This window comes from Vibrio sp. La 4.2.2, from assembly GCF_027586995.1.
Taxonomy (GTDB): domain Bacteria; phylum Pseudomonadota; class Gammaproteobacteria; order Enterobacterales; family Vibrionaceae; genus Vibrio; species Vibrio mediterranei.
The window spans coordinates 114,733-230,075 of sequence record NZ_JAPPTJ010000007.1 but is presented as its reverse complement, the minus strand read 5'-3'; the positions used below and the strand labels follow the sequence as shown (position 1 = coordinate 230,075).

Here is a 115,343-nt window from a genome sequence, read left to right as displayed (position 1 = left end):
AGCGAAGCATATCTGAAAAATCGCTGTTTTCCTGCGATCTAACCAGCAAGTGATACAAAAAATAACATCATCACTGGTACCAATAGACTCAAAATAAAACCACTAACGATGGCGACTGGGACGCATCTTACGCCACCAGTGCTTTGAATGACGGGTAGGGTAAAGTCCATCGCAGTTGCTCCTGCATAACCTATGGCGGTACAGGGTTTTCTGGTGATTAACAATGGGATAAAGACAAGTGCAACCAGCTCTCTTAACAGTTCAATCATAAAAGATGCGCCACCGTAAACTGGTCCAAATGCATCGCCCATTAGAATTCCTGCTAGTGAATACCACCCAAATCCTGACGCCATAGCAAGACCTTTGTAGACAGAGATATCAAGTACCATTGCAGCAATTGCACCACCTATGAGAGAACTCACGACAATAATGAGTGCGATCGCCATGCCTTGCTTATTTACCAGAATCTGTTTTAGCGTGAGTCCGCTGTTTCTTAATTGAATACCGATAAAAAATAGTAGAGCGAGCAGAATCCACTCACTGGCAGTTTCTACCCAGCCTAAACCTATTGGCAACAATAGGCCGGCTACTAGGCCTGAACCGACCACTAATATAAGCTTTAGTGATTCTAACGCCATGGCTGAAAGGGGTAGGTTACTTGTCAGATTTTCGGTCTTTAGTGGCAGAATACGGTCGACCAGGGGTAAAGACAGCAAATTGCAGGCACCGATTGACACAAAGAACACCAATGTCATGGTAACAATGGTCTTGAGGTTGCTTCCAAAGTTATCTAATGCGGCTAGGCTCAGTCCCATTAGGAACAAGATGATGTAAATCAGCCATGAGGTCGCTTTATTTAACGTCTCAAGCAATGATTTATTATTAATAGAAATAAAATAACCGATGACTAGCGGTGTAAAAATATACAGCATCCCTGAAAACATTGACGCGACGATCCTTCGTTATTATTAGCGTATGCGGTATTGTGAGAGGTTTACTTCACAAAAACAAGAGTGAGATAGGAGATTGCTCTCCTACATTCCTGCTGAGCGGATAATTTCTGATGTCTTGGTTTTGAATTCCTGATCAGACATCGTCGTTAACTTATACAGCACTTCTGCACCATCTACGTTTATTTCAACTTCATGTTCTTCTAATGCTTCGTGATCTTGCTTTCGATACAACAACACGTGATTGGCGATTCGTGCGATATCGAGATAAGACACTTCCGGTCGCTCTAGAGACTTAGGTTGATTCGACGCCACTTCGATAAAGTCATTGTCGAAGCCCCAAGTTTTTAATACTTGCTCACTGGTAATAGGGCAGCGCGAGTGGAATATTTGCATCGCGAGGTTAGAGTCAAGGTAGTTGCCTTTCTCTAAATAGAGGTGATACTCGTTGACTAGGCAGAACAGTCCAATGTCTGCTAGGAAGCCAACAAGTAACGCTTTTTCTTGCTCAAGATATTGATAGGTTGTCGGCGCTTGATCTTGGAAAGCTTGGGTGACCATCACCATGGTCGCAGCGAGCTCTCTTGATACTGCTGCACTTTGTACCAAAACATCCTTACATTCCTCAGTCAGATTGACGGAGTGCTTAAGAAGTTCTATTGATTGGGCAGTCACAATATCTCTGACACGAAGGATACCTAAGCGAGAGACCGCGGTATTAAGGTCCTTACAGGTCACATTGCCACGATTAAAGATGACAGAGTTGGCGACTTTGAGCACGATGGCTGCTAGTCCAGGATCTTCTAACAGGCAATTTGCGATGTCCGAAATCCCGGTGGACTCTAAGGAGCACAGTTTTTGAATCTTGAGAACAACTTCGGAAATTGGAGGAAGAGATATTTTTCCGGTATTAATTGATTGTTCTACGAGCTCAGCAAATTCGGTTTCTAAGCTCTCTATAAATAATTGTTGGTTGTCTGGTAGCCAGTAAAAAGATAAGTGGTTCATAAGATTTCGACAGCTGGAGATAGAAGGTCAGTTTACCTGTCAGGCTTTACAATTGACAATAACCTAAATGCCAAAATGTAGTCTTAGGTCAATTGTTTGACGTTTGAAACACCATTCAATTAGAAAATTGTTAATGAAATCGGTTGTATAATAGGAATCATGTGAAGTGACTCGCAAAGCTTTTGCTTTTAAGTCGCACATTTGTGACGTTGAGCCAGACTTATTTTGCATTGTGAACTATTATAATTACACATAAAACAAACAGAGCAGTTACTACTTATCTTGACTGACTCTAAATAATATTTTTTCGCATTTATCCGCTGCTATTTCTGGTGATCGTATTAATCGGGGTAAAAGATTAAGGATCAAAGGAAATGATAGAGCAATCTTTTTACGACTACACAATTCAATTCGGTATCTCTCAAAAGCGCTCCATGTTTGGTGGTACAGGGCTGTTTAAAGACGGTGCTATGTATGCGCTTATCAGTAACGATAGAGTTTTTATTCGTGGTGGCTGTGCTTTAGACGAGACGCTACAAAACCTAAATTGTGAAAAGTTTAGGCATGTTAAAAAGCAATCTACAGCAACCGTTAATTACTATGACATTACGGCGTTGTTTAATGAAAGAGCACCGATGTTAAGTGACTTAGTGCAGCGTTCCATTACTAATTCTGTTGAACAGCAATCGAGCAAAAAGTCTGTAGAAAATAGAAGACTTAGAGACCTACCGAATATGCAGCTCACGCTCGAACGTATGGTGAAGAAGTCCGGCATTGAAGATGTAAAAACATTCTTGGAGTTGGGCGCGCCGCAAGTGTTCAATAAAGTAAAAAGAACCTATGGCAATGATGTGGATGTAAAATTGCTTTGGAAATTTGCAGGGGCGGTTGAGGGAATACACTGGAAGTTGATTCAAGACCCCCGTAAACAGCAACTGTTACAGTACTGCTCAGAAATTGATTAAATAAAAAAGGTCGTGCTTAGCACGACCTTTTTCGATCCGTTCGCTAATAGCCTTAGAATGCAAAGCGAGCAGTAAACATAAGTTGATCACCATAGATATGGTTGATACGGCCTTCTAGGCCTAGTGAGAATAGTTCAGTTGAGTGGAAGCGACCATATACGCTACCCATCCAACGATCTTTATCACCAACGTTCAGGTAACCAGCTTTACCACCAATCTCAAGCTGTGGACCTAACCATTGGCGCACACCTAGGTTAACTTCCATACCTGTGTCTGTTTTGTGATGCTCACCGCTATCGTGGATGTGAGCAAGCATTTCACCAGTAAAGTCCGCCCAGTTATTTACCGGAGCGTGGAAGCCAACACCACCAGAAAAATCGTAATCGCCTTCAAACTTAGAATCAATGCTACCAACGATATGAGCGTTAGGGTGGATTGACTTGCTAATTGCAGCACCGAATGTCATCGGACTTGCACCAATTCGAGCTTCAGCATAATCATAGTTGAAGTTACTCATTGTAGCTCGTGGTTCTTCTTGGTTTGCAAACGCCTGCTGAGAAGTGATTACCATCAGAGCGGCTAATAGAGTTTTGCGCATAGTGTCTCTAAACCTTTTTGTTGAAATTAATTCCTTGCCCATAAGAAGCACGCGCGTCGCATCAAGCTTATGGCGACAATCATTATCGGAGTATGATAATCCAATTTGTGATTGATTCACCAATAAAAAGTGTCTTTAACGAGGGCAAATTCCCAAAAATTTACATTGTCATACAGATTTCAATCAAAACGTCCGCATTCTGTAAGGAATTAGTAACAGAAAACCTGAGAGTAGCCACGCTATAATTCCCACAACTACAGTCTGTTATAAAGTTATAGTTCACAGAATTAGCACTTGGGATAAAACTCGGTCATTCGCCAAAGCTCATTCGATTATCTGATAGGGCCTTAAAAATCCGTTCTGTGTCTAAGATTCGTCCCCAAGGGGCGAGGTTCCTATCGTGTTCTATCACAAAATCAGTAAGTTGCTGTTTAACTACTTCTCTCAGGTGATCGCCTTTCCATGGTTTACTAATGTAGAAATCAAGACAGGCATGATTGACAGCTTCTATTGTATCTTCGTGGCCTGCTTGTCCTGTTAGTAATACCTTACGACAGTGCTTGAACTCTTCATTTTCACTAAGCTCGATAAGGAAGCTGACGCCTGTTTGTTCCGGCATGATGTGATCGCAGAGAATCAATGCCAGTCTTGTACCATCTTTAGCGTGTTCTTGAATCACTTCTCTTGCTTCATCAACTGATTCAGCACCTTCGACAACAAAATGTTCCTCATAATCATCGAGGTCCTGTAGAACACTGTCCAACACTTCTCGCTCATCATCTACACATAGGATTAGGTATTCGCTCATCGTAATACTCCTTATAATTTGTCATCGTTGTCGACAGGGATGAGTACAGACATATTGGTATGAACACCAACTTCAGAGTCGACTTCTATCCAGCCTTTATGTTGGTTCAAAATTTGTTGGCAAACAGAAAGACCGATACCCAGCCCGAAGTTGCCTTCTTTTTTGGTCGTGAAGTTAAGTTCGAATATCGACTCAAGTTGATCGCGAGGAATGCCAGCACCATTGTCGATAAACTGATACATGTTATATAGCGAACCTTCCCGAGCGACGCAGTCAGTCCGAATTGTCAGCTGCCCTTTTTCAGGGAGTGCGTCTAGCGCATTAGAAATAAGGTTGGTCCAAACTTGCTGCAAGGTAATGGGTTTGCAAAGTACCGGTTGGAGCTTTCCATACTCTTTAATGAGAGAGTGCCGTTTTAGTCGGTTCTCAAAAATGACTAACGTATCTTCGATGCCTTCATGTAAGTCGACACATTCGTAAGATTCATTATCTGGTCTCGCATAGCCTTTTAGGCTCTTGACCATGTCGGCAATTCGTTGGGCACACACTTGAATAGAACGCAGAGTGGCCCCGGTTACTTGAAAGTTCTCAAGTTTATCAAGCTCACTCGTTAGCTTATCTGGTGACAGCGTTGCTTGCGCTAAAAGCTGTTCATTACCTTGTAAGTTGAGATTGACCAGTCGTTTGGCTAGTCGGCGCTCTTTGAGCGTCTCTTGAAGCTTTTTAGTTCTTGCTCTTATTTCCGAGGTGGAGAGTGGTGTGGAGTGTCTAGCTTGCTCAAGGACATTCAATCCGAGTTCAAAAGTGGATGGGTCATGGTTTTGCTTAAGTATAGAATCAATTTTCTCTGAAACGGTCTCTGCACCTCTCAAAATCGCAGAAACTGGGTTGTTTAGCTCATGGGCAACACCTGCGACAAGCTGCCCTAACATTGCCATTTTTTCTTGTTCTATGAGCTGTTGATGGGCCGATTCCAATGATTCCAATGTCTTTTGCAACTCGAGTTTAGTATCAATACTACGTTGTAAGCGACGGTTAAAGTGTCTCAGCAACAAGTTAGTGAAGAGTGGCAGTAAGTCGGTATTAGAATGCATTACTTGAGTGAATACCTTTCTATCTAACTTAATAACTTGCGTTGCGGTCAATGTCATAGCGGTTGAGAACGAGCATTCGCCAGTTACAAAAGACATACCGCCGACAATACCGCCTCGACTGTGTCGTACTACTTCACGCTGTTGACCTAACTCATCTTTTTTATACAGTGTCACCTGACCTTCGACGATAAACCACAGAAATTCATTAGGCTGGCCTTCAACGGTTAACAGGTGTTCGGGCGAATACTCTCTTACCGCACGAGTTTCGTCTTTTTCGGCAAAAAATCCCAAAAGAGATTCAATGACTTGGGCGGCGAGTTCTTTGTCTGATAGTTCATGGAAATCGTGAATAAAACTGGCCCGATAGGAGTGCATTTTTTGGTCGATGTGGGCGCGGAGAATCTTCTGTTGATCGAGTACTTTGCCATAATGAAGTAGGTTGTCTTTCTCGTGAGTGATAACGAATTGAGTGAGCTCTTTGACGACCGTTTTGTGTAACTCTTTTTGTTCTAAGGGTAGAGTAAGGCAGTGGTCTAGTCGTCCTTCGTTGACTGCATTTAAAATCGCTTGAACGTCTTGGAAGTTAGTTCGGCTCACCAGTATCTTTCGCGCTGATTGAGCATGAAGAGTTTGTTCTAGCTGAATAAGAAACTCTCCACCATCGAAAAGACGACTATGTCTGGCAATTACCATCGCCAGCTGTTGCCCTTGAGCACCGATATATTGCAACAGTTCGTGTCCTTCACTGATGGACGTCACCAGATGAATATCAAAGTGTGACTGATAGAGAGACAGCTCAGTATCCAGAGTGTCCAAATTAATCAGATCATTGTCTAAACAGAGTACGGCGTATTGATTTCGCTTTGTCATGAACCTGCGCTATTCGATTCTCTCAACAGTAATTTTAATATATCAATAAAAAGCATGGGGTTATGAGAACTAGGTATGAGATTGGAGATCCTAGCGACTTGAGTTAGACTGAATGAAATATACTTCACAAAATGTCTTAAATACTCTATGAATCAATTGAAAAAATATGGCGCAATCGGCGGTGCAGTAGCGCTTGTTTTATGTTGGCCACTGGCTGTTGGACATATCGGGCAACAAGTTGTTGAGGATGGTGTAGAGCAACTAAACAACGAAGGTGTTACAGCAGAGATTGTAACCTACGATCGCGGTTACCTTTCTTCTAACGTAGAAACACGCTACCAAGTTAACGATCCTGTTCTGAAAGAACAGTTAGAAGTGGATGGCTTGCCCACAGAAATTGTGGTTCAGAGTGAAATTAGTCACGGTTTATTCAGCTTAACAGCGAACTCGCATATCCAGAATTATCCTGATTTCCCTCTCGCGTTAAAAACAGTGACGCAGCTGAATGGTAATACTGAATTTGAATTGTCACTCGATAGTTGGAGTTATCAAGGAGATGATGCACAGAAAGTTAGCATGTCTATTTCTCCGTCAGTGGCAACAGGTACTGCAACCGTTCTAGGTCAGTTGACGTTCAATGCTAATATCCCTTCGATTCAATTGGATTTTGAAAACGGTGAACAACTGACACTAACAGACTTGTCCGCAAATGGTGTTGGGAAAAAAGAGCAAGGTTTTTGGCTTGGTGATCAGAGTGTGACGTTAAAAAACTTCACCATTCTCGATGAAATGCATACTAGCATTTTGAATATTGATGATCTTGGCTACACCTTCAAATCGTCTTTTGATTATGAAGCGGATCGCATTGATACCCAACACATATTCAGTATGAGCAATATGACCTATCCGGATGGTGGTCAACTGAGCGACCTCAAGGTCGACTTTGCGCTAACCTCGCTAGATAGAAAATCATTCGAAGGACTGGTCGACTTGTATCAAACTAATCCAACTATCGCGCAAGCAGATATTACTACTTTAGCCCCTTTGATTGAGACGTTGTTTGCGCGTGGCTTTAACGTTGCGATGAACGACATGCACTTCAAAGTAGCGGACGATGAGTTCAAATCTAACTGGCTACTAAAAGTGCCTGAAGGGACTGAAAATGTATCACGTGATCCAAGTGTGGTGATGCCAGCGCTGACTGGTAACATGAACGCGTATATGTCAGAAGGCATGGTGAATGTTAACCCGATGCTTGCTCAAGGTATTGATGAATTGGTAGTGATGGAGATGGTGACGCAACAAGATGCAGGCTATCAAATGAAGGCTGATATTGAAGGCGGTCAACTGGTATTTGCCAATGGCCAGAAAATTCCACTAGTTGCACTTTTCTTGCCGCTCTTGATGGGGCAATCAATGGGGCAATAATCGCTGAGTGAGTACAAATTACACTCGTGATTAGAAAAGAGGTCTGATGGCCTCTTTTCTTGCTTTTTATCTCCGTAAAAACGTGATATTACTGGCACTTCTTTATGTATTTAGTCAGGAGTATAAAGGTCATGGAGCCGATTTCACATAACGTATTCAATTTCAGTGCTGGTCCTGCTGGGTTACCTCGAGCGGTACTACAAAAGGCGCAATCTGAGTTGCTTGATTGGAATGATTTGGGTACGTCGGTGATGGAAATCAGCCATAGAAGTAAACCTTTCATCAAGGTTGCGGATGAGGCTGAACAAGATTTAAGAGACCTGCTAAATATTCCTTCCAACTATAAAGTACTTTTCTGCCAAGGTGGAGCGAGAGCACAATTCTCTGCTGTACCACTTAATTTATTGGGTTCAAAGACCAAAGCAACTTACATTGACGCAGGTTACTGGGCCGAAAGTGCGATTGATGAAGCTGAAAAATACTGTACACCTGTCGTGCATAAAGCGAAGACAGAAATAGATGGAAAAATTGCGGTTCAACCTGTGAGTGAATGGGTCATTGATGCCGACTCGGCATACGTTCACTTCTGTCCAAATGAAACCATCGACGGTATTGAAATCAATGAACTACCGCAGACTGAGCTACCAATTGTAGCGGATATGTCTTCGACGATTCTTTCACGTCAAATCGATGTGTCACAGTACGGCGTTATTTATGCGGGCGCGCAAAAGAACATTGGACCTGCCGGTATCTGTATTGCGATTGTACGCGATGATTTGCTTGACCTAGCCAACGATGTCCTACCGACATTTTTAAATTACAAAGTGCTCGCTGAAAAAGACTCTATGTACAACACGCCGCCAACTTTTGCGTGGTATTTGTCTGGTTTAGTGTTTAAGTGGCTGAAAGAGCAGGGCGGTGTTGCTGCAATTGAGAAGATTAACCGAGACAAAGCGGCGATTCTTTACAATCACATTGATGCTTCTGACTTCTACCACAACAATGTACACGAGAACAACCGTTCGCTAATGAACGTGCCGTTCCAGCTATCAAAACCTGAACTAGATGCTAAATTCTTGGAACTGGCAGATGAACGTGGTTTGCGCGCACTGAAAGGCCACCGCGCCGTAGGTGGTATGCGCGCATCAATCTACAATGCGATGCCGATCGAAGGTGTACAAGCGTTAGTGGATTTCATGAAAGAGTTTGAAGAGCAGTTCGCTTAAACGGTACTGACTATTTCTAATAAAGCCGAGCAGTTAAGCTCGGCTTTTCTTTTGGGTAAATGGCAATTTTCTCTCTTATTAATATTATCTATTGTGTCCATAAATAACCCAATAAATAGGACTCAGTAATTATGCACTGATTCACAGCTTCATCGCTGACAACTCGTTTATGCTTGCTATGTGTGCATCACTGGATCGGTTTATGGACATTATCTTATTAGCAAGTTTAATTGGGCTGAATGGTTTATTTGCCATGTCAGAAATCGCTTTAGTGGCAGCGAAAAGTGGTCGACTGCGAAAAATGGCAGAACGACAGAAATCTGCGCAACTTGCGTTAAAGCTTAAAAATAACCCCACATTATTCCTCTCTACTATTCAAATCGGTATTACTGCAATCGGTATTCTCAGCGGGATATTTGGTGAGGCAGTTTTATCTGCGCCGTTGTCAGTCTGGTTGCACTCAAAAGGCATAGACCCTGAACTTGCGAATATTTTGGCTACAGCGAGCGTAGTTATATCGATTACTTATTTCGCGATCGTCGTAGGAGAGCTAGTTCCAAAGCGGCTTGCGCAAAACAACGCAGAGCGAATTGCTATTCTCGTTGCCTATCCAATACATTGGCTATCATTATTAACCAGCCCTTTTGTTAAGCTTTTATCGGTATCCACTGATGCGGTGCTTCGTCTCCTTGGTCAAAAGGAGGGACAAAGCGATTGCGTGACCGAAGAAGACATCATTTCTTTAGTGCGAGAAGGTTCAGAAACAGGCGCTATAGAACAGCAAGAATTGGTGATGATCCGCAATTTATTGCATCTAAATGATAGAGCGGTAACGTCACTTATGACGCCCCGTAGCGACATACATCATCTTGATATAGATAAACCAATTGAACAAGCACTCAAAGAGCTTAGGCAGACCAAGCACTCTGTATGGCCCGTGTGTCGTGGTGGTCTTGATAACATCATTGGTACGGTATCTTCAAAGAATCTATTGGATGAGTATGAAGTGCTTTCGGCGGGTAAACTCGCGAAAATGTTGCGTAAGCCAAGATTTGTTCCTGAATCAATGAAAGGATTAGCTCTTCTCAACCACATGCAGCAAACCAGCTCTGAGATGGCGTTTTTAGTTGATGAGTATGGTGACGTCCAAGGGTTAGTTACTCATTATGACTTGCTTAAGTCTATTGCTGGGGAGTTGGGGATGGCTCCGCAACAAGTTTGGGCTAAGTTGCTTGCTGATGGAAGTTGGATTATTGATGGATTAATTCCAATCAATGAGCTGAAACATAAGCTGGATATTCAAGAACTAGAGGGAGAGTTTGATGAGGGCTTCCAAACCTTGAACGGTTTTTTGTCCTGGCAGGTTGGGAGTGTGGCAAAAGCCGGGACACACATTTGCTATCAACAATGGGACTTTGAAGTAATGAAGGTTAAGAATAATCGCATCACCCAAGTAAGAGCACACAGAGTGTGTGGAACTCAAGATTCAGAGAAACAGGATAAATAGAAAACTATTGCCATTAAAATTAAGTGGATGAAAAAGCCCGCTTCAATATGTTAGTGACATAGGGAAGCGGGCTTTTCGTATGGTGAATATGAATATTAGCCGTTAAAGCGTTTGATGCAGTTCGTAGTATCGACCTTTCTCGTCAAGAAGCGCTTGGTGCTGGCCGTACTCCAAAACTTCACCGTCTTCGAGTAAGCAAATGGCATCAAACGTTTCTAAATGCACTAAGCGGTGAGTGATGAAAATAACCGTTTTACTGTTAAAGTGTTGGTCAAACAACTGCATGATTTGTTGCTCAGTTTTTTTGTCTAAGCCTTCAGTAGGCTCATCAAGTAATAAGATCGGCGCATCATGTAGAAGTGCTCGTGCGATACCAATACGGCGCTTTTCGCCACCGGAAAGTTGACGTCCGCCATCACCCAACCATGCGTCCAAGCCATTGCCTTCAGCCAAATGTGCCAAGTCTACTTTATCTAGAGCAGCGATAAGCTCATCATCAGAAGCGGACGGTTTCGCCATAAACAAGTTATCACGTAGTGTGCCATTCAAGATGTCGACTTTCTGGCTAACAATGCTAGTTGCTTCACGAAGTTGACGTTCACTCCAGTTTTGAATCTGAGCACCGGCAAGGGTAATCTTCCCTTGGTCGACATCCCAGTAACGTGAAATGAGCTGCAACAGCGTTGACTTACCTGAACCAGTTTGACCAACAATAGCCAAACGATGTCCACCCTTCACAGAAAGTGACACATCGCGAAGTGCTTTTTCGTTAGCGTCTGGGTAGCTAAAGCAAACGTGATCGATATCGATGGAGTACTCGTTCGAATGCGTCACAGGATCGTCAGGGAAGGTGACTTCCGGCGTTGCTAGAATCACCTCATTTAGTCTCTTGGCGGAGGTCAGCGTCTGACCTAGATACTGAAATGCACCTGCAATAGGCATAAGCAGTTCAAAGCTTGCCATGGTCGCAAAGGCCATTAACGCGATTAGAGGATCAGGTTGATTTCCACCCACGCCATCCGCTGCTAGCCACAGCATCAGTATGAGCAGCCAACCATTAGCAAGAATCAGCAGACCCTGAGCCATACCAGATATTTTTGCATGAACCAACTGATTGGCAATCAACTTGTCTTGCGCAGTCACAATAGCTTTTCGGTAGCGAGATTCAGCGCCAAAAAGCGTCAGTTCACTATAACCTTGTAACCAGTCTAAGGTACGAATGCGAAGCTCAGCTTTATTTAGTGTTAACGCTTCCCCATTCTTGCTTCCCAAGCGGTAGAAAACGATTGGCCACGTGATAAGCAGCAGCATTAGAATTGCGCCAAGCGTGAGGCCTAGCGTCATGTCAAACCAACAAAGAACAGCGGTCAGACATAAGATACCAAATACACCGACGATAATTGGGCTAACAAGACGCAAATAGACGTGGTCCATGGCATCAACATCTGCCACAAGACGGTTGAGCATATCCGCATCGCGAATGTTGACGGCTTTACCGGGAATAAGCGGCGCTAACTTGGTGAAAAAGAAGATTCGAAGATCGGTGAGTAGTTTGAAGGTAGCGTTGTGGCTGACTACACGTTCACCCCAACGTCCAGCGGTGCGCGCCATTGCCGCGCCACGTACACCGGCACCTGGCAACATATAGTTAAAAGTTTCGCGAGCAATGGTTAAGCCTGCGACCGCAGCAGCAGAAATAAACCAGCCTGATAGAGTGAGTAGGCCAATGGACGCAAAAAGTGTTGCAAAGGAGAGAAGCATACCCAAAGACAGGCCAAACCAATGCTTTTTATACAGTTTTAAGTAAGGGAGTAAATCACGCATCTAAATTCCCCTTATCTTGAGCAACGGATGATTGATGGGCAGACAACATGGTGCTGAATAAGCCATCTGAGTCTGAAAGCGAATCATAACTGCCTTGTTGTTCCAGACGGCCTTGATTCATCACTAATATGGTATCTACGTTCTTTAGTTGAGAGAGCTGGTGGGTGACCATCAATGTCGTTTTACCTGCGGTACTGGTGTGTATACCTTGAGTAACAAGACGTTCACTTTTGGCGTCCAGACTTGCAGTCGGTTCATCTAGTAACCAGAAGTTACCGTTTTGTACCATTGCTCTTGCTAACGCGATACGCTGAGCTTGACCGACCGAAAGACCTCCGGAACGATCGGTAACTTGATAATCCAAACCATGTTTTTCGACAAACTCAGCCGAGAACGACGCCAAAAGAGCATTGTTGACTTGCTCTTGGTTAACATCATTATTACCTAGGGTGATGTTGTCGCGAATCGTTCCATGAAGTAGCAGTGGGTTTTGGCCAACCCAGCTGATGTTTTTACGCCAGTCGGTTTGGTCGAGGTCTTTAAGTTCAATACCTGCCACTTTTAATGAACCTTGATAAGGCATAAATCCTAAAATGGCGTTGACCAAACTGGTTTTGCCTGCGCCGCTCGGGCCGACTAACGCAGCGGCTTCGTTGGCGTTTATTTTGAAGCTAATTGGACCGACAAGGCGAGTCCCCTCAGGGCTGAAAACTTCTAGATCTATTGCTTCGATAGAGATGCTTTGAGGGTGAGAAATGTTCTGACTGCCCTGTGGTAATGCGGTAACTTCTGTATCCAAGAACTCGACAATACTTTCTGCTGCACCGACGGCTTGTGCTTTAGCATGGTAGAAAGTACCTAAGTCGCGCAGTGGCTGATAAAACTCAGGCGCTAAAATCAAAATGAATAAGCCAGCGAACAAGGTAACGCCGACACCATAATGACCAAAGTTAAGCTCACCAATATAGCTGAAGCCAAAATAGACGGCAGTGATGGCGATGGAGATTGATGTGAAGAACTCCAAAACCGCAGACGAAAGGAAAGCAAGTCGCAATACATCCATTGTGCGTTTACGAAATACTTCAGACGCACCACGTAGTACCTCTGTCTCAGTTTTTGTGCGATTGAAGAGACGAATTGTTGTCATGGATTGCAATCGGTCATAAAAGTGACCAGAAAGACGTTGTAAAGCCTTAAAGTTTTTACGGTTAGCGTCGGCAGCCTTCATTCCGACGAATGCCATAAACAGAGGAACAAGTGGTGCGGTGACAAGGAAAATTAGACCTGCAGCCCAGTTGATAGGAAATACAACAATAAGGATGATAATAGGGACAGCAACAGCGAGGGACATTTGCGGCAAGTACTTAGCGAAGAAATCTTGCATTTCTTCCACCTGTTCAAGAACTAGTGTTGCCCATGTGCCAGCAGGTTTGCCTTTTATATAAGTTGGTCCTAGTTCGCGTAACTTATCAAGGATGAGTTGCCTTATGTAACAACGTATCTGCTCGCCACATTTGAATCCAGCGATTTCGCGCCCCCAAGCACATCCAGCACGCCCAGCAACGGCTACTAGTAACCCTAAGAAGTGCGGAATGAGTTCATATTTGTCGACATGCTCAATAATGAGTTGGTGCAATATTGTGGCGATAAGCGCAGCTTGCGCTAGCAAAAACAGGCTTGAAAGAACGCCAAGGCCAATCGCAATAGCGAGCCAGCGTTTAGCAAGCTTACTTTGCGTCTTGAGCCAATTATTCAAGCTCCGTTGTTTTTTCTTATCCATGTAGAAGGCTTAATGAGTATTATTATTAGAAGAAACGGCGATTATACAAAAAGAAACCCACAGGGCATACCTATGGGTTTCTTGTTTTCAAAAATAATGAGACGAAATGTTAAATTTATGACTGTGCGTCAAGGAAACGCTCAGCATCTAACGCTGCCATACATCCTGTTCCGGCTGAAGTAATCGCTTGGCGGTAGTTATGGTCCATCACGTCGCCAGCAGCGTAAATACCGGGAATGCTTGTTTGCGTAGCATTGCCTTCTAGGCCGGATTTCACAACAATATAGCCGTTGTTCATTTCAAGCTGACCTTCGAACAAGTCAGTATTCGGCTGATGACCAATGGCGATAAATGCACCCATAACATCAATGTGTTCAATTTCTTCTGACTGTGTATCTTTAATTCGTACGCCAGTGACGCCCATATCATCACCAACGACTTCTTCCAACGTACGGTCGGTATGCAGGACGATATTGCCTGACTCTACTTTGTCCATCAAACGCTTAACGAGAATCTTTTCCGCACGGAATGTGTCTCTACGGTGGATTAGGTGAACCTCTGAAGCGATATTTGATAGATAAAGAGCCTCTTCAACAGCGGTATTGCCGCCGCCAACAACCGCAACTTTCTGGTTGCGATAGAAGAAACCGTCACATGTCGCACAAGCTGAAACACCACGTCCTTTGAACGCTTCTTCTGATTCTAGGCCAAGGTATTTGGCTGATGCGCCCGTTGAGATGATAACTGCATCGGCAGTATAGCTCTGAGAGTCGCCAAACAACTTAAACGGGCGAGTACTGAAATCGACTTTATTAATGTGATCGAAGATCATCTCGGTCTCAAATTTCTCAGCGTGCTCTTTCATACGATCCATTAGAGCAGGGCCCGTCAATCCTTCGGCATCACCTGGCCAATTTTCCACTTCAGTGGTCGTTGTGAGCTGTCCACCTTGTTGCATTCCAGTCACTAGAACAGGATCGAGGTTGGCACGTGCCGCATAAACAGCCGCGGTATAACCAGCAGGGCCAGAACCTAAGATAAGCAATTTACAGTGTTTTGTGTCAGCCATTTTGTTGTCTCACTTCAGTCATTCTTATTGCACCTTCTATCGGTGCATCTTAATTACCTAATATATTGGGGTTACGGTGAATTAATCAATACTAGATTTGTGATAACTGATGTCATTTTGAGCAGTTAGTTGTTAATCGAACGCATCAAATGCATATTTTCCATTTGTTCCGTCCGATTAGAGATAAATGCTAGGATAGATAATCTAGATGGTGGCTAACACTTTGACGATTCACCTTTGCAAACACGATGAGTTAATAGTCATTTTTGTCATAAGTCATTGTTAAGTAATATGATGTTTTCTTGTCTAGTTAACAATGCTAGGTTTTTAGTGGGCTGAAATCGATAATTAGAGTATACTGCTAACAAGTGGATTCATTTCAGATAATTATGCCTTTTTGTTGGAGTGCATGGTTTAAAAGGCTGTGAAATGTTGATCTTGCAGAATTGTTAATATTTAATGGTTTGTAAATAAAATGTGAAACACATTGTTTTTGGCATAACATTGAAAGGAGTTAATGATGCTACATAGTGTTGAAAGTACATTACATCTTACTAGCCTGAGTGGCCGTTCCACTGAACAATTGGCCCCATCTTTTGCCACGCTACCTAACACGGAACATGCTGATGGCAAATATCGCTTACGTCGTTATTCGGTGGTGCGTTTTGAAAAAGGTCAAATTGTAGACAAAGGTGATAATTGCTTTGTTCAGTCTGAGCATTTTAACCACTTTCAAGGCGATGTGATTAGACAGTTTGAACCTGTTTTAGAATCGACTCTGCAGAGCTCTGCGATGTTGGAACTGGTTACGCTTTTTGTTAACACGAATGCCTTACCTGACGGACAGGAAATTGAAATTCATCAGATGAGGATCGCAGCGGTTTACGATGAAACCGAGGTTGCTCCAGAAGGTGTACATCAAGATGGATTTGACCATATTGCCTTGGTCGGTATTGGTCGAGAAAACATCGTAGGCGGTGAGATCATGCTCTACAACGATAATGGTGAAGCTCCGTTTTTCAGAAAAGTACTGGAAAATGGGGAAGTAGCTATCCTTGACGACTCTAAGCTTTGGCACAATGCTCAGCCAATCCGCTGTATTGATAATCAAAACGCAGGCTACATGGACGTGTTTGTATTAACCGCTAAGGATATGCGCAATGCACTTCACTCCTAGTTCTGCTCGAGAGCACTTTTCTGCTCTTCATCAATCTTATAACGGCCAGTCAGTGGTATTCCTTGATGGTCCCGGAGGTTCTCAAGTACCAGGCTCAGTTCTTAAAGCCATGACGGATTACCTTGGCCAGTACAATTCTAATTTAGGTGGTCACTACTTTTCTAGCAAAGAAACAGTGGAGCTTGTTACAAAAGCCCGCCACCATGGAAAAGCACTACTTAATGCCGAAGAGGTGGACAACATCGTGTTTGGCGCCAACATGACATCGTTGACATTTCAGTTGAGTAGAGCGATAGCGAGAAACTGGCAGCCTAATGATGAAGTCATCGTTACGGCGCTGGACCATTACTCAAATGTATCAAGCTGGCAACAAGCTGCAGAAGATAAAGGTGCGGTGGTCAAACAGGTTAAAGTCGATGAAAGTGACTGCTCTTTGGATTTTGAACATTTAGAGAGTCTAATTTCTGAAAAAACCAGATTGATCGCCGTGACTTACGCGTCCAATACCACTGGTTCTATAACTGATATTAAGCGTATTGTGGAGCTGGCAAAACGGGTAGGGGCACTAGTCTATGTCGATGCGGTTCACTTTGCGCCACATGCATTGGTAGACGTACAAGACCTAGAGTGTGATTTTCTGGTCTGTTCTGCATACAAGTTCTTTGGACCTCACTTAGGGTTAGCCTATATCTCACCGACGTGGTTGCAGTCATTGAAACCATATAAAGTCGAACCAGCAACAGATATTGGCCCAGGGCGGTTTGAAACTGGCACGCAAAACTTTGAAGCGATGGCTGGTTTCATTGAGGCGGTTCGTTATCTAGCTAGCTGGGGTAAAGGGCAGAGTTTACGGCAACAACTTGTGTCCGCGTTCAAGGATATTGGTTACCATGAAGAGCAAATAAGCCGCTACTTTTTGGAGCGACTATCGCGATGTGATTCGTTAAGCCTTTATGGAATAGCTGACTCGGCTCATAGTAGACGCACACCGACGTTTGCCCTTCGTTCAAGTAAGCATTCACCAGAATTGATGGCAAAATCTCTTGGTGAACAAAATATCTGCGTATGGAATGGCCACTTCTACGCACTAGGATTAGTCAAACAACTCGGACTAGAAGATAAGGGCGGTGTATTACGGGTCGGTTTTATGCATTACAACACTCTCGAAGAAGTTGACCGATTTTTCGATGCCATAGAGAATATCTAGTGATAGAAAAGCCCGCGTTTGCGGGCTTTTCTTTGGATGTTTTTCGTTAGGCGGAAACTTCAACTTCATAGGAGGTGAATTTGCGAATATTGATCACTCCAGTATCAAAGATTAAGTACTGACCTTTGATACCCTGTAACGTTCCTGTGACCACGGGCTCTTTATCAAAGTTATGCGACTTAATCTTGGTCGGATAAACTTCAACTGGATAGCTGATCGGCGTAATCACTTCGCTTAGTACTTCTATCGCATCGTTACCATATTGAGCTTTAATCTCTGCAATTTTGTCGGCGACAAGTGGTAATAGTTCTTGTGCTTTTTCCACTAACTCCATCGGGTCACCATCTTGCTTTAACAAGGTTCTCCAGTTGGTTTTATCCGCAATGTGTTTGGCAAGCTCAACTTCAATCAAGCCTGATATCTGACGCGTTTTAACTTTCAGAATCGGTAAACCTTGTGTTGCCCCTTGGTCTATCCAACGAGTAGGAATTTGCGTATGACGTGTAATACCTACTTTCAAGCTGGAGGTGTTAGATAAGTAGACGAAATGATCAACCATGCAATTGGCTTCGCCCCACTCGGGTTCACGACAAGTGCCTTGATCATAGTGGCAAGTTTCAGGCTTCATAATGCACATATCGCAGCTTGCTAGTTTTTTCATGCAAACAAAGCAATGGCCTTGTGAATAGCTCTTCTTTGTTTTTTTGCCACAAGAGCTACAGAAAATGTTACCAGTATGGGTAAGGGTCAGCGTCTTTCCAATAAACGAGGTGAGTTCTACTTCTTGTTCACCAACGGGTAAACGGTATTGAACTTGCGAATCTAGAGAGGCACGCATTTTGGACAGCGTACCTGAGGCTAATAGTGACATGACATTACTCTTTTAGTTGTTTTGCCCAGTGTAGCAAAAACAAGAGTTAGAATCTGTCGAAAAAACTATCGAAAGGGAGTGTGCCAATAAGTTTGAGCATGGCCATTTTTCTTTGCTTCATACATAGCTTTATCAGCCAATTGAATGAGTTCTATGGGCTGACTAGAAGATTCTGGGTAAATGGCAACACCTATACTAAGTGATAGATTTTGATGGTATAACCTTTCACAGCCAACGAGTCTCTCCATCGACTGATGCAGCTTGTCGCAAATCGTATGTATGATAGTCAACTGCCTAAGATTTGAAAGCAAGATGATGAACTCGTCACCACCATGCCGACATACCAAATCACTGCTACGCAGCTCTCCAGCCAGAACATGAGCTATTTTCTTTAAGAGTTCATCTCCGGCATGGTGTCCGATATGGTCGTTGACCAGTTTAAAGTTATTAACATCAACAAACAGTAGTGCAAAGTGAAGTTGATTGATTCGATGGTGTTGGATTTCGTTCTCTAACCGAACAGAAAAATCTTTTCTGTTCGGCAGGCCTGTTAAATCATCCTTGCGAGCAAGTTCTTGAAACTTTTGTTCCGAGTTCTTGAGCTTTTCATACTGGACGTTGAGATTGTTTTGAAGGTAATTGAGTGCTTGCGCGACATCTCCAATCTCATCTCGTTGGTTATATTGATAAGGAGTTGTTTTCTTTCCCAACGTAATCCTTTGTGCAAAGGAGGCAATGTGAGTGAGGGGCAGCGTAACGTATCGAAATAGAGAAAATGAAAGTACAGATGCGATTGACAGCAATACCATAGTAGTAATCAGTACGCTCTTGATTGTGTTTTCCCGCCACAGGCTACCGATGGAGTCTTGTCTGACGTGGCCCAAAATATAGGCACTCGAAGTTTGATGGATCTGAAACTTTGCTAACGCGAAGCTTGCGTAATACAAGCTGCTTTCTTTAGTGTTCGTATTTAGTTCAAAGAAGCTTGAATGTCCGTGATTAACGGTTGTCAGCGCATTTGGATAGTCATTCTGGACTTGTTCAACTTTTCCTCTCATAAAACTAAACTGCTTGTCTCTGTCTGGATGAAGCAAATAATCTCCATTGGTATTAGCGATCATAAACGTTGTCGGGTCATCCATTAAAGAGGTCGCTTTTTCCATTAAGGCTTTGATATCGACAGTGAACAATAAAGATGTACTTTCATCACTCTTGAGATTGAGAGGATAAACAATAAATACGTAAGGCGTAGATTCATGATGAACGATACGGTCATAATGGGTAGAAACTGGAGAGACGTAGATTTCTCCCGCATGAATTTTTGTAGCTTCGACAAACAATGGAATATGAGTAAGGTTGTTGAGCTCATTTGGTTCTACAGCATGTATTTTCTGGTTAGGCCCTGTTTGAATTCTGAGGATTTCTCTAAGTGCTGTGTTTTGGTGGATAATCGAGACACTGTTATAGGTTGAGTTGTTTTGAATAAATGGAATGATGGCTGCTGCCAGCTCAGTTTTAGCATACTGTTTGTCGAGCTTATCTTTGACCAACATCGCTAACATATCATTGGTTCGCTCAATATCTTGCAGTTTCTCCTGCAAAGCGCGAGTGGCAATTCCTGAGGTTTGTACCATTTTTGTTTTGATATTATCGGCAAGCAGTGCCTTAGAGCCTTGATAGCTTAGCCAAGCTAGAGTTGAAAATGAAACTAACAATGTACATGTGAACATCAGTGTAATTTTCGTAGAAAGCTTCATTGCCTCGTTCTCTTGGTATGTTCCATTACCGTGGGAAGTGGTTTACCGCTGTATACTGAATCCCACATGGCTTCACGTTTTTCCGGTGATTCTACAGGTGAAAGCCATATCAACTTTTCCTTATTATCGCTTTCAGAAAACTGGTTAAGAGGACTTTGTAGTCCATGACGCTTAGTTAGTTCAAGTTGAACCCATGGTTCTAGCACAAAATCAATCCAGCGGTGAGCAAGTTCAGCCTGTTTGGAAGTAGACAAGATTGACCAACAATCTAACCAAGCCAATGCTCCCTCTTTTGGAATCGTATATTCTATATTGGCACCCGTCTTTTTAAGCGAATCAACTTGTTGATGGCCAAAATTCGCAAACATGATTGATAGTTCAAAGCGATTAAATAGCTCTGTTGCCTCTTCGAGTGAACGATAGAACGTTAACGTATTCTCTCTCAGCGATATCAGTTTTTTAGCAATGAGCTCGTCGTCTGATTTTGGAATCTTAAAAGGATCGGGTAGCTCCAATGCCAGTGCGGCTAAACTCACATTATGTGTCCCGCCATCATATCCAAGCGTTTTGTGATGGTATTCCGGTGACCAGAAATCTTGCCAAGAAGTTGGAGCAGATTTTACACGATCGGCATTGTAGATGATTCCCATTGATGAATAGGTATAGGGGAGGCCGTAGATATTACCGTTAAAGGTGATTTCTGGGTTTGTTGACAGTGGTGCGAATTGATTGCTGATCCATTTACTATTTTCTATTTTGGATATGTTGATTGGAATAAATTTTCGCAATTTGATATATCGTTGTAGCTCAGAGGAATTTAGGGCAACAAGGTCATAATCTTGATTTCTATCATCAAGTTTCTCTCTTAACTGTTTGTCATTATTTACATAAGTTACTTCAATGTCGATGTTATTTTTATTTTCGAAAATAGATACAATATCTGTGTCGGTATATCCATGCCAAGATAATATTTTTAAAATCTCTTTTCCGTAAACAATATGACTGAAGAAACTCATGCACAAAATTGGTGCAATATAAATGCGCATCATAATAATGCCTAGGTTAATTAGCTTTTTAGATTATATGAATCAGTCATCTCTAATTTCAAATTGTTAGTCTGGTATTAAACGAAAGTTTATTAATATAGTTATCAAAATGCGATTTATATCACAATATTGCTGATTTTTGTGATAATTAACGCATTAATTGTGTAATATTTATGCAACAGGTCTCAAAAAGTGGAACAAGTGTGGTTGGTTAGGGTTAGCCAAGCATTTTGTAAATAAAGTGTCAGAAATAGGTCTAATATCGAAGTCGGCAATATTTAAATAATTCCTTTGTCATTTTTATTTATTAAATCAATGACAGGATAAATAACCGTCTGAGGCTAACATGACGTCTACTTTAAGCAAGGATGCTGGTAGTTTTAATAATACGCAGTACTTTAAAATAAACAAGAAAGTTCTTATTTTTATTACCGTGGTTTCTATTGCGGTAAATGTGCTTTTTCTTGTGCTTCCTTTATTTTCGATGCAAGTTTTTGATCGTGTTCTTTCTTCCGAAAGTCGCGAAACGCTTGTAATGCTTGCAATAGTTGCATTGTTCCTCTTATCTATTCAAGCGCTACTCGATTGGGTTCGCGGGCAAGTAATGTTGCGTTATGGATATGGCGTTGAGCAACAGTCCTCAGACTTCGCTTTTAATGTTTCTATGCTCAAGTCACAACAAAGCAATGGAATATTCAGCCAATCTCTAACTGATTTATCTCGAGTTAAAGATACTCTCACTTCTCCTGGGATCTTTGCGTTATTTGATGCTCCATTTGCACCTGTTTTTTTAGCGGTCATGTATCTCATGCACCCGCTGCTTGGACACTTTGCGTTAGCAGGCGCAACGGTTCTCTTTGTTATATCGATCATAAGTATGATAGTGACGAAGCGCTTGCAGAATAATGCAAGCCAACATGCGAGTACGTTCAATACATTAACTAGTGATTGGCTTAAAAACGCTGAGATTGTTCAAGCATTAGGTATGAATGACAATTTGGTCGCGAAGTGGCGTAAGGAATCAATAAATCCGACAGTAGACAAAGCGAACGCAGACAGAATCTCTCGAGCGATTTTAGCACTTGCTAAGTATGCTCGGATGCTGTTGCAAATTGGAGTGCTATGCGTTTCGGTCATTCTGGTATTAGAGAACGAAGTTGGTGCTGGAGTATTGATTGCCGCATCGATGATTATGAGCCGAGTTTTAGCGCCAGTTGAGCAGGCGATCCATAACTGGCAAAGCTGGTTAGAAGGTTGGAAAGCACATCAAAGATTACGCAAGTCTTATCTCGAACAACCAAAAGAAGTCGTCGAACTACCAAAGATTAAAGGCGCTGTCGGATTCGACAAAGTTTTCTTAGGTCACCAAGGTAGTGAGAAGCCGTTGCTCGAAGATCTTACTTTTTCCATTCCTGCTGGTGCATCGGTAGCTATTGTTGGAGGTAGCGGTGTAGGCAAATCAACATTGGTCAAAGCTATTCTAGGCTTGGTTAAACCTGTAAGCGGTGAGGTGCGCATTGATGCCGCAACACTTAACCAGCGCCAAGTATCAGATCTAGGGAGGCAAGTTGGCTATGTTTCTCAAAATAGTCAGTTGCTATCGGGCACGATTGCGCAAAATATTTGCCGATTCGATGAGAATGTTGATGCGAAGGACATCGTCGATGCAGCCAAATTAGCTGGTGTTCACGAGATGATTCTGTCACTCCCAAATGGCTATCAAACACTGGTTGGTGCACTAGGAATCCGATTGTCTGGTGGACAACAGCAACGAATTGCCTTGGCTCGTGCGCTATATACAAAACCAGCCTTACTTATATTGGATGAGCCCGATTCTAATCTTGACCATCCAGGGCAGGCGGCACTGATTGATTTCATTGCTCATGCACATCACAAGCAAATTACCGTCATTGTCATTTCACACCGTATGTCGATTATTCAGCATACCAGCTTATGCATGGTGTTAGGTGAAGGACGCCTCCAGCAATACGGTAAAACGACCGAGATCTTAAATATTCCAGCATCGTCAGCAAACAGCATAGGGAGTGTGTCATGAAACTAAATCATTCAGAGACATCCCGTTCGTTCAATCTCTCTTTGACCAACTTCATTCTGTTTGGTTGGCTCGTATTGTTGGTTTGCTTTATTGGAATTGGCTATTGGAGTTATAGCGCACCATTAAGTTCAGCCTCGTTGGCACCAGGGAAATTGGTGACAGAGCTCGAGAATCAGAAAGTGCAGCATCATACGGGAGGGGTAGTCGAAACGCTTCTCGTCAAAGAAGGTCAGCGTGTCGAAAAAGGAGATTTGTTACTGGTGCTCTCGGATCCATTGCTTGTTAGCCAACTCGAACAACTGAATCAAAAACGTTTTATCGTCCAAGCTCGCTTAGCTCGAATTGACGCAGAGCTTTCAGGAGAGGCGCTTAATTGGGGGAATGAGGAGAACCTAACTCCGATTCAAAGTCAGATACGTCGTGATCAAGCATCACTGTTGAACCAGAATCGTCTGATTCATAAAGAACAAATGATGTCACTCCGCCAGCAAATGGCTCAATCAGAGAATGACAGAGACAGCTACAAGGCTTGGCTTTCAAGCGACGAACATTCTCTGACATTGCTCAACGAAGAAATCGAAGCGAACTCAGCTCTATTAGAAAAAGGGTATGTATCAAAAGTTGCCTTTCTTGAACTAAAGAGAGAGTACTCAAGCTTGGTGGCAAAAATAGCGGAGCACCGTACTCGAATCAAAAGAACCAATAACAAAGTTGCTGAGCTTGAATCTCAAATGGATGCACTAAAAATAGACTTTATGCGCACCGCTCAAGAGAAAAAGCAAGAGCTAGTTTCGGAAGAGCAAGCAATCTTAAAACAGCTAAAAGCGTCTAATACGCTAAACGACCGCATAGAAGTACGCGCTCCAGTTGGAGGCGATGTGATTAATCTCGTTATTCACACTCAAGGTGGTGTTGTTGCTCCAACAAGCACGATACTGGAGATCGTCCCTAACAACACCCGAGTAGTCGCAAGCGTTAACATTCAACCCAAGGATATCGAATCGGTGTATGAAGGTTTGTCGGCAAACATCCGCTTGACTTCATACAGCTTTCGACAAGTCCCAGCGGTAACAGGTGAGCTTATACACCTCTCCGCGGACAGCATCGTAGATGAGCGGCTAGGCGGTCATTTCTATCAAGGAAAGATAGCCCTCGATGCAACGGAGCTTCTGGATCTTGGCTTAGATCTGAAACCGGGTATGCCGGTAGAAGCACAAATAGTACTAGAGGAACGCACTGTTCTTGATTATCTACTTTCTCCGCTGATACAGAGTATGGAGAAGGGGATGAGAGAGATTTAATGAGTAAACCATCATAGATTACATGGATACCTCAAACAGAGATAAGTGCACATAACAACAAAGGAAGGCAAAAAATGGAATCAGACGGATATAACACTATCGTTCTCGATCAAAGGAACAACTTCAAGACAGGCGGTCTAGGAGACGATCATATCTTAGGTAAGCAAGGTAATGACACTGTCAATGGCCAACGAGGAAACGATATTCTTGAAGGAAATCGTGGCGATGACAAAGTGAACGGTGAAGGCGGTGATGATCTTATTTTTGGTGGTGTAGGTAACGATATCGTCTCTGGAGGGAGCGGTGCGGATGTATTTTCAATGAGGATACTTCGCGGTGGTGACAATGTTATTAAGGACTTTGAACTGGGTGAGGACTCTCTTCAATTGGTTTTCAATAGAAAACACTTTGTATTGGAAAATGACCTTGTAGAAGCAAAGCTTTCGTCAAGATTTGAAGGCGAAGAGTTAGACAATAAAGTTGCGGCTAGGGAAAACCGAATCGAAGACAAACTCGATAACCAGGTTTCTAAGGTGGCTGACAAGCTTGAGGATAAAATTGGTTTTGACTCAGAAAATGTGACTGATGCAGATAGCTTTGTTCAGGAGTCTATAGAAAATCACTTGACGATTACTTCAAATGGAGATGACTTAGTTCTGACATTTTTAGGTGATAGCAAATTAGGAACAACTATTACTCTGGAAGGCTTAGCCTCTGATCCTGCAATTCAACCGCTCTTGAGTATCCTAGATGGGAAGCCTGACAATGCGGCGATTGTGGCAAGGCTGACAGACCCAAACGGCACCTACGGAACAAGTATTGACGATGAAATTCAAGGTACTTCCGAAGGAGATCGTATTGATGCCCTTGCAGGCAACGATGTCATATATGGTGCAGCGGGTAATGACAAAATTGATGGCGGCGAGGGAATTGATACTATTGGCTTCAGTGGCTCAGTATTGGATTACAATTTCCAAACATATGGCTTTATCAAAGTCACTGATACAGTATCAAACAGAGACGGTGTTGATCACCTTTCTAACTTTGAGAAGCTTGCCTTTGATGAAGGTACGTTCACTTGGATGCGTGGTCACAACGCTGGTGACAACCTGACCGCGCATGATGGTGTTGATACTATAATGGTTGGCATGCATGGTCATGACACGCTAAATGGTGGCACTGGTAACGATGTTCTTCTTGGCGACAATGGTACGAATTTCCACTATCAGGGAGGAAATGACGTACTGAATGGCGGTGCTGGCAATGATATTTTAGTCGGAGGCGCAGGTAACGATACGCTCAATGGTGGAGAAGGGGAAGATACTGCTGCTTTCAGCGGTTCGGTAACTGAATACCACTTCATGAATCGATTGACTGTAGTCGATAAAGTCTCTGGTCGAGATGGTACGGATCAACTTAATGAGATTGAAAATGCGTCATTTTCCGACGGCACTTATGCCCTTAAAATTGGGCACAACGCTTATGATAATCTAGTGGCGCAAGATGGTGTTGATACTTTATTGGTTGGTGCCGATGGTGATGACAAACTTACCGGTGGAACTGGAAATGATGTCCTAATTGGTGATAACAGTATTGATGACACCTACAAAGCCGGTAATGATACTTTAGATGGTGGGGCTGGAAGCGACATCATTCTTGCTGGCGGTGGTGATGACTACATTCGAGCGGATGAATATGCTCCAGCTCATCTTGCTATTCATGCAGAAAGTGACGTAATTAATGGTGGTGATGGTGTCGATACGCTTTGGTACAACGATACTTTCAAGAATGCCGATTCGCTAAACGTAAAGGTTGTTGATGAAGATACCTTTAGCGTTGACACTATGTTGGCTGGCAGCGTGACGTCAACAGACACGGTTACTAGTGTAGAAGTACTATACGGCACTCGTGGAGATGATGTGATTGACTTTAGCGGGCTAGGGCATGGTATGACCTACAACGACAAGTCGAGTGGAGCGGGACAAGATGAGGTTACTGGTTCCGATTACAATGACATTATTAAAGTCATGAATGGTGATGACACGGTCTATGCAAGTAACGGTCAAGATTACGTTGACGGTGGACACGGTCAGGATAAGCTAGTGTTCGATGCAGCTACGGCGAATATTCATGTTGAAGCTAATGGCCCAGCTTATATGCAGGAATATAAGGTATATGATAGCTCTCTAGTTGTGAACAATGATGCGGATATCGATAACGATATATTTACTATCGTTAAAAATGTGGAACAAGTTCACGGTAACGATGGCTATATTGATATCCTATAAAGCCCTAGTTTAAAGATTGTCGCATGGGCCCTAGATGTTTTTCTTGGGCCCTTTTAATATAGAGAGACTTGAACGGTTAGCAGAAGTAACGTGTACTTTTACTGTGACTCATTAGCGGAATCTAGAGTATTGATCTCAGAAACAATCGGCTCCTTCGGCCCCAAAAACTTCGGCTGAGTATTCATAATATACAAATCCAAAAATGCCTTAGTTCTGGCAAATACTTCTCTTAATCTTACTGAAAATCCAGACTTGGATGTCGGTCCAGACACCGCTAAACATGTCGCATTAATATCGTATGATCGTGCGATAAACAGAGCTCGTTCACAGTGAAACTTCTGCGTGATGATTAAGAAGTCATCGGTATCAAAGATCTTTTTGGCACGAACAATCGAATCTAGCGTTCTAAATCCGGCGTAGTCCAAGTGGATGGCTGGCTCAGGAACTTCTGCTCTCAACAAGTCTCGTTTCATTGTCCATGGTTCATTATATGAACGGTGGGCGTTATCGCCACTGAGTAGGAAATGAGACACTTTACCTTCGTTGTAAAGGTCAATCGCCGCCTCAATGCGATGGGAGTAGTACTCGTTGAGAGTTCGACCTAGATACTTACTCGTGCCAAGAACGACTGCGACCTGAACATTATCAATATCGTCGATAGAGGTGAGAATCCGGTCTTCGGCTTGCCAACTCACCCAACGGTCAATGGACGCGATGAAGACGACGAACAAAACAAGTGTATAACAAGCGATACGAAGTGCTCTCTTTAAGAAAGAAAGCACGGTGCTGGATAACAACGTTTCCTTGTTAAATCTAAAGGTCACTAAATCTGACGATTCCTTTGAGCCCAAATACCTATACTCACAAAGCTTAGAACCACGATGGCGAACATCAAGCCTGGTTCTGTATTAACTAATACGTTCTTTAACAATGGGGTGGCTTTAATAATGATCAACCCATAGCCAAATGCATTGAGTAGTATAAAGCAGACCGTTCGAATTACGAAATTTGTATCTCGTAATGCGTTCCTTAAGAGGCGGTTGATATCCGCACCTAGTACGACAAGAGAACATGCGATTAGTGCCGTAGAAACTTCAAAAAGATAAGGAGCAATAAAGCGTCCTCCCGGAGCGAAAATATCGAGCATGTCAATGTCCTTGCTGCAGTATAACGATAGAAATGATCTGACTATTAAACAAAAAAAAGGCTCTTGTAAACAAGAGCCTAAATGTGATGTCGATTCAGATTAGAATGCTGAACGTTTGTATTTACGGTAAACCGGCTGCCAGAAGTTGTCGTCAATAGCTTCACGCAGAGTTTCATCTGAGCGTTCTTTCGCCACTCCTTGTTCAATGGCTTTTTTCGCCACGGCGTAAGCAATTTTCTTAGACACTAAATGAATCTCTTCAAGTGGCGGTAACAGTTGACCTGATCCTTTCTGTGCAAGAGGAGAACACTCTGCGAGCGCACGACTTGATTCCATCAACATTTCGTCTGTAACGCGTGATGCTTGCGCTGCAAGTACGCCTAGACCAATACCAGGGAAGATGTAGCTGTTGTTACATTGCGCGATAGGGTAGGTTTTACCTTCGACAACTACAGGGTCGAATGGGCTGCCTGTTGCAACCAGTGCCTGGCCATTTGTCCAACGTAAGATGTCATTTGGTGTTGCTTCAACACGGCTAGTTGGGTTCGATAGCGGGAATACGATTGGACGGTCGCAATGTTGATGCATCTCTTGGATGATCTCCTTGCTGAATAGACCAGGCGCACCTGACACACCAATAAGAACCGTAGGTTTACCATTACGAATAACATCATGTAATGAGAACCCTGAGTTCTCCGATGTCCATTCTTTGGTTTGTTCGTGTTTTTGTACCAGACGTTGTTGGAAGTCGAGTAGGTTAGGCATGCCTTCTTGTAGAAGTCCCCAACGGTCAACCATGAATACTTGAGAGCGCGCTTGCGCATCACTGATGCCTTCAGACACCATCTGCGCGATGATCGCTTCAGCAATACCACAACCTGCAGAACCTGCACCTAAGAAGGTAACTCGCTGTTCAGAAAGCTTGCTACCTGCTGCTTTACATGCTGCAAGTAGAGAGCCTACGGTCACTGCTGCGGTGCCTTGAATATCATCGTTGAAACAGCAAATACGATCCTTATAACGTTCAAGTAACGGCATTGCATTTTTCTGTGCAAAGTCTTCAAACTGAACGAGTGCATCTGGCCAGCGACGTTGAACCGCTTGAATAAAGTCTTCTACAAACGCTCGGTATTCATCACCAGTAATTCGCGGATGGCGCCAGCCCATGTACATTGGATCAGCAAGTCGTTGTGGGTTATTCGTACCAACATCAAGAACAATAGGCAATGTATAAGCTGGGCTGATACCACCACACGCTGTGTACAATGCCAGTTTACCGATAGGAATGCCCATACCACCAATCCCTTGGTCGCCCAGTCCTAGAATACGCTCACCATCGGTTACAACGATTACTTTTACGTTGTGGTTACGTGCATTGTTTAGCAAATCGTCAATACGATCACGATTTGGGTAAGAAATGAAAAGACCACGACCACGGCGATAGATGTTGGAGAAGTTCTCACACGCTGCGCCTACAGTCGGCGTGTAGATAATCGGCATCATTTCAGAGATATGATTTTGTACTAAGCGATAAAACAAAGTTTCGTTAGTATCTTGGATGTTACGCAGATAAATGTGTTTATCCATATCGCTTTCAAAGCTGGTGTATTGCTTGTAAGCGCGATCTACTTGTTCTTGAATTGTTTCTGTTGTTTCAGGTAGAAGTCCTTCAAGGTTAAAGGACATTCTTTCTTCAGCAGAAAATGCACTGCCTTTGTTCAAAAGTGGGGTACTGAGAAGTGCAGGGCCCGCGTACGGGATATAGAGCGGTCTTTTGTTGTTGTTCATTCGGTTACCTGTCTAGGAACAGTCATTTGGGATTGGGAACAATTTGCGGGTTAATTTAACACAATTACCCATTCTAAGCGATGACGAAATGTTAACTATTTGTATTCGGTTTGCGGTAAAAAGCGAAGTGAGTCGAATGTTAATCCTGCTATGGGTATACTCCTTCACAACGACCTTGAATAGCAAAGCAAAATGACAGTCTTACCAATTGATTCTATTGAACAAGAATTTAAACAAGCCCTGAAACAATCACACCTTATCGTTGAAGCTGAAACGGGTTCAGGAAAATCGACGAGATTGCCTCTTTGGTCGATGGAGCAAGGACGGGTGCTGGTGGTAGAGCCGAGACGAATTGCCTGTACGTCGCTGGCACACTTCGTGGCGCATGGACTTGGTGAAAAGGTTGGAGAAAGCGTTGGTTATGCAATCAAGCTTGAAAACTGTTATACCGAGGCGTCAAAAGTGGTGTTTGTCACGCCAGGTGTCGCCTTGAGGTGGTATGCCGAAGACCGCCTGAAGAGCTTTGATGTGGTTATTGTGGATGAATTTCATGAACGACGTTGGGACACCGACTTACTGGTTTCGATGTTAAAGCGCAATCAAACTCATAAAACAGTAATTACTTCGGCTACCATTGAAGGTCAAAAGCTAGCTGACTACTTTGATGCCGAGCGCTTGGTCGCACAAGGAAGAGTGTTTGATGTGGCAGTTCAGCACCATCGAAACGACAGTCGACAACTGCCTGATGCAAGGCATCTAGAAACACGTGTTAAAAGTGCGATTGAGCCATTGTTAGACGAGCTTGCAGCAGATATCTTGGTGTTTGTTCCCGGGCGAAAGGAAATTCAGCAGGTAGTATCCTCGCTAAAACCCCTTGCGGAGCAGTATGACCTTATTCTAGCGCCGCTGCATGCTTCTGTGACTGAGCAACAGCGTTCTGTTGCAATGTCAGTTCAAGATAAGCGCAAGGTCGTGATTGCAACAAATGTTGCGGAAACCTCTTTGACGATTCCTAATATCGCGGTTGTTGTGGATTCAGGATTAGAAAGAAGAAATGTACAGCGTAACGGACAAACCACGTTAATGCTGACTCATATTTCTAAGGCGAGTGCTGCTCAGCGTTCTGGCCGAGCAGGACGAGTAATGGCAGGAACATGTATCCGTCTTTATGGTGAGCATGCTGCTCTTGATCTGGTCACCCCACCAGAACTTCAACGTGAATCTATTGTCGAGCCTATGTTGGCTGCTGCGACATGTGGGTTAGCGCTTAACGATCTCGAATTCATTGATGCGATACCTGATAAATCACTTCAAGCCGCCAAAGAGCAGTTATTACAACTTGGTGCGATAGATGATATTGGCATTACTGAGCATGGAAAAAAGCTATACCCATTACCGATTGATACTATTTACGCTGATTTGGTCACTAAGATGCCTTCACGAGCGCTGAAGGAGGCTATGATTGACCTAACGGCTGCACTATGTGCGACAGGTAAACTGTTTCAAATCACCAGTAATGAAGAGCTATTGATCAAGCTGGACCTAGAAGAGCCGTTAGGTTGTGACGCAAGTATTCTTATTGGCCTAGTAAGAGGCAAGCAGTACACAGGCTTGACGGTCGACCAAGATTGTTTGCGTGAAGCACAAGGGTTATCGGAGCAGATGCGTAGTGTATTTGAATTGCCGAGTCTGGAAGTGGCTTCTAGATATCAACGTGATGAATTGATAAAGCAAATTATCCAAGCGAACAACGCCTTGCTGTATGTGAGAAGAGAGCGGCGACGTGACGCTTTTGGTAACGGTTTTGTCGAAGTGCTGTTAGGGAGACAGAATCGAATTAAACCGAAAACAGAAGCAGGGCTGGTATTAGCCACTCATAGCTTACCTGGCCGAGGCGTTAAACAGACGATGACACTGGCCACATTACTTTTACCTGTGGACATCACTCAGCTCAAAGAACTTAATGTTGGGGAATGGGTGAGCGGAGAAACTATCGAGACCGACGAGGGTCTTCAGCATTGTGAACATTTGATGTATGCAGGTCGCAAACTGGCGGAGCGCAGGATTGCGCCTAAAGGCAATGTCGCTTTGAAAGCCATCGCCCAATCGATCATTGAAGGAGTTATCTTTCCCACGTTGGCAGAACAGCTTACCGAACGTATGCTGCATTGGAAGCTGTATGTTGAACTGGGTCTATCTGACCAAACCGGTCCAGTAGACGAAGTATCATTGGAGTCTTGGATAGCTGAACAACTGTCAATGCTCGGTGTAAGTTCATTTGAAGATCTTGAGCTTATTGATGAGCGAGATTTTGTGTTTAACGGCGTTCCAGATTGGGAGTATTCAGATTTTGCAGCTAAGTACCCATTGGTCATTCAGTTAAGTGGTCTGCGTTTAACTGTCGAGTATTTTGGCAAAGGCAAGCTTATACACGTCCACTTCCATTCAGGCTCTCGAAAAGACGATCCTAAACGCAAAGAACTGCCTGCTTGGTCTGGATGGAAAGTAAAGTACAAGAAGGCGAGTCGAGTGTTAGATCTTCGTTGAGTTTGTGATGTTTTACTCAACAAAAGATGGATTGAATGCTGCTATTGATAGATGTGCCATACATAGTTAACCAAGTGGCATTGTGGTGATGTACTTTTGTTCACATTATGTTGCTATTTGGATTTTTATATCACCTTTTGAAGTCTAAGTAGGGTATAAAAGATGATTTTTATATATCCTATTGCTATATAAGAAAGTTTGAATAATAGTAGTTGCATAGCATTCTGTAATTGGGAGTGGTTATGTGTGACAAGAAAACATCGCCGGTAGAATTTGATTACACCAGTTTCCTCGGTGCATCTTGTAGTAAAAAATGGACGTTCCTTGAAGCGCTCACTTCTGTAGCGCCAGTGTTTGGCGAAGCGTGGAAAGAGAGTACAAAAAATCAGAATATTGATCCAGATAGCCGTCTTTGGGAGAAAGCGCTGAGTGCATTATCGAGTCGACGAAGTGATGAGTCGAATTTGGTCGCGCTGATGAAAATCGCTCGCAAAGAAAATATCGCTTGTCTTAAGGTTGTTATGCCTTACTCACTAGAATCTGAACAGATTCAGCTTATTCAAGATAAAGGTAACGTGAAAATTGTCGTGATACCTAACGAAGATATATTAATCGCTGAATTTCACTAGATCACGTTGTGCCATGTAACCAAAAAGGGAGCTTTAAGCTCCCTTTTTTGATGTGCGCAGCGACTAGGAACCTAGTCTGCGATGAGGTCGTAGTTGGTACGAAGTATGTCTATAATTTCTTGCTTTGGATTGCTGCTTAATTCAATCTTGCGACCAGTAATTTTCTCTGCGATACCAACATATGTTTTGGAAACATCCATAAGCGCAGATAGGGGAAGTTCGTTGTCGGCTGCAAGTGCTTCACGCTCTGGCATACGCTCTTTGTTTAAAAGGATATCAGGATCAGGGAAGTGGTTTAGCAGGAACTGGCGGAAGCCTTCTTTTGAGTTCTCAACGATATCGCCTACTTGATACGCTTTAGTATCCCAAATGCGGGAAGAGTCCGGTGTTCCAACCTCGTCCATATAGATGAGCTTTTCTTCGCCTTTTGAATCGGTAACGTAGCCGAATTCAAATTTGGTATCAACAAACGTTTGATCGATAGCTTCTAAAGCATCACTGATGACGGAGAAGCCTTCTTTAAGAAGTTTTTCGTAGCCATCGATGTCGGCTGCATTCGTAAAATTAAACGCTGCAAAGTTGTCGCTAATGTTGTCGCGTGTGATGTTTACATCATCTGCTTCAGGGACTCCAGGGATACCACGTAAGATACCTTTTGTTGAAGGAGTAATTAGGACGTCATCCAGTTTAGAGTCTTTCTTTAAGCCTTCAGGTAAAGTGATACCGCAGAATTCGCGCTCACCCTTCTCATAAGCACGCCACATAGAACCGGTAATGTATTGGCGACAGATAGCTTCGATCATTACAGGTTTTGCTTTTTGAACGATCCAGACAAATGGATGAGGAATATCTAGAATGTGGCTATCCGCTAAACCATTATCCTTAAACAATTGGAACCAGTGATTAGAAATCGCGTTGAGTGCGGCGCCTTTGCCAGGAACGCCCCTTAAGTTACCTTCACCTCGCCAGATACAATCAAAGGCAGAAATGCGATCACTGATAACCATAATGGCTAACGGTGCATCTTCTGCAACATCGTAGCCTTTGTCTTTGATTAGGCGGCGGCTATCCTCTTCGGTCAACCAATAAACCGAACGAACCTTGCCGCTATGAACAGGCTTATCAGTGCGGATTGGTAGATCATCGTTTACAGCTAGAACTTGATCAGCGAGACTCATGGAGACATTCCTATCTAATGTTGTGTCGTAAAAAGTGCGACGATTATGGGGAGTGGTAATACTCTTTGCTGCACGCATCATACCAGAACTATTCTATGCTGCCAGAAAAATAGCAAACGTTTGCGCAATTTTTATATAAGTTGCCTAAAGAGAGGATAAAAAAATACGGTAAGTACTATTGAACAAGTACTTACCGTCATAAAAAAGGGATTACATGATTAACTTAACGAGTGGTCGGAATTTGGATTAATGTAAATAACTGTCTTTACCAAGAAAGATGACTTCGCATTGATAGTCAGCGGCCAATTCTTGAAGTTGATTTTGTTCTGTTAGAGAGAACTCACCATTTGCGATAACAGCACACGCGTTACCTGAGCGAATGGCTTTTTTGACAACCTGATACTGCGATAAATGCAATGAAGCCTTCATCTGAACCATATGGTTACCTAGTTTATGAAAGTGCATGATTTGTCCAATTGAAGGGCGAGGACATTCTGCCGTCAACAAAATCCACTGTGGCTTAGAAGCCAGCTGCGAAACCTTTTCAAGTACATCATCCTGAATTCGACGAAGCTGTTGTGAAGTTCCTTGATCATCAAAAACTCGGTATTGGTTTGGGACATTGTATTGTGAGTGAATTGTATTGTTGAGCAACATAACCCTGTTCCTTTATACATGCTGTATGTGTATACAGTAGTTTTTGGGCGTAAAAAGATCAAGCACTTTTTGCATAAAAAAACGACAAAATAAACTAAGTTGTTGATATTTAATTATTAAAATTTCTATTGGAATGGGCGGCAATCTCATACTTTTCGTTTTACACAGGTATAAGCTAACAACTACTGTATAAGAATACTGTATAGAGCAATGGTTTTACTGGGTGACAATAGATAAGGATATTGAGAAACAAAAACGCCTCTCTAAGAGAGGCGCGGTTCCTTTAGGATTGAGCTGACGATCGGTTTCTAAATTCGATTTCTGCTTGATTGAACTGCTTAACGTCCATAATGGCGAAACTCAGACACTTTTCACATGAGTGGTGACATAGACCGTCTATATACTCATGCTTGGTCACAAAACTTGGCGTTTGGCACCAATCACAGAAACCTTCGATAGTGAATGTATGCATTTTTACTCCCCACCCTTATTTGTACGGGTGTTATTATCGGGACGTATTATGACATAAAATTGCATGCAATGTTAAATAAATGTTTCTTAATTTGTTTCAAATGTTTTTCAAGATTGCGATTTTCTGAGAAATTGGTATATCAATGGATCTTTTGAGTGGCTTTTAGATGCTCCACGATCGCTTTGAAAGCAAGGTTTAATTGCCTCATTTCATCATCACTACCTTGAGCATCAGGGTGATAAATACGACACAACTGCTTATAGCGTGCTTTTACTTGCTTTGGTGTTAAGTTGTTAATTTGTCCTTGAGTGAAGCCAAAACGAAGGTAAGCATCATTAAGTGCAGAAGTGGTTGAACTAGATGCTGTGGATGATGCTCTTTTCTGAAGATTTGCGGCGTTCTTAAGTTGTAATTTGAGCTTAGTGATCAGGTCTTGTTGTTGAGAGAGCCTTGTTTTCATCTCTTGAATTGATGAGCGGCGGTGTTGGCTTGCTGTATTGAATTTCTTGAAAAACATCAATGCAGCGAAGCAAGCGCTCAATAGAATTGAGATATAGATTAGGTGTAATGACCAGTTTATGCTTGGGGTAGTTGGTACTGAGTTAGATGTTGTTAGGCTCGTCTGTGTACTTGTGACAGATTGCTCTTGCTGCTTAAGCGCTGCAATTTGCTTTAACTGATGAGCATCGAATTGTTTTTTCAAAGCGAGCGCGTATTCGGCGTCAAACTCGGTTGATTGGGTTCTTGCGAGATCATACCAAAGCACGGCTTGATCTTCGTTGGCAATGTCGATATTAAAATCGCGGTAAAGCCGAGCGATTTTTCCATAAGTAGAATGGTCGCCTTCAGCGGCGAGCTTCGTATAGAGCAAAACGGCTTTTGCAGGATTGGATTTTATACCGCGTCCATATTCTAGTGCTTGTGCGTAATTATAGGTTGCCGCGCGATGTCCGTTTTCGCTCGCTTGTTGATACCAGTAAGCTGCTAAACTGAGATCTCTGCGAACACCTTCACCAGTCTCATATGCCAGTCCTAGACGGTACTGAGCTTCAGCATTGTTAAGTTGTGCCTGTTGTTCAAGCTGCGCAATGGAGGCGAGAGAGGAGAATGAAAGTAACAGAGCGATAAAAACAAACAGTAACTTGGAGCATGTCTTTGCCAAGTTGATCCTCATATTTATCGCTCTCCTTGTTGTGTGGTCTTTCTATTTCAGCATCTTTGGTGCTTGAGCGCCGTCTATCGGACGATTAACCGATACTTTTCGACCTTTTTTCAGCCCAACTTCGTAGTCAGCGGTGATATTTTTCATCGCTTCTCTTAGCTGCTGTTTGAATGTCTCTCTATCGATGTTTTTGAACTCTTTATCGATATAGTTATTAATTTTATTTGCCGATTCATCATCAGGGGCAATAACAGGCAGTTTTTCTAGCGCGCCTTCTATCCACCCGGAGACAAATGAATTAACACGTTTTGTCACTTCTGTATTTGAAGTACCAGAACCTGCGAAGCTATTTCTAAACTGACCCGTTTGCTCATTCATCTCACGATAAATGATATCAAAAGCAAAAGCTGCAAAGATGGCACGGTCAGCTTCGCCGATAAACTCAACTCGCTTTAGACCTTTATGGTTGAGTAAAACAGCTTCGACGCCAAATTTGGTATTGATGCCCCGGATCACCCGCAGCAGTGTAGAACTTATCGTTGTAGGCAGTAAGTGCGTCGATTGTGTTTTACCCATCTTAATAAACTCAATATCGTCCTTGTCTAGGCCGTATTTGAGCATGAGGCGGTGTGCCATTTTTATGGCATTGGCTGCTTCATTGACGTTCGCTGAGTTACCTAATTCTAAGCACTTAGCAATCTTTTTGAGGGCTTTCTGTTTATCCATCGACAATCTGAGTTCTCTGTACCGCGAAAGAAAAAGGGCACTATTTTAACGATTTTCGGCTAAAAGGGGAAGGGTAGAAGGTGCAGGGTGGGACTCTAAGCGGTAACTAGAGTCCCAAAAGAATTCATAGAGCCGCCGCTTAAATACCTAGCTCATCGAGCAAATCTTGATTGTCGTTTTCTGGTTTGGTGTCTGTACGCTGTTTTTTGGCTGCGATGGCTTGCTCAATAATGGTATCTGGGCATTCGTCTGGTTGAACCTCAAACTCTTCCATTTGAATAAACTCGGTTTTGTCCATAGCAAATTCAAGATAAAAAATGTTGTTATTAGCTGTAGAGAAAGTAACTCGACGGGCTTGAGGTCGTTCTAAGTTTGTGTCGACTGACAGAACCACTTGCTTGTTGATCGACAACATTTTCGGTTGGTTTTGGGTAATGTTGGTCTGTAGTTCTTTGCGAACTTTATTGGTGAAGTCGCCAACAAGCTGATTCATGAGTTCGCCGAGGACATCGCCAACTTCATCTGCATTGTGGTGAATTGCGAGCTCTTCCTCAGGCATACCCATGTGACGCATATAATTACTGTAAACTTCAAGTGCTGCTTGTGAAGTGAAATTAATAACCACTAAACCCGAGAAACCGCCATCAAAGAGGACGAAGCAGCCAAAGTCAGGTTTTAACGTGGTTTTGGTGATTTTCTGAACCATTGCTGAGTATGTCACACTTGATTGTGTCGCAGAGGTCAAAACAGTTGAAACGGACTGGCAGAGTTTTAACAGAATATCTTCGGTGGTGATTACTTTGGTTTTTTTCATTATTGATTACTTCGTTTAATCATTTCTTCCGTGGTTAAAGGAGTGTGTCACGAAGCAAACCTCTTGAAAAGGCATAAACCATAGTCAATCGCTATGACTTTCCGATTTGATCACATTTTTAATTGTTGTAAAGTGTCCAATACCTATAAAATCTATTCGGTTTCAGCTACGTACAATAATTAAAAACGCGTTTATTTAAACGACCATGCGACTAAGTAGGTGAACTTTTTATTTTACATACACTCCTTTGCTGAGCGGATCAGCAGAATTAGGGGCAGGAAGCTAAATGTTACCAAGATTACACTCTCAAACCGACATTAACCCCACCGTACTGGTTTATCTGAAACAGCTTGAGGCTGAAGGGTTTACCGGGGATATCGAAACTCAATATTCGAGTCGCCTTGCCGTTGCAACGGACAACAGCGTTTACCAAAAATTGCCGCAAGCGGTAGTGCATCCAAAAACAACGGCAGATGTACAGCTTATAGGTAAACTTGCTAATCAAGAAAAATTCGCGGCTATTGCGTTTTCTCCGAGAGGCGGCGGTACAGGGACTAACGGACAGTCCTTGACGTCAGGCATTGTTGTCGATTTATCCCGACATATGAACCAGGTCCTTGAGATTAATGAACAAGAAGGGTGGGTAAGAGTTCAAACTGGTATTGTAAAGGATGCGCTAAATGATGCCGTGCGTCCTTATGGTTTCTTCTTTTCCCCAGATCTTTCTACCAGTAATCGCGCGACGCTGGGTGGAATGGTCAATACCGATGCGTCCGGTCAGGGCTCATTAAAGTACGGTAAGACATCGGATCACGTGCTATCTCTGCAAGCGGTGTTTGCTGACGGTTCACTTTTGGAAAGTGACGGTTCATTGAATCAGCTAGAGCAAGACAGTTTCGCTGCCAATGCATTACAGATTGCTGAACAGGTATGTAAGCAAAACCGAGTACTGATTGACGAAAAGTTTCCACCATTAAATCGCTTCTTAACCGGCTATGATCTAAAAAACGCTTATGACCCAAAGACAGAGAGTTTCAATGCTACGCGAATTCTCTGTGGTGCAGAAGGTTCACTGGCCTTTATCACTGAAGCTAAGCTGAATCTTACGCCGATCCCTAAAGCTCGTACTCTCATCAACGTCAAGTACAACAGTTTTGATGCTGCATTGAGAAATGCTCCCTTCATGGTTGAAGCAAATGCATTATCTGTGGAAACAGTTGATTCACGCGTATTGAATCTGGCCAAGCAGGATATTGTTTGGCATACAGTGAGCGACCTTATTAGTGATGTGCCAGGCAAAGAAATGCAGGGTATCAATATGGTTGAGTACGCGGGGCAAGATGAAGAAGAAGTGACTCAAGCGGTAGCGGCTTTAACTAAGAGTCTAGATGAGAAACTGAAGACAGAGCAGGACGGTATCATTGGTTACCAAGTGACCAGTGACGTTGCTAGTCTTGGACGCATTTACAATATGCGAAAGAAAGCTGTTGGCCTCTTGGGTGCCGTGAAAGGCAGCGCGAAACCTATTGCGTTTGCAGAGGATACTTGTGTGCCCCCGGAGAACTTGGCTGACTTTATTGCCGAGTTTCGCGATTTACTCGATGGACACGGGTTGAACTATGGCATGTTTGGTCACGTGGATGCAGGTGTGCTTCATGTAAGACCTGCACTTGATATGTGCGACCCCGAACAAGAGTCGTTAATGCATCAAATCTCAGATGAAGTCGTCAAGCTTGTCGCCAAGTACGGCGGCCTTATGTGGGGGGAGCACGGTAAAGGTTTCCGTTCTGAATATGGCCCTGATTTCTTCGGTGAGCAACTGTTTAATGAACTCAGACGCATTAAAGCCGCGTGTGACCCGTTGAACAAAATGAATCCCGGTAAGATATGTACTCCGTTAGAGAGTACGGATGAGCTCGTTAAAGTCTCGGATACTAAGCGAGGAACATACGACAGACAGATCCCGATTGAAGTTCGTGATAGTTTTGCCCAAGCAATGGAATGTAACGGTAATGGTCTGTGCTTTAACTATGACACCGCTTCACCTATGTGCCCTTCGATGAAAGTAACCGCAGACCGACGTCATTCACCAAAGGGTAGGGCTGGCTTAGTGCGCGAGTGGTTAAGACAGCTATCGGAACAGGGCTTCGATGTTCTTGAGTTAGAGACCAATATTAATCGCTCAAATAGTGCGAAAGGGTTAATTGAGAAGTGGCGGAACACGTTTAATAAACGTCATGAATATGATTTTTCCCACGAAGTATATGACGCCATGAATGGCTGCCTCGCTTGCAAAGCGTGTGCTAGCCAATGTCCAATAAAGGTTGATGTACCAAGCTTCAGAGCTCGATTCCTAAACCTTTATTACTCGAGATATCAAAGACCTGCTAAAGATTATCTAGTGGCAAATATCGAGACACTATTGCCATATATGGCCAAATTCCCCAAGGTGGTCAATTTTGGATTGAACCAGAGAGTTGTTCAGACGCTCACCGAGAAAACAGTTGGCTACATTGACGCGCCGCTTCTTTCTGTTCCTACTCTCAAACAACGTTTGAAATCGCAACCTGTTGCTCAGTTTAGCCTGGAGCAGTTACAGGCCATTCCTGCGGGTCAACGCAGTGACTATGTATGCATCGTCCAAGATCCTTTTACTAGTTTCTACGATGCTGAAGTGGTCGAAGATTTTGCCAAACTAATACTCAAAATGGGTAAGAAACCGGTGTTGTTACCTTTTAAGCCCAATGGCAAAGCAGCTCACATTAAAGGGTTTTTAAGTCAGTTTGCAAAAGGGGCAAAATCAACGGCGGATTTCTTAACACAGGTGTCTCAGTTGAATATTCCATTGGTTGGAGTCGATCCCGCCCTAGTGTTGTGTTACCGCGATGAATATGTAGAGATTCTTAAAGAGGAACGTGGGACATTTAATGTGTTAACCGCTCATGAGTGGCTCATGCCTCTGGTACAAGATAAAGACGCTCTTGAGATGGTGGATGAAGCAGATTGGTATTTGTTTGCACATTGTACAGAGAAAACCAAGATGCCTAATGCGGAAAAAGAGTGGGGCGCTATTTTCCATCATTTCGGCGGTCGACTAACAACAGTACCTGTAGGCTGTTGTGGTATGGCAGGAACGTTTGGGCATGAATCAGACAAGTTGCAAATGTCGAAAGATATTTATGGCTTAAGTTGGCAGCCAAATCTAGACAAGTTGCCAAAAGAGCGCTGCCTAGTCACAGGTTATTCGTGTCGAAGTCAGGTAAAAAGGTTTGAAGATGTGAAGGTCAAGCATCCTGTACAGGCTCTGCTACAACTACTGAACTAACTTTATGAAGCGCCCCAGATTGGGGCGCTTCTATTATTGATAAAGGAATAATCAATGAAAGCGCTTGAACTAAAAATCCCCCCAGTACTGCTGTTTATCCTGTTTGCCGTTTCGATGTATGCACTAGCTGCTATTGATAACGGTTGGCTATATATGCATATTCCACTTAAGTCGATTTGGGTTACAGCACTGTTTGTTTTTAGTGGTTACATGGGTATTTCAGGCGTGTTTGAGTTTAAGAAGGCTAAAACAACGGTTGACCCGACTAAGCCGACTAAAGCAAGCAGTGTGGTTGACACTGGTATTTTTTCGAAAACTCGAAACCCGATGTATGTTGCTTTATTTACGTTGTTATTGTCTTGGGGCTTCTGGTTAGAAGATGGGTTGAGCCTGTTCTTGTCGATGTTTTTTATACCGTATATGAACCGTTTTCAGATTAAACCCGAGGAGCGGGCGTTGGAAAAAATATTTGGTGATGATTATCTTTCGTATAAAGCGAAAGTAAGGCGTTGGATATAGAGTTGCAAATGATATTTATTTGCAATTGATTCTAATTTGCATTTAAATGGTTGTCGGTATTGTGGACTGGAACTATTTAGCGATGAATATTGAGGCGTGTTGGAATCGTTTTTTAAAAGCAGAACAATTAGTAGAACAAGGTCATTGGCCAGAGGCTTACCATCTTTTTGATGAAGTTTTGCACCACCTTCCTCAACATATTTATGCTGCTCTTGATGATACAAGTATAAAGCCTTGCCAGTTTGCCTGCATGTTGACCGGTTTTTATGACGCGGCGGTATCACAGTCTGCTATTTTTAATCAATTAGGTAAGCAACACCAAGCGTTTGGTGTACTAAACAATGCTCATGCTACCTTTCAATTCCTTTCAATTGAACAAACTTCCCTGATACATAGTGTCAGAGAAGTATTGGACAAACAAAGCAATGCACTGCTCGACAAAATCGCTAAGTTTTGTTGCTGCCAAAGAAACGCCACTTGGATGCTAGAACTCGAGCATGTGCAGAAAGCACATTACTATTTCGATAGCTTAAAGCAATACCGAGATATTCAATCGGCTTCTATAACGCTCAACTAGTGAAAAATGCGTGCATAACAAACCAAAAAGCCTCGACATAAGTCGAGGCTTTGAATGTTCATTTTTACTTTTGATTAGGCCGCGTTGTTAAACTGCTCGAGAAAATAGGTCTTTCTTTCGTTGAAACGTGATACTAGGTCATCAACGGCATCGTTGTCATAAGGTTTAAGACCACTTGCAACCATTCGCTTAATGCCTTTGCCCACAACAATCCCATCTTCTTTAAACGCAAAGTTCAACGTAACCACACCGCGCTTACCCTCTACATCAAAAGTCGCGCCAGTAAACTCGACTTCAGGATGGGTGAGGTTCAGGTGTTCAAATTCCACTTCCATGCTCTCGTAAATAACTAGAGGGCGCTGGCAGTTAATCATCATCTGTTGCTCTTGCATGAGCGGAACCATGATGTGAGGGAAATTCATACCAGAGAACTGAACGTAGTTAGTGACTACGTGTTCGATAAACTCTTGGTTGTGGCTTGTCTCACCATCGTGAGTCATCTGAAGGTATTCTTTGCCAGTTTGATCGACAACAGTACTTTCTGTTTCGCCCTTTTCTACAACGTTTAGAGCTACGCCATCGCTGACCATTCCTGAGAAATCAAAGCGCATTTTCTGACTGATTCCTTCTTTTTGCAGTAATACTGCAAACAGTAGATCGCCAGGAACACAGAAACGCTTGTTGTCTTCGTCATGGATAGGGTTAAAGTCGCCCGCTACTTTTTTCGCAAAGTGGCTTGCTTGTTGGCGTGTGAACTCGAATTGTTCGTTGTTAGTAGAAACGTAAGGAGCTAGAAACATAATACTCTTAGATTAAACTCAATTGTCACGAATTATATATGAGTAATCGGCTTTAATGGTCCATCCAGTATGTGATATGACACGAATTTTGCTTTTCTTTCTGAAACTCAGCTAGTGTGTGAGTAATAATTCTCTGATAACTGGTCCGGCAGTGTGAAAAAAACGTCAACTTTTTGCTTGTTTGATGCTGAGTAATATCTAAGCCCTCGTAAGGATGTGCACGATGAGTGGCACAGTAACAGATAGCTAAGGCATACCAATCCAATATAGGCTCTATGTTACCGACCGCGTCTATTTGCTGTGGTGGAGAGTATGACGGTGAGTAGTGGCGAAAAGGCAGTGTTTTCAATGAACTGCCAATTTTAATAGCCATTGAAAGATCAATTAGCGTAGCGTGTCCATCAGATCCAATGACGATATTACTGGGCTTGATATCACCGTGTACGTAACCAGCACGATGTAAAGCTAGGATTTGCTGTTCAATATCATGATGCCAACTTACAGGTGGTGTATTGCTTCGCGCGAGTTGACTCAATGTTTCACCTTCTATCCAAGTATTTAGGAGTAAATGAGTCTCATCTAAAGAGGTCAGAGACTGCCGCGATGACACATTTTGTGGGGAAATGAGCGTAGTTAGTTCAGCTTCAAGTAGTAGTTGTTTTTTAGCAGTTATTCCTCGACCTAAACGGCCTTTCAAATGACCTAACTTTGCTGAGTGGCACTCAAAAACATGGTCTGAATGCCATTCAATATCTTCAGGTTGAACTTCAAGGACTGACGCTATGAGTGATAGCCCTTGTTGATCATGTCTAAACTCAATTCGAAACATCGTTAGATATTTTCAGGTAACTTAAATTGAGTAAAAAAATCGGGTGTAAATGGGTTTACTTGACCTTGCGTCTTCACCGAAAGACGAATTTGCTCGCCTTTGTTGCCAATGGAAATCTCCGCGCCTTGATTATCCGCCTTAACCAATTGTGAGTTGATAAGCTTAAACCAGTTCCAATTACCACTGAAATTGGATTGGGACAACGATGTTACGCTGTCTTTAAGTTCAATATTAAGGTTATCCTCTGCCTGTTGCTCTCCATCCCAACTTATGGACTTCCACAGGGTTGGCCCATGTCGGTAGGTGAACAGTGGTTGATCGCTATAAATCATAAATTCTGTTGCTTTTGGACTCATTGTTAAGGCTTTCATTTGGAACTTAACCGAAACATTGTCTGGTGATGCCAGAAATAGCGCGCTGCGTATTTGATTAGCAACATCAACCATATCCCAGACTTCCGGTGTGATCTCTAACCCAGAACGCGGAAGCAGCCCTGGAAGGTAAGGGCTTCCTTCAGTGCCTTGTAAGAATGAGTTTAAGTATTTTTTATTGAAAGCCTCAAAAGCACCACTCGAAGAAAAGAACGCTTTTACATCAGCAACACTTGCGTCAGTTTCTGCATTTTTGCTGAATGGGTAGTAACTGGCTAAGCTCGACTGGAATGTGGTTAGTACTGAGTTTTTCCACTGCAGGTTCAAATGCTGATGCGCCAGCGATAATACAGCATCATTGCTAAGTTGAGTAATCGCATCAGACAAACTCTTTGTCATAGTAGGTTGAGTTGAGGCGGTGAGTTGTATAGCGGCGATCGGGTTGGAGCTTTGTAATGGCTTTGCTAACGTGTCATAGGCGAGTTTGCGAGCATCCTCAGCTTGATAAAAAGTATCAAGATAAGCTTTCGCAGCTTTGACTGCAGCTAGCCATTGATCTACTGGTTTTGGTGCATCGTTTACCGAACTGACATAGCTATGAAAGTCGGAAAAACTGACATTAATCAGTCTCATTGCCTCCATTTGGTCTTGGTCAATCGGTGTCTGTTCTTTTTCGGCCGCTTTCTCGTCTTTCGCTGGTTCTACTGGCTCTATGTTTATCGTCGTATATTTACTGATCGTATTATAATAATTTTGGATCGGGTTATCTCCCGCGTTGGTCAATAATGTCAGAAGGCGACTGAGTTCAGTATCATCTTTAACCGGATTGACGACGATGTTATTGGTGAAGTCTTTCCAATAGTTGATGTAATCATTTTTATAGAGTTGGCGTAGGTCTCTACTAATCCGATACATTTCCAATGCGCTCGGTGCTTCGCCAGCAACACCCGCGTAGGCTGATAAAGCTTCCTTGATAATAGGGGAATCTACGGAAAGATCTAACTCGGTAAATCCACTCGGGGTAAAGATATGGGGAACAAGATAGCCTACAAAGCCAGAAGAGAATGAGTAGACTTGAGAGTAGTTGCTACCAAGCTCTGAGCGAATATCTATTCGATTGGCGTATTTAGTTTGGCTCTTAATATGTTGATAAAGCAGCGTTTCAATACCTGTTTGATTAATGACTTTACGAGCCAGTTGCTCTAAATCAGTATTAGATTCTTCAGGTATCAAATGATTGGCGAAGGCATCATCAAGTAAACTGGTCAATTGATTGAGAGTACTCGTTGTACCTACTCCTTGATCCTCCAGAGATTGAACAAAATAGGCTCTTAGTTCCTCTGTATTGTTCTTGTTAGGAGTAAATAGCAGACGATAACTATTGAGTAATGAAAGTGTTGTCGCTTGCTCTTCAAGATTAACGTATACGAACAAGTCATTGGCCAAAGACTTTTCTAAAGACGGCATCAACACGGCTTGTAACTCAGTGATATAGGCTAGTTCAACCTCTGGCTTAATAGTGTAAGAAGGCATGAACGGTAACACGTACCAAGGTTCTGGCTTATTATAAAGTTCGTAGATCTTACGGAGTGAATAAAGGTTAGGAATATTGTCTGCAAGATTTTCCACGTCATAAGGTGACGCGGTTATTGCTTCTTTGTAGCGTTCCAGAAGAGCATCAGCGCGAGCTTCCCGCTGGCTTTGGAAGTCGAAATCCAATTTGATGATTGCAAGTATTGCAATTAATAATAAGGCGCACAGAAGCGTATAAGTGGTTTGCATGGTCAGCAACCAGTTTTCTTTCTTCTTATTTACTCCCACAAGCATATGTTCAGGGATTAAAGCATGAGTCATAAGATGCTGGGCAAAAAGTACTTGCTTAACTGGCTGACTAGATTTTGGATGATAGAACTCGTGACCTAAGTCGTTGCTGATTGTTGCGGCAAGTGCATCGACGTTCTTACTGTCACTTCCTTCATGAGTGAAGAAAAAGCCACGGAACATCAAGCCATCACCCAGTTGATTGATGCCAAATATACGGTTTAATTGTAGCCACAAGTTTTGTTTTAACAGTCCAAATTGAAGTGGAGCCGCAGCGATAGACTTGCGGTAGTCTAGGTTGAGCTGCCCTGAGAGGGCACTTGTCATATTGGCAATCAGTTGACCTATCAAGGCGTCATAAGCGTGATCATACCAGTCTGCGTCAATACCACCGTGTTCTCTAAATGGCATCATAGAGCCAAATGCGTCTTCACGCCTTGCGTCTTCAAAACCAGAGAAGTATTGGCAGAAGTCACTGATGCTGCTGCTGTGAGTGATAATGCTGTACACCGGAATAGACAAACCAAAGGTTCGATTCAATCGCGTTAAATCGGCTTTTATCTGATCCGCTCTCATCTTTATGGCTTCTTTTTGCCCTAGTAATGCGTCAGCATTGGTTGCTAGCAGTAACCCGTTAAGGGCCTGTCTAGGACGCCATTTTTTCAAGCAGTTGTAGAGTGTCTTGAGGTATTCCGGGTGTTGGTCTTCTCCTTGGCTAACCGATATAACCAAAGAGTGTTCGCTGAGCCAGAAAAGAATAGGGAACTCGATATCATTGCCAAACTCGTCTACTTGGTAAGCTTCATAGCCCATTTGAGTAATGACATTGAAATCGTTTTGCGGTTTGTCACTGAACCAAAGATAGACGGGCAAATCATAACGACTCTGTAGTCTCTTGTTTGTCTTCTGAACTTTAAGAACGTTTTGAAAATGCTTTTGTAGCAACTGACATCGTCTAGCAATAAGCTCTTTCTTTTTATTCTCATCAGGGTCGTTAAGTTTATTGTTCTTTCGGCTCAACCAATAGGTGAAGAAACCGAGGATGCCAGATAGAATGATGCAAAAAGCAATCGCTATGACGAGGTAGGCCTTAAGTGCTGGCGTAAACCACACAGTTACCAACAGTAATATACAAAGCAAAAATCCGGAGGAAATACCGCTGATTAATGGCTTTGCTGTTGTCTTCTGTTTTTTTCCATCTGCCATGTCTATTTTCTTCCCTGAAAACTGTCTTTAGATCGTTATTGTTGTTTGTTTGTCTTGATCACAATTGAATCGATATTTTGGTTATCTTTGAGCCATTTCTGGGTTTCAATCGCTTGTGAACGATCATCAACATCGACTACTACTCTAAAATACTGTTTGTAACTATCGACTCGGGGCTCGTACTTGCTAGCGCTCAAACGCTCGATAAACAGCTGTGCATTTTGTTCATTCGAGAAGGTAGCGAGCTGAACTAACCAGAGTTTAGAGTCACTATTAATTGGAGAGGCGGCAACACGTGGACTCTGTTGAGCTTCTACTCGGCTTCCTCTAATAGGAGGGGACGAAAGGTCGCTATCGCTCGAAATAAACACAATATCGTTAACTTGTCCGGACAGAATATATCGCTGGCTGAAATCTGGCAGATAAGTAAAATCTCGAGATCGTTGTGGTAGAGTTTTACTGTACCAGAAGTAGGTGAGGGCTAGCGTTGAGCCGATAAGTGTAGCGAACAGTAAGCTGATAACGGCATAGCGCTTTTTGCGGCTAGGACGACGAACTTTAGGGTGAGTCACGCGAGTTTGGCAATGAATGCGAGTTGATTGGCGGTATTGACTTAATATTTGTTCTAGCTGGTGGATAAAGCGTTTAAGCTGCTCAGAACCTTGTGAGTGATACTGCCCTTTGAATCCAATACTCAAGAAAAGATAGATGATCTCGATAAGGTCGATCATTTTATTGGGTTGTCTCGCAGCCTTATCTGCTACGGAGAAGAACAGCTCCCCACCATTTCTCATTCCAAACAGCTCACTGAGAAGTGTTTTGTTTTCCCAACCGCGTTTTTCCCCCCAGTCGGTGTAGACGATAAATTCGTCAAGAACTACGGCAAATAAGAAGCACAACTTATCAATGACAGCTACGGGATAATTGAGGTGACTCCCCTTATCCTTGAGGTCACTAATCCTCGCTACCAATTGTTCTCTTAACTCGGCGATATCGTCTGGTTCGGGAATACTGTCGATTTTTAATGTCACCGCCAAGAGCTCAGCACTGATATTGATAAGCTGATTTTCTGATTTGTCGAAGTGCTTAAGAAACTCCATTTGTGTAGCATCTGGTGTTCGAAATACCGCAGGCTTATCAGAATTAACTTCTGATATTTTCTTTTTGGGGTCTTGTTCCCAAATGACGGTCTCTTCATCCAAATAGTCGAGCATGGATTACCTCAGCGCATATAAGTGTACTTCAAGATCAGGCACACGAGTATCGACGTGAAGTGCCAAGGCATCCCTCATAGTTAGCATCTCTTGCCACATAGGGTCTGAAGTATTGAGTTCAAAATAGGTAGTACCTTGAACCGGTTTAAGTTCGCTTGGTGCAACAGGAAGAGCTGTGAGGCTGATACCCGAGAGAGAGTTGCGAACCAATTCAACAATACGGGTATTACTGCTTAATTTCGCCGCAGCTATGAAGGTGTCACTGAGTTCACCTGCTGACAATGAAGAGGTCACACTGAGTACAAAGCGTCTTGATTGGACAGATAATGGGTCTTTAATAATGGTTCGGAGTAGTCGGCGTTTCTCAAATAGTGCAGTATCCCAAGTAAACTCTATTACTGAGTCTTGTTGAACAAGCGTCAAGAGGTTACGTAAATCGGCAAAAAGTGGACTGAAGTTACTGTACAACTTATCGACTTTTAGCGCGCTCGCTTCTGGAGCGAGTTCAGGGCTCAATGCCATTAACTCAGCTCTAAAACGATTGAGGTGCACGTACAAGTCATAAGTGCTATATCGCTCATTTTGTGATGTCAAATCAAACCAAGGCATCCAACTATTCAAAGTCTGTAGCCATAGGTAGTCAAGCATTAACGACTGGTCACTTTTTTGACTTTGACCTGCTTGAATGCGCTTAAACAAGTTCTGCGTCCGACTGACCAATAAGGCGTGAGTTTCTTTAACTTTATCCGTCAAATAACGTGAAGCTCCGTAGTGAAGGCACGCTGCGATAAATGCTCGGTCTAAAATGACCTCGCCAGCCTCAGTACATTCAAGTATACGAGCAACAGGAATCAATGAGTGACCTGAGTGATCATCGTGGTCAGAGAGAAGTTGAACGTTTAATCTTGCGACATCTACTTCAAGGCTGGTGTTTTCATGAGTCGCTGAGTCAAATACATTGATGGACTTGGTGACATAACGGCTTGTCCCACTCTCATCCTCACAATAATCGTTATTGCCCTGCAGAGCTAAAGGTAGAGCAAGATATATAGTGTTATCGACAGTACCAACAGGGATATTTATGGCGACTTCTTTGACGGTGTTAAACTGAGTGCCGTCGGGGAAAATCCCAGAGCATTGGGTGATGGCTAACTTTCCAATCTTTAACAGGTCTGTGTTAATAGAGAGCTCCGTCAAACCAAAAAATGGGGCAAAATGAGAGAGTGTGTCGACGTTTTGTCTGACATAGTTTTGGACAAATCTATCCTGCTGTTGAAAATGTTGAGGGGCAATAAACATGCCTTCTTTCCATACTACTTTCTTATGCGCGTCCACGAAAAATCCTTTTTATCGTTCTATCAGAATATCTGCCACCAACTAGACTCAGGAGCGACGATGTCAAGCTCTACATTAAGTCCAGATAGTCTAAGCGCGATGCTACTTTCACCATCAGTGGGTACAGCAGTTACTGCTTTTCCATTGCTTTCACGGTAGTTGGCATACTCCACTAATGCGGCGATGTACTGGGTATTTTTGTTGATATCTAGTGAGATAGTTTGGTTACTGTCAGGCATCACTGACGGTAAAACTTGTTTGACCACCAGACTACTTCCTAGCGCTTGGAGGTCGGAGTTATACAGAGTAATAAAACTGCTTTGCTCGAAGCTCTCTTTACTTGCGAGTTGATATAATCTGACCACGACAGGGTTGGCCGAGTCAGATTGATATTTGTTAATGGTATCGTCCGCATTAACAGTCATGCTATAGGCCGTGGTCACTGGGACAGGGTCGGAAGAACATGCTGTAATGCTGAGTACAAACAAAGCGGTCGATAGCATTGAAAACCGCATTAGTCTTCTCCTCCACGCTGCATATTTTCGATAAACAGCGCCTTAAATTGGCGGCGAAAATCGCCATTTTTCTGTCTGCGCTCAAAGGTCTTTCTATAAATGCGCCAGTAACGCTTTTCTTTGTTAACAAACAGGCTGTTGCCTACATATTCATTAAACTGAGACTCCAGTTGTTCAGGGCAGAACTCATCTAAAAATTGTTCTATGGTCTGTTCCAAGGCAGTAAAAAGTTGGTCGTGTTGAAATGATGGGTTTTGCAACAGGCTTTGGTTTTCTTTTGATAGCGCAATGAGCTGCTGTAACGAGGAGGTGATGTCATCGTTTTCTCTATTCATAGGAACGAATTCAATGGTCGAAGATGGCGCTGATTCTTCGCTAAAGTTGACGTGTTGGACGTTGTTTATTGGCTCTTCAAATCGAGAAATCTCTTCCTGTTCAAAACCGTCAAAAGGATCCGATGAAAATGGGTCATCGGCCAGTACGTTCTGGGTAGAAAAATCGTTGGTCATAGGGTCGACTTGTATTGAACTGAGTGTGCTGGTTTCAAGAAAATCAACATCATCGCTGGCGTCGATGTTGAAACTAAGGGTATCAACATCGACTTCCTTATTGACCACAGCCGCTTTCGAAGCCGTCAATGTGCTGACGAGAAGACTGTAATCTGCTACTGCAATGATATCGCCATCGCTAATAGGTAGCTGAAGTCCACCTTGTACCGATTTATCATTGAGATTAATGCCATTGCGACTTAGGTCTTGAATAAAGTAACCGTCACTGGTGAGAGTGATGGCAGCATGTTTACGCGATATTCGACTGGAGTGATCTGGCAGAACTACATCACAATCTGGGCTGCGGCCAATCACACCACCTTCCTCTGGAAGGTGGACAATTCGGGACGCGACGGCTTCCTGCTCCGGAATTGACACTAAATGAATACTAATGGCCATGGTTACCCCTTACACTTTTCCACTGCGCGATTAAAGCTTGTTAAGAACCCAGAGTATTCGTTGAGGAATCGATTTGAAAAGTAGACCCCCATCTTTTTTGTTTCCATATGCTGTGAGCGAAAGTAGTCTTTGGACAATCCAGCTACGTCTAACTCATTTTCAAAAACCAGTTGGTCTTCAAGTGCAATGTCGATTTCACGTTGTTTTAACAGCTTTAATAAAACTTTAGCATCTCTTGGCTGCTTCACTACGTTAAATCCCTGTCTTTTAAGCCAAAACCACTTGTTTGACCCAAATTTTGCAGAAAATTTGAGGTTGAGTTTATTTAATTCGGTGATCTTGGGATCGACACCAGCCCCGAAGTACCAGTTAATCTTCTGTTCGGCGATTGGGGTTGAAACTGCTGCATACTCATTTCGCTCCAGAGTTTCGGTCGCGACAAAAAAACCATGCTGATTGCCATTTTGGACTCGCATTTGGGCATCAGACCAACTGGTCATAGTAAATTGGTATGGTTGACCCATTGAACCAAGTGCGCACTTCACTGTAGTAATCGCAACACCTTTCATCTCGGCGTGTTCATAATATTGATAGGGAGGCCAGTCTTGGGTTGTTAACATCAACCTAGATGGACCTATCGTATTAGCCGTAGCACCATATGCAACTATGGTGCTAGCGAGCAACAAAGTACATCGCCTTGAAAATGATAGATAACTTGTCATGTTATGGGGTTTCAAGAACATCCTTATTCCTTACTAACTCTGAAATTTTCAACATAGAAACGGGAGGGAAATACCCAATTAGATTTGCGGTATCGGCATTAACGATATAGGAAAACTGTTGGAGCGTTTCAATGGGTATATCTCCAGCAAAAGTGTCTTCGGTGAGTATTTGCTGCGCTTTAAAGGCCGCAAATTGACCAGCATAATAATAGCGGCTAACAACACCAACAAGCGCACCGCTATTGCGTATTGGTGATTCTGTGGCTGAGAAAGTAGGTAGCCCCGCACTGTGAACAATATCAGTAATTACTTTAGCATTCGATATCAGTAGCGAGTCTGCCGGTAGGTACACTAAATCCACGTCGTCGTTCTTCATTTCGACGACCAAAGATTGAATATTGGCCTTTTCTATTCCGTTAGTCGTTTTCTGGACTGGGTAGCGTTTGACGTTAATACCGTTTTGTGTCGCGACGGCCAGTAAAGTGTTCGCGGCTATTTGCGAATTGTTTTCTAAAGGGTTAAACAAAATACCAACAGTACGGATGTCTCCCAGTTCTTTGATGACGTTAAGCTGCACTTCATAGGGGACAATATGGCTAACCCCAGTATAGTTTTGGGCTCTTTGTGAACTATCCACACTATCTACTATTTTTGAGCCAATAGGGTCGCTCACAATATTAAAGACAACCGGTATTTCACCGCTACTATTAAACTTTGTAGGGGCATTAGTGCTACCCAAAAGTGACAAGGTAATGGTGGTCCCAAAGGTATAAACAAGATCAGGTCTAAGACCTTCAAGGGAGTCGATGTGCTTTGCTAAAGTTTCTCGGTTCTTATCCGCATCTAAAATAGTGATTCGGACGCTATCATTCTTATTCATTTCATCAACAAACCCTTGCTCTGCTTGAGTCACTCCTCGCCAAAGCAGCATGACGACATGTTTGGAGTCCTGCAAGTTAGAGTTAGGACTATCTTCATTTGCCGAGACTATCGACGTCAGCAGCAAAGTTACGATTAAGACGATGGATTGAAGCGATTTAATCATGCGGAAGCTCCTTCAACGTCACTAAATATTTTGTCTTTCTTTTGCCAAAAGTAATACACCAATACAAGGCTTATAGTGCTGACAAATAGCAGTCCGCCTAGGATCATTACGGTGTTAATAAACCCATAAATGCCAAGCAATGCTCCAGTTAAAATAGGGCCTGTCACATTACCGATCCTCTCTGTAAGTCTAAAAATACCAATCGCTTTTCCCCGTTCACTGGTGGAGACTTTCATTAGACTCATCACCAAAGGGATCTGTGGTGAAATACCGATGCTGTGAGCTACACCAACAACGAGAACAACAACTAGCAATCCAAGGGTGCCATTAAAGTAATAGATGTTGAGCAAAGCAAATGAGGACAACAGTCCGCCAATCACTACGAAGACAAGTTTGTTTTTAAATCTGTCTATCCATATCGCGGTTAAGGGCGAGATTACCACAATGGCTAACCCATAGATCATCAAAATACGTCCGGACATGGCATTGCTCTCGCCAAGATGCTGCAGATAAACGGGGCATAAATAATAGAGAAAGCCGGTAAGAACTACTTTGGCTGGAATAGCGCTGCAAAAGCTTATAAGAGCAAAGTGTTTATTGCTCAATAGATCACTGAAGTCGGATAGCTTAATTGGCACTGAAGACTGGTTATTGTCGCCTTGTTCGAAGAAGCGCCAAACTAACAACACGCCAACGATGCTGATCCCCGAAGCTAAGAAGAAGGTGCCACTATATCCAATACGGTCAGCAAGCAAGCCTCCTATAGCTGCTCCGCACAAGGAGCCCGAGAAGAACGAAGACAAGAACGTCGCCATACCTTTGGTTCTATTTGAATTGTCGGTATAGTCACTGACAAAACCTTGCGCTGAAATAAACACTAATCCATAGCCTAATGCGGTAATCGTTCTGCTGAGAAGCATCGCAGATAATGTATTGCACAAACTGGTGGAAACCATGCCAACTGTGATAACCAAACCACCGATAATTAGCGCCTTACGTCGTCCTAATTTATCTGACCAGTATCCTGCAAAGGGTAGAGAAATCGCCCAGACCAACATGAATAACGAGATAGGAAAACTCGCTTGCATACTTAATGGTATCCAAGAGACATCCATCACTAAGGTCGAGACATAGTTGGGGAAGAAAGAGAGAGATGCCGCCTCGGCAAAGACAAACAAAAATAAGGGCAGGCGGACAAAACGATAGTTCTGATGTTCAATTATCGATGTTTGTGAGGTGTTTTCTGCTAGAGTTGTTCGGTTAATTTTTGCAAGCAGCGAGCTGATTTCATCGCGGCTTGTGACCTTAGCAGTCATGTCTGTAAAGCCTTTACTGAGCCGAGCAACTAACTGTTTTAATTGGTGCCACGGTGACATGATCATATAGTTACAAAGGAAAAGAATCACTTCAGTAACGACTAGCAAAGAGGCAACCAATATGGATAACATATCGAGCAAGTTCTCTTTAAGGAGAGTGGCAACGAGATTCTTGTCCGATGATATGGTTAAGGCGATGGTGTCGTGGTTATTGAGTGGAAATAAATGGGTGTTGAGTTGCAACTCATCGAATTGAGCACCAGCGTTCACTAATGTTTGTGATTCTTGGACGATAGAAATCGCGATAATGTCGTTGTGATTGACCAGATAGTTGGCTAGTTCACTATCAAGACCACGTAGATTAGCGACATCAAAGCCACTAGCGATGAGGTAATCTAGTAATTGAACGAGGGAGTAGGCAATAATGGAGGCTTTTTCGTTTAATTCTTGTTGATAGATATCCGCGAAGTAGTCCATCATTTGTAATGAAGTCATAAAGTTGGCAACAAAAGTGGTGGTGAATGCCAACACCAGAATCAACATCGTGGTGTGTCTTTGTCTGAATTTTTGCCAACGGGTTAAATGCTGTTGGTTGCCTTCCATAATTTGGCTTGCAAGCTCAAATTTACATCCTGCAATTTCTTGCGACGACAAGCATTGATCGACCTCGGAGGTTCGGCGCAACATGTGCTTTGTGATACCGTGAATGAAAATTAAATTACACAGTGTCGCAATAACGATCCAAATTACAGCGTAGAAAGCACTTTTTGAAATGAGCCCACTGCGCAACGAGCCTAAATGTTCGAGGGAGTAAGTGAGTGAGATCTCGCCGTCCAACTGACCGAATGCATTGTAAATAGGTGTGCGTAGCTGTTTAGTTTGGCTTTCTGCGATAGAGACCTCTGCGTGGTTGGCAAAGTAGAGCCGCTCAGTTTGTCTATCGGTAACTTCAAGAGCGATTAGGCCAGAAACGCTGGCTAAATGACGTTCCAATAGAGACTGTACATTGCTGATGCCATGCAAAGGAACACCGAAGGCAATAGCATTGTTGATGTCGGACAAGGTTTCTTGCATGACCACCTTATATTTGGAGTCAGTCGTCTCAGTTAAACGCTTATCAAAATTTAGGTAGTTTAAGCTGGTGGTCAGGAAAATAGACAGTGACAAGACGAAAAAAATAGCGAAAGAAAGCTTGAAGCTAAGCCCCGGTAACATACCGCGAGACTTGCTGTTTACGCTTTCATCCTGAATATCCGTTTTTTGTCGACTCATCACTATCGCCTTTTTGCTAGCTAATACTTAAAGAGAAACCATTTTTGTCATCACCGGAGACCTCCACATGATTTATGGCTTCTTGTCTGCTCAAGCGATTAATACACTCTTCAGCTAACTTGGGCATGAGCGAGCGATTAATGATCTGCTCTACCGCACGACCGCCAGTTGTTGGGTCGTTGTTTTTCTCCACAACGTAGTTAATGAACGACTCATCCCATCGGAATGATGCTTGGTATTGCTCAGCCAGTTTTTTCTTAATACGATTCAGTGATATTTCGGTTATCTTGCCTAACTCACTATCGTTAAGTGGGTAGTAAGGCACAATGGTCGTACGGCCTAAAAATGCAGGTTTAAAGTAACGTTGAAGGTCAGGTCGAATCATTTCTAACAGCGTGCTGTTATCAAGCTGGGATTCAGCTTCGTCACAAGCATCGCAAATAGCTTGGTCAGCCGCATTTGAGGTCATGATAATAATGGTATTTTTAAAATCGACACTGCGGCCTTCACTGTCCTTGATATGTCCTTTATCGAAGATTTGATAAAAGAGATCGTGGACACCAGGATGTGCTTTCTCCATCTCATCAAGTAACAGAACAGAGTAGGGGTTGCGTCTAATCGCTTCGGTTAATACACCGCCTTCACCAAAGCCCACGTAGCCCGCCGGACTACCGAGCAACATTGATATTTTATGTTCTTCTTTAAACTCCGTCATGTTAATGATGGTCATGTCGTTGCTACCACCATAGAGCTGTTCTGCAAGTGCCATAGCGGTTTCAGTCTTACCAACACCACTTGGGCCGCACATCAAGAATACGCCGATAGGTTTACGGTTATCCGTCAAGCCAGCTCTGGAAATACGAATTGCTTTAGCGAGCTCTTGTTTTGCCACATTCTGCCCAATCACTCGTTTATCGAGCTCGGTTTCCAGAGTAAGCAGCTTATTAATTTCATCACTCAACATGCTTCCGACGGGAATTCCGGTCCAGTTTGCAATCACTTCAGCGATCGTTCCTTCATCAACTAATGCGTGAACCAGAGGAGTCTCTCCTTGTAACTCTGCCAATTCATCTCTCAGCTTGTTCAGTTCTTCAGTCATTTGCTCAGGGTTTTCGGTTTCTTCGCTCGCATTGCTGATATCAGATTGTATTGCTTTAATTTTATCAACTAGCTCAACTTCTTGATTCCACTGGCTATTCAAGGCATCGAGTTTGTTTTGTTTTTGCTCTTTTTGCTGTGTGACTTCTGCAATATCGGCTTCATTGCCACCGAACAGCGCTTGCTCTTTAGCCAATGCCATCAATTCGTTTTCTTGATAACGAATCATTTGCTCTAAAGACTCGATAATTTCTGGCTTTGCGCCTTGGGTTAAGGCAATTCGAGCACTTGCAGTGTCGAGCAAGCTAATGGCTTTGTCTGGAAGCTGTCTTGATGGTAAATAGCGTATTGATAGATTAACGGCGGCTGCAATGGCTGATTCGGTAATGAAGGCACCATGATGTCCTTGAAGTGAGTCGGCAACCCCTCTTAGCATCTGCATTGCGTCTTCTGCGTTTGGTTCTTCAATGGTGACAACTTGGAATCTTCGGGTTAGAGCAGGATCTTTCTCAAAGTACTTTTTGTATTCCGCCCACGTTGTTGCTGCGATGGTTTTGAATTCTCCACGAGCCAGGGCCGGTTTCAGCAGATTAGCAGCGTCATTTTGTCCGGCTGCACCGCCAGCACCAATTAACGTGTGTGCTTCATCGATAAAGACGATAATGGGCTCCTCGGAGCTTTTAACTTCGTTAATGACATCTTTTAGTCGGTTTTCAAATTCACCCTTAACGCTTGCTCCTGCTTGGAGGAGCCCAAGGTCGAGAGAGTGAATTTGAACACCTTGAATCGCCGCTGGCACCTCGCCAGTTGCAATTCGAAGCGCTAATCCTTCAACCACTGCGGTTTTACCGACGCCAGGTTCTCCTACGAAAATAGGGTTGTTTTGTCTCTTACGGCACAAAATATCAATAGCTTTGCGCACTTCACTGTTGCGTCCAGAAATGGGGTCGATCTTGCCATCTTGAGCTTGTTGGGTCAGGTTGATAGTGTACTTTGAGAGCGCATCGCCACCGCTAGACGACTCACCACCTGTGCTGGTGCCAGGGGAGGTGGTAGAAGTCGACGCACCACTTTTTCGAATAAGACCTTGTAAAGATTCAGTGGAAACATCTTTCAAACTCTCAAGTTTCAAAGCGGAAACACCCATTACGTTTTGTTGAAGCATGGACTGAATAAGGTGCAGACTGATTATTTCACCATGTCCGTAGTTTACCGAGGCAATCATCCACGCATCTTTAATCAATTCAGTGAGCTCATGGCTTAGTGTTGGTTGTCCTTCACTTCCTTTGGGAAGACGCGTGATTTTATCCGTGAGTTCACTAACCAAAGCATCTTGAGCAATGTTTTGAGAACGACAGAGATTTTCTAGACCTTTGTCTTTCTGTGAGATGAGCTGCAAAATCCAATGCTCTACTTCGATAGCAGGCACCCCTTGGTTCATTGCTGCTCCAGCCGATACTTCTAGAGCCTGCTTTAACTCGGGTGAGAGTTTGCTAACTAAATTAGTGAGTGTTACTTGTGCCATGTATAAATTCCCTTTTTTGATGTCCCTAGAGTCCTAAAGCTAGATCAGCGTAGCCTTATTCGTACCTTGGATTGTGGAAAACGCTCAGGAGCTAAGCAGTCGACTTCTCCCAGTTTCGCAGAGCTTAAAGCGTTGGAGCTAAGAACTGGTGCATTTAGATGCTGCCTAAGAATGAGAAGATAGATCGTTACTGGAGTATCATCTTTGAGATAATGTTGAACCGTTGACTTCACATCGTTTGCTAATCTTGAATCCCGTTTGAGCTGTTCGACTTCGCGTCTATTCTGAGGCTCGATATAAACTTTAATGCTGGCACTAGGTACATCACAGCGACTTCCTATTAATAAACCGTGTCCTAATTTATTGTTTTTCCTAGACCTAACAGATTTACCAATATTGCTAGTTGCGGCTTCAGGTAGCTTTCGAGTCTCATATGGGGTGACTTGTACCGATATCTTTAGTTCGTAGTAGTCGTTTAATAGTTGCTCTAACGTACGAATGTTTCTGCTATTTTGACCGAGCAGCATGGTATATTGAATCAAATGACGATTGCTATTTTCCAATCCTGACAAATGATAAAGCGTGTTACTTAACTTATTGTTTTGCTCATTTTGAAGCAGTAACCAAGCGCGTGTCTCTTGTTTGTAAGTAAGCTCAAATTGACGTTGGTTGAAGACATCAAGAAAGGCTTTTAATCCTTCGTCTTCCTGATGTAGTGCTTCAAGCAATTCTTCATAGATGTAATCAGGGATGACACCATATACACCGGACAAAGCCGTCTTTGCGATAGATAAACGTATTTGTCTATTGGTGACTTCTATCTGACTAATGTCATTTAAATCTCCACTGGGAATGACTTCTGATTCTAGTTTCAATTGAGTCCGGTTCTGAGGATTGTCAGAACAATACGATTGAAGAACACGAATAGCTTGAGCAAACTCAAAATCATCGGGCTGATTGCAGAGACCGTTCATAGGTGAACTAGATAGGTTTAAAGACATAACTGATTCCCGTGAACTTTCGCGAAACAGAGGCCGCTTTGCGGCTTACCATATAGATTGACACTAAGTTGTATATAGCGGTCAAAACTGCAGAATTGTTTGAAAAACTCGTTCATGACTATTGAGAACGAGTGATAGGGCATCTCAGAGTTGAGCTCTACCGTGATTTCTGTACCCGGGACAAATACATTTTTATTGTGAACTCGCAGCGTAGAGACTTGCGTTTGGAATTTCACATTGTTGATGGTGTTAATTTCATCGAGGTTTTTGGCATCATGCGCGAATAGCTTAAAAATTCCTTTTAGCATGGATGCGGGATCATCGCTTTGCAGCAAGGAGTTAAAGTTACATGTTAAAAGTCCAATCAGCTGGCTTAATGACTTTTCACTATTTTGTACATCTTGCGGCGCGGATGGCGGGTACATCAGGGTCATGACTCCGGGGAGATCAATGCTCTCTCGGCATTCAAGCTCACCAGACGCACTACAGGCCAGTTTGTCATTGCAGCACAATAAACGTGCAATTAGCGTGGCATTTTCCGATTGATAAAGAGACTCTGAAACGACGACTTCAAACTGTCGCTCTAAGTTCATTTTCGCTTCCCAATAGGCAGTACTTGTACCGTGTGTCTTTTTGCTGTGTTTGTATTTGTCCCCTAGAACAGGCACCAGTTCGACATCTCCGTATGCAGTGATTTGTTTGACTGATTGGATCTTGATGATGTCGATGACAGAGTCATTGCCACTGTTAGGTTGAATAGGATAAGCGAGGCGACGCCCATCGACAGTAATCGGTTCGCTTATGTGCTCGAAAGTATTAATTACGGGCACAACATTTAGACGAATGACGTCGGTATCAAATAAGCGCAAAAACTCAGAAGGAATGTCATTCAGGAAGATATTCAAAGTACATTGATGGTCATTAACTTTGCTAATAGCGCTAGCGAAATTTCTTATAATGAAAAACTGTCGTTTTTCTTTGAATAAGAAAAACTCTCTTATGATTTGAAAGCCATCAAACTGATTACCTTTTGCGGGTAAAAACTTAAAATCAGGATCGCCGACACGGCTCTGTAGTTGCACGCCACTCAACTCTGCAATTGTGTTGTTTTCATGATCTGACAGAGAGATAGCGAGACAGTTCGAGAGCAGAAGTTCTACTAATAAGTCTGCGTTGTTAGCAAAACCTTTTACAAAGAAGTTTAAGTCAGAACAAGCTAGCGAGGAAAAGTAGACACCTTCATCTCCCGTTGATAATTGAATCTGAAGCGCAGCATTGGCCAGTTCCGCCTCTTCTGGCTTATGGACTGAGAACGGTGCAGTGGTTGCTGAAATATCTGTTATGCTGAATGGGTTGATCGCTAAGTTATCAACCGTTTGAAACAAGCACTCTTGCTCCCCAATCATATTTGAAAATTGACTACCCAATGGAATATTCGCGTTCTCTGTAATACCATCCGGTGCATTCAATTCTGCGTAACCAATACTTGGAACTCGTTGATTGATGGAAGGGTATATCACGTCTATCAAGCTATCGATAACTTGCGAATCTTGGGTCTCCAATGCCATTTCTGTTTTAGCGTTGAGCAAGGCAACACCGTCCAGCAAACGCGCGAGGCTGGGATCTTCGATTTGCCCCTGATGCATATCGAGTAATGAGGCAATATGAGAGTGCTCCTCGGCATAGAACCCTAAGGAACGCTTTACTAAAGCTAACTCTCTTTCATAATATCGAAGCAAAGGATCAGTCATATTCTTCCTCTGATATCTTGGCACTGAAGTCACCAAGCGCTATTTTCGAGTCAAAGACGAGGGTTTGTTCTCCGTCCTGAGATAGATGCTTGGCTACAATGGTAAATTGAATACAGTTTTGACCTTCCCGGCGTTCTAACATCTCCACAGAAACATCGGATAATCGCGGTTCATATGTGGTAAGCCATGTTTCTATTTTTCTTGCCAACTGTGTTTGGTCGAGGTTGGCGGTCAACAGCTGAACATCAGTAATACCGAAGGTAAAACTAGAACATCTGACCTCAGAAAGACTGTTTTCGACAGCAATTAACGGTGCTTCAGACTCTAGTAATCGAGTCAGATGGTAGCGAATATCGTCAATCTCATCGTCTTGGCGAGATGATTGAATAAAAGCATTGTAGAAACTCACTGCCTGACCTCCCCAAGCTCCGTAGTTAACACCACTTCACCGTTAAAATGGTCGAACTGATATTGGGGAACCATTCGTAACGTGCAAGAGAAATGGCCGGGAAGGGACTCTATCTCGTTAACGGCAATGTGTGCTTTGCTGAGAGGATATTTTGCCAAGGTCTCTTCGTTGGCGTAGTTCACATTACTGGAGAATTTCTCAATCCAGTTTCGTAGAAACTGTTCACATTCTCGCGCATCACTGAAGTTACCAATCATTTCACGCACTTGAACTTTGAGAAAATGGGCGACACGGCAGCACATCAGTGTCGTTTGTAGTTGAGCCAAAACTTTGTCGTTATCGCTATCTGATGGTGCCCACACTGAATTGTTACCAGAGAAGTAGAGCTTGCCTGTTAGTGCGTTTCTTGCGAGAGAGATGAAACCTTGATTGGAATAAAAGCTAGCGATTCTACCAAATAAATAACTGTCACATTCGCTGTAAGTAAGCTCAGATGTTTTGTGTTTCCATGCCAGAAGAGCCCCTTGTTCTTTATCACTCCAACGAGCTTTTAGGAAGCCAAACCAACCGATACGATGGTGTTCCTTCATGACCGTAGATAGGAAAGCAATATTGGCATATCCCCAAAGCGTGTCGCCTTTTTCTTGATAAAGGAATCCACAGCGATGATCTTTGTACGGTTGACGCAATTTGATACGTGGCATCGCTAAGCCAAGAAAACGAGCACTAGGTTGCTTGCGCAGAGCTTGCCAAGCTGTGTAATCTGGGCCGTTTAAGACCTTTTCTATTCTTTGTGTATTGGAAAGCCAATCGGCGCCCGAGTCGGCAAAAAAAAGTGAATCAGGAGAAGCTAGCATGGTACATAAAGTTTGTTCACCCAGTTGACCAATTAGACCCAGTGTGTAGATGTCGTCAAATTCGCTATTGACGTCTAGGTCCATGGAAATAGGGTGTGTGAAGGCGATACAACCAAAGGGTTGTCCACCTAGCGTATTAAGTTCTTTATTGCCAATGGTATTGAACAAAAAAGTTTGTTTGATGGAATATGATTGATTGAGGTCGTTTGATACCTCTTCCCAGCTCATATCAAGAATTTTGAGTTTGGTTCTTTGCCTGCTGACTGGTTGTGTTGCAAGGTAAAGCGCTTGACGCCAACTAGCCTCTAGAGCTTGAAAGTCGTCATTGTGCAGAATGAGATCCATTTGTTTGGAAAGGCGCTCATCTAAGACAAGAATGAGTTGAGTAATTTGCGCAATAATACGCTCTGCTGAATAAGTAGAGTATTGGTGTTCTTTTTTTGCTAGTTCGACCATCATTGCGAGTGCGTCAAACAAGTATGAATCTTGTTTGGGGTCGAGCGCGTTAAATTGTTTTTGCCAGTCTGTACTAAACATCTACATCAACTACCGCAGCATTTAGCCGCAACCACAAAGGTTGCGGCTTATCACAATTAACCAGGAATCTTCGCAACCATGCGAACAGAGGTGGTAAGTTCTTCGAGTTGAAGCCATGGTCTTAGGTGTGCAATCGCAGAGTAAGCCCCAGGTTTACCCGGCTGTTCAACCACTTCAATACGAGACTCTGCCAGTGGCGTACGAGCTCGAGAATCGTTACCAATCGCACCTGCGTTGGTGTATTGGTCGATCCAAAGTTGAAGTTCACGTTGAATATCGGGTGCTTCAATGTTTGAACCCAAACGATCACGTCCCATTACTTTCAAATAATGGGCAATTCGACCACTTGCCATGATGTATGGCAGTCGTGCGGAGATAGCAGCGTTAGCCGTAGCATCCGGATCGGTATAGGTTTTCGGTTTTTGGGTAGTTTGCCCGCCGATAAAAACGCCATAGTTGGTGTTCTTGTAATGAACTAGAGGAAGGAAACCAAGGTCGCTGAGTTCTTTCTCTCGTTCGTCGGTGAGATTCACTTCTGTTGGACATTGCTGGACTAGATCGCCAGCCTCAGTCTTGTACGTTAGGTTAGGCAGGTTTTCTACTTTACCGCCGTTATCAAGACCTCGAATAGCAGTACACCAGCCATATGCAGTAAATGCTTGAGTCATCTTAAGACCTAGATCATACGCCGCATTAGACCAGACAAGTTCATCGTTATTCTTCGGATTCGGATTACCATCCATATCAACATCCAGCTCTTCATAAGCGAAGACGTCTGTGCTTAGCCCTTTTTGTCCATATGGTAAGCGTGCCATAGTACGAGGAAGCGTCAGAGTGACATAACGCGCGTCATCACTTTCCCTAAACGAGTTCCAAGCAGCGTATGCAGGAGAGTCAAAGCCTGCTGCGACAGGTTTGCCTTCTTCAAATGTAGAGAAGTCATTGAACTCAAACATTTGCGCATTGGCTGCGGCAATGAATGGAGCGTGGCACGCTGCAGCTACTTCGCCCATGTAACGAAGAAGTGCTACATCTTCATCTTTTGCGCTGAACTCGTAGTCACCGATGAATGTGCCGTAGGGCTCACCACCTGCTGTACCGTATTCATCTTGATACAGGGCGTTGAAGAGAGGACTGCGGTCTATAGCTGGTGCATCTTCAAATTGTTCGAGCAATTCATCTTGTGAGAAATCAACCATTTTGATTTTCAATGAACGCCCAGTGTCGCTCTCTTTGACGAGTTTTTGTAGACCACGCCAAGAACCTTCAAGCTTTTGAAAGTCGTCTTGTTGCATCACCGCAGAAAGCTGCTTTGACAGCTTCTTGTCGATTTCGCCGATGGCGCTTTCAATAGTTTTAGTTAAGTTTTTATCCCACGTTACGGTGCCTGAAAGTGCCTGTTCAGCAAGTACTGAAAACAGCTCTTTAGTTGTATCCGCAGGAGTTTGTGTTGTGGCTTCAATCGCTCTGTCAAGGAAACTCAGTGAGCCTTCCTCAGCGGACGGTTGGCCTTGTACGTCTGATTCAGTGCTCATTCTTCTGCTCCTTTCTGTTCAATACCAAGTTCTTGAGATAAGGCGTTGATGGTGTCTGCACTTTGCAACACTTCTTTCAATAACTTCTCTAGATCACGAGAGCGATCAGCCTTAGAAAGTAGTACCTTCAACTGATTGCGAGTCTCTACGAGCTTTTTTAAGGGCTCGACTTGGTCAATGATGGCTTCAGGCTCGAAGTCCTTCATAGAATTAAACTTAAGGCTTGCTTCAAATTGACTATCATCTTCGGCAAGAACATTGTCTACTTTCATGGATAACTCAGGACCAACGCGTTTCATAACATGATCGAAGTTATCTTTGTCTAAGTTATAGAATGTGCGATCTTCAACATCTTCTTTGTCTTGTTTATGACCAGAATAATCACCGATTACACCCACAACAAAAGGCAGCTCTTTTGTTTCAACTGCTCCATTGGTTTCTACATCATATGTGATGCTAACGCGGTTCTTACTTACGCGTTTGTGCTGAGAATTTAGTGCCACAACATCTCTCCTTGATTAATTAGCTAGCGGTTGAAGTGACTTTCGCTTCAGTTGCATCAAAGCCGACTTCTGGGCCTTTCTCGATTTTTCCGCCTTCTCCCTCGATATAGTAAGCTTTTGAAATCTCGGTGTAGGTAAGCGCAAAGCTCTCACTTGGTAATGAACCGTTTGTTCCTGTCATTGTGTAGTTAGACATACGTGCGTTTTTCAGCGTTAAGATAAGGTATGGATCAGCACCAGAACCTTCGCGATTTGGTTTAGTCATCACCACTTCAATGGTTTTACCTTCAGCACCTGGTGCATATAAGAAAGTTGTAAGGTAAGGTGAGGCACCATCACAGCCACGGCCAATAGTGATTTCCCCAAGAGCTACCATACCTTGGTCAGCATTGTTGGCATTACCAACATCAATACCTACGCCACGAACGGCGCTCCAAGAAACATTATCAATGGCAAAGAACCCATCTTTACCACCAATTTTCTCAACGGTTGCTGCACCTTTAGGTTTGGTTCCGTCAATTCTCATAAAAATAGAAGCCATCAGTTTTCTCCTTCGCGTATCGCGTTAAACCGTTACCATTCAAAATCAGAAACGTCTGAATTTGCGGTAGCTTGAGTTACTTCATTGTTGTTGGATTGGTTTGAGGCCGAGGATTCGGCATCATTCGAGTTGCTAGTAGGAGACTCTGTGTACTGCTTAGAGTGACCACCAGACTGAGTTGATAGTGAACTGTTTTCCATGTTTATAGGGGCGTCATTCATTCCAATCAGTGAATCGATTTGATTAAGTGCATTGGAATTATTTCCTACCAGAATTTTCATCAGTTCTGGTAAGGGTAGTTGTCCCCAAACAATTGCCCGTTCAAGTAGGTAACTAGTTGGGTTATGTGGTTCAGTTTGCTTAAAGAAGTCCGCCAGAGTTCTCAATTGATTATAAGCGGCGTCTCTTGTGAGAGGCTGTGTAGAGATAGTTGAAACTGTCGCTGAAATAGGGGGTGTAGATTCTGGTGCTTTATTAGGCGTCGCATCGGGAATACTAACGGTATCTGGATTAGAACTGACCGAGTCTATATTATCGTGAGCTTCTGACTGCTCAGAGCTATCTGGTTGAGATTGAGCCTCGCCAGAAGCTGCTTCAGTGTTCATATCGTCTAAAGGCCACTGACTATATTGGTTACCGATTAATGTTCGCAGTGCCGTTAAATGGCTTTCGAAGATTTCACGGACGAATTTAAAGCTGAGCGCTTGGACGCCATGGCTTTGACAACGTTCTGCAAGTACAGTTTCTACCTGATTTACCTGCTCTACCAATTGCCCTAAGCCGAGAATCAAGTCGGTACATTCAAGGCTAAAAGCGTCGTTAGCTTCGTTTTGCAGATCACTCAATGTGCCGCTGCGTTCTGCTTGGAAATAGCGAGAATAAGTGATGTTGCCAACAAGAGGAATGAACTGTGTTGGCATAAAGAGCGCGGAGGCCTCGGGTGCGTCACCGATGAACTGCGATAACGGTTTGATGCGAAACTCCACCAGTTCTTTTTGTTTTCCAGACTCATCCGTCGCCTTGACCTTGTTGTCAGGCAGTGTTGGATGCAAGGTATCCCAGAAGTTGTCAATGTAGTTTTGAAGAAGCTTAAAACCTTCAATCAGCTTCGGTATAGGTTCTCGGTCAAATGACAAGCTAGTTATGTACCAGCTCCAAAGTTCCGTATCTTTTGTTTTCGAACCGAGTGCTTCGTTGAGCTGTTCTCTAAACTGCTGCCAGTTTTGATCATTGAGTTCAGACTTTTCTTCGTCAGCAAATGCATCTGGGGCTTCTAACATTTGTCTAAAGGATGAAAGGGCGGTGTTATATCCATTTCTGATCGCTCTATATTCGCCGCGATCAAGCTTTAAGTATTGTCCACTGGGAGCGTCTTCCGATAGAGCGCCTGATAGGTCATCGAAACTGTACATACCATTCCTTGGTTTATTTCATTTATGCATATCAAAGCAATTAACAAAACTATTTACTTTTTAAAGTGTCAATAGCTTAACAACATGATTACATTGCTTTAATATTAGAGGCGTTTTTCAGAAAGTCTCGGAAATTTGTGAAATTTCGTCATTTTTTTACTTTTCGGTAGGAATATTGGAACGACGTCACACGCGAACGCTAATTAACTATAATAAAATTAGGGGTTTATCCCCCTATTAGGACTGTGGGCATTCCCGCAACAATGGTACCTCCGTGTGCTGTTGTGTCACCTAATCTCGCTGCTGGCCGATTGCAAATAAGCACTGTCGCACTGCCCTTAATTATGCTGTCCGGTGGCCCTACGCATGTGCACATGTCTCCCATGACTGACGCAGGCATGTTCCCGATTAAAACGGTTGGTACTCCTGGCCCAATAATAGGCCCTCCTACGTGCGGAATAGGGGGCACTGCAGGTGTTTGCATTGGGCAGACATGCATGTCTGTTGAACGAGCTGCTGGCAAAGTCATAACTTTCCTAAGCCTCCATGAGCTATATTGAGAGCGACTGCGATGGATTGTTGATAATAGTCGGCATGCTTGTCCCATTCAGGTATCGCAGCGGCGGTGTTAATGGCCCCAGCGCAGGCTTTAGCGTATAGCTTGGGGTCGGGGAGTACACTGGGGAGTTCAGGTGACACAATACTACCAGCACCGTTCCAAAATACAGCTTGTGCTAACCATGATGGTGCGCACTTTAACTCTAATCGAGTTGCATAGAGTTCGCAGCGCCGCCTTCCCTCTTCACTTGGTTCAAATACCCATTGTTTGCAGCTTGCAAGGCAAGTCTGTTGTGTTTTGTTCCAGTCCGGCATCCGAATCTCAAGGCATAAGTAAGCCCAAAGGATGGCTTCCCTTACCGGTAAAGCGTGTGCAAGAAATTGAACCAGATCGAAATAGAGCTCTTTCTCTTGCAATGTCGCTATAAAATCTTCAATGCTCTGTGACTGAGCTAGTATCTCAGTGAGATCCTCTGAAGCACTAAACAATGGCGTGATTTGCTCAGGGTTTACGTAGGGTATCTTTCGATACTGAAGTTGTTGAGTCATCATTAATTTACCTTCACTATAGCGCCTTTGACTTCAGACATGACAGCACCGTTAATGGATGCTTTCAGGTTTGACTTGAGATCGGCTGAGAGCTTTCCTTGAGCGGTTAAAGTCGTCTGGGCGTCTAATGTCAAGCTCGCCCCTTTTATAGTTCCACTTCCTGAGGCGTCTACAGTTACAGACGCAGCGGATAATTTGGCAGACGTTGAGCCTTTGGCATCCAACGTCATGCCCTGAAGTTTTAGTGCGTTAGAGGCTTTAATTTCGATTGCACTAGATTCAATCTTGATAGAGGAAGAGCTGATGGTGATTTTGCTTGAGCCTACTTTTAGCTCTAGAGAGTCTTCGCCCTCAATGCTGACGGTCTTGGCTTTGCCGCTAAACGCTTTAGCAACGCTCATCGTCATCGCATCCTCAGCGGTATAGGTAATAGCTTTGGTCGCTTTATAGGCGACTTCACCTTTGATGGTCGTGGTGACGTTGTTTTCTACTTCTAAGGTAAAGTCCTTAGCGGCATGTTGATAAAACAGTTCGTTATCTTTTTTATCATCGAAGTACCACTCATTACTCTGACCTTTAAGCATGGTTTTAATACCAGTTTGAGTAGAGTTTGCTGTCTTATATGGAGGAGCATTCTGACTATTGTATACCGAGCCAGTAATAATTGGCTTATCCGCGTCGCCATTAATGAAAGTGACAAGCACTTCTTGGCCAACTCGTGGGATAAACTGTGTCCCGTAACCTTTCCCCGCCATTAGTTGAGCAACGCGAACATAGCAACTGGTATCATCGCCGCTCGTTTCGTTGTCCCACAAAAATTGGATTTTTACTCTCCCCTGGTCATCCTGACTAATATCACCACTTGTTTTTCCTGCAACTACGGCGTTGTGAACGCCTTGAATTGAAGGTTTGTCAATGACGGTTGGCAAATAGGGAGTGGAATTGGGCACTACAGTGATTTGAGTTTGGCAATTCGATTGACCGCTTGACTGGCCATCATATTGAACGGTTTGCGAGACTACTAAGTATTCACCCAACTGTGTATTGTCTGTGTGACTGGCTAGTGAAAAGTATTGCCCCACATAAAATGCGTCTACATCACTGGATGCCTGTATTGTACTGTACTGGCTTTCTATCGCTTCCACACGACGTTTGACCAGAGTGGACAGATCGGTCATGTCTCCAGAAACGCTATCGTTAGAAAAATGTGTTGCGGCTAGTTTAGTGTTATTGGCGATTTTATTGCTCGATTTACTTGCTTTACTGGAGAGCAACTTAGATTGACTGTAGTCGTAATCAGTGAGCTCCAAACTCGTTCCGTGAAACTGAAGGTCAGAATGCCAAGATTGAATGAGTGGGTTGCTACCAGAGGGTAGGTTAGCCATATCGAACTTATTGATATCCGCTTTGCTGTATGGTTTCTCCGCGTCTTGTAAGATCAGTTTATGGCTGCTTGATGTGTGTTCAAAGTGAAATTGAATTCCTTCTTGAGCAAGCAACCGACAGACAAAGTCATAATCCGTTTCATTGAACTGTATGCAGTACTCACGTTTGGTACTTGGTAGAGATTTGGCTGTAAATAGGCTTGAGAAACCGGCATCACTAAACACAGAAGAAACGATATCTTTGGTTGATTGGTTTTGGAAAACACGGCTTTTCTTAGAAAAGTTAAGTAACCATAGCCAAGGCCGTAAAGTGATGTTGTAAAACGCATATTGCTGAGTTTCATCGAAACCCGTGCAAACGATCTTTGCGATGTAGCCATGAAAGCTACGCACTAGGCTTTGTGAGCCTGACTCAAAAGTATAGCGATTAAGCGTCATTGTCTGACCGAGTTGATCAGAGGCAGAGAGCCCTTTTGCGACCAGTTGTAGATTGATCTCAAAAGGTTCAAAGAACCGCTCTTGAATTGTCGCATGAGTTACTAGGTACTCATTGTTCTTATAATCTTTGGCAGTGAACTCACTGGTTGATGCCAAGTATAGATCGGCCATTCTGTCTTCCTTGAACTAAGCCTTTGATAATATTCTAAGATTAGCACTAGATAATAAACAGTATAGGCAGTTAAGGAAGAATGTGAGCAATATCAAAGCACAGTATCGAGTTACTGTGCTTTGGGAGTGTAGCGGAAAAGGGTTTAAGAGGCAGAAATGGTACGTCGGTTTTTCTGGGTAGACAGGGTGAGTAATCCTATACACAAGAGCGCAATGATAATCCCGATTAATGACAAGGTGAATACTGATGCGTAGCCGAATTTATCAATGGATAAGCCAGCAAGCATTGCGCCGACACCAAAACCGCCTGCCATACATAACATCAAAAGACCCTGAGTTAACGCTGGAGAATTGGGACTCAAACGACCTGCGATGGATGGAATGATCATGTCATTCCAAGACATTGCTTGCATGAGTAACACTAACAGTGCGATAGGCACGAAAGCCTGAACATCATTTCCAGCGGTTAACCAAAATAGAGTGCCGACTATTAAATAAATCACTTGAGCGGCATACCAAACTTTAAATGGCCCGCTTCTTTGCATCCATCTTCCGGCCGATTCGAGCATAAAAATGCTGATAATGGCAGAGATAGCCATACCAAGTGCGGAGTTGCCGATATTGACTTGATAAACTTCTTTGATTAGCAAAGGACCAAGTTCCATCAGGTTAGAAGAGAGAAACATTGAGAAGAAGACTGCCAACAAAAAGAGAAACCAAGGTGCTGCACCTTGTTGTGAAGTGGTTTCATTACCTAATTTCTTCTCAGCACCCTCAAAGTAGGATTTATCCGTTTCAATGGATGGAGGAGGGCAAACAGAAACCAAACAAAGCACGATGATGACCAAAGACATAAGTATAAGCAGCTGATCATCACTTGGCACATGGTAGAAGTCAGCAATTGAAATAAGTAAACCAGTCACAACAACACCAAAGAACTGACATTGATATAAGCTGGCTAGACCCCGGCCTTCATCATTTTGGTTTTTGCTAGACGCGATTACAAAGGTCGGATTCAGTACTAACAATGCGACACTACCAATGCCTATCAGAATACCTACTGTCCAGTAGATTGCTGCGGTTGTCTCAGCGAAGTAAAGAATTAACAGAGCAATAAAATGAATAAACAAGGCCATTCGTTGTAGTAGACGATGACAACAATAACGATCGGCCATCCCACCAATCAACGGTGCTAATAAACCCGCACCTCCAATGAGTGCCATGACTTGGCCTAGTAGTGCGCCACTAGATGTTCTTTCAATGATGATTGGGTTGAGAAGAATCGCAATACCAACCCATTGGACAATACCAAGAGAAGCTTGTGCGAAATGCCACAGTCGAATGCCATTCATGAGTGAGAACCTCTATTAATAATTTACTCATGAATTTTCAAGGAATTGGACAGAGAAACAAGTAACATACTCCCCGTTACCTTCTCACAATCGAATAATTACGCCCCGTCTTCTAATGACATCAAATGATGAAAGACCAAAAAGTGGTGCTTTCATCATTTGCAATTATGTTTTTAGCTTCTGCCTAACATACGTGAGAGTGTGCCATCTCTATCAACGAGTTGGTGTTTTAGGGCTGCCAGAACGTGCAATACAAGTATAGCGATTACAATGTTCACCGATGAGAAGTGAATGGTAGAGCTAATTTGTTGTAGCCATTCGATTTTCTCTCCTGCTGAGATAAGACTTATGCCAAAAAACTCGACCGAACGTCCTCCTCCGATACTCATAGTGATTCCAGATAGCGGCATCATTATTGTAGCTAAAAGCAAAAACCAGTGAACAAAGTGGGCAGATTTCTCTTGCCACGCAGGTAGCTGTTTGATGGAACCGATCATGCCTTCTTTCAGGCGCCAAACTAGCCTGATGGAAGCTGCAAACATCACAAGTACTCCAAGTGATTTATGAAGATTCCTTAGCTCATTTTTGTCTGGGCCATTGGCCATATCGCCGAGATAAAGTCCTATGGCAAGCGTCGCTATAAAGAAAACAGCAGTTAGCCAATGAAACACCATGGTAGGTTTACTAAGTTTGTTGTTGAGCATATTAGTCCATATTTTTGTTGTGGGCTTATGGCGATAATTATTCCTTATGCTCTTTTTTTGTTCTAGATGCATATGTGTAAAGTTAAGTAAAGATAAAAATACTTATCATCTGGAGTTTTGAGCTTGTTAGATACATCGGTTTTTATTTGAAAGTGTTTCAAGTCTTTGGTGGTTTTTAGCTTCCTTCTCTCAACCTATAGTTAAGTCATTGAGCAAGAACACTTGCAGCTAGACACTATAGAGGAACACGTTATGACAACAATGATGAAAGCAATCGGTTTTAGTGAATCAAAAACTATCGATGAAGAAAACAGCTTGTATGAGTTTGAAATGGCTATGCCTGAAATCGGCGAATTCGACCTACTTGTAAAAGTTGCGGCCATTTCCGTTAACCCTGCAGATGCAAAAATACGTGTTCGTTCAGCAGTGAATAAAACATTAGAAAGTCCACGTGTTCTGGGCTTTGATGCCGTGGGAGAAGTGGTATCAGTGGGCAGTAAGGTTACCAACTTCACTGAGGGCGAACGAGTGTACTATGCTGGTGATGTCACTCGCCCTGGCACCAACGCACAATATCATGCTGTTGATTCTAGAATTGTCGCGAGAGCTCCAAAAGGGCTCACTGACGCAGAAGCGGCTGTAGTCCCGTTGACTGCATTAACGGGATGGGAGGCTCTGTTTGATCGTCTTCGTGTAGACCCGTCAGAGCGTAAAACGCTATTAATTATCGGTGGTGCTGGTGGTGTCGGCTCTATTACTACTCAAATTGCAAAACAGCTCACTAACCTAACGGTTATAGCGACAGCATCACGCCCAGAGACCGAAGCTTGGGTAAAAGAGATGGGTGCAGACTATGTGGCCAATCATAGAAACTTAGTTGAATCTGTTCATGACTTGGGGTTTGAGACGGTAGATTATATTTTCAATGTCGCTGACACGGTTGGTCATTGGGATGCGATGGCAGAACTTATTGCACCTCAAGGCATGATCGGTTCAATCGTTGAGTTTGATAGCGGTATTGATCTTAGTAAGCTTCAAGGTAAGTCAGCCGGTTTTGTTTGGGAGCTTATGTTCACACGCTCAATATACAAAACACAGGATATGTACAAACAAGGTGATATCTTAAAACAAGTCGCTAATCTTATTGACTCTGGACGAATTCAATCAACCTTGACCAAAGAGATCAATGGCTTCAATGCAGAGTCATTAAAGCAAGGGCACCGATTGATGGAAAGTGGCGCTATGATCGGTAAACTTGCCATCAACTTTGATTAAACAATCAGCATGTTAGTTAAAAATACCTCTTCTTTTATGAGTCGAGGTATTTTTTGTATATGATGGAAAAGATTGTAGTGAATATGGTGAAAGTAACATGAAAGCACTGAACGAACTGACTTTGTTTGCCGAAACGGCCAAACAAGGTAGTTTTTCTAAAGTAGCGAATCAAATGGATATGACGCCTGCAGCCGTTAGTGCATCAATAAAGCGTTTAGAAGAGCAAGTTGGCTTCCCGCTGTTTGTTCGAACAACACGAAGATTGAGCTTAACTGGAGAGGGAGAACTATTCCTAGCCAAAGTTAATTGTGCTCTTGCAACTTTGAATGAAGGTGTCGAGGAGATCGCAAATGCTCGTGGCGCGCTAACAGGTAACATTTATGTGTCTGCACCGTCTGACTTTGGGCGAAACTTACTGCTTGATTGGATTAATGAGTTCACTGACTTACATGAAAACGTCACGGTTCGTCTTGAGTTATCTGATCAGTTGGTAGATATGTATAGCAAACCAATTGATGTTGCTATTCGATATGGGGAACTTCCAGATTCCAATATGGTGGCAATACCGTTATGTCCGCAGAATGTTCGAGTGCTTTGTGCTAGCCCAGACTACATTCGTCATCACTCTCCAGTGCTACACCCAAACGATTTGAATCAACATAACTGCATCAGCTTTATGGTGGCGGGCTCAGTACATAACCACTGGCCATTATCCTACGATTCTCAGCAAGTTGTTATAGAGACCAAAGGAGCGATATCAGCTAATGATGGTGATGTTGTGAGGCGTTTAGGGTTAAAAGGCAGAGGAATCGTCAATAAGTCGTTAATCGACGCTAGTCAGGACATTATTGAGGGGAAGCTGAGAAAAGTTCTGCCTGACTGGCAAGGTGAGTCAGTGCCGCTTTATATGGTATGTGCTGATAAAAGGCAGTTAAGACCAATTATTCGAGAATTCCAAAAGTTCTTGAAAGAGAAGTGTCAAAGTCAGTTTGACAAGGTTAGTGACATTTTAAATAACTAGCCCTAATCATATAAGGCTAGTTATTGTTTACTTGATTTAAATAGTTAACATTCACTGAATAGGTAGTCTGAGCTGTGTCTCGACTTAGGCAGTTTTGCATTGAAGTCCTGCTCACTATGTTTTCCGAGCGGTACGATAACCGAACTACGGTATCCTTGTGCTGCCAAGTTGAATTCTTTATCAAGAACAGTGCTGTCAAACCCTTCGATAGGTACGGCATCAATACCCAGAGTCGAAGCGCCAAGTAGGAGCGTACCTACATTAAGGTACACTTGCTTCTCCATCCAATGCTGAGCATCTTTCAAATCGGAGCGATGCATATCAACGAAGTAGTGTCGGCCATTCTGTTGTCCTAGTTTTGCATCTGGAGTAGCAAAACGGCCGTCCTTCTCTTCATTTTCTAGCAACAACTGTAAGTAGTTGTCATCAATTTCTGTTCTTGTACAGAATACGATGACATGAGAAGCGTTAAGCACTTTGGGAGCATTGAAACTGTAGCGGCCTTGTGTGGCAGTCGCAACACGCTGTTTGGCCTCGTCAGTACTGGCAATGATAAAATGCCATGGTTGAGAGTTCACACTGGATGGACTAAATCGGAGGAGTGTTTTAATCGCATCTACCTGCTGGGAAGATAGCTTAAAAGATGGGTCGAATACTTTGGTTGAATAGCGGTTTTTAGCGTTGTCAGCAATGTTCATAAACGTGTCTCTACTTAACGGGTGTTAGCCCGAGGATAGCGAAACCAGCCGCAAGTAAAAACACTGTGGAATTTGATGCAGTTTCAAATATTCTTTGAAGATACTAGAACTTAGATTACCCACACAATATACGGAAAAGGTTGAAGTTTGATTAGATTCATCTAACTTTATCTAAGGTAAGTAAGAGGAAATAATATGAAAAAGAATAGCTTAAAATACCTTGCTGGTCTTATTGCAGTATCTACGCTGGCATTAGCTGGATGCTCAAACAGCGACCAGGCTAACAAAGAGCAACCTATCGGGATGGCTAATCCTGCCGCAGTATATTGTGAAGAGCATGGTTCTTATGATCTTCAAAGTGGTCAATGTACGTTAAAGTCGGGTGAGATGGTGGACGCCTGGGATTATTACCGAGAAAACCACAAGGAAATGCCAAACGAGGCGGCGAGATATTGTGAATCTACAGGTGGCGTCTATATGCAAGATTCGAGCAAATGTGCGCTCCCAGACGGTAAAGTTATGGATGCCGAAAGCTACTTCAGAGATCATCAATCTACCAGCAGTTAAGTTCGTATTGCTGCTAACAACAAGGACGGTATAGTGCAAAGGAGTAAAGTAACAGGTTTTTTCGTTTTCATCATTACACTCGTCATGGTTGGTTGTAGTAATCAAATTATCCAACAAGAGCCCGAAATGTATACCAGTTCGGGCTCTATCGCTCCTTATACACAATCCAGTTTTGAACAATATGTCGATGAGACTAGAACTTGGCTTGATGAAACTCGAGTATTTCACGGAGCCGGTTACCAAGTCGAAATGGATGTTGTAAGCCCTTACAGACTGCTACCTGACAATCCGAATGGGGAAGGTATATTACTGGTCCATGGACTGGGGGACTCGCCTTACTCCTTTGTCGATATTGCGCCTTACTTAGCGGAGCATGGCTATTTAGTTCATGTTATGCTGTTACCGGGTCACGGTTCTCGACCAGCTGACCTAATGAACCCAACCAATGAAGACTGGCGTTTGGCGGTGGAACATCAAGTAAACCTGCTGCGTGATGACGTCGACAAAATATGGTTAGGCGGTTTTTCAACAGGCACCAATTTGGTGACTGAATACGCTTTAGCTCATCCGAAAGCAATTCAGGGGCTTGTGTTATTTTCGCCAGCGTTTGCGCCAAAAGACCCACTAGTTTCAATGGCGAGTTTTGCGCGACATTTTGTCGATTGGGTAAGTCTCGAGAAGGAGCAGAACTTTACTCGCTATGATTCATTGGCAATGAATGGGGCGGCGCTGTACTACCAAACTGCGGTTGATGTTCAAGACGCGCTAAAAGAGAAACCTTTTGAATTGCCAGCACTATTGTTAGTGACGGAAACAGATGAGTTAATAAACTCCAAAGTTATATACGATCTCTTTAAAACCCGCTTTAGTAACGAGAATAGTTCACTTATTTGGTTTGGTGAACAGAACTACTCAGATCCGCGCTTTGTGCAATTTAGTATGAAACTGCCAGATTCTAACATACAGAGTGGTTCACACATTTCTGTCTTGTATCGCGACGATAATATCTTGTATGGACGTAGAGGGTGGATGAGACAATGCGGTGGCTCTCAAGAAGGAGAGGTCTATATGGTCGACTGCGCTAAGATGCCAACTTTGTCTTACTCAGCTTGGGGATTGTTTAACGAAGATACCATCAGCGCGAGATTGAGTTGGAATCCTTACTTTGAACCTATGATGACACGAGTTATCGAATTTATGGCTCAAAAATAGTGATATTTATAGATTTATTTTTATTAATGGCTCGAAGTGTTTTTATTAACTAGTACGCTGTGTTGATCGTCGTCAAAAATAAACTTTATTAAACAGCCGTATATCCTGCATAATCAACTTTTTTGTTAGCGACTTCTCAAATTATATTCTATAGTGATGACATATACGGTTAATTATAGATAATTAACTTAGTTACTTTGGAATATACCTCACTCAGCAAGGTATTGAACATCTCAAGTAGGTAAACAAATGGAAAAGTTCAACATCACAAGTATCTGGATTACTCTAGATTACAAAATCGCTTTCTTCTTCCCTTCGAGATAACCCTGTCTCTCGCACTGTCCAGTGCGCATAGCCTATGTGCAGCTATCCTTAATGAATCAATATGCAAGAACGTGCATTATTGTCGTAATGGTTAAAGTATGTTCATAGATTAAATATAGAAACAAAACTAAATCGTATCTGGATATATATTCTGGATAGGGTTCTCTTTAATTATATTTCTTATCTTTTTGATCGCTAATTAAATATTAGATAAGAAATAAATATATTAGGTAAATTAAAATGGAAAACTTCAAACATCTACCAGAACCGTTCCGTATTCGCGTTGTTGAGCCAGTAAAACGTACTACGCGTGAGTACCGTGAAGAAGCAATTATTAAAGCGGGTATGAACCCATTCCTACTAGATAGTGAAGATGTATTTATTGATCTACTAACAGACAGTGGTACAGGTTCAATTACTCAAGATATGCAAGCAGCAATGCTACGCGGTGATGAAGCATACAGTGGTAGCCGCAGCTATTACGCTTTAGCTAACGCAGTAAAAGACATCTTTGGTTATGAACTGACCATTCCGACTCACCAAGGTCGTGGTGCTGAACAGATCTACATCCCAGTACTAATTAAAAAGCGTGAAAAAGAGAAAGGTTTGGACCGTTCAAAGATGGTAGCACTGTCTAACTACTTCTTTGATACTACACAAGGTCACACTCAAGTGAACTGCTGCGTAGCTAAGAACGTTTATACAAAAGACGCGTTTGATACAGCAGTAAATGCAGACTTTAAAGGTAACTTTGACTTAGAGAAGCTAGAAGAAGCTATCATTGAAGCTGGCCCAGCTAACGTGCCTTACATCGTAAGTACAATCACGTGTAACTCTGCAGGTGGTCAACCAGTCTCTATCGCGAACTTAAAAGCGGTATATGAAATCGCACAAAAATACGATATTCCGGTAATTATGGACTCTGCTCGCTATGCTGAAAACGCATACTTTGTCCAGCAGCGTGAACCTGGATATAAAGATTGGACTATCGAAGAGATCACTCGTGAGTCTTACAAGTATGCTGATGGCCTAGCAATGTCTGCGAAGAAAGACGCAATGGTTCAAATGGGCGGCTTATTGTGCTTCAAAGATGAATCTTTCATGGATGTATATACTGACTGTCGTACTCTATGTGTGGTTCAAGAAGGTTTCCCTACATACGGTGGCCTAGAAGGTGGCGCAATGGAGCGTCTAGCAGTAGGTCTGTACGACGGTATGCGTCAAGACTGGTTAGAGTACCGCATTAACCAAATCCAATACCTAGTCGATGGCCTAGAAGCGATAGGCGTCGTCTGTCAGCAAGCGGGTGGCCACGCTGCGTTCGTTGATGCAGGTAAATTGCTACCTCATATTCCAGCAGACCAATTCCCTGCACACGCTCTTGCTTGTGAGCTTTATAAAGTAGCTGGCATTCGTGCAGTGGAAATCGGTTCACTACTTCTAGGTCGTGATCCTGCAACTGGCAAACAGCATCCATGTCCAGCTGAATTGCTTCGCTTAACAATTCCACGTGCTACTTATACTCAAACGCATATGGATTACGTTATTGAAGCATTTGAGAAAGTGAAAGAGAACGCGCATAAAGTGAAAGGATTGGATTTCACTTATGAGCCTGAAGTTTTACGTCACTTTACTGCTCGATTAAAAGAAGTTGAACCCGTAGTTAATCCAGCAGAAGCGAAAGTGCTCGAAGAAGCATAACCACTTCAGAGCGCAGTCATTTGGCTGCGCTCTTTTTCTCTAGCAATACAAAAAATAAAAGCAGAGAAGTAGGGGGAGTCTCCCTAATCTAATAACGTGAATTTGATGAGAACAGAATGATGAAAAAGAATCCGTCTCTGATAGGTGGTGCCTGTATTATAGCGAGTGTCTGTGTAGGCGCTGGTATGTTGGGACTACCAAGTGCAGGTGCTGGCGCCTGGACTATTTGGTCGATGTTGGCCATCGCAATAACTATGGTGGTCATGACAATTTCTGGTTGGATGCTATTGGAAGCATTCAAACACTACGAATTAAAAGTGTCTTTTGACACAGTTACAAAGGACTTATTAGGCGATAAGATTAATCTTATTAACAACATTACAGTGTATTTCGTGGGTGGTATTTTACTCTACGCATACATCACTTCTTCAGGACTTATATTACAGGATGTACTCGGTCTTAATGCTAAAATCGCATCCGTTCTTTTTGTCTTGATTTTTTCTGCGTTTGTTTGGCATTCAACCCGTGCGGTAGACCGAATTTCGGTTGTGCTAATTGCTTTCATGATTCTAAGCTTTGTGTTTGGTGTATCGGGCTTGGCTGTGAAAGTAAATATGGCGGTACTTTTCGATACTATTAGTGAAGAGAATGCTTATGCGCCATACGCCATGGCAATGTTGCCTGTAGCACTGACCTCATTTGGATACCATCATTCAGTGTCTTCAATGCGCGCTTATTATGGTGAAGAGACAAAAGCCAAATACGCCATTCTAGGCGGTACTGTTATCGCACTTAGTCTTTATTTCCTATGGCTATTTAGTATTTTCGGCAATCTTCCTAGAGCAAACTTCGGCCCAGTTATCGAGCAGGGTGGTAATGTAGATGCATTGCTAAAAGCTCTTGGCTCAGTAATTGAGTCAGATAAAGTCGCGAACGCAATCAATACTTTCTCAATGGCAGCAATTTTGTCTTCATTTATTGGTGTTGGTCTGGGTGTTTTTGATTTCCTTGCAGACTTCTTTAAGTTCGAAGATACAAAACAAGGTCGCACCAAAACATGGCTCGTTACCTTCCTACCACCACTTGTTATGTCTCTACTATTCCCATTTGGTTTCGTGATCGCTATTGGCTACGCGGGTGCTGCGGCAACGGTATGGGCATGTATCATCCCGGCATTATTGGCGAAGAAAACACGCGAAGTGCATGCAGGCGCTGATGGATTTAAAGCACCTGGTGGTCAGGTGATGATTACTCTAGTGATTACTTTTGGTGTCCTGACTGCGGTGTTCCACATTCTTTCTATGATGGGTCTGTTGCCGACATTTGTTGGCTAAACCTTAAACAACTATTCGCAGCTAGCTTGTGCTTGCAAAAGACGAGCTAGCTTAACCAGATAAAAACAAGAGGAGACAACTATGACTGCAATAGCTACAAATAACGCACCAGCTGCGATTGGCCCTTATGTTCAAGGCGTTACATTTGGTGATATGGTTATTACTTCAGGGCAGTTGCCAATTGATCCCGAAACTAAGGCAATGGTTGACGATGTGGCGGAGCAGGCAACTCAGTCATTAACCAATGCATTAGCGATCGTCAAGGAAGCTGGCTTGGAAGCAAGTAATATTGTAAAAACGACAGTGTTTGTCAAAGACCTCAACGATTTTGCTTTAGTCAATGCTGCTTATGAAGCGTTCTTTAACGCTCACAATGCTCCTTTCCCCGCAAGGTCTTGTGTAGAAGTCGCGCGTCTTCCTATGGATGCAAAAGTAGAGATCGAGGTAATAGCGGTTAGAAAAGGCTAGTGATGTAAGAAATAAGTTCTGGGGGCGCCGCTAGATTATGGCGCCTCATAGTGAGCTTTTCTGCTCAGTCCCAAGTTTTCAGATTAGATTAATCATGTGGTTGAGTGAAGCGAATATGTTATTTGCTCTGCCAAGTTTTACTGATCCATCCCCCTATGCTCTCATCAAAGTAATTTCCACTGAATTCTTGTTTATATTCAACGACATTATCCGCTTGTGGCCTTTCATCTAATAGATGGTTGATGTAGACCGCCATAGGATCATCGAACTGGTCGCGGCGTTTTTTCTCAGCTACTTCCTTGATGATTTGCATGCGATATGCCTTGCTCATTTTCTTCATGTTTTACCTCCTTTGCCGTGAGCGGTTTATCAAACATAGGAGTAAATTTGAAGCTGGTCAAATAATGAGCAGTGTTTTATGGCATTCCATATGAAATGATGTTATCAGCGAAACTTGGGAGGTGTTTGAGCCTATGAAACTTATTAGTTAAAGATCGTAAAGTGTAAAGCAACGAAAATAGAGCGTAACAATTGGAATTGTTATGATAGACTTAAATGAAAACAATAATCATTAAGAGAAAATCATGAAAAAGCCACGTCCTAAGACTCTCAAAGTCACTAAAGTGCATCCACTTTCTCCTAACATGCTACGTATTTCTTTTTATTCAGAAGAACTGAAGGCCTTTCCATCGGATAGTGTCGGTGGCTATATTAAGTTCTTGTTTAATGAATATGGTGGTACAGATATCACCGGGCTTTCGGAAAATAATCGCCCCAAGTTACGTACCTATACCATAAGAAGCCTTAATGTCGAGTCAGGTGAAATGGATGTCGATTTCGTCACTCATATTACTGAAGACAAGTTGTGTGGATTTGGTGCACGCTGGGCAAGTTCTGCGAAAGAGGGCGATATGATATCCATCATGGGACCAGGAACTCTTCAAGATGTTGATACTAGTAAAGACTGGTTTTTCTTCAATGCAGACATGACTTCTTTACCAGCGTTGGCGGTTAAGTTAAAAATGCTCCCAAGCGATGCAAAAGGATATGCTGTGATTCAAATAGAAGACAGCGCGGATGAACAAATATTGGAGGTCCCAGAGGGCATCAGACTGATTTGGACGACTGACTCTCTGTCTAAAACATCAGAGGACTTAGATTGGTTAACAGGTTCACCTTTCGTTTGGTGTGCTTGTGAGTTTGATGAAATGAGAGCACTTCGCCGTTATTTCCGCAACGAAAAAGAAATTCCAAGACAAGACATCTATATCAGTAGCTATTGGAAGCGAGGGGTGGCAGAAGATGGTCACAAAGTGATTAAAAAGCAAGATCACGAAGAGTTTGAGTCCAACTAGCCACCATATTCCCTAGTGACGTGTTAATGATAGGAATGGTGTTGAGTTAGCCATTCCTTTTCTTGATTGAATGCGAAAAATAAGCTCGACCTAAGTCAGGTTCTTTTACGACTAAGGTTGGTATCATGTCCTGCATTAATTCTACTTAAGTCACACTTTTCCTTATATATTCTGTCAATTATTTTTCCTAGCAGATTAAGTCTCTGTTTGTTACACTTCCGCGCATAAAAAATAACAACACAATTACATCCCCCAAACAGCTCCTTATTTCTTGTACCCTACATTCAAGAGTAACGAGCCTTTAACTTATAGAGGTCCCCCAGTTACTATGAGTAATAGCAACATCTCGCAAACTGAAATTCACCAGAATCAGTGGCAACTAAACCAAACACTCGCTGAGTCCATGCTACCTATCTTAGGTCGACTGTACAGAGAGAAGGGCGTTGAAATACTGTTGTTCGGCAAAACTCTCGTCAATGCAACGACCATCGACATTATTAAAACTCATCGCGTATCACGACACTACTCTCCTCAAGCCATCAACATTGTTCAAACTGCTCCTCTCATCGAAAAACTGTCTCAATTAAACCTGTCTCCATGCTGCATCGATATCGGCCAACTAGCTCAACAGTATTGGGCGAATAACGATAATGAACAAAACATCGATGATTTCTTAATGACAGCGCTAGTTGAGAGTATAGAAAGCAATGGGGCACTTGAGTCTCGTGATGTTGTCTTATATGGCTTTGGTCGTATTGGTCGTCTACTAACTCGTATCTTGGTCGAGAAAAGTGGCCCAGGTTACCCACTGACTCTTAGAGCGATTGTAGTTCGTGGAGGTCGTGAAGGTGACTTACAAAAACGTGCTAGCCTTTTGCGTCGTGACTCCGTGCATGGCCAGTTCAATGGTAGCATAGTAGTTGATGAAGAGAATAAAGCGCTGATTGTTAACGGTAATTATATTCAAATTATCTATGCCAACAGCCCTGCTGACGTGGACTATACCGAATACGGAATCAACAATGCACTGGTTGTTGATAATACTGGCGTTTGGCGTGATGCTGAAGGTTTAGGTCAGCACGTAGCGTGCAATGGCGCAAATAAAGTGTTACTGACTGCTCCGGGTAAGGGTGACATTAAAAATATCGTATTTGGTGTGAACCATGAGTCGATTCTGGAGGACGATACTATTGTATCGGCAGCGAGCTGTACGACCAACGCGATTACTCCGACTTTAAAAGCGGTCAATGATAAGTATGGCATTATTTCAGGCCACATTGAGACGGTTCACTCATACACGAATGATCAAAACCTTATTGATAACTATCATAAAGGTGACCGTCGCGGACGTTCTGCTTCTTTGAATATGGTTTTAACATCAACGGGTGCAGCAAAAGCCGTTGCTAAAGCGCTTCCGGAGCTGGCAGGCAAACTAAGTGGTAACGCTATTCGTGTCCCTACACCAAATGTCTCGATGGCGGTGGCGAACTTAAATCTTGAAAAAGAAACCTCAAAAGATGAGCTTAATGCGTACTTGCGTGAAATCTCTCTCACCTCATCTCTATCGGCACAAATAGACTATACCGATTCAACAGAGATTGTTTCGACCGATTTAGTTGGTGCTCGTCATCCAGGTATCGTAGACGGCCAAGCGACAATCGCACAAGATAATCGCTGCGTATTGTACATCTGGTACGACAATGAATTTGGCTACAGTTGCCAAGTTGTACATTGCATGGAACAGATGATGGGCGTGAAATACAAAACCTACCCAGCTGTTGTGTAAATCCGACATCCACTGCTAGATATTGCCGTCATCGCTAGGTGACGGCTTTTTTATGCCTAAAGCTCTATCTTTGCCTGATTCTAAGGCTTGAGGGAACAAAGCGTAATTATCTCACTCTGGGCACGCTACGCTGCTGACTTGAGTGTGATGTATACTGAGTGCAGGACCTATTGGGCTAAATCTGCAATGAATGATTGTTTTCTACTTACACTAGTTTGAAGTTTTCCTTTGATCCATTGATTAAACAAACTGAAGTCAGAATGTACCGGCCAGAAAAGGGAGGCAACGACTTTTTTGCCAAAGAAATCGGGGTGGTCGGTAATTACTTTTAGTTTGCTGTCTTTCATGTTTTTGTCGATAAGGAACTCAGGCAAAAATGCAATGCCACGTTGAGCCTTGCACAGATCGATAATAGTTCCTAAGTCATCTAGCCTCCATAGGTTGTATGAGGCTATATTTGAGAGATTGAGTAACTCCTCAATGCCATCCATTAACAGCACTCGTTGGGAGGGATGACTTTTAACGGATTTTAAGTCTTCATGAGCGACCCACCAACAGTTAACGTGAAATAGTTCGTCTATGTTAAAGTCATTATCAGTCTTGTGATAAGGGTTCCCTAACGCAAGATCTATTTTCCCCTCATTAATGTAGTTCCCTAAAACGAAACTTGGTTTAGTAACAACGACCAAATCGACGTTGGGAAATGCTTCAGAGAAGTCCAACAGTGTTTTCTTCACTTCTTTATTGAACACTAAAGGATCAATACCCACACGGTAGACAATTTGCTCTGATATATTCATTTGCTTCGCAGTTGTGATCAACTCACGATACTTCGACACAACCGGTGTCGATAAATGGAACAGGCGTTTCCCTTTTTCAGTTAACCAGACTTTAGAGTGTTGTCTATTAAATAAATTGAAGCCTAAGTCTGACTCTAGATTCTGAACAGCAGTGCTAACAGTAGATTGGGATTTACCAAGCTTACGAGCAGCGGAGCTAAATGAACCTTCGTCAACTACAGCTACGAACGAAACAATATTTTCGAATTGTAGTTTCATGATTCAACCAACCTTTATAAAGCAAGCAGATTATAATTATGTAAATTGTATATTTGCAACACAATAGCGTGATGATACTAGTATTTCAACTCGTTTTATAAAGCATTAGTAATTAATAATATTAACTTCTGGGTGGATATATTCCTATATTGCATAAATTATCATCGCATCTATCTCTTTTTGTGCTAAGAATAATTATAGCTAACAATAAAGTAATGGCTCTATTAATGATCTATATCTCACAGTATGAAATATGTTATCTGTACTTAAATGTGTAATAAAAGTATAACATTTCTTCTTAAGTATATGTTATATAAGTGTTTGTATGATTTTTGTGTTGTTGTTTGATTTCTCATTTTGAACATTGTTTGTTAAGCCTATCGACTGTATCGATAGGGGGTATTTTTCGTTGAATGTAAGTATTAATTAGAATGAGCAAGCTTTTGTAAATCGACCTTAAAGGAAGTTAAAATGATTACCAAACTATATGTAAAAACAAGCTTGTTTTTATCACAATTTAAAAATGACCAACGCGGTGTAACTGCAATTGAGTATGGACTTATTGGTGTAGCTATGGCTGTTGCGTTGAGCGTTGCGCTAAGCACTTCGGGCTCTGACGGTTTTATCAATGAACTAAAACAAGCCTTTACTAAGATTGGTGACACGATCGAAACATCTACTCAGTAATCGTAAATACTTACATTAACCTTATGTGGGTTATTGTAGACAATATCTCTAGATATCTACGCCAGACCTATGATTTTCATTGGTCTGGCGCGAGTTATTAAGTATATCTAGGGTGTATCGGTTGATGTAAAACTCACTAAATAAAAAAGAATAGTAGCTCGAGTAATACAATGTATTTATTGGTATTGGCAATAATGTGTTTAGTAATCACTATTACTGATTTTCGTTACAGAACAATACATAACTCCATATTGATCGTATTGCTCCTAGTGCAGTGTTTTTTGTCACCGACGGATATTCATATAACGACCTTTTTGTTGGTGTTAAGTATGGGGCTGTTAATTTATGCTCTTATATGGATTGGTGCAGGTGATATTAAATACGCTGCTATTTTGTCACTGACGATTCCGCTTAATCTTCTACCTTGGGCATATGTTATTACGGGCTTTGTTGGGGGGATTATTGCGGTAATCTACTGGTTAAGCCAAAAATTATTAAGCAACTCATATCATAGCCAAGAAGGTATCCCTTATGGGATAGCAATTAGTGTCGGATTTTATTTAGTCATTTTTACACAAAGTGCGCTGCATATTTAAATCTCGAAGAGTGGGAAAATTATGAGATCTCGACTGGTATTACTTGTCGCTGTTGTAGCGTTGGTAGTAGGGGCGTTAGGCGTTGTCGACTTATTCAAAAGTAAACCTCAACCGACTACTGCCACTGAAGTGACGGAAAACAAAGATGAAGAGCATGTTGCTGTTTGGATGACCACAGAATCATACGAAAAGGGTCATGCAATCACTGCTCAAGGGGTGGTTAAAAAGCAACTACCTTTAAGTGAGGCACTAAGCCTTGGTGTTCGAGAGGACGCGAAAATTAGTTTTTCACCATCTGTGCTATTAAACCGAAGTCTTACACCGGGGGCGATCGTTCTGCCCGAATATCAAGTTTCCCCAGGACAATCGGGTTATATCGACTTGCTTGTTACTGAGGGAATGACGTTATATCCACTCGAAGTAAGTGATAAAAACCTTATCAATGATTACATTCGCCCTGGTTCGTTCATTGATGTTCTAACCGTGAGTTCGCCTAACGATAACTTAGCTGGAAATGTTGATAAGCCAAAACGCTTCAGAGGAGTGAAAGCCTCAATGTTTCTCAAACATGTCAAAGTACTTAACGTGGGTGATGACAAAGGTGATAACAGCTCTGTTACCGCTCGGTCTCCCACTAAGGAAAATGGGCTTACTACCGTGGTGATCGAAGTAAAGCCAGACGATTTAGCAAAGCTTGCGCTAGCGCAACGAACCATGCATATCGAAATCTATCGAAGTCAAATCTATAAGCAGCCGGAATACGCTGAAGTACGTAACATTATTGACAACTATACAGGGATTGAAGAGTTACGTGGTAACGAAACGAATCCGAGAGAGGCCTTGTAATGATCATGCAACACCGACTCAAGCAAGCACTGTGGATTTACATTACATCCTTGCTTATAGGCTTACTTTGGGTGAAACACGCTTACGCAGCGGATCGCTCAATTACTCTTAACGATGGCCAGCATATTCAATTGAAGATGCCTATTGGTAAGGTTTTTATAAGTAATCCTGCCATCGCAGACTACAAAATTATCAATGACAACACGCTTGTGGTGTTTGCCAATGGTGTCGGGCAATCAAGGCTTATTGTCTACGGGACAAACAATGATGTTCTGCTTTCAGACCGCATTATTGTTGATCTCGATTTAACCGAGGTACGCCGTCAGCTTAAGTTCCACTTTCCCGACGCGAAGGTCAAGGTTCAGTCGGTAGGTGAGCAGGTTGCGGTGAGTGGTGTTGTGGACTCGGAGCAAACTCGAGACGATATCTACCGCCTAGTGGCAACGCTTCTTGGACGTGAAAAAATTAAGAAGTGGGATAAAACGGAAAAGTTGGAATTTAAATCTGAACATATGGAACGTAAAGAGCCAGAAAGTATGGTCTTTGCCCGCAATATGACTTGGGAAGGGATTCTTGAACGTATTGAGGTCGCCACAACTCAACAGGTTAACGTCAAAATATCTGTTGCTCAGGTAACGGAGTCGTTTGGTAAAACGGTCGGTGTAGACTGGAGCTCAGTAGGCTCAAGTGTGGGAGAGTTCGTCTTTGACCAATTTGATGCCGCAAATCTTAGTACGCTCATCACTGCATTAGGTAATGACAGCATTGCAGAAGTGCTAGCAGAACCGAATCTAACCGTATTGTCTGGAGAGTCTGCGAGTTTTCTCGTCGGTGGAGAAGTTCCCGTAATAGTGTCAACAAGCAACAACGTGAACATTACGTTTAAAGAGTTTGGTATCAAGCTAGATCTAACCGCAAAGGTGCTCAGCCAAGACAAAATTCGTATGCAGCTTTCTCCAGAAGTTAGTGAAGTGGAAAGTTATGTTGAAGCGGCCGGTGTCAAGGTACCTCAATTAGCGTCCAGACGTGCTATGACTACGGTTGAGTTAGCGGACGGTGATAGCTTCATTTTAGGTGGGCTGATGAGTAGTAGTGACCTAGAAAAAATGCAGAAAATTCCATTTATCGGTGATGTGCCTGTACTCGGTGCTGCGTTTCGAAAAGCAACCACTCAACGAAAACGAACCGAACTTATCATTGTTGCTACCGTGAACTTGGTAGAGCCTATGAAACCAAAGGATATCCAACTGCCATACATTAAGAAAACCTCTACCTTGTCGCGTTGGCTAAATGTTGACTCAGATGGAAAACCTGTAGCGTCCTCAGATGCCACTATTCGTCTGTTATCGCAAGGAGGATTCATTCAATGAAGAAGCTAATCATAATTGTTTTCCTTGTTTCAACTTTATTAGGCTGTGCTTCCGAACGCTACTTTGGTGGGAATGGTGCAGAGGCTATTACCTATCAAGAACATCATAGCTTCGACTTTGCAATTAAGAATTATGATGAAACGGCTAAGCAAATTAGCGCATTGGTAAAGGACATTGAGTCGACCGATAAAGAGGCGACTTACGTTATCGACTATAAGAGCACTCGCAGCAAAAAGATGTTAGAGAAGATCTTTGACCAGTATCCGTCTCACAAAGTCGCACCGCAACGAGTGGAGTTCAAACACGTTCACACCATGCGTAATGATCTCAATATTCAAGTCACGTTAACTCGACTGAAAACGCAACAATGCGCACCCGCGCAGATACAACACCAGATTGGACAGCCTGACTGTTTTGTTGAGTCAATGCGTTTGAAGCAAGTGTCCTACAAGTCTCGATTGGTAGGAGAATAAAATGTTTGACCTTACTAAAGCACTAACCACAAAGGCAAAGCCGGTTCCGAAAACATCAACAGGGGTCGCGGGTTGTACATTGTTTTATCAATCGCAGGAGTGTTTGAGTCTTGTACAGGAAGTGTTCCGATTTGAAGGCTGGAATGATCCAGCATGTGTGAAAACCACGGCGGGACTGACGAAATTAACTGAGCAGCAAAGTAGCCACATCGTTATTCTTGAGCTTAATGAATCGAATAATGTCGTCGAAGATGCTAGAGCGTTTGCTAGCAAGCTGCCTACTCATAAAGGTGTGATAGTTATTGGTAAAGAAGATGCTATCTCTACTTTACGTTCACTTAAAGACATGGGCTTTTACTACGTTTTTTGGCCAGTGAACAAGCAAGAATTTGCTGATTTTTTAACTCACGTGAGCAAGAACCTCAAAACCTTTTCTGGGGTTAGCCAAAAGCGAAAAGCTAAGCGCGTGGCTGTAGTCGGCTCCAAAGGTGGTGTAGGCGCATCATTTTTGGCGACAGAACTGAGTTCTCTACTTTCTACGCATGGGACCGACACCATCCTTGTGGACCACCAATACTCCGGTACCAATATAGATGTTTTGCTCGCTCTCAAGGATTTTAAGCCTCGAGCGATTGACGAGTTTACCGCACCTTTGCATGAGATGGATGAAGAGGGGGCGCTAAGTTATCTGTTTAGTGCTAGAAAAAACCTGCGCTTGTTGGCCATTGATGGTGATATGAATCAAAACGATATTCTCACCTACAACCAGACGCTTTGTGAGTTACTAGCACGAAATACCAACTTTATTATCGAAGACTTCTCCGGAAGCGTCGATTTTAAAGTGGAACCTCAGTTGCTTGTTGAAAACTTTGACGTCGTCGTATTGGTACTAGACGCCTCGGTATCATCGGTCCGTAGTGCAAAGCGACTGTTTGAGAAAGTCGCTAACTTACAACTCACGCTATCTTCGCGTACGCGCGTTATTACGGTGGTGAACTATCATCGACCTGAAAATGCATATGTGTTGCAAAGGCCAGATCTTAAGAAATATTTAGGAGCGGATATCGACTTGGAAGTGGCCTACTGTAAGTCATTGTCTCACATCATTATTGACGGCAAACGTGGACACAAACACGACCGCCACATCAGTCGTTCGATAGAACAACTGGTGAAACTAATTAATGGTCAGCCAGTGGATACTAAAAGCATGGGCTCTTGGTTAAAGAAGGTGCGCGCTAAATGAGTTCTAACAAAGACTTATATCTCGCATTTCGTGGTCAGATTTTTGAAGCCTTGGACGCAGAAGCGGTTCAGAAAATGAGTCGTCGAGACCTAGAGTCTCAGATACAAAGTGCTGTGGATCTTCTTGCTAATAGCTATCAAAGGCCTATCACATCCATGATGAAGTCAGGCTTAGTAAAGAGCTTAATGGATGAGTTGTTTGGCCTAGGTCCTTTGCAACCTTTGGTAGAGGATCAGTCGATTACCGACATTATGGTGAACGGTCCTAATAACATCTTTTTTGAAAGACACGGCAAAGTGCAAAAGTCTGAGGTGACGTTTGTCAACGAAGAGCAGGTGTTGGCAATTGCAAAACGTATTGCATCGCGTGTCGGGCGTCGCGTTGATGAACTTTCTCCTACGGTCGATGCCAGGCTAGAAGATGGCAGTCGTGTAAACATTGTTATTCCTCCGATTGCACTAGACGGCACGTCTATTTCAATACGTAAATTCCGCGAGCAGAACATTGGTTTTGAGGATTTGATTGGTTTTGGCTCTATGTCTTTAGACATGGCGCGGGTGTTGATGATTGCTTCTCGTTGTCGAATCAATGTGTTGATTTCTGGTGGTACGGGCTCAGGCAAAACTACCTTACTCAATGCCTTGTCTCAGTACATTGCCGAAGATGAACGCATTATAACCATAGAAGATGCCGCTGAACTGCGCCTTCAACAGCCTAACTTAGTTCGATTGGAAACAAGAACTTCGAGTATTGAGCAAACCGGAGCCGTCACGCAACGTGACTTGGTGATCAACGCACTTCGTATGAGACCAGATCGTATTATTCTCGGTGAGTGTCGTGGCTCGGAAGCGTTTGAAATGCTACAAGCGATGAACACGGGACACGACGGTTCGATGTCAACGTTGCACGCCAACACACCACGCGATGCTATTGCTCGTGTTGAATCCATGGTCATGATGGCGAACTTAAATCAGCCTTTGGATGCTATTAGGAGAACCATAGTCAGTGCGGTTCAAATGGTGGTACAGGTTAACCGTTTACGTGACGGTTCCCGTAAAGTTACCAGCATTTCAGAGATTGTCGGGCTTGAAGGCGACAGCGTGGTGATGGAGGAAATCTACCGCTTTCGCTATGACGATGCGCATTACGGCGAGGCAGTGAAGGGTGATTTCGTCACTAACGGTATCATGCAGCGCTCGGAACTGGTGAAAAAAGCACAGTTTTTCGGCTTATATGATGACTTAATGGCATCGTTTAAGGGGCTATAACATGCTTTGGTTGTCGTTAGTCCTCTTTGCCTTGGTCATCATTCTTTTGAGAGACTCTAAAGTCAAAAAAGTCGATCAGTTTTTCAACATAGAAGAAGCTGAAGCGGAAAACTTAAATGCTATTAACGTTAAATCGTTGGTGAGAAAGCAGAACTGGCAGAAATTTAAGGAGTCGATTTCACCGACGCTTACCATCTTGGGGCCGCGTTCTTCGCTTTATATAGCTCTTTATATTACAGGCAGCATTATCGCGTCGTGGTATATCGTTATTGAATTATTATCCATGACCAATTCTTGGTTAGTGCTCAGTCTTTCTCTCATTTTCACTGTTTTCGGTTATCGCTTTTTGGTGGGAAGACGGCGACGTGATTTTGAAAACACCTTTCCTGATGCTCTGAATATTCTGATGAGCGCAGTAACGGCGGGTGATAGCTTGATGCAAGCAATTAGTTATGTCGGTGAAGCAATGAACAATCCGATAGGCCGTGAATTTAAGTTAATGGGCGATCGGTTGAAGTTGGGCGAATCACCGGAAGTCGTCTTGCAGCGTTCTTGCAAAAATTACCCTTATCCTGAGTTTTTATTTTTCACAGTGACTATTAGGGCAAACATTGCTCGTGGAGGACAGCTCAAAGGAGTATTAGCTCGCCTTATAAGAGTATTGGTTGATTCTAGGACGCTAGAGAAAAAGAAAATGGCCATGACTTCAGAGGCGAGGATTTCTGCGAAAATCGTCGCGGCTATTCCGCTTATCTTTACCGTTATTCTAAATTACGTAAATCCAGCGAATGTCGACTTTGTTTTAAATGATCCACAAGGTCAGTACGTCTTGTTTTACGTCCTTGGTAGCGAACTCATCGGCTTGTCTATTGTTTGGCTACTGGTAAGGGGGGTGCGCGCATGATGTTATTGACGGCGCTTATCGTCCTGTTTGTTTCCCTGTTATTTCTGATTTTTGAATCTTTGCGAGCAGAGCAGAGGCGTAAGAAGGTAGAGGACTATATTGGTGGGCAGACTTTAAACTCTTCTTCTCGTGTTAATCGCTTTTTTGTTCGATTTGGTAAAGAACACCGACACGAGCTCGAGCAGAAGCTAATCGAAGCAGGCTATTACAACACTGAATGGGCAAGATTTTACTTCCCAGCTAAGTTAGTGGTACTTGTCGTATTATCGGTTTTAGTTTTAGTGACGGATATGACGGCCAGTAACAAGTTGTTAGCCGTGGTGTTGTCTCTTGTTGCGGTGATTGTCGTGCCTGACATGCTGTTGCAGATGCGACGCAAGATACTCATTGGAAAAACGTCCGCTCAACTTCCTTATCTACTGGACATGATGTCGGTGTGTGTACAAACCGGTATGACCATCGAAGCAGCATTGATCTATTTAGGTAAAGAGCTTGCAGAGTTTGATTCTGATCTTTGCTATCAGGTTAAGCGCACTTCTGATTCTGCCAAAATACATGGTTTAGAAAAAGCACTGAATGACCTCAGTGATCGCATACCTACGCCTGCAGTGCGAAGTTTTGTACTGACTATTATTCAAAATCTGCAATACGGTACTTCCGTGGCGCAGGTACTGAGTGATTTGGCAGAAGATATGCGAAAAGTACAAATTCTAACTGTGGAAGAAAAAGTGGGAAAATTGTCCGCAAAAATGAGTATCCCATTGATTTTGTTCATTATGTTTCCCATCGTGATTCTTATTCTCGCACCGGGAATTATGCAAATGTCCATAAATATAGGAGGGTAACGAGTGATTAGAAAACCGTTCTATATCGTCTTAGTTTTACTGATTTCGCTAGTCGGATGTCAGTCAGCTCCATCTCCAGAGCGTGAGCAACAGGACGAAATTGCCAGTATGGAAAAGGTAAAAAACTATGATGGTTTGATTAGTTACTACAAGTCTGAGTTAGAAAAAGGATCGAAAGATCCTCAAGTCAAAGAAAAGTTGGCTTGGGCCTACTTTCATAAAGGTGACCTAGAATCTGCCGATTTTTACGTCCAGCACTTACAGAAAGAAGGTGTCAAAAATCCAAGTTTGTACCAGTTAGAGGGGCAGGTTTTTGACGCTAAAGACGACACTGATAATGCGATTAATGCTTATTTAGACTCTATTAAATCGGGTAATCAATCCGGTCAAGTTCATGTCTTGTTGGGCGTATCGTATACCAAGGCTGGGAGCTACAAAGAAGCCTACAAGCAGTTGAATGAAGCAAGATTACGAGGTTATGACGACGTTGTCATTAAGAACAATCTAGCGATGATTCATATGGCAAATGGTGATTACCAAAAGGCGGTAGAAATGCTTACTCCTATCCTCAAAGAAAACCCGAGTAATAAGACCGTAAAAGCAAACTTAGCCATTGCACTTATGAAAGTGCAGCAGGTGGATGCCGCGAGAAAACTGCTAAAAGGTGAGTTTTCTGACCAAGAATTGCGTGATATTAGCGCCGAACTCACTCAGTACCGGAGTTAACAATGAATCGCCTGTACAAACAGAAAGGAGTTACAACGGTTGAGTTTGCTTTGGGAGCCATCGTACTCATCTTCGCTACATTTGCTATTTTCGAATCGAGTTACCAAATCTACGTCGTCAATATGACCGAGTATTCGCTGAGGGAAACGATTAGGAACACCAAAATCTATGAAGGAAAGGGCATCAATCAGCAATACGAAGCAAAGTTTAAGACGCTTATCGAAGACGATAAAAACTTATGGCACTTCTTAATCGATAGCTCGAGATTTTCTATAGATGGCAAGTACTTCAAAACCTATGACGATTTCATTGCTAACCGAGGGCATTCGAGCCAAGGGTTGAATTTCAATTATGACTTGGCAGAAATCACAGTTACTTATCATTACTCTCCAATGCTCAAGTTTTGGGGAACGTCTGATAGCACCATCTCTCGTACTATGGTGCTCAATTTAGAACATGAGGGGTGGAAAGATGACGCTCCATAACCACGGTGTTCGTTCCAAACATCGCCAAAAAGGGTCCTTCGCGATCGAATTAGCGTTCGTCATGATGGCTTTGTGTGCTATCTACCTCTTTTCGACAGATTTGAGTCATCAGCTTCTAGTTCGAGCTAAGTTGGATCGCTCGAGCTTCGCGCTCGCCAACGTGATCAAAGAACGTACTCGCTATTTCGATGCTGATGTTGCTGCCGGAAAGAATCTAGCAGTAACCAGCTCTGATCTAGTCAACCTTACTCAAGTTGCTAGTCGAATGCTAAATACAGCACCTGGAAACGTAGCACTTAAAATTGAATCGCTGACCAATAAAACGACCGTGGTTGGGTTTACTAGTAACAAATTTAATAGCTTAAATTGTCAGACTGACCCACTCCAAGATCACGCTGATTTAGCTCCGGTGGAAAAAGGGGTTATCTATCCGCTGTATCGAGTGAGCATATGTCAGCAACAACACTCTTGGTTTGAACCCTTTATAAATGGCGGTACCAGTACCACCGTCAAAATTGTTTCATCCTCAATACTGCCCGGGAGATAGTGTAATGAGAATGCAGCGTTATCAGCATCGAAGTCTCCGTCGCCAGAAAGGAGTCGCCGCAATTTGGATGGGATTGATGCTTGTACCCATAATGGGATTTACATTTTGGGCAGTCGAAGGGACGCGTTATGTTCAGGAAACCAGCCGTCTAAGGGACGCTTCTGAAGCTGCTGCTTTAGCGGTAACCATTGAAGATCAACCAACGCTCGCTAACAATCTTGCGACTAAATATATTGAAAACTACGTGCGCGATATCAAGTCAACGGCACTGACCGCGCAGCGATTTCATCAGGCAGAGAACCAAAATGCAGGTGTTCTGGAGTATATCCAATATACAGTTAACGCTAAAACGACACATGATTCTTGGTTTGCGAGTAGCTTTATTCCATCATTCGGTGACCAGCAAGATCTAGCAGGACGCTCCTTGGCGAGAAAATACCCAGTCTATTTGGGGGATAATAATATCGATATCGTGTTTGTTTCCGACTTTTCTGGTTCTATGGAATGGACATGGGGGCAAAACAGAAGTCGAAAGATCGATGATCTCAAGCGCGCAATCAATGAAATTGCGGACAAAATTCTTTGCAACCCCAGAGACTCTGATGCCCATAATGGAAATGAAGCGAGTACCTGCGATGAGAATAATGGTGAACTGGCCGATAAGGTTAAAAACAGGATTGGTATTGTACCTTACAACATTCGTACGCGGGAAAAACACGCTAATGGAACCGTGTCCTCTGTTAGCCAGTTAAGATACAAAACGGGTGTTGATGTGTTGTACCCCGAACGAACCTTTGAATCCGTTAATTGGAATAAGTGGCGTAGATACACTGGTAGACAAGTTTACAACTGCTCGGTTGATAGTTATTACTGTCCGAGTCGTACTGATGATGAACGCAATGAAGCTAATCGAGTCGTTCGAGCCCTTAGCATTAAGCCTTATTCTAACCAGCGCTATTACGTTGATTCTTATAAATATGTAGATTTCTCTGCCACAGTGTCACAAATGATGACCAATCATTTTCCTACAGTTTCCACGTATTATCGTGTTGACCGCAACAATCTGTACTGGGGATTTGGTGATAGCTCATTTAATCAGTTTCACAATATATCCTTGACTAACAATATCGATAATCTTGCGCCACTAAGCTCTATGCGGGCCAGTGGGAGTACCGCGGCGTTTCAAGGAATATTAAGAGGAGCTCAGATACTAGCTGACGGTAACCCGAACAGTACTGATCTGAAAGAACAGCAAGCATACAACCAAAAAATAAAAATGCTGCTCATATTAAGTGATGGTCAAGAGAGCCCTAACAACGGCATTTTGAGGGGACTGGTGAATGCTGGTATGTGTAATAAAGCAAGACAGCAAATACCCGGTTTATACATAGGCGTGATAGGTATTAACTTTCAAGCGTCTCAACAAAGTGGTTTTCAAGACTGTGTAGTTGACCCCAACGAAGACATTATCGACGTATCCAACCTCGATGAATTGATTAAGAAGATAGAAGAACTCATCCGCAAGGGCTCTAAAACAAGCGGAATAACTAAGTTGTACTAGAGGAAAATATGAAGAAGTTAGTGATTGGTGCACTTGTCATGTCGATGTTGCCATACAGTTTGGCCGCGAGTGCAGGAGAGGGGCAAAGCATTTATTGCGATAACACTTTTAATGAATTTCAGCACAGTGTGACAGTAGGGAATATCACGGGTATTGCGCAGCATCGAAAAGGCTTTTTGCAAATAGAACAAAAGTCAGATGACAGTGACTTAAAAAAGCTGTTGGCCGGGAAATCTAGTCTTGCTTTAAGTCAGTCAGGCTGCACCACTTGGATAGGTGATGAGCACGGAAAGGCTAAACAAGGAGGCTTAGTGGCACGTCTTCATTTTGGTTTTGACCAAGCCAATCTCACTCCCATGGGCGATGAAGCATTAAATCGTTTAGCAGATACGCTAGGGAAACAGGCTAGTAATATCACTATAGACGGGCACACCGACAGTACTGGACCCGAAGGGTATAACCAAGCACTTGGGCTGAAAAGAGCGTTAACAACCTCAGATGGCCTAATCTCAAAAGGCGTGGATAAGAATCATATTGTTGTGCGTTCCTTTGGCGAAACCAAGCCGATTGCGACCAACTCGACGACAGAAGGGCGAGCGCAAAACCGACGTTCGGAGATATGGGTTTCTTCCGATAGCACGGTTAAATCAGTGAACAAGTGATTCAATAACTAAGTGGTCATCTTGCTGTTTAGGGAAGTTGCCACATCAAACTGAATGGAGTCATGGTGGATAGCAATAGAGTGGCAGTGGATAGATACAAAAGAATGATCGCCATTATGGTTGTGATGACTTGGAGTGGTGTCGTTGCAGCGTCGGAGCTTATTGATTTTGAAGAACGAGACAAGTTAAACAACATTAACTCTTCGTATGAGCAGCAATACAGTGAGTTGAGAATCGATGAGAATATAGCTCGATTTAATAAGTTGAATGCAGACATTGAATCAACCAAGATCAAGCTCGACAACAATATAGAAATGATAAAATCAGAGACGTCTAGGCTTAAGGATAAACTGGTGGAAGGCGTCTACGACGAATCGTTGATTCTGACTCTTCGTAACTTATCAGCGAAAGTCAACTCAATGAAGCATCAGATAGAGACTGCAGGAAAGCAACTTGCTGAAACTAAAAAAGAACTGTCTCATGGCCAGCAACAAGCCGCTCAGGTTGAAAGGGTTAAGAATGATGCAATTCTCGCTCTATATGAGCAAATAAAAAGCCGTCATATGAATGAAGCTAAGCAAGTAGTTAAAGATACATATGAGGGTAGTTTGCAATGTAATGTGGCGGAGAGCCTATCGACTTGTGTAAACCGAAATCTACCGTCGATAAAAAATGCATTTGTAATTAGCAAAGGTGGTTTATCTCGTATTAAACTCACTGGATTCAGAGTGGTCGATGCAACACAAAGGTTAAATGGTGATTTAAGCTTCATTGCTGATGCGAGTTATAAACACAGTTACAGCACTAACACTGAAGTTGAGCTTAGGAAAGCACTAAACTTGGATAATGTGCGTTTTGTGTTTCGATCTAACTCCTCTAAAACAAGTTTTTATATTAACGACCAGAAGGTCGGTTCTGGTGAACGTGTTGATGTAACTGGTAATTATGTTGGAGTCTACAGCGTGCGTGCTGTAAATAATGGAAAAGCACAGTCGCTAAAACTCAACTTAAAGAATGGTGGAGATTATTTCTTCCCATTTGCTAGCAAAACAAGCTCGGACAAGCTTGTTTTAAAGGAAACGAGCAATGCGATCAGTCGTACCATACCCAGCAGTCATAAAACAAAGTTTACTAAAAGCGTTCTAAATCCAAGCAAGATTAAGGAAGCGACATCAGCTAGTTCAAAAAATGAAACGCATTATACTAATAAGGTAATTTATAAAGATCAGGCATTTACCTATTTATCACCGAGATTTCAGGGGAACAAAAAGTCTCATGATCTATTCCTAAATCGTGAAGACGCTATTCAATATTGTGAGCAACGTTTGTCTTCTAAACTACCAACGCAAGCCGCTTATCAGTATTTAGAGCTATATACGGACCTTGCACCTGGAGATTATTGGACTCAAAAAGGTAAGGTGTATTCTTCGGAAAAACATGAAGAACTAGATAAAGCTTTTGATACTAATAGGTTTATTTGCATGGTAAGTATGAACTAACCTTATCGGTTTAGATATCGACTTTGCATTTCTACGACACGCGCAACATAGTTGCGCGTTTCTTTTATTGGAAACTCTTTAGTCAGCTTAACATAAAGTTGCTCAGTAGTGAGTTGACTGACTCTAAAAGTAAGGTGTGATAAAGATTGGGTATCGAATCCATATTTCATCAGATTGCTAAGGCCGCAGTTGTAAGCTGCTATGACGAGTAGCTTTCTAGAGTTTCGATCTCTTATATTGCGAAGGTACACGGTATCAAGAATACTAAGGTAAGCAGTTCCGATATCGATGTTAGTTATAGGGTCAAAGATTTGTTGAATGGAATAGCTCACACCCCCTCTGTATCTTTTTGCGACTTCTTGCGCCGCTCCATCTTCTGTTATCTGCATTAGTCCGTACGCATAAGCAGGGCTTTGTGCTGTAGGATTAAAATAACTTTCGACATGGATTACAGCATAAATCAAACTGGCATCAACGTTCCATTTTTCTGAAGAAGCGCGGATAATTGGTTGATACAAAGTGCTCTTAACACCACCCGCTGTGATATTGGGCGAGGGGAGAGGTTGATTTTGACTCCTGCCTCCACGAAGTTGGATAATATTATGATTAGACTGAGATGGATTAATTGTAGTCAATCTTGATTTAGCCGAGCTTTGACTCTTGAGTTTCTCTGAAGAAGAACTGTTGTCCGAGACAACCTCTATGTATTGCTTTCCATACACATTATTTTGATATAGTAGAAAAACTACCGTTAACAATAAGTATAGGATACTACGTGAAATTATTAGCATAAGAGAATAGCAAGCAAGAAACCTAAAATTTAAGCTTAGCGTTCTTTTGAAAAATGGAGTGTATTGGTTTTGATACTATTAAGGAAACATGTTATTTCTTCCTTAATCGATCATGTAGCCATTGATGGTGAATGCTGTAATCACCATGTTGAGACCAAATTAGTGATGCATATATCTGTCGGCCAAATAGTAATGTTTGATCGTTAATCATCATAATTGAATCTCTTTTTATATGATTTTCAACAAGGTGCTGAGGAAGAAACGCTATTCCTTTTTTTGCTAAACATAGCTCTAGAATTGTAGATGTATCATCCAGAACCCAAATATTGTGCCGAGCAATACTGGAGATATCAATGATGTCTTCGCTACCGTCGATGAGCAAAAGCCTTGCGGATATATAGCTATTGGTTTCAGAGAAATCCTTATGTGCAATCCAATGACAATTAACCAAGAATAACTCATCGACGTTGAAGTCAAACTCTGTCTTATGGTAAGGGTTTCCTATGGCGATATCTATTTGATGGTTGTTAATATATTGCCCAAGGATATAGCTCGGTTTTGTGACAACTGTAAGTTCCGTATCAGGATAGATTTCAGAAAATTCCATTAGTGTGTGCTTGACATTATGGTCAAACACGAGTGGGTCGATACCTATCCTTAATTTACTTTCATCTTTAAAGCTCAGTGCTTCTGCAACATTAATAAGCTCCATATATTTTGACACAATCGGTGTTGCTAATTGAAAGATTTTCTTTCCTCGAGAAGTCAATTCAATAGAGTTGTTTTTTCTCTCTAATAAGTCATAACCAAGCTCATTCTCTAGGTTTTTGACGGCGCCACTAATAGTTGACTGAGATTTAGCAAGTTTTCTGGCGGCCTTGCTAAATGAACCATTAGTAACAACGGAGTGAAACGATAGCAAATTGTCGAAAGGTAGCTTCATACATACGCTCTACGATAAGGTAAAGTAACGATTTAAGCGTAACAGTCTATTTGCAAATAGAATGTCATATTGAGAATAGTGTGATTTGTGTCACACTATAGATGGGCGATTTGAGATTTTAATTTTTAATGAGAATTAAGAAATTGAAAAGTAAGATATTGAAAATTGCGAAGGTTTAGTTATTCCTAATTATAAATTACTAAAAATAGTTTATTTATGTTTCTCAAACGCTATCGGTAATTCCGATAGCGTTCACTTTTGAGACGGTGATCCAATGCCTACCTTTACTAATGCCAAGGGCAAACAGTCATAAAAGGAATAGGATTATGTTGATGACATTATACGTAAAAGCTTTGTCATTTTTGACCACGCTTAAGAATGATGAACGCGGTGTTACCGCAATTGAGTATGGGTTGATAGCGGTGGCTATGGCTGTACTCTTGTCTGCAGTTTTGGTGTTTGGTGAAGGTAATATGCTCGGAGAGCTTCAACAAGCGTTTGCTGCAATATCAGGCGACATTAACACCACTACTGGTTTAACCGCCCCTTAGTTGCACAGTGGTGATCTAGTGTTTAATAGCATTCTGCTAGCATCAATCGTTGTTCTATTGGTACTGATTTCAGTCTCTGATATTAGGAAAAGAACAATACCAAACTCTTACATCGCGATGCTAGCAGTATTGTCACTATCACTTGGGTTTCAGTATTATTCACCAGAATATCTTTTCAATTACTTTCTTCTAATTACCATTCTGCTAACGACTTTCTATTTTGGCTGGATGGGTGGTGGCGACGTTAAGTTAATAGCAATATTAGCGTTGGCATTACCTAGTGTTATAACAGTAGTAGCACTTTGGTTAACGATGATATTTGGTGGTGTATTAGCCGTCGTTCGATTATCGCAATACCGCTTTAGCCTAATTTCAGCGAAGAAAGATCAACGCGGATTACCCTATGGAGTTGCAATATCTATGGGTTTCTGCTTACCACTGATATATATTTATATATAGGTAAACATTATGAAGTCGAAGATAATATTTGCTGTCGCATTTCTAGCAATATTAATTGGGGTTCTTGGCGTTTATTCAAGCATGAATAAGCCCCTACAACAGCCAGTGGTAGAAGAAAAACAAGCAGCGACTCCTACCATCGAACCTAAGGCAGAATATGTGACCGTTTGGCGGTCTACCGAATCTATTTCTAGAGGCGAGCCAATTAATTCATCCAAGGTCAAGCGAGAGCAATTATTACTCACTTCTGCTCTTGATGAAGGTATCCGATCTGATGTTGAATTGGATTTTGACCCTACAACATTATTCAATACCCCCATTTCATCGGGTCAACTTATTCTGCCCGAGATGCTCACTAAAAAAGATGCCCCAGGGTATATTGATCTTCTTGTTACCGAAGGCATGACACTTTACCCACTAGTGGTGAGCAGTAAAAACCTTATCAGCGACTTTATTCGCCCTGGAGAACATATTGATATTCTTACAGTAAGCTCTCCTAAAGATAACTTATCAGGAAAGCGTGAGAAACCAATTAAATTTAGAGGTGTCACGGCAACCCTATTTTTGCAAAATATCAAAGTGTTAAACATGGGCGGTTCGGAAGAAGAGCAAAGTGTTAAACCGGTATCAGAAAACAAAGAGGATGGTTTCACTACCATTATTATTGAAATTCCACCAGAGGAAGTGGCTCGGTTAGCTCTTGCGCAACGAACGATGCATCTCGAAGTTTATCGAAGCCGTGAATATCAAGAGCCTGTGTATGCGGATGTCAGAAATGTTATGGATAACTATATTGGCGTAGAGGAGCTAAGGGGCTCGCCCTCAGGAAACGACCGTTTTGGAGGGGATTTGTAATGGACTACAAAATAATGAGGTATGGATATCGTCTTACCGTAATTTTACTGAGTTTCTTCTTATCATCAATAGCTTACTCGGGTGAAACTTACATAACTGTAAATGATGCTAAAAATATAGAGCTTAGTGAGAGAATCACTAAAGTTTTTGTAAGTGATCCCGATATTGTGGACTACAACGTTATTAATGAAAACTCCATCGTAATATTCTCAAAAGCTGTCGGTCAGGCAAGGTTGATGATTTATGGCGAATCAGAAAAATTGCTCTATTCCGAACGCATCATAGCTGACATAGACCTGAGTCAAGTGCGTCGCCAAGTCGCGCTATTGTTCCCCGATACTAGTGTGAAAATTGAGTCCGTAGGTAACCAAGTTGCAGTGAGTGGTATCGTAAACTCTGAAAGAGAAAGAGACGATATTTATCGACTTGTTGCAACTTTACTCGGTCGAGAAAAACTAGAAAAATGGGATAAAGTCCAGAAGCTAAAGTTCCAGAACGACAATATTTCGATCGAAGAACCAGAGAGTATGATCTTTGAGAGGAACATGACGTGGGATGGGATAATAGAACGACTTGAAGTGGCGACCGTGCAACAAGTCAATGTAAAAATATCCGTAGCCCAAGTGACTGAGCGTTTCGCTGAGACGGTAGGTGTCGATTGGTCTTCGTTTGGTGCCAACGTTGGCCAGTTCTTGTTCCAGCAATTTGAAGCTGCAGACTTAACAACTCTCATTACTGCGCTTGGCAATGAAAACGTCGCACAAGTACTTGCTGAGCCCAATCTAACTGTTATCTCAGGCGAATCAGCAAGTTTCCTCGTAGGTGGGGAAGTCCCGGTGATTGTCTCTACCAATAACAACGTAAATATCACCTTTAAAGAGTTTGGTATCAAACTCGACCTTACCGCAAAAGTGCTAACTGAAGAAAAGATACGAATGCAGCTTTTTCCAGAAGTAAGTGAAATTGAGCGTTATATCAGAGCCGCGGGTATTGAGGTGCCTCAATTAGCGACACGCAGAGCTATGACCACCATAGAGCTAGGTGATGGTGATAGCTTTGTGCTCGGTGGTCTTATGAGTAGTGCAGACTTTGAAGAGATTCAAAAAACTCCCCTCATTGGCGATATACCAGTACTTGGTGCGGCGTTTAGAAAGTCTTCCACAGACAGACGTCGAACAGAACTGATCATTGTCGCAACGGTGAACTTAGTTAAGCCAATGAAAAGAAAAGACATCCAACTTCCGTACATCACCAAAACCAATACTTTACGCCGTTGGTTGAATATCTCTGAGCCTGAAGAAACGAATGAAGGGTCAAGCCCTACGATTGAGCTCTTATCCAAAGGAGGGTTTATCCAATGAATATTTCAATAAATACCTCAGTTTGGTTACTGCCTTTGTTGCTACTTCTGGGATGCAGTGAACGTTACTACAACGGAAAAGGGGCGGAGTATCTTGTTTATCCAGAGACCCATGTGTACGAGTTTACGGCTAGAGACAAGGTTGAAGCAACGAAAAAACTGGCTCAAATCTTTGACACGATCGACGACATTGATACTGGTCCAACTTATGTCATTGAATACAAAAATAATACTGCAAAGTCGATCTTGAAGGATTCGATGAAAGACCTCAAATATCTACCTTATCGAGCGGACGCGTTTTCAATGACCAAGAACGGTGCTCTCAGCTCAGATATCAAGGTGATAGTGACATTTCATAATTTAGCTAAAGCCAAATGCAAACCGATTGAAATCGAAACTCAGAATAGCAGCAGGAATTGTTTTTCAGAAGCGGCAAGAGTTCAGCAGGTGGCTCATAAAGAACGTCTGGTGGAGGGAATCTAATGTTCGATATCACTAAAAAACTTCCGGAGTCAAACAAACCGCAAGTTGGAACGTCGAGTTCCAATATTACTTGCTCGTTAGTTTATCAAACGGATGAATGTCGAAATTTGGTGGAAGAGCTGTTTGAGTTTGAAGGGTGGGATTGCCCCACTGGTATACAACAACATAAAGCAGACAGCGAGTTCTATTCGAAACAAGAGAGTAACTTAATTCTCTTGGAGCTAAATGAATCATCGAATGTTGTCTCGGATGCGCAAGCGGTAGCGGCCAAACTTCCAACCCATAAAGGCGTGATCGTTATAGGTAAAGAAGATGCCATCTCGACGCTGAGAAGCTTGAAAGAGATGGGCTTCTACTATCTTTTTTGGCCTATTAACAAGTATGAGTTCGCTGAGTTTGTAATGCATGTTAACAATGACTTGAAAGCTCAAAAAGGGGTGAGTAAAGAAAGGAGAGCGAAGCGAGTAGCGGTTGTAGGTAGCAAGGGTGGAGTAGGTACGTCGTTTATTGCTACGGAGCTTGGGAACAAACTGGCTGGCGAAGGCGTAGACACTATATTAGTTGACCATCAGTACAATGGAAGTGGAACCGATGTCTTATTAGGTCTTACAGAGTTTTCTGCGAGACAGGTCGATGAGCTATCTGTCCCTCTCCACGAGCTTGATTTGGAAGGAGCGTTAAGCTACCTAACTTCGGTATCTCCTGAGCTTCGGTTGTTGTCGCTTCAAGGAAGTGCAGACCAAAAGGATTTGTTGAATTACAACCAAACACTTTGTGAACTTTTAGTTCATAACACTAACTTCATTGTAGAGGATTATTCGGGCAGCGTTGATTTCCCACTCGATTGCGACATGTTAGTAAGAAATTACGATGTTATCGCCATTGTCATCGAGCCGACAGTTACCGCAGTTAGAAAAGCTAAAGCACTTATTTCAGATATTGATACCTCGCGAGACCTAACCAAGAAACGGACTCGAATTGTTACTGTGGTAAATCATCACCGACCTAATAATAACTTCCCAATCGCACATGATGATGTCACAAAATTTCTGGGCGCAAGCGTCGATTTGGACGTCGAATACTGTAAACAACTTGCTCATCTTCAAATCGATGGCAAGCGTGTGTACAAGCATGATCGTTCTGTGAATCGATCCATTGACCAGCTGGCGCGTTTAGTTAACGGCCAACCAATTAACACTAATAGGGGCATTTTACAAAGGTTGGGATGGAGATGAGTTCAAACAAGGAAGTCTACGTAGCGTTTCGGTCGCAAATCTTTGAAGCATTGGATCCTGAAGCAATACAAACGCTAAGTCAAAAAGAGGTTGAGAATCAAATTCGCAATGCTGTGGATGTGCTTGCGAACAACTTCGAACGTCCGATTACAGCGATGATGAAAAGTGGCCTCGTTAAAAGCATGATGGACGAGTTGTTTGGACTTGGGCCCATTCAATCGTTAGTTGATGACCCAACCGTAACCGATATATTGGTCAACAGTGCAACAGATGTGTTTTTCGAGAAAAACGGCAAACTACACCGCTCTGATATTTCATTTGTGAGTGAAGAACAGGTTTTAGCCATTGCGAAACTTATTGCTGCTAGGGTTGGTCGACGCGTTGATGAGCTCTCTCCAACCGTCGATGCTCGACTGGAAGATGGGAGCCGTGTAAACATTGTTATTCCTCCTATTGCCCTTGATGGCACTTCTATCTCCATTCGAAAATTCAGAGAACAGAACTTTGGCGTCGAAGAGCTTGTCGAGATAGGTTCGATGTCATTAGACATGGCGAGAGTACTATCTATAGCCTCACGTTGTCGGATGAATATTCTCATTTCAGGTGGTACGGGTTCTGGGAAAACGACGTTACTTAACGCCTTATCGCATTATGTCGAAGACGATGAACGCATCGTAACGATAGAAGATGCAGCGGAGCTACGATTACAACAGCCTAATTTGGTGAGACTAGAAACTCGCTCAGCCAGTATTGAGGAAACGGGCGTAGTGACGCAGCGGGATTTGGTGATAAATGCGCTGCGGATGAGACCGGATCGGATCATACTTGGGGAGTGTCGTGGCCCTGAAGCGTTTGAGATGTTGCAGGCCATGAATACAGGCCATGATGGCTCAATGTCGACGCTTCATGCTAACTCTCCTCGAGATGCCATTAGTCGTGTTGAATCTATGATAATGATGGCTAACCTCAACCAACCTTTAGATGCCATAAGGCGTTCTATTGTCAGCGCAGTCCAACTTATTGTGCAAGTAAATCGATTGAGAGACGGTTCTCGAAAAGTCACTAGCATTTCAGAAGTTGTTGGCCTAGAGGGCGAGAATGTGGTGATGGAAGAAATCTATCGCTTTAAGTATGAAGAGTCAGGCTATGGTGAAAATGTCAAAGGATCGTTTCTTACTCAAGGGATTATGCAGCGTTCTGAGTTGGTGAAAAAGTCACAGTTCTACGGTTTATACGAAGAGCTGATGATGTCTTTTAATGGAGTAAGATAATGCTTATTTGGATCTCGTTCATATTACTCGGTGTCGTAGCAATGCTTTTGGCCATGGGCAAGAAGGACAAGGTCGCGCAGTATTTCCCTGACACAGGCACGCAAGAAGAACTAACCTCTGCGATTAACTTAGGTACATTAGTGCCTAAAAAAGGGATCAAGCAAGCTCAAGAGTCATTTAAATTCTCAGTTCAAACATTGGGACCACGTGCCAACATCATGGTCGGGCTGTTCGTTGTGGCTAGTGTGGTTGCTGCTTGGTACATTGCGTTTGAAGTACTGAGTGCTAATCAGATTGTTGTCTTTGTCGTCGCACTGTTAGTGTTTTGGTTTCTAGGATACCAATGGCTATCAAATCGTCGTCGAGTTCAGTTTCAACAAACGTTTCCGGATGCACTTAATGTGTTAATGAGTGCGGTGACCGCGGGTGAAAGCCTAATGCAAGCCGTCAGTTTTGTCGGTCAGAATCTTGATAATGAGGTAGGTAGGGAATTCAAAAATATGGGGGATCGGCTCAAGCTCGGTGAGTCGCCAGACCAAGTGTTGCAGCGTGCCGCTAAGCGTTTTCCTTATCCTGAGTTTATCTTCTTTACTATTGCTATCAGAGCGAATATGAGCCGAGGAGGTCAGTTGAGAGGGGTCTTAGCGCGCCTGATTCGAGTCTTAGTCGACGCGAGAACAATGGAGACTAAGAAAATGGCGATGACCTCTGAGGCAAGGATCTCTGCCAAAGTTGTCGCAGCGATTCCTGTTATTTTTGCAGTCATACTCTATAACGTGAATCCCGATAACATTAACTACATCCTCCATGATCCCAAAGGTGTTTGGGTATTGTATTACGTTGTAGGTAGTGAGCTTGTTGGCCTGTTTATCGTTTGGTTATTGGTTAAGGCGGTAAGATTATGATCATTTTGATGAGCTTATTAGTGATTACTTTAACCATTACCTTTTTAGTTTTTGAAATGGTAAAGGTCAATGGCAGACAGAAAAAAATCAAGTCATTTATTTCTAAGTCACAAACACTAAGCCCAGTAAAGAGTAATCGTATAATTATTGGCTTTGCGAAAGAACAGCGAAAGGAACTAGAGCAGAAGTTACTTGATGCAGGTTATTACAACAAAAATCTGGCAAAGTACTATCTACCCACTAAATTTGCTGTCGCAGTATGTATATCGTTAGCAATATTATTCTTAAATATAGCAGTGCTTTATAAAGTAGTTGCAGTTGTCGTTGTTATGATAACGGTAATAATTCTTCCAGATATAATTCTCGATATCAAAAAGAAGTTAATGGTCAGAAAGATTTCACGAAACTTACCGTACGTATTAGATATCATGTCTGTATGCGTTCAAACGGGTATGACAATCGAAGCTTCTTTTGATTACTTGCATAAAGAATTGGCGGCATTTGATAGTGATCTTAGCTATCAAATCAAGAAAACATCAGATGCAGGAAAAATCCATGGCATTGAAAAAGCACTTAATGACCTAAACAATCGCTTGCCGGCGCCAGAGGTCCAGAGCTTTGTTTTAACCATAATTCAAAACCTTCAATACGGTACATCGGTTGCCAATATTTTGAGTGATTTAGCTGAAGATATGCGTCGGATTCAATTGTTAAAAGTTGAAGAGAAGGTTGGGAAACTCTCTGCCAAAATGAGCGTTCCTTTAATACTTCTCATTATGTTTCCAATCGTAATTTTAATTCTTGCACCTGGAGTGATGCAACTAGACTTCACGGACCTAAGGAAATGATATGGATATTCGAGGTATCTTGGTTTGTATAGTAACCATTTTTCTATTCGGTTGTGTGTCAAGCTCAACGCCTAGTAATCAAGACATTGTTAACAGCATGGAGCGTGTTGACAATCATGACGGACTTATTCAGCACTATAAGGGGCATTTGCAAAATAAACCTGAAGATAATCAAATTACCCAAGAACTTGCGAAAGTGTATTTTGATAAAGGTGATATTGAGTCGGCACAATTCTATACAGATCATTTATTAAATGACGGAGTGCAGAATTGGCAGCTTGCCCAACTGCGTGGCCAGATCCACGATAAGATGGGTGAGAACAGCTATGCTGAAACTCGTTACAAGCAATCACTGAAGTTGGGTAATACATCGAGTGATATTCACGTACTTTTAGGTATTACTTATAGTAAGCAGGACAAGTTTAATCAAGCCGAGCAAGAATTTAATACAGCAAGACTGAAAGGTCATAATGATCTAATAATAAAAAACAATTTAGCAGTAGTGTATTTAGCAAAAGGTGATTACTTCAGAGTAACTCAGTTACTCACACCGGTATTTAAAGAAAATCCAAGCAATCAAGTGGTGAAAGCAAACTTGGCTATAGCGTTCTTTAAACTGGGAAGAATTGATCAAGCCAGAGAGCTGTTAAACGATGAGTATAGCGACAGCCAAGTGTCGAAGATATCACGACAGCTCTACAAATCTGATGGGTAGTAGTTATGTTTATTCGGATTTCTCGTCAAAAAGGAACTTCAACTGTTGAGTTTGCTGTAGGAGCGGTTGCGCTGATATTAACGACGTTGTTGATTATTGAAGCAAGCTATCAAATATACGTAACCAATTTGGTGGAGTATTCGCTTCGAGAAACAGTAAGAAATGCTAAGGTCTATGAAGGTTCTAGTGTCCATGACAATTATAAAAATAGGCTTGATGAACTGATTACATCTGATGGCAAGCTATGGAGTTATCTAGCGCCACAGGAGAATTTTCAAATTACAGGGAAATATTTCAATTCATATAGGGACTTTGTCGATGATGTAGGCTTTTCGGAAGACGATGATGGTTTTCAAGAGGGCTACGCTTTGGCGGAGATAACCTTGGATTATCAATACACCCCAATACTCAATGTCCTCGGTGCATCTGAAAAAACTATTTCCAGAACAACTGTGTTGACACTAGAGCACGAGGGGTGGGAGGGAGAATAATGAAGTACTCTCATAAAAACCAACGAGGCACGTTCATTATTGAGCTTACTTTAGTTGTTATTGTTTTAATTGGAATTTTCCTTTTTACGACGGATATCAGTCATAAACTTTTAGTAAGAGCTCAGTTAGATAGGGCGAGTTTTGCTCTTGCTAACATCCTTAAAGAGCGCGCTCGTTTCTATAATGATCGCCTGGTTCTTAGTGACGGTGATAGAGATGACATGCATGCCTTAGCATCTAGGATGCTTGATACGGCAGAAGCAGACATAGCGATAAAGATAGAAGCGTTGCATAACACCGCGACGGTGGATAGTTACACCAGTGTCCAATATGGAGCGATGGGCTGTGAAACTACATCGATTGACCAAAAGTCGGACCTTGTTCCCACCGAGGATGAAACGGTTTATTCCTTATATCAAGTATCACTGTGTGAGCAAAGAGACTCTTGGTTCGCGCGGTTTTGGGGAAACACTGGATCGCCTACTTTAACCATCACATCTAGCTCAGTCGTGGCGGGGAGGTAGCATGAGTAGTATATGTAGACAGTGTGCACGGCGACAACGAGGCATTGCAGCCGTTTGGATGGCATTTACACTTATTCCAGTACTTGGAATGACGTTTTTTGCTGTCGAAGGTACGCGATACATCCAAGAAACGAATCGCTTACGAGATGCAGCACAAGCCGCTGCTTCAGCAGTAACAATAGAGGACCAATCTGCTAACGCGAATGAAATGGCAAAAGACTATATCCGAGATTACGTCAGAGACATTAACAGTGAAACAGTAGTAGCTACGCGTTTTTATCAAGCCCCTGACCCAGAAAATGATGTGGATGAGTTTATCCAATATACGGTTGAAGCAACGACTAATCATAATTCTTGGTTTGCTAGCAACCTGATACCAGTGTTTGGAGAAACCCAAGATCTAAAAGGGGTCGCTGTTGCCAAAAAATACCCGTTCAACCTAGGCGATAAGAATATAGATATCGTTTTTGTTTCAGACTTTTCAGGCTCTATGAGTTGGCAATGGGGTGGGAATTCAAGTGACCCGTGTACCGCGACGAACTGCAAGATCGCTGACTTAAAAGTCGCGGTTAAAGAGATTGCTGATAAGTTGCTCTGTAGTGACATACAAACTGATCCAGCAACTAACGAAGACTATTGCGCTGACGATGACCAGCCTGAACTCACAAGTAAGTTGGATAATCGTGTAGCGGTTGTGCCGTTTAATATTAGAACTAGAGAGTCTAATGGTAGCAATGTGTTTACTGTGACTCAATTGCGCTACCGAGACGATGTCGATGAAGACGATTCTCCTCGGACGTATGAAGACGTTAACTGGAACAAATGGCGAGAGTATACATCTGGCGAAGTATACGATTGCTCTCAGGATCGAGATGATTGTCCCAATGGCCGGAATGGTGAAAGGCGACAAGCACAAAGGCTAGTTAGTGTTTTTGATATTGATGAAGATGATAATGACCGGTCGTATCATGTTGAAGTTTATGACTATGTTGACTTTGATTTGAGTGTGGCTGAAATGTTCATCAACAAATTTCCAGATGCGCGTACCGAGTATCGTCTAGACAGTTTAGAGCTTTATAGAGGTTATGGAAGTTCTAACGAGAATCAGTTTTATTCTATTGACCTTACCAGCGATCGAACAGAAATTGATGTCATAGATGATATGTGGGCTGATGGGAGTACTGCCTCATTTCAAGGTATGCTACGCGGTTTTCAACATATGCTTGCCGGTAAACCTGATACTTCGGATGAAGACGAGTTGGCTGAGTACAATGACAAAATCAAAATGGTTTTGGTGCTTAGCGATGGGGTAGAAAGTCCAAACAACGGTATTCTAAAAGGGCTTGTTGATGCAGGTATGTGTGACAAAGCTCGAGAAGAAATACCAGGGTTGTATATTGCGGTGATCGGCATCGACTTTGCGGCGTCGGAGCAAAGTGGATTCCAAGATTGTGTGTTAAATCCGGATGAAGACATCACAGATGTAACGGATACCGAAGAGTTTATAGAAAAAATCGAAGAGCTAATTCAAAAAGGCTCACAAGGAACAGGCGAGACACGTTTATATGGGTGATTAGGATGTCGAAATTACAAGCTATACTAGCAATCGCAGTCGTTAGCAGTTTCAATGCCGTCGCTAATGAAGAAAGTGCTCACATTACAGAGTATTGTGGAGCTAAGCACTATGAGTATTCACATAATATAACCATTGGTGATATCGAAGGTGTGGGAACACATCGACAAGGTTATATGCAGGTAACGGAAACCAGCACGGATGATGAGCTTAAATGGCAGTTACTTAAGATGTCTGCACTCATTACCAATCCCGAGGAATGTTTGACTTACATATCGAATTTGGGCATTGCTAAGTTTGGTGAACCGACTGAAAAGGGATACTTGGTTGCGCGGGTACATTTTGCCTTTGATAAATACAATCTCACGCCTTTGGCTCACAAAACCTTAACTGGAGTCGCCAAGCAGTTAGCGGCTAACAATTTTGAGGTGACTGTAGAAGGGCATACAGACTGGGTAGGTTCTGATGAGTACAACCAAGCATTGGGGATGAGACGTGCAACGGCAACGGCTAATGAACTAGCCAGTAACGGGGTGAGGAAAGAGAATACAACGTTAAAAACATTTGGTGAATCTGAGCCATTAGCTTCGAATAAAACAGCGGATGGGCGATCTCAAAATCGACGTTCTGATGTTTATATACCGTTGGACTCGAAAGTAGATAATCAATAAATAAAGCCCAGCGAGATAGCTGGGCTTTTTTATATCAGAACCATTTCAACTTATCATGCAGTTGCGTAACACTTCCAACCACGATCAATGCAGGACTTTCAGCCTCACTTGCCATTGTAGGCAGCGTGTTAAGTGGCCCTTGGAAAACGCGCTGTTCTTTGCGTGTACCGTTTTCAATCACTGCGCATGGCGTATTTTCGTCAAGACCATGGGTAATTAGTTTATCAGTGATACGGCCGCTTTGCTTCAGACCCATGTAGAACACAAGTGTATTGTTTGATTGAGCCAGTGAACTCCACTCAATTTCTCGGCCGTCCTTTTGAACATGTCCGGTAATAAACTGTACGCTTTGAGCGTGGTCGCGGTGGGTGAGGGGGATGCCAGCATAGGCTGTGGCACCAGCCGCTGCGGTAATTCCTGGAACCACTTCAAAACTAATGCCATTTTCTGCCAGTGTTTCTAGCTCCTCGCCGCCACGACCAAATATGAAGGAGTCGCCGCCTTTGAGGCGCACCACTTTGAGTCCTAACTGTGCTTGTTCAACTAAGATCTGGTTGATTTGATCTTGAGGCACACAGTGGTAATCGAGCTTTTTGCCCACATAAATCATCTCAGCATCTGGTTTGGCAAGTGCAAGAATTTCTTTAGAGACTAAACGGTCAAAAACGACAACATCAGCCGATTGAATTACGCGATATCCTTTCACTGTCAACAAATCAGGGTCTCCCGGCCCTGCACCGACTAGAGAAACGAAGCCAGTGTTTAAAGATGTTTGATGAGTGGTCATAGTTATGCCTATCAATTTCAAATTTTGGATATAAAAAGTAAAACTCAGATAATGGCAAAGTTAATACTGTTTATAGCCAAAGAAGCTATCAACAAGGCCTCGCACATAGTACGAGGCCCAATAAGCTTATTTGCTCAGTGCTGGTTCAGCGTTCACTGACACTTCTGCGTCTGCTTGTGCATCTAGAGATGGTGCAGTTTTAGCGTGAGTTAGGTAAAGCGGGAGACAAGTCATGATAAGACCGCCAACGATGTTACCAAGAATGGTAGGGATTAGGTTGAAGTTCAACCAAGTTGCAATACCAAAATCGGCACCAAGAATCATACCTAGTGGGAATAGGAACATGTTTACCACAGTATGCTCAAATACTAGTGCGAAGAAGATGAAGATAGGGAACCACATCATCGCCACACGACCTGATACAGAACGTGCTGTCATGTTGCCGATAACGCCAAGGCATACCATAAGGTTACAGAAGATACCGCGTACGAAACAGGTGATCCATCCGTCCATGCCCATGTTCTCAAAACCAAGGCTACGAGCTGTCGATACCGCTACAAACTTTTTAGCAACCGCATTAAGTTCCAGAGAGAAGTTACCAGTTAGTGAAACTGCTACAAGGTAAGCAACGATAAGAGAACCAATTAGGTTGCCCAAACCTACGAGTCCCCAACAGCGGAAAATACGGTTCCAAGTAATACCCGGACGGTTAGCAAATTTAGCCAGTGGCGCAAGACCGAATACACCCGTTACAAGGTCATAGCCCATTACACTTAGAATAACGAAGCCAACAGGGAAGACGAGTGCGCCTACGATACCGATACCCGTTTGGACGATTGTTGTGATTGCAACAACTACCGCTAAAGACAGGATGATACCGGCCATTGTGCCACGAAGGAGGAGGTCGCGAGTGCTTGTTTTTGTTTTCGCTTCGCCAACGTCGATCATGGTTTGCACAAACTGCGCAGGTTTAAAATCAGCAGACATAGAATTGTACCTATTAAAAGTTAAAGTTAAAAAGTTAAGATTGAATAGTGATAGGGGCTAGAGCTTCCAACCCCTATAGGCTATTCAGTCTCTTGGCTTACGCCGAAACTTCTACTGCACCTTTGGTAATACGAGTTTTGTATGCTTTCACGCTAAAGCGCTCATCTTCCATACAAGTACCTGTTGCTAGGTTAAAGCGTTGTTTCTTAAGAGGGCTTGCTACCCAAAGCTTGCCTTGGTGCTCAACAATTAATCCACGTGATAGCACGTTAGATTGGTAGAACGGGTCCATGTTGCTGATCGCCATCACTTCTTCAGCGGCCGTTGGGCGAAAAATAGCAACCTGTTGGCCATCCACCAATGCACATACGCCAGTACCAGGGATGATGTCTTGGATATCACATACTTTTTGAAATGCCATGATTACTTCTCCAACTCAACGTGTAGGATGTCACCCTTAGCTTCTGGGTGTTTCTCTGTAAATGTCGCTGGACGGTGTTGCTCACGCTCTTGAACGAAGACCACATTGTCATCGCGAAGATCGCTGTTGATAAAGTGAGAGAAGCGTTTAAGCTGAGACTCATCTTCAATTGTGTTCTTCCATTCGCAACTGTAATCACCCACTAGACGTTGTACATCGGCTTCTAACTGTTCGTTGATACCAAGTTTGTTATCAACGATCACCTCACGTAGATAGTCGACGCCGCCTTCCATGTTTTCCATCCAAACTGAAGTACGTTGTAGCGGAGCAGCAGTACGGATATAGAACATCATGAAACGGTCGATATATTGAATTAGCGTTGCTTCGTCTAAGTCAGAAGCAAGTAGGTCAGCGTGACGTGGCTTCATACCACCGTTACCACATACATACATGTTCCAGCCAGCATCCGTCGCGATAATGCCCAGGTCTTTACCTTGAGCCTCAGCACACTCACGAGTACAGCCAGAAACGCCAAACTTCATCTTATGAGGAGTACGAATACCTTTGTAACGGTTCTCGATGCGTGACCCCAGACCAACAGAATCTTGAACACCATAACGACACCATGTTGAACCCACGCAAGTCTTCGCCATGCGAAGTGCTTTGGCATACGCTTGACCAGTCTCGTAGCCAGCCGCAATCAGTTTTTTCCAGATAGCAGGAAGGTCGTCTTTTTGTGCACCAAATAGACCAATACGTTGAGCACCCGTGACTTTCGTATATAAGCTGTACTCTGCTGCCACTTCAGCAAGCACTTTCAGTGCTTCAGGAGTAACTTCACCACCCGCCATACGAGGAATGACAGAGTAAGT

The 115,343-nt window shown here is 42.8% G+C and carries 106 protein-coding genes (1 of these 106 running past the window's edge); 53 read left to right on the top strand and 53 right to left on the bottom strand.

Annotated elements, in window-relative coordinates:
* Positions 1-38: 38 nt before the first annotated feature.
* Together OH456_RS17725 and OH456_RS17720 are read right to left on the bottom strand one after the other, a co-directional pair.
* Positions 39-944 carry a lysine exporter LysO family protein gene (locus OH456_RS17725; protein ID WP_270033979.1) on the bottom strand — a complete coding sequence of 302 codons (906 nt, stop codon included), beginning with the start codon at positions 942-944 and terminating at the stop codon, positions 39-41.
* 90 nt (positions 945-1,034) lie between these two features.
* Positions 1,035-1,958, bottom strand: coding sequence for an HDOD domain-containing protein (locus tag OH456_RS17720; RefSeq protein ID WP_006074731.1), 924 nt, complete (start codon positions 1,956-1,958; stop codon positions 1,035-1,037).
* A 374-nt stretch (positions 1,959-2,332) separates the two neighbouring features.
* On the opposite strand from OH456_RS17720, the gene OH456_RS17715 reads away from it, so the two are divergent.
* Entirely contained in the window at positions 2,333-2,923 is a 591-nt protein-coding gene (locus OH456_RS17715; RefSeq protein WP_006074730.1) for a TfoX/Sxy family DNA transformation protein, read from the top strand.
* A 52-nt stretch (positions 2,924-2,975) separates the two neighbouring features.
* Here the strand turns inward: OH456_RS17715 and OH456_RS17710 are convergent, their stop codons facing one another.
* From OH456_RS17710 to OH456_RS17700, 3 genes are all read right to left on the bottom strand, one after another.
* Positions 2,976-3,521: a hypothetical protein gene (locus OH456_RS17710; protein ID WP_006074729.1), complete on the bottom strand. Its 546-nt coding sequence runs from the start codon at positions 3,519-3,521 to the stop codon at positions 2,976-2,978.
* Between the two features lie 310 nt (positions 3,522-3,831).
* Positions 3,832-4,329: a response regulator gene (locus OH456_RS17705; protein ID WP_006074728.1), complete on the bottom strand. Its 498-nt coding sequence runs from the start codon at positions 4,327-4,329 to the stop codon at positions 3,832-3,834.
* Between the two features lie 11 nt (positions 4,330-4,340).
* Complete coding sequence (locus OH456_RS17700; protein WP_270033978.1) at positions 4,341-6,293, bottom strand: ATP-binding protein; 1,953 nt, start codon at positions 6,291-6,293, stop codon at positions 4,341-4,343.
* Positions 6,294-6,440: 147 nt separating this feature from the next.
* On the opposite strand from OH456_RS17700, the gene OH456_RS17695 reads away from it, so the two are divergent.
* The 3 genes from OH456_RS17695 (at position 6,441) to OH456_RS17685 (ending at position 10,454) form a co-directional block, all read left to right on the top strand.
* On the top strand, positions 6,441-7,721 hold the full coding sequence (locus OH456_RS17695) for a DUF945 family protein (protein WP_270033977.1): 1,281 nt from the start codon (positions 6,441-6,443) through the stop codon (positions 7,719-7,721).
* A gap of 131 nt (positions 7,722-7,852) precedes the next feature.
* Positions 7,853-8,947 (top strand): 3-phosphoserine/phosphohydroxythreonine transaminase, encoded by a 1,095-nt coding sequence (serC, locus tag OH456_RS17690; RefSeq protein ID WP_006074725.1) that lies wholly within the window; start codon positions 7,853-7,855, stop codon positions 8,945-8,947.
* 202 nt (positions 8,948-9,149) lie between these two features.
* On the top strand, positions 9,150-10,454 hold the full coding sequence (locus tag OH456_RS17685; protein WP_443088640.1) for a hemolysin family protein: 1,305 nt from the start codon (positions 9,150-9,152) through the stop codon (positions 10,452-10,454).
* A 102-nt stretch (positions 10,455-10,556) separates the two neighbouring features.
* On the opposite strand, the gene cydC is transcribed toward OH456_RS17685, so the two are convergent.
* The 3 genes from cydC to trxB form a co-directional block, all read right to left on the bottom strand.
* Positions 10,557-12,278, bottom strand: a complete 1,722-nt coding sequence (gene cydC / locus OH456_RS17680) for a heme ABC transporter ATP-binding protein/permease CydC (protein ID WP_006070800.1) — start codon at positions 12,276-12,278, stop codon at positions 10,557-10,559.
* On the bottom strand, positions 12,271-14,058 hold the full coding sequence (gene cydD / locus OH456_RS17675; RefSeq protein ID WP_270033975.1) for a heme ABC transporter permease/ATP-binding protein CydD: 1,788 nt from the start codon (positions 14,056-14,058) through the stop codon (positions 12,271-12,273). The genes cydC and cydD overlap by 8 nt, the downstream gene beginning before the upstream one ends.
* 115 nt (positions 14,059-14,173) lie before the next feature.
* Positions 14,174-15,127 (bottom strand): thioredoxin-disulfide reductase, encoded by a 954-nt coding sequence (gene trxB, locus OH456_RS17670; protein ID WP_088877488.1) that lies wholly within the window; start codon positions 15,125-15,127, stop codon positions 14,174-14,176.
* Between the two features lie 517 nt (positions 15,128-15,644).
* Between trxB and OH456_RS17665 the strand changes: the two genes are divergently transcribed.
* The gene (locus OH456_RS17665; protein ID WP_171389159.1) at positions 15,645-16,304 is read left to right on the top strand and encodes a 2OG-Fe dioxygenase family protein; all 660 of its coding nucleotides are present in this window, start codon (positions 15,645-15,647) and stop codon (positions 16,302-16,304) included.
* Positions 16,288-17,511, top strand: a complete 1,224-nt coding sequence (locus OH456_RS17660) for a cysteine desulfurase-like protein (RefSeq protein WP_240205983.1) — start codon at positions 16,288-16,290, stop codon at positions 17,509-17,511. The genes OH456_RS17665 and OH456_RS17660 overlap by 17 nt, the downstream gene beginning before the upstream one ends.
* A gap of 46 nt (positions 17,512-17,557) precedes the next feature.
* Here the strand turns inward: OH456_RS17660 and OH456_RS17655 are convergent, their stop codons facing one another.
* The 3 genes from OH456_RS17655 to OH456_RS17645 all read right to left on the bottom strand — a co-directional run bounded on the left by OH456_RS17655 (position 17,558) and on the right by OH456_RS17645 (position 21,188).
* Entirely contained in the window at positions 17,558-18,382 is an 825-nt protein-coding gene (locus OH456_RS17655) for a DUF2797 domain-containing protein (RefSeq protein ID WP_038230250.1), read from the bottom strand.
* A gap of 65 nt (positions 18,383-18,447) precedes the next feature.
* A complete protein-coding gene (locus tag OH456_RS17650) occupies positions 18,448-20,139 on the bottom strand; it encodes a GGDEF domain-containing protein (protein ID WP_270033974.1) in 1,692 nt (563 codons plus the stop codon).
* Positions 20,136-21,188: an extracellular solute-binding protein gene (locus tag OH456_RS17645; RefSeq protein ID WP_270033973.1), complete on the bottom strand. Its 1,053-nt coding sequence runs from the start codon at positions 21,186-21,188 to the stop codon at positions 20,136-20,138. The genes OH456_RS17650 and OH456_RS17645 overlap by 4 nt, the downstream gene beginning before the upstream one ends.
* 343 nt (positions 21,189-21,531) lie before the next feature.
* On the opposite strand from OH456_RS17645, the gene OH456_RS17640 reads away from it, so the two are divergent.
* From OH456_RS17640 to OH456_RS17630, 3 genes are all read left to right on the top strand, one after another.
* Positions 21,532-23,241, top strand: a complete 1,710-nt coding sequence (locus OH456_RS17640; RefSeq protein ID WP_270033972.1) for a type I secretion system permease/ATPase — start codon at positions 21,532-21,534, stop codon at positions 23,239-23,241.
* The gene (locus tag OH456_RS17635; RefSeq protein ID WP_006070790.1) at positions 23,238-24,542 is read left to right on the top strand and encodes an HlyD family type I secretion periplasmic adaptor subunit; all 1,305 of its coding nucleotides are present in this window, start codon (positions 23,238-23,240) and stop codon (positions 24,540-24,542) included. Before OH456_RS17640 ends, OH456_RS17635 begins: the two co-directional genes overlap by 4 nt.
* A gap of 74 nt (positions 24,543-24,616) precedes the next feature.
* A complete protein-coding gene (locus OH456_RS17630) occupies positions 24,617-26,830 on the top strand; it encodes a hypothetical protein (RefSeq protein ID WP_270033971.1) in 2,214 nt (737 codons plus the stop codon).
* Positions 26,831-26,928: 98 nt separating this feature from the next.
* Here OH456_RS17630 and OH456_RS17625 read toward each other — a convergent pair whose 3' ends face one another.
* From OH456_RS17625 to OH456_RS17615, 3 genes are all read right to left on the bottom strand, one after another.
* The gene (locus OH456_RS17625) at positions 26,929-27,582 is read right to left on the bottom strand and encodes a SanA/YdcF family protein (protein WP_231892978.1); all 654 of its coding nucleotides are present in this window, start codon (positions 27,580-27,582) and stop codon (positions 26,929-26,931) included.
* A gap of 71 nt (positions 27,583-27,653) precedes the next feature.
* Positions 27,654-27,977, bottom strand: a complete 324-nt coding sequence (locus tag OH456_RS17620) for a DUF3392 domain-containing protein (protein ID WP_006070787.1) — start codon at positions 27,975-27,977, stop codon at positions 27,654-27,656.
* A 99-nt stretch (positions 27,978-28,076) separates the two neighbouring features.
* Positions 28,077-29,765, bottom strand: a complete 1,689-nt coding sequence (locus OH456_RS17615) for an NAD-dependent malic enzyme (RefSeq protein WP_006070785.1) — start codon at positions 29,763-29,765, stop codon at positions 28,077-28,079.
* 192 nt (positions 29,766-29,957) lie between these two features.
* Between OH456_RS17615 and OH456_RS17610 the strand changes: the two genes are divergently transcribed.
* Together OH456_RS17610 and OH456_RS17605 are read left to right on the top strand one after the other, a co-directional pair.
* Positions 29,958-32,312, top strand: coding sequence for a DEAD/DEAH box helicase (locus OH456_RS17610; RefSeq protein WP_252038068.1), 2,355 nt, complete (start codon positions 29,958-29,960; stop codon positions 32,310-32,312).
* 242 nt (positions 32,313-32,554) lie between these two features.
* The gene (locus OH456_RS17605) at positions 32,555-32,941 is read left to right on the top strand and encodes a hypothetical protein (protein ID WP_006070783.1); all 387 of its coding nucleotides are present in this window, start codon (positions 32,555-32,557) and stop codon (positions 32,939-32,941) included.
* A gap of 71 nt (positions 32,942-33,012) precedes the next feature.
* On the opposite strand, the gene OH456_RS17600 is transcribed toward OH456_RS17605, so the two are convergent.
* From OH456_RS17600 to OH456_RS17575, 6 genes are all read right to left on the bottom strand, one after another.
* Entirely contained in the window at positions 33,013-34,119 is a 1,107-nt protein-coding gene (locus tag OH456_RS17600; protein ID WP_062459440.1) for a phosphoribosylaminoimidazolesuccinocarboxamide synthase, read from the bottom strand.
* 246 nt (positions 34,120-34,365) lie between these two features.
* Positions 34,366-34,776: a hypothetical protein gene (locus OH456_RS17595; protein WP_006070781.1), complete on the bottom strand. Its 411-nt coding sequence runs from the start codon at positions 34,774-34,776 to the stop codon at positions 34,366-34,368.
* Positions 34,777-35,059: 283 nt separating this feature from the next.
* Positions 35,060-35,248 (bottom strand): hypothetical protein, encoded by a 189-nt coding sequence (locus OH456_RS17590; RefSeq protein ID WP_006070780.1) that lies wholly within the window; start codon positions 35,246-35,248, stop codon positions 35,060-35,062.
* Positions 35,249-35,387: 139 nt separating this feature from the next.
* Positions 35,388-36,422, bottom strand: coding sequence for a tetratricopeptide repeat protein (locus OH456_RS17585; protein ID WP_270033970.1), 1,035 nt, complete (start codon positions 36,420-36,422; stop codon positions 35,388-35,390).
* 30 nt (positions 36,423-36,452) lie between these two features.
* On the bottom strand, positions 36,453-37,136 hold the full coding sequence (locus OH456_RS17580) for a DUF2786 domain-containing protein (protein WP_006070778.1): 684 nt from the start codon (positions 37,134-37,136) through the stop codon (positions 36,453-36,455).
* A gap of 139 nt (positions 37,137-37,275) precedes the next feature.
* The gene (locus OH456_RS17575) at positions 37,276-37,950 is read right to left on the bottom strand and encodes a DUF3334 family protein (protein ID WP_038230274.1); all 675 of its coding nucleotides are present in this window, start codon (positions 37,948-37,950) and stop codon (positions 37,276-37,278) included.
* A gap of 286 nt (positions 37,951-38,236) precedes the next feature.
* Between OH456_RS17575 and ydiJ the strand changes: the two genes are divergently transcribed.
* The 3 genes from ydiJ (at position 38,237) to OH456_RS17560 (ending at position 42,371) form a co-directional block, all read left to right on the top strand.
* Positions 38,237-41,275: a D-2-hydroxyglutarate dehydrogenase YdiJ gene (ydiJ, locus tag OH456_RS17570; RefSeq protein ID WP_236109815.1), complete on the top strand. Its 3,039-nt coding sequence runs from the start codon at positions 38,237-38,239 to the stop codon at positions 41,273-41,275.
* A 54-nt stretch (positions 41,276-41,329) separates the two neighbouring features.
* Positions 41,330-41,794 (top strand): methyltransferase family protein, encoded by a 465-nt coding sequence (locus OH456_RS17565; RefSeq protein WP_270033969.1) that lies wholly within the window; start codon positions 41,330-41,332, stop codon positions 41,792-41,794.
* Positions 41,795-41,876: 82 nt separating this feature from the next.
* On the top strand, positions 41,877-42,371 hold the full coding sequence (locus tag OH456_RS17560) for a hypothetical protein (protein ID WP_031494171.1): 495 nt from the start codon (positions 41,877-41,879) through the stop codon (positions 42,369-42,371).
* A 74-nt stretch (positions 42,372-42,445) separates the two neighbouring features.
* On the opposite strand, the gene OH456_RS17555 is transcribed toward OH456_RS17560, so the two are convergent.
* The 24 genes from OH456_RS17555 to OH456_RS17440 all read right to left on the bottom strand — a co-directional run bounded on the left by OH456_RS17555 (position 42,446) and on the right by OH456_RS17440 (position 72,090).
* On the bottom strand, positions 42,446-43,171 hold the full coding sequence (locus OH456_RS17555) for a DUF3581 domain-containing protein (protein ID WP_006070773.1): 726 nt from the start codon (positions 43,169-43,171) through the stop codon (positions 42,446-42,448).
* 52 nt (positions 43,172-43,223) lie between these two features.
* The gene (locus tag OH456_RS17550; RefSeq protein WP_252038062.1) at positions 43,224-44,000 is read right to left on the bottom strand and encodes a protein kinase domain-containing protein; all 777 of its coding nucleotides are present in this window, start codon (positions 43,998-44,000) and stop codon (positions 43,224-43,226) included.
* Between the two features lie 2 nt (positions 44,001-44,002).
* Positions 44,003-47,398 carry a type VI secretion system membrane subunit TssM gene (gene tssM, locus OH456_RS17545; RefSeq protein WP_270033968.1) on the bottom strand — a complete coding sequence of 1,132 codons (3,396 nt, stop codon included), beginning with the start codon at positions 47,396-47,398 and terminating at the stop codon, positions 44,003-44,005.
* Positions 47,399-47,433: 35 nt separating this feature from the next.
* Positions 47,434-48,612, bottom strand: coding sequence for a type IVB secretion system protein IcmH/DotU (gene icmH, locus OH456_RS17540; protein ID WP_240205973.1), 1,179 nt, complete (start codon positions 48,610-48,612; stop codon positions 47,434-47,436).
* A 3-nt stretch (positions 48,613-48,615) separates the two neighbouring features.
* Positions 48,616-49,947, bottom strand: a complete 1,332-nt coding sequence (gene tssK / locus OH456_RS17535) for a type VI secretion system baseplate subunit TssK (RefSeq protein ID WP_124939804.1) — start codon at positions 49,945-49,947, stop codon at positions 48,616-48,618.
* Positions 49,948-49,970: 23 nt separating this feature from the next.
* Positions 49,971-50,462, bottom strand: a complete 492-nt coding sequence (gene tssJ, locus OH456_RS17530) for a type VI secretion system lipoprotein TssJ (RefSeq protein WP_006070768.1) — start codon at positions 50,460-50,462, stop codon at positions 49,971-49,973.
* A complete protein-coding gene (locus OH456_RS17525; RefSeq protein ID WP_270033966.1) occupies positions 50,462-51,409 on the bottom strand; it encodes an FHA domain-containing protein in 948 nt (315 codons plus the stop codon). The genes tssJ and OH456_RS17525 overlap by 1 nt, the downstream gene beginning before the upstream one ends.
* Before the next feature lie 2 nt (positions 51,410-51,411).
* The gene (locus tag OH456_RS17520) at positions 51,412-52,152 is read right to left on the bottom strand and encodes an ABC transporter substrate-binding protein (RefSeq protein WP_420883062.1); all 741 of its coding nucleotides are present in this window, start codon (positions 52,150-52,152) and stop codon (positions 51,412-51,414) included.
* A complete protein-coding gene (locus tag OH456_RS17515) occupies positions 52,133-53,176 on the bottom strand; it encodes an ABC transporter substrate-binding protein (RefSeq protein WP_006070765.1) in 1,044 nt (347 codons plus the stop codon). The genes OH456_RS17520 and OH456_RS17515 overlap by 20 nt, the downstream gene beginning before the upstream one ends.
* Positions 53,173-55,764, bottom strand: a complete 2,592-nt coding sequence (locus tag OH456_RS17510) for an MFS transporter (RefSeq protein ID WP_270033965.1) — start codon at positions 55,762-55,764, stop codon at positions 53,173-53,175. Before OH456_RS17510 ends, OH456_RS17515 begins: the two co-directional genes overlap by 4 nt.
* Positions 55,765-55,780: 16 nt before the next feature.
* The gene (tssH, locus tag OH456_RS17505) at positions 55,781-58,387 is read right to left on the bottom strand and encodes a type VI secretion system ATPase TssH (RefSeq protein ID WP_270033964.1); all 2,607 of its coding nucleotides are present in this window, start codon (positions 58,385-58,387) and stop codon (positions 55,781-55,783) included.
* A gap of 44 nt (positions 58,388-58,431) precedes the next feature.
* On the bottom strand, positions 58,432-59,388 hold the full coding sequence (locus OH456_RS17500; protein ID WP_198557902.1) for a type VI secretion system baseplate subunit TssG: 957 nt from the start codon (positions 59,386-59,388) through the stop codon (positions 58,432-58,434).
* The gene (gene tssF / locus OH456_RS17495) at positions 59,379-61,139 is read right to left on the bottom strand and encodes a type VI secretion system baseplate subunit TssF (protein WP_270033963.1); all 1,761 of its coding nucleotides are present in this window, start codon (positions 61,137-61,139) and stop codon (positions 59,379-59,381) included. The genes OH456_RS17500 and tssF overlap by 10 nt, the downstream gene beginning before the upstream one ends.
* Complete coding sequence (tssE, locus tag OH456_RS17490) at positions 61,132-61,548, bottom strand: type VI secretion system baseplate subunit TssE (RefSeq protein ID WP_171389136.1); 417 nt, start codon at positions 61,546-61,548, stop codon at positions 61,132-61,134. Before tssE ends, tssF begins: the two co-directional genes overlap by 8 nt.
* Complete coding sequence (locus OH456_RS17485) at positions 61,545-62,942, bottom strand: type VI secretion system contractile sheath domain-containing protein (RefSeq protein WP_171389135.1); 1,398 nt, start codon at positions 62,940-62,942, stop codon at positions 61,545-61,547. The genes tssE and OH456_RS17485 overlap by 4 nt, the downstream gene beginning before the upstream one ends.
* 56 nt (positions 62,943-62,998) lie before the next feature.
* Positions 62,999-64,477 (bottom strand): type VI secretion system contractile sheath large subunit, encoded by a 1,479-nt coding sequence (gene tssC / locus OH456_RS17480; RefSeq protein ID WP_006070758.1) that lies wholly within the window; start codon positions 64,475-64,477, stop codon positions 62,999-63,001.
* Positions 64,474-64,980, bottom strand: coding sequence for a type VI secretion system contractile sheath small subunit (gene tssB, locus OH456_RS17475; RefSeq protein WP_006070757.1), 507 nt, complete (start codon positions 64,978-64,980; stop codon positions 64,474-64,476). Before tssB ends, tssC begins: the two co-directional genes overlap by 4 nt.
* A 19-nt stretch (positions 64,981-64,999) precedes the next feature.
* Entirely contained in the window at positions 65,000-65,521 is a 522-nt protein-coding gene (locus OH456_RS17470) for a type VI secretion system tube protein Hcp (RefSeq protein WP_006070756.1), read from the bottom strand.
* Between the two features lie 32 nt (positions 65,522-65,553).
* On the bottom strand, positions 65,554-66,933 hold the full coding sequence (locus tag OH456_RS17465) for a type VI secretion system protein TssA (protein WP_270033962.1): 1,380 nt from the start codon (positions 66,931-66,933) through the stop codon (positions 65,554-65,556).
* Between the two features lie 226 nt (positions 66,934-67,159).
* Positions 67,160-67,462, bottom strand: a complete 303-nt coding sequence (locus OH456_RS17460; RefSeq protein WP_038230304.1) for a PAAR domain-containing protein — start codon at positions 67,460-67,462, stop codon at positions 67,160-67,162.
* Entirely contained in the window at positions 67,459-68,043 is a 585-nt protein-coding gene (locus OH456_RS17455) for a DUF6931 family protein (protein WP_006070753.1), read from the bottom strand. The genes OH456_RS17460 and OH456_RS17455 overlap by 4 nt, the downstream gene beginning before the upstream one ends.
* A complete protein-coding gene (locus tag OH456_RS17450) occupies positions 68,043-70,034 on the bottom strand; it encodes a type VI secretion system Vgr family protein (protein WP_124939797.1) in 1,992 nt (663 codons plus the stop codon). The genes OH456_RS17455 and OH456_RS17450 overlap by 1 nt, the downstream gene beginning before the upstream one ends.
* Positions 70,035-70,177: 143 nt before the next feature.
* On the bottom strand, positions 70,178-71,386 hold the full coding sequence (locus OH456_RS17445) for an MFS transporter (RefSeq protein ID WP_270033961.1): 1,209 nt from the start codon (positions 71,384-71,386) through the stop codon (positions 70,178-70,180).
* 173 nt (positions 71,387-71,559) lie between these two features.
* Positions 71,560-72,090, bottom strand: coding sequence for a cytochrome b (locus tag OH456_RS17440; protein WP_270033960.1), 531 nt, complete (start codon positions 72,088-72,090; stop codon positions 71,560-71,562).
* Between the two features lie 252 nt (positions 72,091-72,342).
* Here OH456_RS17440 and OH456_RS17435 point away from each other — a divergent pair, with 252 nt between their 5' ends.
* Together OH456_RS17435 and OH456_RS17430 are read left to right on the top strand one after the other, a co-directional pair.
* Positions 72,343-73,365, top strand: a complete 1,023-nt coding sequence (locus tag OH456_RS17435; RefSeq protein WP_270033959.1) for a zinc-binding alcohol dehydrogenase family protein — start codon at positions 72,343-72,345, stop codon at positions 73,363-73,365.
* A 97-nt stretch (positions 73,366-73,462) separates the two neighbouring features.
* Positions 73,463-74,386, top strand: a complete 924-nt coding sequence (locus tag OH456_RS17430; RefSeq protein ID WP_006070748.1) for a LysR family transcriptional regulator — start codon at positions 73,463-73,465, stop codon at positions 74,384-74,386.
* Between the two features lie 44 nt (positions 74,387-74,430).
* Here the strand turns inward: OH456_RS17430 and nfsB are convergent, their stop codons facing one another.
* On the bottom strand, positions 74,431-75,084 hold the full coding sequence (gene nfsB / locus OH456_RS17425; RefSeq protein ID WP_270033958.1) for an oxygen-insensitive NAD(P)H nitroreductase: 654 nt from the start codon (positions 75,082-75,084) through the stop codon (positions 74,431-74,433).
* 195 nt (positions 75,085-75,279) lie between these two features.
* Here nfsB and OH456_RS17420 point away from each other — a divergent pair, with 195 nt between their 5' ends.
* The 6 genes from OH456_RS17420 (at position 75,280) to OH456_RS17400 (ending at position 80,690) form a co-directional block, all read left to right on the top strand.
* Positions 75,280-75,651, top strand: a complete 372-nt coding sequence (locus OH456_RS17420; RefSeq protein ID WP_006070746.1) for a DUF333 domain-containing protein — start codon at positions 75,280-75,282, stop codon at positions 75,649-75,651.
* Positions 75,652-75,684: 33 nt separating this feature from the next.
* Positions 75,685-76,863, top strand: coding sequence for an alpha/beta fold hydrolase (locus tag OH456_RS17415; RefSeq protein ID WP_270033957.1), 1,179 nt, complete (start codon positions 75,685-75,687; stop codon positions 76,861-76,863).
* Between the two features lie 249 nt (positions 76,864-77,112).
* Positions 77,113-77,187 (top strand): tryptophanase leader peptide, encoded by a 75-nt coding sequence (tnaC, locus tag OH456_RS25995; RefSeq protein ID WP_081411542.1) that lies wholly within the window; start codon positions 77,113-77,115, stop codon positions 77,185-77,187.
* Between the two features lie 240 nt (positions 77,188-77,427).
* Positions 77,428-78,888: a tryptophanase gene (gene tnaA, locus OH456_RS17410; protein WP_006070744.1), complete on the top strand. Its 1,461-nt coding sequence runs from the start codon at positions 77,428-77,430 to the stop codon at positions 78,886-78,888.
* Between the two features lie 119 nt (positions 78,889-79,007).
* A complete protein-coding gene (locus OH456_RS17405) occupies positions 79,008-80,222 on the top strand; it encodes an aromatic amino acid transporter (protein WP_006070743.1) in 1,215 nt (404 codons plus the stop codon).
* Between the two features lie 81 nt (positions 80,223-80,303).
* Entirely contained in the window at positions 80,304-80,690 is a 387-nt protein-coding gene (locus tag OH456_RS17400; RefSeq protein WP_006070742.1) for a Rid family detoxifying hydrolase, read from the top strand.
* A 118-nt stretch (positions 80,691-80,808) separates the two neighbouring features.
* Here the strand turns inward: OH456_RS17400 and OH456_RS17395 are convergent, their stop codons facing one another.
* Positions 80,809-81,030 (bottom strand): hypothetical protein, encoded by a 222-nt coding sequence (locus OH456_RS17395; protein ID WP_006070741.1) that lies wholly within the window; start codon positions 81,028-81,030, stop codon positions 80,809-80,811.
* Between the two features lie 241 nt (positions 81,031-81,271).
* Between OH456_RS17395 and OH456_RS17390 the strand changes: the two genes are divergently transcribed.
* Positions 81,272-82,045 carry a siderophore-interacting protein gene (locus tag OH456_RS17390; RefSeq protein ID WP_240206175.1) on the top strand — a complete coding sequence of 258 codons (774 nt, stop codon included), beginning with the start codon at positions 81,272-81,274 and terminating at the stop codon, positions 82,043-82,045.
* A 328-nt stretch (positions 82,046-82,373) separates the two neighbouring features.
* A complete protein-coding gene (locus OH456_RS17385; RefSeq protein WP_006070739.1) occupies positions 82,374-83,831 on the top strand; it encodes a glyceraldehyde-3-phosphate dehydrogenase in 1,458 nt (485 codons plus the stop codon).
* A 167-nt stretch (positions 83,832-83,998) separates the two neighbouring features.
* Here OH456_RS17385 and OH456_RS17380 read toward each other — a convergent pair whose 3' ends face one another.
* A complete protein-coding gene (locus OH456_RS17380; RefSeq protein ID WP_006070738.1) occupies positions 83,999-84,889 on the bottom strand; it encodes a LysR family transcriptional regulator in 891 nt (296 codons plus the stop codon).
* A 471-nt stretch (positions 84,890-85,360) separates the two neighbouring features.
* Between OH456_RS17380 and OH456_RS17375 the strand changes: the two genes are divergently transcribed.
* The 15 genes from OH456_RS17375 to OH456_RS17305 all read left to right on the top strand — a co-directional run bounded on the left by OH456_RS17375 (position 85,361) and on the right by OH456_RS17305 (position 98,601).
* Positions 85,361-85,576: a Flp family type IVb pilin gene (locus OH456_RS17375; RefSeq protein WP_088877449.1), complete on the top strand. Its 216-nt coding sequence runs from the start codon at positions 85,361-85,363 to the stop codon at positions 85,574-85,576.
* Between the two features lie 170 nt (positions 85,577-85,746).
* Positions 85,747-86,172 carry an A24 family peptidase gene (locus tag OH456_RS17370; RefSeq protein WP_270033955.1) on the top strand — a complete coding sequence of 142 codons (426 nt, stop codon included), beginning with the start codon at positions 85,747-85,749 and terminating at the stop codon, positions 86,170-86,172.
* A gap of 21 nt (positions 86,173-86,193) precedes the next feature.
* Positions 86,194-87,018: a Flp pilus assembly protein CpaB gene (gene cpaB, locus OH456_RS17365; RefSeq protein WP_270033954.1), complete on the top strand. Its 825-nt coding sequence runs from the start codon at positions 86,194-86,196 to the stop codon at positions 87,016-87,018.
* Positions 87,018-88,388: a type II and III secretion system protein family protein gene (locus tag OH456_RS17360; RefSeq protein WP_270033953.1), complete on the top strand. Its 1,371-nt coding sequence runs from the start codon at positions 87,018-87,020 to the stop codon at positions 88,386-88,388. Before cpaB (OH456_RS17365) ends, OH456_RS17360 begins: the two co-directional genes overlap by 1 nt.
* Positions 88,385-88,861, top strand: coding sequence for a hypothetical protein (locus OH456_RS17355; protein WP_270033952.1), 477 nt, complete (start codon positions 88,385-88,387; stop codon positions 88,859-88,861). The genes OH456_RS17360 and OH456_RS17355 overlap by 4 nt, the downstream gene beginning before the upstream one ends.
* Before the next feature lies 1 nt (position 88,862).
* On the top strand, positions 88,863-90,104 hold the full coding sequence (locus OH456_RS17350; protein WP_270033951.1) for an AAA family ATPase: 1,242 nt from the start codon (positions 88,863-88,865) through the stop codon (positions 90,102-90,104).
* On the top strand, positions 90,101-91,372 hold the full coding sequence (locus OH456_RS17345) for a CpaF family protein (protein ID WP_006070730.1): 1,272 nt from the start codon (positions 90,101-90,103) through the stop codon (positions 91,370-91,372). Before OH456_RS17350 ends, OH456_RS17345 begins: the two co-directional genes overlap by 4 nt.
* A 1-nt stretch (position 91,373) precedes the next feature.
* The gene (locus OH456_RS17340) at positions 91,374-92,276 is read left to right on the top strand and encodes a type II secretion system F family protein (RefSeq protein WP_006070729.1); all 903 of its coding nucleotides are present in this window, start codon (positions 91,374-91,376) and stop codon (positions 92,274-92,276) included.
* On the top strand, positions 92,273-93,121 hold the full coding sequence (locus OH456_RS17335) for a type II secretion system F family protein (RefSeq protein ID WP_236109837.1): 849 nt from the start codon (positions 92,273-92,275) through the stop codon (positions 93,119-93,121). The genes OH456_RS17340 and OH456_RS17335 overlap by 4 nt, the downstream gene beginning before the upstream one ends.
* A gap of 3 nt (positions 93,122-93,124) precedes the next feature.
* Complete coding sequence (locus OH456_RS17330; protein ID WP_270033950.1) at positions 93,125-93,847, top strand: tetratricopeptide repeat protein; 723 nt, start codon at positions 93,125-93,127, stop codon at positions 93,845-93,847.
* A gap of 2 nt (positions 93,848-93,849) precedes the next feature.
* A complete protein-coding gene (locus OH456_RS17325) occupies positions 93,850-94,332 on the top strand; it encodes a TadE/TadG family type IV pilus assembly protein (protein ID WP_063606277.1) in 483 nt (160 codons plus the stop codon).
* Positions 94,319-94,879: a tight adherence pilus pseudopilin TadF gene (tadF, locus tag OH456_RS17320; RefSeq protein WP_270033949.1), complete on the top strand. Its 561-nt coding sequence runs from the start codon at positions 94,319-94,321 to the stop codon at positions 94,877-94,879. The genes OH456_RS17325 and tadF (OH456_RS17320) overlap by 14 nt, the downstream gene beginning before the upstream one ends.
* A 4-nt stretch (positions 94,880-94,883) precedes the next feature.
* Positions 94,884-96,440 carry a TadE/TadG family type IV pilus assembly protein gene (locus OH456_RS17315; protein ID WP_270033948.1) on the top strand — a complete coding sequence of 519 codons (1,557 nt, stop codon included), beginning with the start codon at positions 94,884-94,886 and terminating at the stop codon, positions 96,438-96,440.
* Between the two features lie 8 nt (positions 96,441-96,448).
* On the top strand, positions 96,449-97,102 hold the full coding sequence (locus tag OH456_RS17310; protein ID WP_270033947.1) for an OmpA family protein: 654 nt from the start codon (positions 96,449-96,451) through the stop codon (positions 97,100-97,102).
* 104 nt (positions 97,103-97,206) lie between these two features.
* Entirely contained in the window at positions 97,207-98,601 is a 1,395-nt protein-coding gene (locus tag OH456_RS17305; protein WP_124939780.1) for a hypothetical protein, read from the top strand.
* A 2-nt stretch (positions 98,602-98,603) separates the two neighbouring features.
* On the opposite strand, the gene OH456_RS17300 is transcribed toward OH456_RS17305, so the two are convergent.
* Both OH456_RS17300 and OH456_RS17295 read right to left on the bottom strand, forming a co-directional pair.
* Complete coding sequence (locus OH456_RS17300) at positions 98,604-99,119, bottom strand: transglycosylase SLT domain-containing protein (RefSeq protein ID WP_164491409.1); 516 nt, start codon at positions 99,117-99,119, stop codon at positions 98,604-98,606.
* Between the two features lie 364 nt (positions 99,120-99,483).
* Positions 99,484-100,335: a LysR family transcriptional regulator gene (locus OH456_RS17295; RefSeq protein WP_252038040.1), complete on the bottom strand. Its 852-nt coding sequence runs from the start codon at positions 100,333-100,335 to the stop codon at positions 99,484-99,486.
* A gap of 326 nt (positions 100,336-100,661) precedes the next feature.
* Here OH456_RS17295 and OH456_RS17290 point away from each other — a divergent pair, with 326 nt between their 5' ends.
* The 14 genes from OH456_RS17290 to OH456_RS17225 are packed head-to-tail and all read left to right on the top strand — an operon-like array spanning position 100,662 to position 112,276.
* Entirely contained in the window at positions 100,662-100,886 is a 225-nt protein-coding gene (locus OH456_RS17290; protein ID WP_006070719.1) for a Flp family type IVb pilin, read from the top strand.
* An 18-nt stretch (positions 100,887-100,904) separates the two neighbouring features.
* Positions 100,905-101,345: an A24 family peptidase gene (locus tag OH456_RS17285; RefSeq protein WP_164491408.1), complete on the top strand. Its 441-nt coding sequence runs from the start codon at positions 100,905-100,907 to the stop codon at positions 101,343-101,345.
* A gap of 9 nt (positions 101,346-101,354) precedes the next feature.
* Positions 101,355-102,200 carry a Flp pilus assembly protein CpaB gene (cpaB, locus tag OH456_RS17280; RefSeq protein ID WP_006070717.1) on the top strand — a complete coding sequence of 282 codons (846 nt, stop codon included), beginning with the start codon at positions 101,355-101,357 and terminating at the stop codon, positions 102,198-102,200.
* Complete coding sequence (locus tag OH456_RS17275; RefSeq protein ID WP_443088639.1) at positions 102,200-103,561, top strand: type II and III secretion system protein family protein; 1,362 nt, start codon at positions 102,200-102,202, stop codon at positions 103,559-103,561. The genes cpaB (OH456_RS17280) and OH456_RS17275 overlap by 1 nt, the downstream gene beginning before the upstream one ends.
* On the top strand, positions 103,558-104,043 hold the full coding sequence (locus OH456_RS17270) for a hypothetical protein (RefSeq protein ID WP_252038039.1): 486 nt from the start codon (positions 103,558-103,560) through the stop codon (positions 104,041-104,043). Before OH456_RS17275 ends, OH456_RS17270 begins: the two co-directional genes overlap by 4 nt.
* A complete protein-coding gene (locus OH456_RS17265; RefSeq protein ID WP_006070714.1) occupies positions 104,043-105,278 on the top strand; it encodes an AAA family ATPase in 1,236 nt (411 codons plus the stop codon). Before OH456_RS17270 ends, OH456_RS17265 begins: the two co-directional genes overlap by 1 nt.
* Positions 105,275-106,549, top strand: coding sequence for a CpaF family protein (locus tag OH456_RS17260; RefSeq protein ID WP_006070713.1), 1,275 nt, complete (start codon positions 105,275-105,277; stop codon positions 106,547-106,549). Before OH456_RS17265 ends, OH456_RS17260 begins: the two co-directional genes overlap by 4 nt.
* The gene (locus OH456_RS17255; RefSeq protein ID WP_006070712.1) at positions 106,549-107,454 is read left to right on the top strand and encodes a type II secretion system F family protein; all 906 of its coding nucleotides are present in this window, start codon (positions 106,549-106,551) and stop codon (positions 107,452-107,454) included. Before OH456_RS17260 ends, OH456_RS17255 begins: the two co-directional genes overlap by 1 nt.
* Positions 107,451-108,302: a type II secretion system F family protein gene (locus OH456_RS17250; RefSeq protein ID WP_006070711.1), complete on the top strand. Its 852-nt coding sequence runs from the start codon at positions 107,451-107,453 to the stop codon at positions 108,300-108,302. Before OH456_RS17255 ends, OH456_RS17250 begins: the two co-directional genes overlap by 4 nt.
* A gap of 1 nt (position 108,303) precedes the next feature.
* Positions 108,304-109,017 (top strand): tetratricopeptide repeat protein, encoded by a 714-nt coding sequence (locus OH456_RS17245; RefSeq protein WP_031494400.1) that lies wholly within the window; start codon positions 108,304-108,306, stop codon positions 109,015-109,017.
* Positions 109,018-109,022: 5 nt separating this feature from the next.
* Positions 109,023-109,508, top strand: a complete 486-nt coding sequence (locus tag OH456_RS17240; protein WP_006070709.1) for a TadE family protein — start codon at positions 109,023-109,025, stop codon at positions 109,506-109,508.
* A complete protein-coding gene (gene tadF / locus OH456_RS17235; protein ID WP_006070708.1) occupies positions 109,508-110,032 on the top strand; it encodes a tight adherence pilus pseudopilin TadF in 525 nt (174 codons plus the stop codon). Before OH456_RS17240 ends, tadF (OH456_RS17235) begins: the two co-directional genes overlap by 1 nt.
* Before the next feature lies 1 nt (position 110,033).
* A complete protein-coding gene (locus tag OH456_RS17230; RefSeq protein WP_124939775.1) occupies positions 110,034-111,605 on the top strand; it encodes a TadE/TadG family type IV pilus assembly protein in 1,572 nt (523 codons plus the stop codon).
* Between the two features lie 5 nt (positions 111,606-111,610).
* A complete protein-coding gene (locus OH456_RS17225) occupies positions 111,611-112,276 on the top strand; it encodes an OmpA family protein (protein WP_062459588.1) in 666 nt (221 codons plus the stop codon).
* Between the two features lie 34 nt (positions 112,277-112,310).
* On the opposite strand, the gene cobA is transcribed toward OH456_RS17225, so the two are convergent.
* The 4 genes from cobA to nirB form a co-directional block, all read right to left on the bottom strand.
* Complete coding sequence (gene cobA / locus OH456_RS17220; RefSeq protein ID WP_006070705.1) at positions 112,311-113,063, bottom strand: uroporphyrinogen-III C-methyltransferase; 753 nt, start codon at positions 113,061-113,063, stop codon at positions 112,311-112,313.
* 126 nt (positions 113,064-113,189) lie between these two features.
* Positions 113,190-114,050, bottom strand: coding sequence for a formate/nitrite transporter family protein (locus OH456_RS17215; RefSeq protein ID WP_006070704.1), 861 nt, complete (start codon positions 114,048-114,050; stop codon positions 113,190-113,192).
* A gap of 97 nt (positions 114,051-114,147) precedes the next feature.
* Positions 114,148-114,471, bottom strand: a complete 324-nt coding sequence (gene nirD / locus OH456_RS17210) for a nitrite reductase small subunit NirD (RefSeq protein ID WP_270033946.1) — start codon at positions 114,469-114,471, stop codon at positions 114,148-114,150.
* A 2-nt stretch (positions 114,472-114,473) separates the two neighbouring features.
* Positions 114,474-115,343, bottom strand: the final stretch of a protein-coding gene (gene nirB, locus OH456_RS17205; protein WP_006070702.1) for a nitrite reductase large subunit NirB. It continues 1,689 nt past the right edge of the window; the window shows 870 of its 2,559 coding nt (coding positions 1,690-2,559); the start codon falls outside the window, past its right edge; the stop codon is at positions 114,474-114,476.

Coding starts and splice junctions, on each gene's coding strand:
- OH456_RS17725 (WP_270033979.1), bottom strand. CDS start 944: ATGTTTTCAGGGATGCTGTATATTTTTACACCGCTAGTCATCGGTTAT.
- OH456_RS17720 (WP_006074731.1), bottom strand. CDS start 1,958: ATGAACCACTTATCTTTTTACTGGCTACCAGACAACCAACAATTATTT.
- OH456_RS17715 (WP_006074730.1), top strand. CDS start 2,333: ATGATAGAGCAATCTTTTTACGACTACACAATTCAATTCGGTATCTCT.
- OH456_RS17710 (WP_006074729.1), bottom strand. CDS start 3,521: ATGCGCAAAACTCTATTAGCCGCTCTGATGGTAATCACTTCTCAGCAG.
- OH456_RS17705 (WP_006074728.1), bottom strand. CDS start 4,329: ATGAGCGAATACCTAATCCTATGTGTAGATGATGAGCGAGAAGTGTTG.
- OH456_RS17700 (WP_270033978.1), bottom strand. CDS start 6,293: ATGACAAAGCGAAATCAATACGCCGTACTCTGTTTAGACAATGATCTG.
- OH456_RS17695 (WP_270033977.1), top strand. CDS start 6,441: ATGAATCAATTGAAAAAATATGGCGCAATCGGCGGTGCAGTAGCGCTT.
- serC (WP_006074725.1), top strand. CDS start 7,853: ATGGAGCCGATTTCACATAACGTATTCAATTTCAGTGCTGGTCCTGCT.
- OH456_RS17685 (WP_443088640.1), top strand. CDS start 9,150: ATGGACATTATCTTATTAGCAAGTTTAATTGGGCTGAATGGTTTATTT.
- cydC (WP_006070800.1), bottom strand. CDS start 12,278: ATGCGTGATTTACTCCCTTACTTAAAACTGTATAAAAAGCATTGGTTT.
- cydD (WP_270033975.1), bottom strand. CDS start 14,058: ATGGATAAGAAAAAACAACGGAGCTTGAATAATTGGCTCAAGACGCAA.
- trxB (WP_088877488.1), bottom strand. CDS start 15,127: ATGGCTGACACAAAACACTGTAAATTGCTTATCTTAGGTTCTGGCCCT.
- OH456_RS17665 (WP_171389159.1), top strand. CDS start 15,645: ATGATGCTACATAGTGTTGAAAGTACATTACATCTTACTAGCCTGAGT.
- OH456_RS17660 (WP_240205983.1), top strand. CDS start 16,288: ATGCACTTCACTCCTAGTTCTGCTCGAGAGCACTTTTCTGCTCTTCAT.
- OH456_RS17655 (WP_038230250.1), bottom strand. CDS start 18,382: ATGTCACTATTAGCCTCAGGTACGCTGTCCAAAATGCGTGCCTCTCTA.
- OH456_RS17650 (WP_270033974.1), bottom strand. CDS start 20,139: ATGAAGCTTTCTACGAAAATTACACTGATGTTCACATGTACATTGTTA.
- OH456_RS17645 (WP_270033973.1), bottom strand. CDS start 21,188: ATGATGCGCATTTATATTGCACCAATTTTGTGCATGAGTTTCTTCAGT.
- OH456_RS17640 (WP_270033972.1), top strand. CDS start 21,532: ATGACGTCTACTTTAAGCAAGGATGCTGGTAGTTTTAATAATACGCAG.
- OH456_RS17635 (WP_006070790.1), top strand. CDS start 23,238: ATGAAACTAAATCATTCAGAGACATCCCGTTCGTTCAATCTCTCTTTG.
- OH456_RS17630 (WP_270033971.1), top strand. CDS start 24,617: ATGGAATCAGACGGATATAACACTATCGTTCTCGATCAAAGGAACAAC.
- OH456_RS17620 (WP_006070787.1), bottom strand. CDS start 27,977: ATGCTCGATATTTTCGCTCCGGGAGGACGCTTTATTGCTCCTTATCTT.
- OH456_RS17615 (WP_006070785.1), bottom strand. CDS start 29,765: ATGAACAACAACAAAAGACCGCTCTATATCCCGTACGCGGGCCCTGCA.
- OH456_RS17610 (WP_252038068.1), top strand. CDS start 29,958: ATGACAGTCTTACCAATTGATTCTATTGAACAAGAATTTAAACAAGCC.
- OH456_RS17605 (WP_006070783.1), top strand. CDS start 32,555: ATGTGTGACAAGAAAACATCGCCGGTAGAATTTGATTACACCAGTTTC.
- OH456_RS17600 (WP_062459440.1), bottom strand. CDS start 34,119: ATGAGTCTCGCTGATCAAGTTCTAGCTGTAAACGATGATCTACCAATC.
- OH456_RS17595 (WP_006070781.1), bottom strand. CDS start 34,776: ATGTTGCTCAACAATACAATTCACTCACAATACAATGTCCCAAACCAA.
- OH456_RS17590 (WP_006070780.1), bottom strand. CDS start 35,248: ATGCATACATTCACTATCGAAGGTTTCTGTGATTGGTGCCAAACGCCA.
- OH456_RS17585 (WP_270033970.1), bottom strand. CDS start 36,422: ATGAGGATCAACTTGGCAAAGACATGCTCCAAGTTACTGTTTGTTTTT.
- OH456_RS17580 (WP_006070778.1), bottom strand. CDS start 37,136: ATGGATAAACAGAAAGCCCTCAAAAAGATTGCTAAGTGCTTAGAATTA.
- OH456_RS17575 (WP_038230274.1), bottom strand. CDS start 37,950: ATGAAAAAAACCAAAGTAATCACCACCGAAGATATTCTGTTAAAACTC.
- ydiJ (WP_236109815.1), top strand. CDS start 38,237: ATGTTACCAAGATTACACTCTCAAACCGACATTAACCCCACCGTACTG.
- OH456_RS17565 (WP_270033969.1), top strand. CDS start 41,330: ATGAAAGCGCTTGAACTAAAAATCCCCCCAGTACTGCTGTTTATCCTG.
- OH456_RS17560 (WP_031494171.1), top strand. CDS start 41,877: ATGAATATTGAGGCGTGTTGGAATCGTTTTTTAAAAGCAGAACAATTA.
- OH456_RS17555 (WP_006070773.1), bottom strand. CDS start 43,171: ATGTTTCTAGCTCCTTACGTTTCTACTAACAACGAACAATTCGAGTTC.
- OH456_RS17550 (WP_252038062.1), bottom strand. CDS start 44,000: ATGTTTCGAATTGAGTTTAGACATGATCAACAAGGGCTATCACTCATA.
- tssM (WP_270033968.1), bottom strand. CDS start 47,398: ATGGCAGATGGAAAAAAACAGAAGACAACAGCAAAGCCATTAATCAGC.
- icmH (WP_240205973.1), bottom strand. CDS start 48,612: ATGCTCGACTATTTGGATGAAGAGACCGTCATTTGGGAACAAGACCCC.
- tssJ (WP_006070768.1), bottom strand. CDS start 50,462: ATGCGGTTTTCAATGCTATCGACCGCTTTGTTTGTACTCAGCATTACA.
- OH456_RS17525 (WP_270033966.1), bottom strand. CDS start 51,409: ATGGCCATTAGTATTCATTTAGTGTCAATTCCGGAGCAGGAAGCCGTC.
- OH456_RS17520 (WP_420883062.1), bottom strand. CDS start 52,152: ATGTTCTTGAAACCCCATAACATGACAAGTTATCTATCATTTTCAAGG.
- OH456_RS17515 (WP_006070765.1), bottom strand. CDS start 53,176: ATGATTAAATCGCTTCAATCCATCGTCTTAATCGTAACTTTGCTGCTG.
- OH456_RS17510 (WP_270033965.1), bottom strand. CDS start 55,764: ATGAGTCGACAAAAAACGGATATTCAGGATGAAAGCGTAAACAGCAAG.
- tssH (WP_270033964.1), bottom strand. CDS start 58,387: ATGGCACAAGTAACACTCACTAATTTAGTTAGCAAACTCTCACCCGAG.
- OH456_RS17500 (WP_198557902.1), bottom strand. CDS start 59,388: ATGTCTTTAAACCTATCTAGTTCACCTATGAACGGTCTCTGCAATCAG.
- tssF (WP_270033963.1), bottom strand. CDS start 61,139: ATGACTGATCCTTTGCTTCGATATTATGAAAGAGAGTTAGCTTTAGTA.
- OH456_RS17485 (WP_171389135.1), bottom strand. CDS start 62,942: ATGTTTAGTACAGACTGGCAAAAACAATTTAACGCGCTCGACCCCAAA.
- tssC (WP_006070758.1), bottom strand. CDS start 64,477: ATGAGCACTGAATCAGACGTACAAGGCCAACCGTCCGCTGAGGAAGGC.
- OH456_RS17470 (WP_006070756.1), bottom strand. CDS start 65,521: ATGGCTTCTATTTTTATGAGAATTGACGGAACCAAACCTAAAGGTGCA.
- OH456_RS17465 (WP_270033962.1), bottom strand. CDS start 66,933: ATGTACAGTTTCGATGACCTATCAGGCGCTCTATCGGAAGACGCTCCC.
- OH456_RS17460 (WP_038230304.1), bottom strand. CDS start 67,462: ATGACTTTGCCAGCAGCTCGTTCAACAGACATGCATGTCTGCCCAATG.
- OH456_RS17455 (WP_006070753.1), bottom strand. CDS start 68,043: ATGATGACTCAACAACTTCAGTATCGAAAGATACCCTACGTAAACCCT.
- OH456_RS17450 (WP_124939797.1), bottom strand. CDS start 70,034: ATGGCCGATCTATACTTGGCATCAACCAGTGAGTTCACTGCCAAAGAT.
- OH456_RS17445 (WP_270033961.1), bottom strand. CDS start 71,386: ATGAATGGCATTCGACTGTGGCATTTCGCACAAGCTTCTCTTGGTATT.
- OH456_RS17440 (WP_270033960.1), bottom strand. CDS start 72,090: ATGCTCAACAACAAACTTAGTAAACCTACCATGGTGTTTCATTGGCTA.
- OH456_RS17435 (WP_270033959.1), top strand. CDS start 72,343: ATGACAACAATGATGAAAGCAATCGGTTTTAGTGAATCAAAAACTATC.
- OH456_RS17430 (WP_006070748.1), top strand. CDS start 73,463: ATGAAAGCACTGAACGAACTGACTTTGTTTGCCGAAACGGCCAAACAA.
- nfsB (WP_270033958.1), bottom strand. CDS start 75,084: ATGAACATTGCTGACAACGCTAAAAACCGCTATTCAACCAAAGTATTC.
- OH456_RS17420 (WP_006070746.1), top strand. CDS start 75,280: ATGAAAAAGAATAGCTTAAAATACCTTGCTGGTCTTATTGCAGTATCT.
- tnaA (WP_006070744.1), top strand. CDS start 77,428: ATGGAAAACTTCAAACATCTACCAGAACCGTTCCGTATTCGCGTTGTT.
- OH456_RS17405 (WP_006070743.1), top strand. CDS start 79,008: ATGAAAAAGAATCCGTCTCTGATAGGTGGTGCCTGTATTATAGCGAGT.
- OH456_RS17400 (WP_006070742.1), top strand. CDS start 80,304: ATGACTGCAATAGCTACAAATAACGCACCAGCTGCGATTGGCCCTTAT.
- OH456_RS17395 (WP_006070741.1), bottom strand. CDS start 81,030: ATGAAGAAAATGAGCAAGGCATATCGCATGCAAATCATCAAGGAAGTA.
- OH456_RS17385 (WP_006070739.1), top strand. CDS start 82,374: ATGAGTAATAGCAACATCTCGCAAACTGAAATTCACCAGAATCAGTGG.
- OH456_RS17380 (WP_006070738.1), bottom strand. CDS start 84,889: ATGAAACTACAATTCGAAAATATTGTTTCGTTCGTAGCTGTAGTTGAC.
- OH456_RS17375 (WP_088877449.1), top strand. CDS start 85,361: ATGATTACCAAACTATATGTAAAAACAAGCTTGTTTTTATCACAATTT.
- OH456_RS17370 (WP_270033955.1), top strand. CDS start 85,747: ATGTATTTATTGGTATTGGCAATAATGTGTTTAGTAATCACTATTACT.
- cpaB (WP_270033954.1), top strand. CDS start 86,194: ATGAGATCTCGACTGGTATTACTTGTCGCTGTTGTAGCGTTGGTAGTA.
- OH456_RS17360 (WP_270033953.1), top strand. CDS start 87,018: ATGATCATGCAACACCGACTCAAGCAAGCACTGTGGATTTACATTACA.
- OH456_RS17355 (WP_270033952.1), top strand. CDS start 88,385: ATGAAGAAGCTAATCATAATTGTTTTCCTTGTTTCAACTTTATTAGGC.
- OH456_RS17350 (WP_270033951.1), top strand. CDS start 88,863: ATGTTTGACCTTACTAAAGCACTAACCACAAAGGCAAAGCCGGTTCCG.
- OH456_RS17345 (WP_006070730.1), top strand. CDS start 90,101: ATGAGTTCTAACAAAGACTTATATCTCGCATTTCGTGGTCAGATTTTT.
- OH456_RS17340 (WP_006070729.1), top strand. CDS start 91,374: ATGCTTTGGTTGTCGTTAGTCCTCTTTGCCTTGGTCATCATTCTTTTG.
- OH456_RS17335 (WP_236109837.1), top strand. CDS start 92,273: ATGATGTTATTGACGGCGCTTATCGTCCTGTTTGTTTCCCTGTTATTT.
- OH456_RS17325 (WP_063606277.1), top strand. CDS start 93,850: ATGAATCGCCTGTACAAACAGAAAGGAGTTACAACGGTTGAGTTTGCT.
- tadF (WP_270033949.1), top strand. CDS start 94,319: ATGACGCTCCATAACCACGGTGTTCGTTCCAAACATCGCCAAAAAGGG.
- OH456_RS17315 (WP_270033948.1), top strand. CDS start 94,884: ATGAGAATGCAGCGTTATCAGCATCGAAGTCTCCGTCGCCAGAAAGGA.
- OH456_RS17310 (WP_270033947.1), top strand. CDS start 96,449: ATGAAGAAGTTAGTGATTGGTGCACTTGTCATGTCGATGTTGCCATAC.
- OH456_RS17305 (WP_124939780.1), top strand. CDS start 97,207: ATGATCGCCATTATGGTTGTGATGACTTGGAGTGGTGTCGTTGCAGCG.
- OH456_RS17295 (WP_252038040.1), bottom strand. CDS start 100,335: ATGAAGCTACCTTTCGACAATTTGCTATCGTTTCACTCCGTTGTTACT.
- OH456_RS17290 (WP_006070719.1), top strand. CDS start 100,662: ATGTTGATGACATTATACGTAAAAGCTTTGTCATTTTTGACCACGCTT.
- cpaB (WP_006070717.1), top strand. CDS start 101,355: ATGAAGTCGAAGATAATATTTGCTGTCGCATTTCTAGCAATATTAATT.
- OH456_RS17275 (WP_443088639.1), top strand. CDS start 102,200: ATGGACTACAAAATAATGAGGTATGGATATCGTCTTACCGTAATTTTA.
- OH456_RS17270 (WP_252038039.1), top strand. CDS start 103,558: ATGAATATTTCAATAAATACCTCAGTTTGGTTACTGCCTTTGTTGCTA.
- OH456_RS17265 (WP_006070714.1), top strand. CDS start 104,043: ATGTTCGATATCACTAAAAAACTTCCGGAGTCAAACAAACCGCAAGTT.
- OH456_RS17260 (WP_006070713.1), top strand. CDS start 105,275: ATGAGTTCAAACAAGGAAGTCTACGTAGCGTTTCGGTCGCAAATCTTT.
- OH456_RS17255 (WP_006070712.1), top strand. CDS start 106,549: ATGCTTATTTGGATCTCGTTCATATTACTCGGTGTCGTAGCAATGCTT.
- OH456_RS17250 (WP_006070711.1), top strand. CDS start 107,451: ATGATCATTTTGATGAGCTTATTAGTGATTACTTTAACCATTACCTTT.
- OH456_RS17245 (WP_031494400.1), top strand. CDS start 108,304: ATGGATATTCGAGGTATCTTGGTTTGTATAGTAACCATTTTTCTATTC.
- OH456_RS17240 (WP_006070709.1), top strand. CDS start 109,023: ATGTTTATTCGGATTTCTCGTCAAAAAGGAACTTCAACTGTTGAGTTT.
- tadF (WP_006070708.1), top strand. CDS start 109,508: ATGAAGTACTCTCATAAAAACCAACGAGGCACGTTCATTATTGAGCTT.
- OH456_RS17230 (WP_124939775.1), top strand. CDS start 110,034: ATGAGTAGTATATGTAGACAGTGTGCACGGCGACAACGAGGCATTGCA.
- OH456_RS17225 (WP_062459588.1), top strand. CDS start 111,611: ATGTCGAAATTACAAGCTATACTAGCAATCGCAGTCGTTAGCAGTTTC.
- cobA (WP_006070705.1), bottom strand. CDS start 113,063: ATGACCACTCATCAAACATCTTTAAACACTGGCTTCGTTTCTCTAGTC.
- OH456_RS17215 (WP_006070704.1), bottom strand. CDS start 114,050: ATGTCTGCTGATTTTAAACCTGCGCAGTTTGTGCAAACCATGATCGAC.
- nirD (WP_270033946.1), bottom strand. CDS start 114,471: ATGGCATTTCAAAAAGTATGTGATATCCAAGACATCATCCCTGGTACT.